The organism is Pseudomonas sp. Fl5BN2 (genome assembly GCF_009908205.1).
Lineage (GTDB): Bacteria > Pseudomonadota > Gammaproteobacteria > Pseudomonadales > Pseudomonadaceae > Aquipseudomonas.
The window spans coordinates 57672-170260 of the sequence record NZ_JAAARL010000003.1 but is presented as its reverse complement, the minus strand read 5'-3'; the positions used below and the strand labels follow the sequence as shown (position 1 = coordinate 170260).

The following is a 112589-nucleotide window of genomic DNA, read 5'->3' as shown; positions in this document are numbered from 1 at the left end:
GAACTTCAGCGAACTGCCGATATTGGCCAATTGCAACTCGCCCAGAGCCGCCCCCAGACCACTGAGCAGGTGCTCCTGCTCCGGGCTCGAATGGCGTCGGCTGGCCACCACGGTAAAGGCCTCACCAACGCCCGGCTGCTCACGCACCTGGATCGCTTGCGGCGGCTGCCCTTGATCAACGCGCCAGGCGCCCAGACCGGCGCCACCCAAGTAGCAACGACCATTGGTGGGCATCGATACCACACCGAATACCACGCGCCCCTGTTCGATCAGGGCGATGTTGACGGTGAACTCTTCACTGCCGGAAATGAACTCCTTGGTGCCATCCAACGGGTCCACCAACCACCAGCGCTGCCAGCTGGCCCGAGTGGCCTGGGGAATGTCGGCGTCCTCTTCGGACAGCACCGGAATGCTCGGATCCAAGGCCGTCAGGCCGGCCACGATCAAGTGATGGGCCGCGAGGTCAGCGGCAGTCACCGGCGACTCGTCGGCCTTATGATTGACCGCCACGTCGGCGCGCCAGAACGGCAGGATCGCTTCACCGGCACGCAACGCCAGCTCCGCCACTGGTGCCAGCAAGGGATGGGGAAAATTCATCGAGATACTGCTCATGCTGGAAAAACTCCACGCTGGCTCAACAGGTCGCGGGTCAGGTACAGCGCAGCCAGGGCCCGGCCTTCAGTAAATTGCGGATTCTGCGCCAGGCTGACCAGCTCTCGCAGGTTGATCTTGTCGACCCGCATTGGCTCGGGCTCATCGCCCTCCAGGCGCTCCTCATACAGATCGGTGGCCAACACCACCTGGATCTTCTGGCTCATATAGCCCGGGGACAGTGACAGCTCGGTCAGGTGCTCCAGTTGCCGTGCGCCAAACCCGGCCTCTTCCTTGAGTTCACGCTCGGCGGCTGCCAGCACATCTTCCCCGGGTTCGATCAGGCCCTTGGGCAGGGACAACTCGTAGGCATCGGTGCCACCGCAGTATTCTTCTACCAGCACCGCGTGCTCCGCATCGAGCATCGCCACGATCATCACCGCACCGTAACCCGCACCCTTGCCCACCAGGCGTTCATAAGTGCGCTCTACGCCATTGGAGAACCGCAACTGCACCTCTTCGACACAGAACAGACGACTGGTGGCGACGATCTCGCGGGCAAGTACGGTGGGTTTCTGGCGCATAACGGGCTCCTTGGCGATAGCGGGTTACTATACAGCCTGTTTGAAAGTGACTGGGTTGCAGATTGCAGGAGCACAGCCCCGCTCCAACACCTATTGTTTACTGCGTGTGACCGCCTTGTGCAGAGTGGCTTTCCTCTATCCTTCCAGTGACCGGTTCCCCCTGCCTCACTGACCTTGTCGACCCTGCCGGTCGGCTGTTTTCTTACCGCTGGAGAAGTGTTCAATGGCCCTGCTGCCCTGGCGCGATATCGATACCGTCCTGTTGGATATGGACGGCACCTTGCTGGACTTGCATTACGACAACCATTTCTGGATGGAGCACCTGCCCCAGCGCTACGCCGAGTTGCACGGGGTCAGCCGGGCCATGGCCGAGCTGGAACTGCAACCGCTGTTCGAGCGTAACGCCGGTCAGTTGCAATGGTATTGCCTGGATTTCTGGAGCGCCGAGCTGAAGCTGTCGCTGCGTGAGCTGAAGCTGGAGACAGCTCACCTGATCGCCCTGCGTCCGGACGCCGACACCTTTCTCGCGGCGATCAGACAGGCCGGCAAGCGGGTGATCCTGATCACCAACGCCCACCGTGATTCCTTGTCGTTGAAGCTGGAGCGGATTGAACTGGCGCCATACTTCGAGCGCCTGATCAGCTCACACGATTACGGGTTCCCCAAGGAGAACCCGCAATTCTGGGATGCGCTGCAGGCCGACATCCGATTCGACCCGGCCCGCAGCCTGTTCATCGATGACACCTTGCCGATCCTGCGCAGTGCGCGGGACTTTGGTGTGGCGCAGTTGCTGGCGGTGAGCCAGCCGGACAGCCGCAAAGGGCCGAAGGACACGGCGGAGTTCGCTGCAGTGAAAGGCTACCGGGAGTTGATCGAAGGGCTGTGACACCACTCGCGGGCAAGCCCGCTGCTACTCCCGGCAACCACTGGCCGGTTACTCGGGAATACGCAGGACCTGCCCCGGGTAGATCTTGTCCGGATGAGACAGCAGCGGCTTGTTGGCCTCGAAAATCTTGTTGTACTTGTTGGCGTCGCCGTACTGCACCTTGGCGATCGCGCTCAGGGTGTCGCCCTTCTTCACGGTAACGAACACCGCCGACACCACCACTGGACCGGTCACGCTGATCTGGTCCTCAACGGACTCGACACCGGCGATGTTGCCCAGGGCCAGGAGGATCTTTTCCTTTTCTTCCTGGGTTGCCACTTCACCGCTTACGATGACCTTGTCACCCTCCACGGTGGCATGAACATTGGGATTGCCCAGGCCGACCTTGGCGATGTGCTCCTTGAGTTGCTCACTGGCATTGGCATTACCCGGGGTTACCAGACCGATCAGTTTTTCACCGGCTTCTTTCACAAAGCTGAAAAGACTCATGTCACACACTCCTTGGTTGATAGATCCAGACGCGAAAGACTAGACCAGCATGGCCCCATGAGGTTCCCAAGCGACCAGTGACTCAAGGTCGCACAGGCGCGGTAGAATCCCGGCCTTTTGGCGTTCTGGAGCGAAGATGGACCTCAAGCAGCTGAAATTCCTCATCGCCCTCGACGAAACCCGCCACTTCGGCCAGGCCGCCGCGCTCTGCCATATCACCCAGCCGACCCTGTCCATGCGCCTGCGCAGCCTCGAGGAAGAGCTCGACCTGCAGTTGGTCAACCGTGGCCAGCGCTTCGAAGGCTTTACCGCCCCTGGCGAACGGGTCCTGGCCTGGGCCCGCACCGTCCTCAGCGCCTACGACGGGTTGCTGGCCGAAGCCGCCGCCTGCCGGGGCAACCTGGTGGGCACCCTGCGCCTGGGGGTGGTGCCGTTGTCGAGCTTCGATCCATTGCCATTGATGCAGCGCCTCCACGCCGAACACCCGAACCTGCGTTTCGAGCTGTCGTCGCTGAGTTCGGAGCAGATTCTCGAGCAACTGGCGAGCAACCGCCTGGACCTCGGGGTGTCTTACCTGGAGCGCCTGGACAGTGAGCACTTCGACTCACTGACCCTGGACCCGACCCACATGGGCCTGCTCTATGACCAGCGACACTTCAGCTTCGGCGAGCAGCCCCTGAGCTGGGAGTCGCTGATCGAGTTACCCCTGGGCCTGCTCACCAGCGGCATGCACTTTCGCCAGTCCATCGACCACAACTTCCACATACGCGGGCTTCACCCACAGCCGGTGTTGCAGACCGACGCCGTCCATCAGTTGGTGCAGATGGTCCATGGTGGCCTGTGCTGCGCAATCATGCCCCTGGACAGCGGCCTGGAGGCGCTGACCGAGCACCTGCGCCTGCAACCCATCGAAAATGCCCAGACCCTGGCCCGCCTGGGCCTGATCATGCGGCGCAGCGCGCCGCGCTCAGCCCTGGCAGAAGCCTGCTTCGCCCTGTATCAGAAATCCTTCAGCGGCTCTTGATCGACGCTATCTATCAAGGGATCAGTACTAGCAATTAGACGCGACAGATTGCCGCGCTTAGTCTTGGACCCCGATAGGCGCCGGCCCCGCAATCAATGCCAAATGCCGGGCCTGCGCGGCACCAGCCCTTGCAACGCGCACACCGGCGCTCGCCGCCAGCCAGACCCACAGCACCCCTGAGCGCTCGCAAGCGGATAGCACCCGCCTGGCCGTGCTATGGCCGCGTCATCACCGCCCCAACCTTGTCCACCTGCCGCAGAACAGTGCGCCGCGGGTCCACAGCCCCGCTATGGAGAGTCGCCCGTGAGTACACACAACCAAGCCGATCAGAAACCCGTTGCCCGCTACAAGCCCTACAAGGGTCCTGCCGGTGGCTGGGGTGCCCTGATCAGCGTGGCCCAGGCCTGGCTGACCAGCGACAACGCCCTGAAGAACCTGCGCATGATGCTCAAGACCAACCAGAATGGCGGCTTCGACTGCCCGGGTTGTGCCTGGGGCGACTCGCCGGAAAGCGGCCTGGTCAAGTTCTGCGAGAACGGCGCCAAGGCGGTGAACTGGGAAGCCACCAAGCGTCGGGTGGACGGGGCGTTCTTCGCCAAGCACAGCGTCACCTCGCTGCTGGAACAGAGCGACTACTGGCTTGAGTACCAGGGCCGGCTGACCGAGCCGATGAGCTACAACACCGCAACCGATCGCTACCAACCCATCAGTTGGGAGCAGGCTTTCAGCCTGATCGCCAAGCATCTGCACAACCTGCCAAGCCCGGGCATGGCCGAGTTCTATACCTCGGGCCGGGCCAGCAATGAAGCGGCCTATCTCTACCAGCTGTTCGTCCGCGCCTACGGCACCAACAACTTCCCCGACTGTTCGAACATGTGCCACGAGGCCAGCGGCGTGGCCCTGGCGCAAAGCGTTGGCGTCGGCAAAGGCACCGTGACCTTCGATGACTTCGAGCACGCAGACGCGATTTTCGTCTTGGGCCAGAACCCCGGCACCAACCATCCACGGATGCTCGAACCACTGCGTGAAGCAGTGAAGCGCGGCGCCCAGGTGGTGTGCATCAACCCGCTGAAAGAGCGCGGCCTGGAACGTTTCCAGCACCCGCAAAGCCCCATCGAGATGCTCACCAACGGCAATCGCCCAACCAACACCGCCTACTTGCGCCCGGCCCTGGGCGGCGACATGGCGCTGCTGCGAGGCATGGCCAAGTTCCTTCTGCAGTGGGAGCGCGACGCGCAGAAAACCGGCGCCCCAGCGGTGTTCGACCACGACTTCCTCAACGCTCACACAGCTCAGGTGCTCGACTATCTGGGCAGCATCGACGACACCCCGTGGGCGCATATCGTCGAGCAGTCCGGCCTGCCCCTGGTAGAGATTGAACAAGCGGCGCGCATGTACGCCAAAAGCAAGAACGTGATCATGTGCTGGGCCATGGGCATCACTCAGCACCGCCACTCGGTGCCGACCATCCAGGAAATCGCCAACCTGATGCTGTTGCGGGGCAACATCGGCAGACCCGGCGCCGGCCTGTGTCCGGTGCGCGGCCACAGCAACGTGCAGGGCGACCGCACCATGGGCATCAACGAACGCCCACCGCTGGCCTTCCTCGACTCCCTGGAACGACGCTTTCAGTTCAAGGTGCCCAGGGATGAAGGCCACAACGTGGTCGAGGCGATCCACGCAATGCTCGAAGGGCGCTCCAAGGTGTTCATCGGCCTGGGAGGCAACTTCGCCCAAGCCACCCCGGACAGCCCGCGGACCTTCCAGGCCCTGAGCAACTGCGACCTCACGGTGCAGATCAGCACCAAGCTCAACCGCAGCCACCTGGCCCACGGCAAGGACGCGCTGATCCTGCCGTGCCTGGGACGTACCGATATCGACCAGCAGGCCGGTGGTCCACAAGCGGTGACCGTGGAGGACTCTTTCAGCATGGTCCACGCTTCCAACGGCCAGTTGCAGCCGCTGTCGTCGCTCATGCGCTCCGAGCCGTGGATCGTCGCGGGCATTGCCGCCGCGACGCTGGGTACTCAGCCGGTGGACTGGAACTGGCTGGCAGCGGACTACGGGCGCATCCGCGACCTGATCGCCGACACCATTCCCGGCTTCAAGGACTTCAACGAACGGCTCAAGCACCCAGGTGGTTTCTACCTGGGCAATAGCGCCGGTGCCCGCCAGTGGAACACGCCGTCGGGGCGCGCCAACTTCCGCGCCAACCTGCTGCCCAAGGACCTGGTCCATGAGCGCACCCGGGCCACCGGCCAACTGCCGGACCTGATCCTGCAATCAATGCGTTCCCATGACCAGTACAACACCACCATCTACGGCCTCGATGACCGCTACCGCGGGGTCAAGGGCCAGCGCGACGTGCTGTTCGCCAACGAGGCGGACATCATCCGCCTGGGCTTCAAGCCGGGGCAGAAAGCCGACATCGTGTCCTTGTGGGATGACGGCCGCGAACGCCGGGTCAAGGGTTTCACCCTGCTGGCGTTCGATATTCCGGCGGGCCAGGCTGCAGCCTACTACCCGGAGGTGAACCCCCTGGTGCCATTGGAAAGTACCGGTGACGGCAGCCACACCCCGACGTCGAAGTTCATCGCCATCCGCCTGGAGGCGGCCAGCGACAGCGGCCTGATCATGGCTCGTTCGGCCTGATCCCTGACTTGAGGGCCTCTTCGCTGGCAAGCCAGCTCCTACGCTTGACAGGTAAGCCGGCGAACGCCTCTTCGCGGTCTTGAATCGCGGGCACAAAAAAGGCCGCTTTTAGATAAAAGCGGCCTGTCCGAAGTAGCTAAAGACCTGCAAAAACCACTTAAGTTCCGCAATCAAAACAATAGGTTACGAGATTGTGTACAACTCGTGCTATTCGTCGGATTTCGTTTGTAAGCATTGCGGTACAGCCTCAGGATCGCGCCGTCATCCCTTTGAGGCTCCCCTATGAAGTTCTCCTCGATTCTCTTGTTGTCCCTTGGCCTGATCAGCGGCGTTGCCACTGCCGGCGGCACCACTGAAGCAGGTGTGGGCGGCGCATTGGGCGGGGTTCTAGGCTCGGTGGTCGGCCAGCAAATCGGCGGCAATACCGGCTCGGCCATCGGCGCAGCCTTGGGCGGCGCGGGCGGCAGTGCGGTGGGTGCCGACAAACGCAGCCGTGGCCAGGCGGCCATTGGTGGCGCTCTGGGCGCAGCCGGCGGCAACGTCGTGGGCCGCAGCATGGGCGGCAACACCGGCAGTTTGATCGGCGCAGCGGCAGGTGGTGGCGCCGGCGGCGCGCTGGGCAACTACATGGGCAATGAAAGCGCCCGTGAAGATCGCAACTACCGAGGCCGTGATGACCGTCGCTACTACCGCGACGACCACCGTGGCCGTGGCCATGCCTATGGGCATCGCAAGCATCGTCACTATCGCGACTGATCACCGCCGTAGTCGCGACAATCCCGGGCCACGCTGCTCGAAGGGCCTTCCGAGGCCCTTGACGGTACAGCGTCTCCTACAAGCGCGGGACCGCCCCACCGATCGCACCACCCGTCTGACTCATGCCACCAGCAAGTCTTCCAGGGCCGCCCGCAATGCGGGCGGAATCGGCACCGGCTGGTTCGAGGCACGATCCACGAACACGTGGACAAAACGCCCCGCCGCGCAGGCATCCGCATCTCCCGTCTTGAACACCGCCAGTTCGTATTGCACCGAACTATTACCCAGCTTGCCGACTCGCAGGCCGACTTCGATACGCTCGGGAAAGGCGATGGAAGCGAAGTAGTCGCAGGCCGAGCTGACCACCAATCCCACCACCTCGCCATCATGGATATCCAGGCCGCCCTGCTCGATCAGGTAGGTGTTCACCGCCGTGTCGAAGAAGCTGTAGTAGGTAACGTTGTTCACATGACCGTAGAGGTCATTGTCGTGCCAACGGGTAATGATTGGCTGGAAGTGACGATAGTCACCGCGTTGCGGCATAGGCTCGGACATCAGGGCTCTCTCCCATCGATTGAAGGCGGGACGATCGGTTGATCGCCCAGCAGATACCCCTCGCACCACTCCCGCACGGCGGCGTAAGGATAATCTTCCAGCGCAGCGAAACCGGGAATGCTCCGCGCCTTGAGTTTGGTGAACAGCGGCACGCTGATGCCACAGAGGAAGCGCGTCAGCCGCTCCGCCCCAGGCACATCTCCCGTGTGCTGTTGGTGCCTGTGGATAAAGTCGCCACACAGGCCATTGAAGTTTTTATCCACAAGCGCCGGCAAAACCGGAGGCTCCGGCAAGCGCGCCACTTGGCCATGACAGACCGAGCAGTGCCCGCAGCGCCGAGGGGCCTGCTCATCGGCAAAGTACTGCGCCAGGCGAAAGCCCAGGCATTGCTCGGTGGCGAACAGGTCGAGCATGGCGTGGATCCGCGCAATCTCGCCGGCCTCATGCCGGGTGAAGTATGCGTGCAGATCCGCACTCAAGGCCGCCGCATCGAAGTCCGTGCGCAACAGGCTGTAGACCTCGGTCATCTGCTTGCTTTCCAACTCCACCCAGCCCTTTTCCTGGAAGTAATCCAGTGCCTTGACCACCCGGTTGCGCGGCGCCTGGTACTGCTCGTAGAGCGCGTCGAAATTCACCGTGGCCCAGGTCCGCGCACGGCTGGAGGTGTGGATGACGGCTTCGACAAAGTCTCGCCGCTCACCTTCGAAACGCGCCAGCAGGGCCTCCGGCTCCAGAAGGAACTTGAAGCGGTATTCGGCGAAATAGGCGTAACGCGGAGCGATCAGGCCGCGCAGCTCCAACTGCACCAGCAAGGTCTTGAGCGGCAGTTGGCGAATGTTGCTCTGGTCCGCCAGTGGGCCGAGCAGGAACTCCCACTGCCCTTCCGCCACCGATGCCTGCAGTTCATCCAGCACGCAGCGGATGCCGCTCAGCTCCGGGGTGTCGCCATAGACGAAGTTCTCCAGCACGTTGAGGCTGTCGCGGTTAGCCAGCACCAGGCAGTCCGAAGGCTGGCCGTCACGCCCGGCGCGGCCAATTTCCTGGCTGTAGTTCTCGATGGACTTGGGCAGGTCGAAGTGCACCACATTACGGATGTCGCTCTTGTCGATGCCCATGCCGAAGGCAATGGTGGCGACGATGCAATTGCTCCGGCCCTCCATGAAACGCCGCTGGATCGACTCACGCTGCTCATGGGGCAGGCCGGCGTGATACGCCTCGGCAGCGATGCCCTGCCGGCTCAGGTGCTCGGCCACCTGCTCGGCGGTCTTCTGCAGGGTCACATAGACGATGCTGGGCTGACCGGCCCGCTCGCCCATCCACTGCAGCAGGCGCCGGCGCTTGTCGGCACCGCGCACCGGCTCCACCAACAGGTTGAGGTTGGGCCGGTAGAAGCCGGTAGTCACCACATCGGTGACAGCAATGGCGAACTTGTCCTGCATGTCGGCGATCACCTTGGGGGTGGCCGTGGCCGTCAACAACAGGACCTGGGGAATGTTGAACTGGCGCTGGTAGTCCGGCAATTTCAGGTAGTCGGGCCGGAAGTTGTGACCCCACTCGGAAATGCAGTGCGCCTCATCCACCACCAGCAGGGAGATGGATACCTGCTGCAAAAAGTTGCGGAAGCGTTCGTTCTTCAAGCGCTCCACGGAGATCATCAAGATCTTCAGTTCCCCGGAACGCGCCCGGGTCATGACCTCGTTGGCGTCATCCCGGTTCTGGGCCGAATCGATGCTGGCAGCAGCGATGCCGTGACGCTGCAGGAAGGCCAATTGGTCTTGCATCAACGCCAGCAACGGCGAGACCACCAAGGTCAGGTGCGGCAACAGCACGGCCGGCAACTGATAGCACAGCGACTTGCCGGAACCGGTGGGAAAGATCGCCGCCGCCGAGCGCCCGGCCAGCACCGCGCTGACCGCCGCCTCCTGGCCCGGGCGAAACTGTGGATAACCGAAGACCTGTTCGAGGGTGCTGTGCATAAGGGTCACTCCTTTGACCGCTGACCGGTCATTCAAGACTAGCGTGACGGGTCGGCGGGTCGAGAAAAGGTCGCGGGAAAAGGGCTACTGGATGATACCGGTGAGGGTGCTCCGCCGCTTGCCGGCGAAGCACCGCAGAACCTAGCGCAGGCTTCGGCAGTCCAGCCAGTGCACGCCATTGTGCCGATTGTTCTCGACCAGCACCGGCACTGCCTGAGCCGCCTTGGCGTGGGTGTCATGGAACAGGATGATGCCGCGCCGCCAGAGCAGCATCAGCGTCTGTACCCGCTGGGTAGCGGCCCCAGCGCTGATTTTCTTGCTCCAGTCTTGGGAGTCGATGTTCCACAGCATCAGTTGTTGCCCCTGGGCCTTGAAGAACCCGGCGCTATCACTGCGACGCTGCCCATAGGGCGGACGAAACAGCGGCAAGTATTCATCCGCCAGGGTCCGGCTGGCCAGGTTCGCGCTGTGGATCACCGAATTCTGCCACTCGCTCCACGAGGAATGGGATTTGTGTTCCCAGCCATGTACGCCCACGCATTGGCCGTCGTACAGCGTCTGCATCTGCTCTGCCGAAGATTGACTCAGGCGCACCTGAAACGAGTCCCCCAGGACAAAAAACAGGCTATGCAGATCGTGGCCCCGCAGCACATTGACCAGTTCATCCGTGTGCCCGCCACGGAGGCTCGGACCGTCATCGAAGGTCAGCAGAAACTGTCGGTCCGCCAACTCATCTCCCAGTTTCTCGGCCGGGTCAAAACGTTGAATTTCACTGCTGACCGTTGGGAACAGGGCTGCCAGTCGCAGTTGCTCGTTCAGATATTGCTGATGGAACTGAGCACTGGCCTGAGCCCAGGCACCGTAGGTGGATTTGCTCTCACCGGTGAAACTGGCCACCAGTTGCCGCAGCTCCCCGAGGTTGCGCACCGGCAGGCAGAACGGTGCACCGTCGCAGTCCTGGCTGGCCAGTCGGTAGTTGCTCAGCAGCAGTTCCCAGAAGCGTTGACGTACCTGGTTGAGCGACTTGAGGTGCAGCTGCCGGACTCCAAGCCGCTGCTTCAAGGCCTTCTCGTCCAATGCCTCACTGGCCAGCAAGGCCTTGCCGAACATCAGAATCTCCCCCCGGGAGGCGGTGTCGAAATCCGCCGCGCTAGTCAGAGGGTTCGGCCAGCCACTGCGGTCGATGGTGGCGAAGACCAGCGGCCCGGCTGCCTGGGCCACGCCCGCGGACAGGCACAGCGCCAGCAGCCAGGGGAAAACACGAATTCGCATATCAACCTCCATAAATGCACAACGCGCCACTGCTGGCGCGTTGTGGAGATAACTTCTACCTGTGTGATCAGCGGGTCTGTAGCCGCTCTATCGCCTTGTCATAGACCTCATTGGCCTTTTGCTCCCTGGCCTTCTGGTAATGCTCCAGGGCCGTGGGCAACAAGCCGGCGTCTTCGTAGATACGTCCCATGTCGTAATAGGCGCTGGCGCGCACTGTGGACGCCGCCGGGCCACTGGCCAGGGCAATGGCCTGACGGTCGGCGACAATCGCCTCGTCCGGCCGGCTGTTCTTGCGCAACGCCAAGGCCAGGTTGCTGTAGGCCTGGGCGTAGTTGGGGTCCATCTCGATGGCGTACCGGTAGTAGATGGTCGAACCACCGAAGTCACCCTTGCGGTAGCGTTCCTCGCCTTGCTGGTTGAGGCTCTTGGCATCCACCGGCCCGCTGTCCTTGGCCACCACCTGGTCGATCGACTTGGCTGGATCGAGCAAGACGTCCAGATCATTCATCACCGAGCCTGGCTCCAGATTGCTTTGCAGCACCCGATCAATGTCCTGCAAGCGGCCATCGGCGGTCAGGCGAAAGACCGCCCACAGATTGCCCTGGCGATTCTGCGGCACCTGATAGCTGCGCATCAGCGTCGGGCCTCTATAGACGTCAACCCGTGCCTGACTGCGGCCCAGGCGCAGGGAGTCGGGGTTGTTGCCGTTGGTGAAGTCATGCACGGCAAAGACGTAGTTGTCACCGGGCAATGGCTCGTCGATGGTGACGGTTTCCGGGCCATGGCTGTCACTGCTTTCAACGTCCAGGCGGGTTCCCGGCCCCTTGCCGGTGGCGAAAAACAGCAGCTTGTGGGGATAGGCCAGATACGCATCGAGGTCCTCCCCCGGCGCACTCCAGCTCAGCACCACGCGCCGGCTGTCAGGGTTGGCCAACACCGGGCTCAAGGCATAGTTCAAGCCCAGGCACGGACACTTGACCCGCAGGTCGGCGTAGCCAAGCTTGCGAATCAGCAGCTCGCTGGTGGGAGCCTCGACAACGTCCGTCGCCAGGCTCAGTCGGCCCTGGGCGTCAGTCCGCCCGGAACTCTTGAGCGTGCCTTGCTGCACCAGTACTTCGGCATCGGCGAGCACGCCGCCCTTGACCACCGCGTCCAGTACTACGATCGACAACGACTGGGCCTGTGCTGCACTCGCCACCAGCCCCAGCCACAACCCCGCCACCAGGCGCAAAACTGCCATAACAAAATCCCTGTAGATGAAGATGGCCGAAGCGCTGTCCCAGCCCATCCGCCAGCGGCGAACCATACACAGTTTTGCCCGCCAATGCTCGGCCCGGGCCCGCTAAATCGCCGTACACTAAAGCCTCCACGATCAGCGAACGAACCTCGAACATGCACCTGGCCTCCGATTTTCCCGACGATGCGACCATGCGCCAACTGATGCAATTGCTGCATGAGGAAATCGGCTTGCCCGAGCGCAAGACCCTGCGCCTGAGCACCGCGATCAACCTCGACCTGGGCTGCGACGGCGCCGATGCCCGGCATTTGCTGCAGGCCCTGGAAGAGCAATTCGTGATCGACTTTGTCGACTTCGACAGCTATCGCTACTTCCAGCCCGAAGGCTACGATGTGTCCCTCAAGCGCCGCGCCAAGGGCCGGGGAGACAAGCTCCCGCTGACCATTGGCATGCTGTACCGGGCGCTCAAGGAGCAACGCTGGGACACTCAGGAGCTGGAAGGCCTCTAAGGTTCACGGCAGTACACAAGGAAATGCCGTGGACGTACTGATGGGTCTGCTCGCCGCCCTGCTCTGGGGCGTCACCGATTTTCTCGTGGGCCTCAATGTCCGCGCCGTGGGCGTGAAACGCGCGGTGTTCTTCAGCCAGGCCCTGGGCTTTACCTTGATGTGCCTGCTGCTGGCGGTCTTCCCCGCCTTCCTCCTCAAGGCCATGACCGCCCCCCTGGAGGTCTGGCTGATGGGCGTGGTTGCCGCGGCCTTTATCGTCTCTGGCGCCCTGGCCCTGGGCAAGGCTTTTGCCCTGGGCAAAGCCTCCATCGTCGCGCCATTGGTGACCTCCTACGGCGTAGTCACCACCTTGCTGTCCTGGGCCAGTGGCGAACAGATCAGCCTGATCCAGCTGCTGTGCATCCTCGTATGCGTGGTCGGCGTGATCTTCTCCGGCATCCACCCCGGGCCCAAGCTGCCCCACAGTACCGACGCCGGCCGCTCGATCTTCTACGCCCTGTTGTCGGCGACCCTGTACGGCACCAGTTTCTGGCTGCAGGGCCGCTACACCCTGCCGCAACTAGGGCCGATCGGCATGCTCTGGCTGGGGTATGCGGTGGGCAGCAGCGTGATGCTGCTGATGGTGCTGAAAATCGCGGACGGACTGAAAATTCCGCCGTTGAAAAACTGCGGCCTGCTGGCCTCCACCAGCCTGATGAACCTCGGCGCCTTCTTCGCCTTTTCCTGGGGCGCCATGAGCGGCTCGGTGTCGGTGGTGACGGTGATCAGCACCCTGTCCGGCGGCATCGCCGCGGTGCTGGGCTATGTGTTCTTCAAGGAGCGGTTGTCGCCGCTGCAGGTGACGGGAGTGGTGCTGGTGTTGGCTGGAGCGTTAGTGCTGCACCTGAAGACGTAAGCCTCCTACAGCAGCCGCTAGAAGATTTCCAGCGCACAAAAAAGCCGCCCCGAAAGGCGGCTTTTTTACTTCTGGTCGAGGCTTACAGCTTCGGACCAGCAGCCTTGATCGCGTCGCTCACGTCGAACTTCTTGAAGTTCTCGGTGAACAGGCCAGCCAAGGCCTTGGCCGCTTCGTCGTAGGCGGCTTTGTCAGCCCAGGTGTTGCGTGGGTTGAGCAGGCCAGTCTCGACGCCAGGAACGGCTTTTGGCACGTCCAGGTTGACGATGTCCAGGTGCTCGGTCTCGGCACCGATCAGCGCGCCGCTCTGGATCGCTGCGATCACGCCACGGGTGGTCGGGATGTTGAAGCGCTTGCCAACGCCGTAGCCACCGCCGGTCCAGCCGGTGTTGACCAGGTAGACCTTGGAGCCGAAGCCGCGGATGCGCTTGATCAGCAGCTCGGCGTATTCGCCAGCCGGACGCGGGAAGAACGGTGCGCCGAAGCAGGTGGAGAAGGTCGACTTGATGCCCGAGCCCGAACCCATTTCAGTCGAGCCCACCAGCGCGGTGTAGCCGGACAGGAAGTGGTAGGCGGCTTGTTCTTCGCTGAGGATCGACACCGGTGGCAGTACGCCGGTCAGGTCGCAGGTCAGGAAGATCACGGCGTTAGGCTCGCCACCGAGGTTCTTCGGTGCACGTTTTTCGATCAGCTCGCGCGGGTAGGCGGCGCGGCTGTTCTGGGTCAGGCTGTCGTCGGCGTAGTCGGCCTTTTTGTTGGCATCGAGTACGACGTTTTCCAGGACCGCGCCGTGCTGGATGGCTTTCCAGATCACCGGCTCGTTCTTCTCCGACAGGTCGATGCACTTGGCATAGCAACCGCCTTCGATGTTGAACACCACGCCAACGCCCCAGCCGTGTTCGTCGTCACCGATCAGGTAACGGCTTTCGTCGGCCGACAGGGTGGTCTTGCCAGTGCCCGACAGGCCGAAGAACAGAGTCACGTCGCCTTCTTCGCCCATGTTGGCGGCGCAGTGCATTGGCAGCACGTCCACAGCCGGCAACAGGAAGTTCTGTACGGAGAACAGGGCTTTCTTCATTTCGCCGGCGTAACGCATGCCCGCGATCAGCACTTTCTTGGCCGCGAAGTTGAGGATCACGGTGCCGTCGGAGTTGGTACCGTCACGCTCAGGTTCGCAGACGAAGTTCGGTGCGTTGAGGATCTGCCATTCACCCTTGCCACCGGCGTTGTATTGCTCGGGGTTGATGAACAGGCAACGGCCGAACAGGTTGTGCCAGGCAGTCTCGGTGGTCATTTTCACTGGCAGGTAGTGAGCCGGGTCGGAACCTACATGCACGTGGGAAACAAAACGCTCGCGCTCGCCCAGGTAGGCTTCAACGCGGTCCCACAGGGCGTCGAACTTGGCGGCCGGGAACTTGCGGTTGATTGGGCCCCAGGCGATAGCGTCCTGGGTGCTGGGCTCTTCTACGATGAAACGATCCACTGGCGAACGGCCGGTACGATGACCGGTGCGAACCACCAGAGCGCCGGTATCGGCAAGCTCGCCCTCACCGCGGTTCAGGGCTTCTTTGACCAGATCATCCACACTCAGATCGGTGTACACGGCGTTATTGGCTTGCGTCATGAGGTTCCCCGTCGGCCATTGGCCGAGTGCTCCAAACGTTTTGTAGTAGAAACTCGCGCACTACTACCGCGAAAAAAGTGCGCCGGATTATGCCAGAAAAGCCCAAAAATAGTAGGGTCCTCCCGTCAGCACGGCGTAATTCCGGCGTTTGTCAGGTGATTTACCTGCGCTGAATCGTTTTAGTGACGAGTATCTGACGGTGTGTCGACGCCCGCTCCGGCGAACAATTGAGCAATATCGGCGGCATCGAACAGGTAGCGCTCGTTGCAGAACTGGCAGTCGATCTCGATGCTGCCACCATGTTCCACCACCAGTTCCTGCGCATCCTCCAGACCCAGGCTGACCAGCGCATTGCCCGAGCGTTCCCGCGAGCAACTGCAACGGAAGCGCAGCGGTTGCACATCGAACAGGCGCACGGCCTCTTCGTGGTACAGGCGGTGGAGCACGGTTTCGTTGTCCAGGCTCAGCAGTTCATCAGCCGTCAGGGTACCGGCCAGGGCGGTAAGGTGCTGCCAGTTGTCTTCGCGATCTTGCGGATCGCGCAGGCGGTCGGCAGGCAGCTGTTGCAGGAGCAGGCCACGGGCATTGCGGCCATCGGCGTAGAGCCAGAAGCGGGTCCCGACCTGTTGCGACATGACGAAGTAGTTGGTGAAGCATTCCGAAAGCGTAGCGCCATCCAGGTCAACGATGCCTTGGTAGCGCTGGCCCTGGGCCGGGTCGACGGTCAGCGCCAGGACGCCGTCGGGCATCATGTCGGCAAGGGTCGCATCGGCGGCGATGCGGTCCGCGTCGTAGCGGGCCAGGCCACGGATCTCGCGCTCGCTGGAGCACTCGATCATCAGCAACGGCACCGGACCTTCGGAGCGGGCCTGGAGAATCAGCAAGCCATCGAACTTCAAGGTGCCGACCAGCAACGACGCCGCCGCCATCAGTTCGCCAAGCAGCTGCGCCACCGGCTCGGGATAGGGGTGTTTGGCGAGGACCTCAGCGTAACTGCGCTCCAGCGCCACTAGCTCGCCGCGGGCATCGCTCTCATCAAAGATGAAGCGTTGAGTGAAGTCGGTATCCGGCAAATCAGTCATAGGTCTGGGTATCTGAATGATGACAAAAAGGTTACAAGCACCGAAAATTACGACGCTTGCACCATTAAGGTGCAATTTTTTTGCTGCGTTTGGAGATATTTTATGAACAATCCGGGTTTGTTCCAAGCAAGGTGGAACCTCGGCAAACTGGCTCTGTGCAATTTACTCCCTTTGGCCCTGTTGGGTTTCTGGTTGTGGCCTACCGGGCAAATGCTCTGCGTGCTCTTCGACGAATGGCTGTTCCGCTTGCTCAACACTCCCCTGGCGACCAACGCCACCTGGCTGCACATCTGGGCCGTGGCCAGCCTGCGCCCCTTCGACATCGTGATCGGCCTGATCATGCTCGGCCTGCTGATTCGCGGCGACTGGGTGTTCAAGGCCGTGGACGTGCGCCGGGCATTTTTCGGCTTCCTGTCGATCCTGATTCTTATGGTGGTGATTCGCGCGCTGTTTTCCAAGCTGGTGGCCTTCATGGGCTGGCAACACAACAGTCCGTCCATGGTGCTCGAAGGCTCCGTGCACATGAGCGACTACTTCCCGGGCTGGGAAAAAACCTGGGAGCTCAAGGATCGCTCCAGCCAGAGTTTCCCTGGCGATCACGCTTCGGTCTTGCTGATCTGGGGCCTGTTCATGGGCATCTTCAGCCGTAGCATTGGCCAGTTCGTGATTATCTGGGGCCTGACCCTGCTGTTCATGATGCCGCGCCTGGTAGCCGGTGCCCATTGGGGCCAGGACGACTACATCGGCGGCGTGCTGCTGGCGGTGCTGGCCCTGGGCTGGGGCTACTACACCCCGTACGCGGCGCGGATGTCCAACGCTCTGCTGCGCCTGACTCATCCGCTGTTCAAGCTGCTAAGCCAAACGCCGGTGCTCTCACGCATGAACGTGGTCCGTTCCAGCAACCTGTTGCGCTGATCAGGCCTGTAGGAGCCGGCTTGCCGGCGAAGGCGTCCTCAAGGGCCCATTCGCCGGCAAGCCGGCTCCTACGGTTTCATTCGTGGCTGCTGCCATGGAACTTGAACAGGTCACGGCGCTGTTTCTTGCTCGGCTTGCCGTCGGTGCTGACGCCAAGGGCGCCAGCCTTGCGCTGGGCCGCGGCGGTTTCGCGCTTGGCGATGCTCGCTTCGGTTTCCGCGTACAGGGCCTGAGCCTCGGGAGCGCCACGGCGCACGATTGACAGGGCCTGGACCACCACGCTGCGCTCATCGAAACCGGTACGGACCTGATATTCGTCGCCGATGCGCGGCTCCTTGCCCGGCTTGCAGCGCTCGCCACGGTGATGCACCTTGCCACTTTCAATGGCGGCCTTGGCCAGGGCGCGAGTCTTGTAGAAGCGCGCCGCCCATAGCCATTTATCCAGACGAACCTTGTCCTCTTCTTCCTGCTTATGCGCCACTGGAATTCCTCTTGCTGAAAAATGTCGCAACTGTACAGCCTGCAAGCGAGCTCTCATAAACTCTGCCACTCACCTAAAATAACCCAGGTTGCGCCCTGATACGCGAGGAGTCCCCGTGACTGATTTCCCCACTTCCCTGACCTCGCCCAACAGCCGTTGCGAAGGTTGCCAGCAAAGCCAGCCACTGGGCTTCGATTTTTCCTTCGCCTATCAACCCATAGTCGATCTGCGCGACCGCTCGATCTTTGCCCATGAAGCGCTGGTGCGCGGGGTCAATGGCGAAGGCGCCAACACCGTGCTGGATCAGGTCGACGACCACAACCGCTACCGTTTCGACCAGAGCTGCCGCACCCAGGCCATCACCATGGCAACGCAGTTGGGGATGCAAAGCCACCTGTCGATCAACTTCATGCCCAACGCCGTATACCGGCCGGAACTGTGCATTCGCAGCACCCTGGAAGCCGCCCGCGCCCAGCACTTTCCCCTGGATCGGCTGATTTTCGAAACCCTGGAAAGCCAGCACGTAGATAACAGTCGCCATTTGACCCATATTCTGCGTGAATACCGCGAATTCGGCTTCAAGACCGCCATCGATGACTTCGGTGCGGGGTACTCGGGGCTGAACCTGCTGGCGGATTTCCAACCTGACCTGATCAAGCTCGACATGGCGCTGGTGCGCGATGTCCACCAGGATCGCGTACGCCAGGCGATCATCCGCGGGATTGTCACAATCTGTGCGGAGTTGGGCGTTACAGTCATTGCCGAAGGCATTGAAAGTGCCGGTGAACGGGACTTTCTCAGCGACTGTGGAATTTATCTGATGCAGGGTTACTGGTTCGCCAAACCTGCATTCAAAGCCCTGGCCGAGGTTCCGGCCTCGGCTTGGCAAGGCTAATTGCGGATTTCCCTTATTGAAGACTTTTGACCATTTGACCGTTGTCGGTCTACGCGAGTGGGTGGCGCTGCCTGATCTGGGAGTGGCTGGCCTGCGCGCCAAGATCGATACCGGGGCCAGTACCTCCAGCCTGCATGCCACCGAGATCGAGCCCTTCGAGCGCGACGGTGAGCAGTGGGTGCGTTTCACTGCCCACCTGGGCAGTGTGCTGCAGTTGCGTCATCGGCGTTGCGAAGCGCCGCTGGTGACGATGAAAACCATTAAAAGCTCCAACGGCCATGCCCAGGTACGCTACGTGATCAGCACTACCCTGGCCCTGGGTGACCGCGTATGGCGGGTGGAATTCACCCTCGCTTGTCGCAAGGCCATGCGCTATCGCCTGCTGCTGGGTTCCAAAGCCTTGATCGACGGCCAACTGGTGGTCAATCCGGGCATCAAATACGTACAAGACAAGCCGGTGTTCCCGGTATCCACTACCTCTGCCACAGGTGTTGCATGAAGATCGCTGTGCTGTCGCGTAACCCGCGTCTGTATTCCACTCGTCGTCTGGTCGAGGCCGGCACCGAGCGTGGCCATGAAATGGTAGTGGTCGATACCCTGCGCGCCTATATGAACATCGCCAGCCACAAGCCGCAGATCCATTACCGCGGCAAGCCACTGGAAGGCTTCGATGCAGTGATCCCGCGGATCGGTGCCTCAGTGACGTTCTATGGCTGCGCGGTGCTGCGCCAATTCGAAATGATGGGGGTGTTCCCCCTCAACGAATCCGTGGCCATTGCCCGCTCCCGGGACAAACTGCGCTCGCTGCAGTTGCTGTCACGGCGCGGCATCGGCCTGCCGGTGACCGGCTTTGCCCACTCGCCGGACGACATTCCCGACCTGATCGAAATGGTCAACGGCGCGCCCCTGGTGATCAAGGTACTGGAAGGCACCCAGGGCATCGGCGTGGTGCTGTGTGAAACAGCCACCGCCGCGGAATCGGTGATCGAGGCGTTCATGGGCCTGAAGCAGAACATCATGGTCCAGGAGTACATCAAGGAGGCCGGCGGCGCCGATATCCGCTGCTTCGTGGTGGGTGACAAAGTGATTGCGGCGATGAAACGCCAGGCCAAGCCGGGGGAATTTCGCTCCAACCTGCATCGTGGTGGCAGCGCCAGCCTGATCAAGATCACCCCGGAAGAACGCATGACTGCACTGCGCGCGGCCAAGGTCATGGGCCTGAGCGTGGCGGGGGTGGATATCCTGCGTTCCAATCACGGGCCGTTGGTGATGGAAGTCAATTCCTCTCCGGGCCTGGAAGGGATCGAGACCACCACCGGCAAGAACGTGGCGGGGATCATCATCGAGCATATCGAGAAGAACGGCGGGCCGAACATGACCCGGACCAAGGGCAAGGGCTAGGGCTAGGGATTGCGTTGCCGGCCTTTCGCTGGCAAGCCAGCTCCTACGGGCTATGTACTGCCAGTAGGAGCAAAGCCCTGATCAATCTGCATCGCGGGGCAGCAGCAGGCCCAACGGCAGGCGTACCCTTGCCTCCAGGCCGCCATCCGGACGGTTACGCAACTCGACGTTGCCGCCGTGCATGGCGGCAATCCGCTTGACGATGGCCAGGCCCAGGCCGGTGCCCTTGCCGCCCCGGGCGCGGTCGCCACGGGTGAAGGGGTTGAAGATCGCCTCCAGCTCCGAAGGATCGATCCCGGCACCACGGTCCATCACGCTCAGCACCACGTAAGGGGCATTGGTATCGCCTGATACATAAGCCGCCACTTCAACTTCCGTGCCCGCATGATTCAAGGCGTTGCCGATCAGGTTGTTCAGCAGGCGCTTCATCGACACCCGGCGCAGCGGGAATGGCTGGATCGGCTCCAGGCGCAGATGCACCCGTTCTTCATTCTGGTTGTACGGCGCCGCCACTTCCCGCACCAGGTCGCTCAGGTCCACCTCTTCCACCGACTCGTCGCGACCGTCGCGGATGAACGCCAGGAACTGATCGAGGATGGCGTCCATGTCCTCGATATCCCGCACCATGTCGTCGGTCAGGTCGGTGTGCTCGCCCATCAACTCCAATGACAGGCGCAAGCGGGTCAACGGCGTGCGCAAGTCATGGGAAACCCCCGCCAGCATCAACTCGCGCTCGCGACCCGCCTGCTCCACGTCCTCGGCCATCTGGTTGAAGGCGCGGTACACCTCGGTCATCTCGCTCGGGGTGTCGCTGATCGGCAGGCGCACGCTGCGCCCCTGGCCCAGTTGCCGGGCGGCATACACCAGGCGTTTGAGGGGCTGGTTGAGCTGACTGACGAAGATCCACGCCGAGGCAGTGGACAACAGGCCGATGGCCAGGAACCAGCCCAGCACGCTCCAGATTTTCTGCCCGCGCAATGGATGCGGGTACAGCGGCACCTTGAGCCAGCCATCGCCCAGGCTCGGCGCTCTCACCCACAACGCCGGCGGCGCATGCATGCGCAGCCGTACTTCGGTGTCGGCGCCCAGCTCGGCCTGCATCTGGCGCTGGTAGATCTCGCTGTAGGGCCAGTGCTGTTCACCGGCCGGCACACCGCTGCCCACCACCTTGATCAGGCCGGCGGCCTCGGCGATCTGGTCGCGGTTGGACTCATCGGCGGCCCAGTAGGCGCGCAGGGTCAAGGCCACGCCGTGGCTGTACTGGCGGTCCACCAACACGTCCTCGTTCATCAACAGATAAACCAGGGTCAGCGCCTTGGAAAACAGCACCACGATCAGCACCAGCCACAGGGTGCGGGAGAAGAAACTCTGGGGGAACCACAGCGGGGTTTTCATAACAGCCAATACACACTTTGCAGGAGCGAGTCGCGCTCGCAGCGTTGTGGAATGCGAACGCCCGGGTCGTTACCGGCCCGGGCGTTCGCTCCTACCAATCACTGATCACTTGGTCGCAGTGCCATCCGGCACAAAGACATAACCCACGCCCCAGACGGTCTGGATATAGCGCGGCTTGGAAGGATCGGGCTCGATCATCCGGCGCAGGCGCGAGATCTGCACGTCGATGGAGCGCTCCAGGGCGTCCCACTCGCGGCCACGGGCCAGGTTCATCAATTTGTCCCGGGTCAGCGGTTGCCGGGCATTCATCACCAGCGCCTTGAGCACCGCGAACTCACCGGTGGTGAGCATATGAATTTCATCGCCACGCTTGAGCTCACGGGTTGCCAAGGACAGCTCGTAGTCACCGAAGGTCACGCTTTCGTCTTCGCTGCCCGGCGCGCCTGGCACCGGTGCCGACTGGCGGCGCAGCACAGCCTTGACCCGGGCCATCAGCTCATCGGGGTTGAACGGCTTGGCCAGGTAATCGTCGGCACCCAGTTCCAGGCCCTTGATCCGGCTCAATTCGTCGCCCTTGGCGGTGAGCATGATGATTGGGATCTGGTTGTTGGCACTGCGCAGGCGGCGGCAGGCGGTCAAGCCGTCTTCGCCGGGCAGCATCAGGTCGAGTACCACCAGGTTGAACACTTCGCGACCCAGTAGACGGTCCATTTGCTCGGTGTTCGGGACTGCGCGGGCACGGTAGCCCTTGCTGACGAAAAAGCGCTCCAGCAGGCTGCTCAGCCCCGGATCGTCGTCAACAATAAGAATTTTTTCGCCTTCAGCAGTTTGTGCAGTGCTGCTCATTGGATGCTCCTCTAATCTCGGTGCGCATTATGGCGTAGCTGCCGTTATACGCACCGTGTGCATTGTTAGCAGATTTTTCCTCTGTCGCCAGCAAACCCGCCGTCGGCCTGAGGCCCGCGATCACCCAGAAGACAGTAACGCTGGTTATAATGCGCCGCCTTTTGTGTTGGGCAATATCTGATCAGTACGACTTCGGCCGGTTTATTTATTTGCCTCGGCCGGCAGTATTTTTTCGATTTCACGGGTCAACAGGCAGCCTATTGATCCAGGTGGCGGCGCGGGCCAGGCCGCTCAACCAGACTCGCCGGGCCTTTAATTTCGCGCCCGCGGGCCTGCTTTCACAATTTGTCAGGTGGTTTTATGGACAGCATCAACAGCCGCATTGCCGAGGAACTCGGTGTACGCCCACAACAGGTCGAAGCGGCCGTCGCTCTATTGGATGAAGGCTCCACCGTGCCCTTCATCGCCCGCTACCGGAAAGAAGTCACCGGCAGCCTCGATGACACCCAGCTGCGTCATCTGGAAGAGCGCCTGCGCTACCTGCGAGAACTCGACGAACGGCGGATCAGCATCCTCGCCAGCATCGAAGAGCAAGGCAAACTGACCCCGGAACTGGCCCGCGACATCAAGCTGGCCGACACCAAGACCCGCCTCGAAGACCTCTACCTGCCTTATAAGCAGAAGCGCCGCACCAAGGGCCAGATCGCCCTGGAAGCCGGCCTCGGCGAACTGGCGGACGGCCTGTTCAACGACCCGAACCTGGCCCCGGAAGCCGAAGCCGCACGTTTCGTCGACGCCGAAAAAGGCGTGGCCGACGTCAAGGCGGCCCTGGAAGGCGCCAAGTACATCCTCATGGAGCGCTTCGCCGAAAACGCCAGCCTCCTGGAAAAACTGCGCAGCTACCTCAAGCAGGAAGCCACCCTCAGTGCCCGCGTGATCGCTGGCAAGGAAGAGGAAGGCGCCAAGTTCCGCGACTACTTCGAACACGACGAGCCGCTGAAAAGCATGCCGTCGCACCGCGCCCTGGCGATTTTCCGTGGCCGCAACGAAGGTATTCTCAGCTCCGCGCTGAAGGTCGGTGACGAGCTGCCGGGCACCATGCACCCCTGCGAAGGCATGATCGGCCAGCAGTTCGGCATCCAGAACCAGAACCGTCCCGCCGACAAGTGGCTGGGCGAAGTAGTGCGCTGGACCTGGAAGGTCAAGCTTTACACCCACCTGGAAACCGACCTCCTGGGCGAGCTGCGCGACGGCGCGGAAACCGAGGCGATCAACGTCTTCGCCCACAACCTGCATGACCTGCTGCTGGCCGCTCCGGCCGGCCCGCGCGCCACCCTGGGCCTCGACCCAGGCCTGCGTACCGGCTGCAAGGTGGCAGTGGTGGATGCCACCGGCAAGATGCTCGATCACGCGACCGTCTACCCCCATGTACCGCACAACAAATGGGACCAGACCCTGGCCGTGCTGGCCGCCCTGTGCGCCAAGCACTCGGTGGACCTGATCGCCATCGGCAACGGCACTGCCAGCCGGGAAACCGACAAGCTGGCCGCCGAGCTGATCAAGAAATACCCAGCCATGAAAATGACCAAGGTCATGGTGTCGGAAGCCGGTGCATCGGTGTACTCGGCTTCAGAACTGGCATCCAAGGAATTCCCGGATCTGGACGTATCGATCCGTGGCGCGGTGTCCATCGCCCGGCGCCTGCAGGACCCACTGGCGGAACTGGTGAAGATCGATCCGAAATCCATCGGCGTCGGCCAGTATCAGCACGACGTCTCGCAGCTGAAACTGGCACGCGGCCTGGATGCGGTGGTGGAGGATTGCGTGAACGCCGTCGGCGTCGACGTCAACACCGCTTCCGTGGCGCTGCTGGCGCGGATCTCCGGCCTCAACGCGACCCTGGCGCAGAACATCGTCAGCCACCGTGACGAGCACGGTGCGTTCAAGACCCGCGCCGCGCTGAAAAAGGTCGCCCGCCTGGGTGAGAAAACCTTTGAACAGGCCGCCGGCTTCCTGCGCGTGATGAACGGCGACAACCCGCTGGACGCCTCGGCCGTGCACCCGGAAGCCTACCCGCTGGTGCAGCGCATTGCCGCCGATACCGACCGGGACATTCGCTCGCTGATCGGCGACAGCGGCTTCCTCAAGCGCCTGGACCCGAAGAAATTCACCGACGAAACCTTCGGCCTGCCCACCGTCACCGACATCCTCCAGGAACTGGACAAGCCCGGCCGCGACCCGCGCCCCGAGTTCAAGACCGCCGAGTTCCAGGACGGCGTCGAAGACCTCAAGGACCTGCAGTTGGGGATGATCCTCGAAGGCGTGGTGACCAACGTCACCAACTTCGGGGCCTTCGTCGACATCGGCGTGCACCAGGACGGCCTGGTGCACATCTCGGCGCTGTCGGAGAAGTTCATCAAGGACCCGCGTGAGGCGGTGAAAGCCGGCGACGTGGTCAAGGTCAAGGTCATGGAAGTCGACATCCCGCGTAAACGCGTGGGCCTGTCGATGCGCATGGGCGACACCCCGGGCGAGAAGATCGACGGTGCCCGTGGCGCCCGCCCAGGCTCGACGCCACGCGCCTCCCAAGGCAGTGCACCGCGCAAGGAAGCCGCCCCTGCGGCCCCGAGCAACAACGCCATGGCCTCGCTGTTCGCCAACGCCAAGCAATTGAAGAAGCGCTGATGGAGATCCCTGCCGGCCTGACCGAAAGCGCCTTCAGCCAACTGCTCGGCTGCCGTCTGCAACGCCTGGAAACCGGCGAAGCGGACGTCGCACTGGAACTGACCCCACAGTTGCGCAATCGCGGGCAGAAGCTTCACGGCGGGGCGATCTTCAGCCTGGTGGACATTGCCATGGGGCTGGCCTGCTCCAGCTCCCATGGCTTCGATCAGCAGAGCGCGACCATCGAGTGCAAGATCAACTACATCCGCGCCGTGGCCGAGGGTGAGGTGCTGTGCCGGGCCAGGGTGATCCATCCCGGCCGCCGCACCCTGGTGGTGGAAGCGGACGTGGTACAGGGCGACAAACTGGTCGCAAAAGCGCAAGGCACCTTCGCTGTCCTATAGCTCCCTGTCATGAATCTGGGTTAATTTCGGCGCTGCGAAAGCGGTGCCGAGGTTTCCTGCCGGCACTGAAGCCAGATTCAGGGATGGAGCATTGGCGTTTTCAAACGAGTCGACTTGACTCAAAAACAAGGCGAAAACGCCAGTTTCAACTTCACCCTTGTAGACCGTCCTGCCCACCCCCATATTGGGGCGACTGACGCGTGAAGGAATCCAACTTGAGCGAACTTCTCAACCGCCGCCTGGCTCTGCTCGGCGAGCGCGCTAACCTCTCCCTGCTCGAGCAGTGCCTGCACGGTATCGAACGTGAATGCCTGCGTGTCACCGACGAAGGCCGACTGGCACAGACCCCGCACCCGGAAGAACTGGGTTCCGCGCTGACCAACGAACAGATCACCACCGACTATTCCGAGTCGCTGCTGGAATTCATCACCCCGGCCCTCGCGGACCCGGCGGATACCCTGGCCAGCCTCGACAAGATTCATCGCTTCGCCTACAGCAAGCTCGGCAACGAGTACCTGTGGAGTCCATCGATGCCGTGCCCGTTGCCGGCCGAGGAAGATATCCCGATCGCCTATTACGGCACCTCCAATATCGGCCAGCTCAAGTACGTGTACCGCAAGGGCCTGGCCCTGCGCTACGGCAAGACCATGCAATGCATTGCCGGGATCCACTACAACTTTTCCCTGCCGGAACAGCTCTGGCCACTGCTCAAGCAAGCCGAAGGCTTCGTCGGCAGCGACCGTGACTACCAGTCCTCGGCCTACATCGCGCTGATCCGCAATTTCCGCCGCTACAGCTGGCTGCTGATGTACCTGTTCGGTGCCTCGCCGGCCCTGGATGCAGGCTTCCTGCGCGGCCGCTCGCACCAGCTGGAACAGCTGGACGCCGAGACGCTGTACCTGCCCTACGCCACCAGCCTGCGCATGAGCGACCTGGGCTACCAGAGCCAGGCCCAGGCCGGCCTGACCCCTTGCTACAACGACCTGAACAGCTACACCGACAGCCTGCGCAAGGCCGTGGCCACGCCCTACGCGCCTTACGTGGAAGTCGGTACCCACAAGGATGGCGAGTGGGTGCAGCTCAACACCAACATCCTGCAGATCGAAAACGAGTACTACTCCAACATCCGCCCGAAACGCGTGACCTATACCGGCGAGCGGCCGATCCAGGCACTGATGGCCCGGGGTATCCAGTACGTCGAAGTCCGTTGCCTGGACATCAACCCGTTCCTGCCCCTGGGCATCGATGTCCAGGAAGCCCGCTTCCTCGACGCCTTCCTACTGTATTGCGCGCTGAACGACAGCCCGCTGTTCGAGAACAACGAATGCGGCAATGCCACCTCGAACTTCCTCGCGGTGGTCAAGGAAGGTCGGCGCCCGGGCCTGCAGCTGCAACGCCGGGGCCAACCGGTGGAGATGAAGGAATGGGCGGCCGAGCTGCTGGAGCAGATCGCGCCGTTGGCCGCGCTGCTGGACCAGAGTCATGGCAGCGACGTGCACAGCAAGGCGCTGGACGCCCAGCTGGCCAAGGTCAAGGACTCGTCCCTGACCCCTTCGGCCCAGGTGCTGGCGGCCATGAGCGAGCACAAGGAAAGCTTCAGCCAGTTCTCCCTGCGCCAGAGCCAGGTCCATGCCGAGTACTTCCGCGGCCAGCCACTGTCCAAGGAAGAACAGACCGCCTTCGAAGAGGCGGCGCGCAAATCCCTGGAGCAGCAAACCGAACTGGAACAGAACGAAGTGGGTGATTTCGACGTCTTCGTCGGCGCCTACCAGGCCAGCATCCTGGCCATCAGCAACTGACGCTTCGCCGGCCAGCCGGCTCCTACACCCATCCCGTAGGAGCCGGCTTGCCGGCGAACAGCGCGCTGCATATTTCCCCTCATAAGCTAATGCAAATAAGTTATTTATTTCTGCATTCTTAGATCATTTAGTCTCCTCCGACGCCGATCACCGGCCGCCTATGAGGAGCTCCCCAATGAAACTGCACTTCCCCCTTCGCCTCCTGGCGGCCGCATCCCTGGCCGCAGCGAGTTTCTTTGCCCAGGCGGCCGACGTCACCGTCGCCTACCAGACCACCGTCGACCCGGCCAAAGTGGCCCAGGCCGACGGCAGCTACGAAAAAGCCACCCAGGCCAAGATCAACTGGCGCAAATTCGATAACGGCGCCGATGTCATCGCCGCCATCGCTTCCGGCGATGTGCAGATCGGCTACCTGGGTTCCAGCCCGCTGACCGCCGCCATCACCCGCAAGGTGCCGGTGGAAACCTTCCTCATCGCCACCCAGATCGGCGCCGCCGAAGCCCTGGTGGCTCGGGACGGTTCCGGGATCAAGAGCCCTCAGGACCTGATCGGTAAAAAAGTCGCCGTGCCGTTCGTTTCCACCGGCCACTACAGCCTGCTGGCAGCACTGAAACACTGGAACATCGACCCTTCGAAAGTGCAGATCCTCAACCTCGCGCCACCGGCGATCATTGCCGCCTGGAAACGCGGCGATATCGATGCCACCTACGTGTGGGACCCGGCCCTGGGCGTGGCCAAGGAAAACGGCAAGGTGCTGATCACCTCCGGTGAACTGGCCAAGTTCGGCGCGCCGACCTTCGATGCCTGGATCGTGCGCAAGGACTTTGCCGAGAAGCACCCGGAAGTGGTCACCGCCTTCGCCAAGGTGACCCTGGATGCCTACGCCCAGTACCGCAAGGACCCGCAAGCCTGGCTGGCCAATCAGGGCAACGTCGACAAGCTGGTGAAGCTCTCCGGGGCCAAGGCCAGCGATATCCCGCTGCTGTTGCAAGGCAACGTCTACCCGCTGGCCGCCGACCAGGTGGTCAGCCTCGGCGCGCCGACCACCAAGGCCATCACCGACACCGCGGTGTTCCTCAAGGAGCAAGGCAAGGTCGAAGCGGTACTGCCGGACTACGCCCCCTACGTCAGCGCCAAGTTCATCACTGAATAATCCGCGACAGGACAGGAGATAGCCGTCATGGCCTTGCTACAACTGGAGCGCATCAGCGCACAGTACCCCGGCGCCGCCGAGCCGGTGCTGGCGGATATTTCCCTGACCCTGGGGCCACAGCAACTGCTGGTCGCCCTGGGCCCTTCCGGCAGCGGCAAGACCTCGCTGTTGAACCTGATTGCCGGGTTCGTCGACCCCAGTGCCGGGCGCATCAGCCTCGACGGCGTGCCGGTCAAGGGTCCCAGCGCCGAGCGTGGCGTGGTGTTCCAGGACGACGCCCTGCTGCCCTGGCAGGACGTGCTGGCCAATGTTGCCTTCGGTCTGGAACTGGCCGGCGTAGCCCGGAACAAGCGTGAAGCCCGCGCTCGGGAGATGCTCGCCCTGGTGGACCTTGCCGGTTTCGAAAAGCGCCGTGTCTGGCAGCTCTCCGGCGGGCAGAAGCAGCGCGTGGGCCTGGCCCGTGCCCTGGCGGCCGAGCCGCGGGTGCTGTTGATGGATGAACCCTTCGGTGCCCTGGATGCCTTCACCCGCGAACAGATGCAGGAGCTGCTGCTGCAAGTCTGGCGGCGCACCGCCAAGCCGGTGTTCCTGATCACCCACGACATCGAGGAAGCGGTATTCCTCGCCACCGACCTGATCCTTCTGGCGCCCAACCCGGGGCAGATCGTCGAACGCCTGAACCTGGACTTCGGCCAGCGCTACGCCGCCGGCGAGTCGGCCCGTTCGATCAAGTCCGACCCGCTGTTCATCGAGACCCGTGAGCATGTGCTGTCCCGGGTGTTCTCCCAACGCAGCGCCACCCAGCAGCAGGAGCGCCCATGAGCAGCTATGAGATTCCCGCCACCGCGACCCGCGATGCCACCCCGAAAGCACCACTGCCGGTGCGCCGCAGCCTGAGCACGCGCTGGATCAGCGTGCTGACCCTGGCCACCCTGCTGGCCCTGTGGTGGGCCGTCACCGCCACCGGCCTGATCGAACCGCTGTTCCTGCCGCCCCCTTCTGCGGTGCTGCAAAAGGGTTGGTTGCTGGCCACCAGCGGCTACATGGATTCCACCCTCTGGCAGCACCTGGCGGCGAGCCTGCAACGCATCGGCCTGGCCCTGGGCTTTGCCGTGCTGACGGCGATTCCGGTGGGCATCGCCATCGGCGCCAACCGCATCGCCCGTGGCGTGCTCGACCCCTTGATCGAGTTCTACCGACCGATTCCACCCCTGGCCTATCTGCCGCTGATCGTCATCTGGTGCGGCATTGGCGAACTGTCCAAGGTGCTGCTGATCTACCTGGCGATCTTCGCCCCGATCGCCATCGCCACCGCCACCGGCGTGCGCACCGTTGACCCGGCCAAGCTGCGCGCCGCGCAGTCCCTGGGCGCGACCCGGGCGCAACTGATTCGCCACGTGATCCTGCCCAGCGCCTTGCCGGACATCCTCACCGGGGTGCGCATCGGCCTCGGGGTCGGCTGGTCGACCCTGGTGGCGGCGGAGCTGATTGCCGCCACCAGCGGCCTGGGTTTCATGGTGCAGTCCGCCGCGCAGTTCCTGGTCACCGACGTGGTGCTGCTGGGGATATTGGTGATTGCCCTGATCGCCTTCGCCATGGAGATGGGCCTGCGCGCCCTGCAACGCAAGCTGGTGCCCTGGCACGGCCAATCCCACTAACAACAGATCCCCCTCTCCTGCGTAGGAGCTGGCTTGCCAGCGAAGAAGCCCCCAGCCCAGCAAGCGCAACGCCGTCCGGCCGGCTCCTACACACAGCGACTACGAGAATGACCATGAGCCTGACCATCACCCCTTTAAGCTCCGCCCTCGGCGCCCAGATCAGTGGCGTCGACATCAGCCAGCCATTGAGCATCGAGCTACGCGACGCCATCGAGCAGGCGCTGCTCAAGCACCAGGTGCTGTTCTTCCGCGATCAGCCGATCACCCCGCAGCAGCAGGCGCGCTTCGCCGCCAACTTCGGTGACCTGCACATTCACCCGATCTACCCCAACGTGCCGGAACAGCCGGAAGTGCTGATCCTCGATACCGCCGAAACCGACGTGCGCGACAACGCCATCTGGCACACCGACGTGACCTTCCTGCCGACCCCGGCCCTGGGCGCGGTGCTCAGCGCCAAGCTGCTGCCGGAGTTTGGCGGCGACACCCTGTGGGCCAGCGGCATCGCCGCCTACGAGGCGCTGTCCGAGCCGATGAAGAACCTGCTCCAGGGCCTGACCGCGACCCATGAATTCATCAAGTCCTTCCCCCTGGAGCGCTTTGGCAATACCCCGGAAGACTTGGCACGCTGGGAGGAAACCCGACGCAACAACCCACCGCTGTCGCACCCGGTAATCCGCACCCACCCGGTGAGCGGGCGCAAGGCGCTGTTCGTCAACGACGGCTTCACCACCCGCATCAACGAACTGTCGGAGACGGAGAGCGCCGCCATCCTCAACCTGCTGTTCGCCCATGCCACCCGCCCAGAATTCACCATCCGCTGGCGCTGGCAGGAAAACGACGTGGCGTTCTGGGATAACCGCGTGACCCAGCACTACGCTGTGGACGATTACCGTCCGCAGCGCCGCGTGATGCAGCGCGCAACGATTCTGGGGGATGTGCCGTTCTTCCGCTGAGCAATATCTGCCCGCGCCGCTTGCCGTCCCTTCGACTCCTCTCGACAAACAGCAGTCTCCCGCGAATACGCGGGGGACCGTTTCAGGACGCAATCACTGACACGGCTCCATGGCCCCCATGAGGTCACAACCTTCCTGCAACAGGAGGTATGCCGCTTCAGTAACGCTGTTCAAATCCGCACTTTCGGCGGCCCTCACATCCATGTAGGAAAGACTTTTCATCAGATTCTTGACCGCTCGAAATCTTCGATCGGCACAGGCGAAAAAATCGAGGTTACTGGCTCGGGTATTGATTAGCAGAGCGCTGCTATCGGTAAGCGGGAGAGGCTGATCCATGCTCGTTACTCCTTCTCAAGGCGCTAAAAAACACTGCACTTCTGAAAGCAACGAGCTTGCACACCCGAGCACTGATTACAGCGCTAGCAAGACTATAGACAGTTGAGATCGATACTCACAATCAGGAAAAGACGGTGAAAGGCGTAAGGAAAATCTATTTTCGCAATCCGCCAGAAGACTGTACAAAAACACAGTAAAAAGGCTTGGATAACCAATGAAACTGTCCTAAAAGTCCGCCTATCAAATCGATTGCGGTGCACGGCCATGGTGACCAAAGAAGAAATCCAGAGTTTTATCAGAACGCAGATTCATCAGGATTTTTTTGATGAGCTGGAGGTTCTGCTTCCACAAACCTTTCAGAAAGCAGTGAAAGAAACCCGGGCACTATTGACTCACACCCCTGCCGAATACCTGCGAGGTCACTTGCGGCATTCGCTAATCCAGGATGCGCTGGCCAGCCTGCAACGCTGGAGCCCGGTCGTCCTGGCTACAGATCCAAGTGGGCATCACTACGTTCTGTTGAAGATTGGCTGTGTGCGAATCACGGCTGTCGTCCTCCCGTGGCAGAAGGAGGTGCGCGAGGCGAAACATCGGCGCGAGTTGAAAGCACTCAATGAGTCCCTCTCCCCCATCCAACTGGACTGGATTGACGGCGTGCAACAAACGGTGGACGAACAGCTGATTCACGCCCTTGTCATCGTCCATGCCCCCCACCCCAACGAAGCCAATCAATCAGAACCCAGGGCAGTTACCTTGGCTGTGCCCTATTTCAACGGCAGAGGGTTTCACCTTGATTGCCCGCTCGAAGAATTACTTGAAGGCTACTCTGGTGAGGATGTCACCCAACAGAAATCCATGGAGCTGGTGATATTGCGAGATAAAATGCGCCGAGCCGAAGAAGCCGAAAATCAAGCCACCGATGAGTCTATTTCCAAGAGGTAAACCATGAAAACTGGAGTCGCGGGCTTTCAGTCAGAGCGCCTCAAACAGGTGCGCCTCGCTTTTGGGATGACCCAAACAGCATTGGCCGAAAGGGTGGGGCGTGCCTCTGGAAACATCTCAAAATGGGAAAATGGATTGCAGGAGCCCGAGGCTGAAGCATTCCAGCGCTTGTGTGAGGTGTTTGGCGTGAGCGAAAACTGGCTGCTTGAAGAGCCGGTTGAAACCGCCCAGAACACGCCCTTTTTCTTTCGCTCCCAAGTCAGTACCACCAATAATGCACGAGACATTGCCGAGGTACGCCTGGAGTGGCTTCAGGACATTTCTTACAAGCTTCAGGAAAGCCTTGAGTTCGCGGCGGTCAATGTCCCGCATTTGACGGAGACTAACTGCCAGATGATTTCCGACCAGGAAATCGAGCAGATGGCCAGCGCATGCCGGCAAGCCTGGGGGTTGGGAATCGCGCCTATTCCCAATGTCGTTCAAGCACTTGAGAGCGCCGGAATCATCTGTGCCCGGACCACATTGGGCCATTTGAAAATGGACGGTGTTTCCAACTGGTATGAACTGGACCAGCGTCCCTACGTGCTACTCGTAGCCGATAAGGCAAATGGCATCAGAAACCGTTTCGACGCGGCCCATGAGCTCGGACATATCGTTCTCCATCGACATGTTTCCAAGGAGCAATACGAGGCCAACCACGCGCTGCTTGAGTCCCAGGCACACCGCTTCGCAAGCGCCTTCCTGATGCCTGCAGAAAGTTTTCTCAGGGAGATTCGCTGGCCCACTCTGGATACTTTGCTAGCGTTGAAATCACGCTGGAAAGTCTCTGTAGTGGCCATGGTGCATCGCTGTGTGGATCTGGAAATCATCAACGACACCACGACAACCCGGCTGTGGAAAGCCAGATCAGCAAGAGGCTGGGTCAAAGGTGAGCCGATGGATGGCGACTTTGATTTTGAACGACCACAGCTGATTGCACGTGGCGTGAAAATGCTGGTGGAAAACAAAGTGCTTTCCAGGTCCCAGGTCAGGCAACTGCTGGGCTTGCCTGTGTCCATTCTGGAAAGCCTGTGCAGCCTGGATGAGGGCTACTTTGACCTTCCAGACCAGTCACAGGTCATCAATATGCAACTCAGAAAGCGCTCGGCACAGGATCAGTTCTTCAGTGAAACCGCAGAAATCCTCGGCTTTCCAAATAAAAAATAATCCCTTGTAGGAGCGAGCTTGCTCGCGATGGACGTTAACGATAACGCGCTCGACGAAAGCGTGCGGCGCTCTCAAACTCATCGCGAGCAAGCTCGCTCCTACCATTTGCCAAGCATTACTTGGCAGTAGAACTCGCCACCGGTTTCTTCTTGCGATTGACGATATGGATCGCCTGGCCATTCACCGACAGTGCAGCCTCATGCAAGGCCTCGGACAGGGTCGGATGGGAGAAGACCATCATGCCCAGGTCTTCGGCGCTGGTGCCGAATTCCATGCCGATAGCTCCTTCCTGGACCAGCTCCGCCGCGCCTGGCCCGACCACATGCACGCCAAGAACCCGGTCGGTGCGGGCATCAGCTATCACCTTGACCAGCCCGGCAGTGTCGTTGGCGGCCATCGCTCGACTGCTGGCGGCGAATGGAAAGGTGCCGATGTTCAGCTCAACACCCTGGGCCTTGAGGGCCTGTTCGGTCTGGCCGACCCAGGCGATTTCCGGGTGGGTGTAGATCACTGACGGAATCAGCTCGTAATTGAGCGGATGCTGGTGACCGGCAAGACTCTCGGCCACCATCACCCCCTCTTCCGAAGCCTTGTGCGCCAACATCGGACCACGCACCACGTCACCAATCGCAAATACCCCGGGAACACTGGTACGGCACTCGCCATCGACATGGATGAAGCCCCGTTCGTCCAAGTGCACGCCACTGTCGGTGGCCAGCAGGTCGGTGGTCAAAGGCCGGCGGCCGACGGCGACAATCAGCCGATCGAAGGTTTGCTGCTTGTCCTCGCCGGCCTCACTGAGGCTGACCTTGACGCTGTCACCCTGCACTTCAGAGCCGGTGACCCGAGCCCCCAGGCGGATATCCAGGCCTTGCTTGCCGAGGATCTTCTGCGCCTCCTTGGCGATCTGCACGTCCACTGCCGGAAGAAAACTGTCGAGGGCTTCCAGAACGGTGACTTCAGCTCCCAGGCGAGCCCAGACCGAACCCAGCTCCAGGCCAATGACCCCGGCGCCAATCACCCCAAGGCGTTTTGGCACGCTGGTGAATTCCAGGGCGCCGGTGGAATCGACGATCACCTTGCCCGTCAGCGGCGCAGCGGAGATATCGATCGGTCGCGAACCGGGGGCCAGGATGATGTGCTTGGCACTGATGCGCTGCGTGCTGCCATCGGCGGCGGTGACCTCCACCTGCTTGCTGGCCAGCAACTTGCCATGACCTTCCAGCAGCGCCACGCCATTGGCCTTGAACAGCGAGGCAATGCCGCCGTTGAAGTTGCGCACCACGGTGTCCTTGCGCGCCAACATGGCCGGCACATCCATCTGCGGATTGCTGATGCCGATACCGTGCACTTCGAAACCGTTGCGCGCTTCGTAATAGTGCTGGGAGCTGTCGAGTAGCGCCTTGGACGGAATACAGCCGACGTTCAAACAGGTGCCACCCAGGGCGGTTTTGCCGTCCTTGCCCTTGTAGCGTTCGATACAGACCGTCTTCAGTCCCAGTTGCGCAGCCCGGATAGCGGCGACATAGCCACCGGGCCCCGCGCCGATAACGATCAAATCGTAACTTTCGCTCATACGTTGCCGTCCTTTGCACAGACAAAATCGACCACGGCCTCCATGGTCGCGCTGTCCTTGAGAATTTTCAGGTGGCCAAGCCCGCGAGTTTGCAGGACCTGCCGGTGGCGCAATCCTTCGGCGAAGGATTGCAGGTCATCTGCCGGGACTTCCTGGTCCTGCTGGTCATGCACCAGCAGCACCGGGATATCCACCTGGTGACCATAACGGCTGACCGCCAGGCTGGTCATGTCCTTCTGATAGCGTTGCTCAACCAGAAGTTGCATGCGTTGTCTGACGTCATCATTGATCCAGAGAAATGCCGCAAATCGCCGGACCACGTTTTCGATGTCGGCCGGCGCAGCCACCAGCACCGCTCGCTGGAAAGCCTTGCCGACCTGGGTGCTCAAGGCATAACCGGCAGCGGCCCCCCCAAGGGAGTGGCCGATCACGGTATCGAAAGGGCCCAGTTGCTTCTGCACTTGATCGAGCATGCTGACGAAGGTCGGCAGCGAGGCCTGCCGACCGCCACTGCCGCCATGCCCGATGCAATCGAAGGAAAGGACTTCGCAGCCTTCCTCCAGCAGCAGCGGAATCAGGTACTGCCACTGGGTACTGGCGCCGCTCCAGCCGTGCACCAGCACCACCCGGCGACGAACCTGTTGCGGGGTCCAGCGGAAGCAACGCAGCCGCCCTTCCTCGGTTTCCAGGTCCTGCACCGTGGCACTGGGCAGGGTCAGCGGAAAATGCTGGCGCAGCCGTTGTGGCGTGGTGAACATCTTCAACGCCCGCACCGCGGCACGCTGAGGAACAAGCCGCGACTCAATCCAGAAGCTGCAACGAAGCACTCCCAGAACCCCGTTATAAATGCCCTTGAAGAGCATTTTCCTGAAGCTGCCGCGCCGGCCCCTGGCTGGCGCCGACGGTTGCTCTTGGGTCGCCATCTTGCTTCCTCATCGACTACAGATTTCAAGCGTTGGGTTACAGCTTCACCATGTTGAAGTCCAACTTGCTCACGCCACATTCCGGACAGGTCCAGTCGTCGGCAATGTCATCCCAGGCGGTGCCCGGAGGCACCCCCGAATCGGGATCACCCAGCCGTTGGTTGTAGATCCAGCCGCAAATCAGGCACATCCACAGGCCGGACTCGGCCACAGCGCTTTCAGCATAGGTCGTCATGGGTGGGTAACCATTATCCAAAGGTTGTGCATTGTGCTCATGCGCTGACCTGAGCCGCTTCGGCCACCTTGATGTTCTCGGCGAGGAACTGCGCCACCTGCTCCACCACCGCGGCATCGGAAAGAATCCGCACATGGCCGAGACCGGACACCGGCTCCAGCTTCGCCCACGGCATCAGCGTGGTGATCTGTTGCGCTTCGCAGAACGGCACGATCGGGTCGTTGAGGTCATGCAGCACCAACATCGGCAATTGCAGGGCATTGCCCAATGCCGGGATGTCCCAGTGCTGAACCGGCACGCCGTTGCGCTTCCACAGTTCGCGGTGCATGGCCTGGACCACCTGCGGCTTGAGCTTCAGGTAACCATTGGCCCAGCGCTCGATGACCACCGGCAGGTTGGCAGGCGAACCCAGCAGGCACAGGGCCTTGATCCGATGGGTCTCGGCCAGTTCGGCCAGGGCACCGGTGGCTGCGATGCCGCCCAGCGAGTGGGCCACGATCCCGACCACATCACCCAGAGCGACAATCGCCGCTTTCACCGCGTCCTTGAACTCGGTCATGGTGCTCAGCGAGCCCGGCGAGATGCCGTGGGCCGGGGCGTCGAAGGTCGCGACCTTGAAGCCTTGGCGCTGCAGGGCGCGAGTGAAGGAATACAGGCTGCGACTGTCCGCACCCCAGCCATGCACCAGGAGAATGGTCTGGTTGCCCGTGCCCCACTGATAGCCGTGGGGAACGCCCGGAACACCCTTGATATGGAAACGCTGGGCGCCCAGTGGGCTCATTTCCTTGTCTGGCTGCTTGATGTATTCGCGGGTATAGCCGAACAGGTCCGTGGCCTTGGAGCCGGCGGTGTCCAGCGAGATCGAACCCAGTACGCCCATGTAGCTGCGCAGCAGCTGCTGCTTCATGGTCAGGGGACTGTTGGCAGCCCTGGCACCTGGCGTGCTTTGGTCGCCCGTCGCCTGGGCCGGCTGATCGAAGGACTCATAGAAGCCGTTGACCGGATCGTACAGGTGGCAATTGCGCGTCACATGCCACACGTCCTGCACGGTCAAAGGCTTCTCCCTGACCATGCCCGGGAAGGCCGTCTTCAACGCGGCCTGGGCTTCAGTCAGGTTGTAGTGCGGAATGATCGGTGCCACGTGGTGCGCGGTGTGCACGGAAATATAGTGGGTCAGAAACAGCAGCCACTTGGGGTACATGTAGTCGGTGGTCAACAGCAGCCGGCTGCTGTTGAAGCTCCAGTGCTCCTTGGTCAGGAACGGCGTCTCATCGCTGATGTGATGCATCATGGTGGTCAGGCTGAACCAGGCATGAATCGCCAGCCACGGGGCGATGAAGTAGAGGAACAGACCAGTGAAGCCGGTGAAATACACCAGGGTCGGCAGATAGATCAGCGCGGCCACGGCCATGAACAGGATCGAACGGCGCACTTCGTTGCGCGCCTCGAGCTTGTGGAACATCGACGGGCGAAAGCCCGAATGACGCTGATAGTTCACCGTGCCCAGCCAGAACAGCCAGGTGCGGGTGCTGCTGTAGACCAGCTTGTCCCACCATGGCATGGCGTCATATTGCACACGCAGCACCGGGCGCCAGTCGACGTCCATTTCCAGGTTGTTGGTGTTGGCGTGGTGCATGTTGTGCATATGACGCCAGCCGTGGAACGGGTACAGCAACGGCAGCAAGGCGATATGCCCGAGGATGTGGTTGAAAGTGCGATTGCGCGAAAACGAGTTGTGCCCGCAATCGTGAGCAACGCAGAACAGGCCCCAGCCACCCAGGCCGGCAATCAGCCACAACGGCAGGTAGAAAATCCAGTGCACATGAGCGACTGCTACCACCGCACCGATGTAGAGCATGTAGCTGACGACAAAGCTGAGCATTCCGCGCCATACCCGTGGCTGGTACAGGTGCTTGGGGATTGCGTCGGTCAGACGCAAGCCTTCGATCTCCTGTGAGCGTCGGAGCAAGTCGTTGAATTTGTCCGTTTTTTGCGTAGGCATCTGTAAGAAAGCCATGGCCAAGCTCCTGCGAAGTGAAGTCAGACTTCGGATGTGGTCAGTTCATTGGCCAAGTATTTGGACAAGTCATCGATGCTCGAGTATTCGAACAGCAGGGCCGGGGACAGGCGCTGCTCCATGAACTTTTCCAGGTCGCCCGCCACTTTCACCGCCACCAGCGAGTCGAGGCCATAGGACTCGAAGCTGCGGGCCGTATCGACCTGGGCGGGGTCGATCTTCAGCAGCGTGCCCATTTTCTGCACCAGCCACTGCTTGATGCTTTCCTCGTTGAGTTCGACCGCCGCCTGTTTTTTCTCTGAGAAGCTCAGAGTGCTGAGCAAGTTGGAAATGAAGTTGGACATGGGATCTTCCTTGATGAGTTGGGTTGATGTAGCGACCTAACGATCCAGCTGCTCAGGATGCGGCCTGACGCTTACGGACTTTGTCGATCATTGCCTGGGACGGTGAACGCAGATCTGAGACCAGTCTCAGCTTGCCCATTAACGCCAGTGTCCAGCCCGACAAGTCGGGCTCCCACCAATGCACGCCATGCCGGTACCAGGCAGGGAATGCGTGGTGATTGTTTTGCAACCCCTCGCCAAAGGTGAGGAACGCGATAAGCCAGTTGTTGGTGCTCTGGTCGTTGGTTACAAAAGGCCGGCCGCCATAGCGGTGGCAGATGGAACCCACGCACCAGGCCGCCTGGTTGGCGACGAAGATCCGCGCCAGGCCGCCGAAAATCATCCCGTTCCAGGCACCGGACCAGCTCTGGGTCACCAGGCCGCCGATCAGCCCCGGCAGGATCACGCCCAGGGCGACCCAGAGCAGGTAGGTCTGGTTGTAGAAGAACAAGCGACGGTCACGCAGGATGTCCGGCGCAAAGAAATTCCAGCTCGACATGTCTGGCGCCAGCATCCAGGGCATGTGGGCATGCCAGAGGCCCTTGGCCCGTTCCCAGCGGCTCTGGCCCATCAGATTCGGCGAATGCGGGTCGCCGTGCTGATCGCTGTAGGTATGGTGCCGACGATGGGTGGTGACCCAGAACAGAATCGGGCCCTGCGCCGCCATGGAGCCGGCGATCAACATCAGGCTGCTCATCAGTCGCGAGGTCTTGAACGCCCGGTGCGCCAGGTAACGGTGGTAGCCCATCGAAACCCCGAACATCTGGATCACGTAGAACACCCCGAAGAGGATGAAGTCCAGGGCGTGCGCCTGTCCGGTGACCCACAAGCGAATCGCCTCGATGGCACCGAACAGCGGCACCAGCATCACCGCAAGCGCAATCCGGGCCTTGGTTTTCGCCGCACTCGGACTCAGCTGAGCGATCCCGCCGATCTCTGGAGTCGCTGTGGTTGTGACTAGTTCGTCCATGAATAGCTTCCTGTGAGGTGAGTACCGGCAATCAGCTTTCTGAAGGTTCCGCAGCCGCTGGCGAACCGGGCCGCTTTACATCCCAGGCCAGGCCGCAGAGAGCGAGCAGTTCGATGAACAACCCACCCAAGTCCAGCTGCCAGGGTTTGAGCCCGGCATGAGCCAGCGCCGGGAAGGCATGGTGGTTGTTGTGCCAACCGCCGCCTACCGTTGGAATCGCCAGCCAGAACACATTGCGGCTGGTGTCCCGGGTCGGGTGATCACGGGAGCCGGTGCGGTGAGCAAAGGAATTGATGCACCACGTGGCGTGGTCCACCAGAAAGATCCGCACGAAGCCGCCCCAGAGCAGGCCGCTGAGTGCACCTTCCCAGCTGCGGGTAATCAGCCCGCACACTGCGGCCGGAATCAGCAGGCCGAGAATGATCCACAGGTAGTAGCGCTGGTTGATCTGCATGGTCAGGCGGTCACGCAGCAGGTCGGGAACGAACTGGCTCCAGTTCTGCTTGCGCAAGCTGAACAACCAGCCCAGGTGGGCGTGCCACCAGCCCTGGATGTTGGCTACAAAGCCTTCCTTCAGCGGCCTGGGAGAGTGCGGGTCGCCCTCCTTGTCGGTGAATGCGTGGTGCTGGCGATGGGTCGCCGCCCAGAACAGGATCGGCCCCTGGGCCGCCATCGAACCGGCAATGCCAAAGAACGCCGTGACCACCGGACCGGCCTTGAACGCGTGATGGGAAAAGAAGCGGTGCATCCCGACTTCCACACCCAGGGCGGTCAGCAGGTACATGCTGGCCAGCGCACCGACCTCCAGCCAGCCGATGCCCTGATGCCAGGCCAGGACCAGGGCCACCACGGTGCCCACTGCCGGAACACCGACCGTCAGCCAGGCCAGTTGACGCTCGCGCTGACCGGTACGGTCGATAGGGGGATTCATGGCCGTCATGACAGGGCATCCGTAGGAGTTTTGAGGGGTTGTGCCGAGGTGGCTGTCGCGGAGCGCCCGGCGCCATAACGCGACAAGCTGTCGTTGAGCAGCGCCTGGCGGGTGGCCTGGCGCTGGACCTTGCCGCTGGTGGTCAGCGGAATGCCGCCCATGGGCGCCAGGTGGATGCGCGCCGGGGCCACGCCAAACTGGCTGACCAGGGTGCTGGTGATCAGTTGACGCAGTTGTTCCTGCTGGGCCTCGTCAAGCTTTTCACTGCGCTTGATCTCGGCCACGATTGCCAACTGCTCCTGCTGGCCATTGTCCAGCCCAACCGCCACGCAGCCATTGCTGCGGATACGCGGGTCGGCCGTTTCGACCGCCAGTTCGAGGTCCTGGGGATAGAGGTTGCGCCCGGCAATGATGATCAGGTCCTTGAGGCGACCGGTGACGAACAGCTCCTCCCGATACAACGCCCCCAGATCGCCAGTGCGCATGAAGTGCCCGTCGACACCCGGCACAGTGGCCCGGAATACCTGCTCGCTGAGTGCCTCCTTGCCCCAGTAACCGGCACCCACGTTGTCCCCCTGGACCCAGATCTCGCCGATCTGGCCGGCGCCGACCGGCTGCAGGCTGACGGGATCGACAATCGCCAGGCGCAGGCCCGGAGCCACCCGACCGCTGCTAACCAATGGCAATGCGAACCCATCGTCGGCCTCGACGATGGCCAGGGTGCCGCGGGCGAGTTGGTCCCGATCCACCTGGGTGCTGAATGCCGCCTCATCATGGCGCTTGCCCGACACCAACACGGTCGCTTCGGCCAGCCCATAGCAGGGGCCAAGGGCCGCCGGGTTGAAACCCGCGGCGGCGAAGCGTTCGGAGAAACGCACCAGGGTGCTTTGCCGGACCGGTTCGGCCCCACAATAAATCGCCTTGAGCTTGCTCAGATCCAGAGCGGCCATTTCACTATCGGTAATGTTTTCAACACACAGATCGAAGGCGAAGTTCGGTGCGATGGTGACGTCGGCACCATACCTGGACACTGCGTCCAGCCAGCGCAAAGGGCGCTGGACAAAATGTCCGGGGCTGATGAGCACGGTAGGAAAAGCATCGTAGATCGGCTGCAATATCCCGCCCATCAGGCCCATGTCGTGATACGGCGGCAGCCAACTGCAGCCCACGCGGTCCTTGGCCTCGCCCATCCACTGGCTGGCACTGCGGCAATTACTGTAGAGGTTGGCGTGGGTCAACATCACACCCTTGGGCGCCGAGGTGGAACCCGAGGTGTATTGCAGCAGGGCCAACTGACCGGGAGCGACACCCTGGGCCTGCCAGGATGAGTCGGCGCTAGGCAGTTCTTCCGGGTCGACCCATTGCGGCTCTGGCAGGTCGCCTTGCAGCAGTGCGTTGACCCGCTCCCGACTGCGCATGAACCGCGCACTGGTGAGCACAATCTGCGGGTGAGCATCGGCACAAATCAACGCCAGGCGCTCCAGGCCCCGAGTCCCGACGGGCGGAAACGCCGGGATCGCCACCGCACCGGCCAGGAGCAGACCAAACAGCGAAACGATGTAGTCGATGCCCGTCTCGAACAGCATCAACACGCGCTTTTCCCGGGGCTCGAAGATCTGCAGCGCAGCGGCCAATTGTTGACTACGCTCCCACAGTTGGGCGTAGCTGATCGGCGCCTCATCCTGCTCGCCATCGAGCAAGTGGATGAAGGCCGTCGCATCCGGTTGGCGCCAGGCGCGATAAGCCAGCACTTCGGTAACCGAACTTAAACATTCGACACCCAGGAGTTCGGCCAATGACAGATCATCAACTGCTAGATGCGCTGAGAAGGTCTGATTGACGTCATTTAGATAATCACGAGGCACGGCGTAGTTCATTCAAAATCCTTTTTAAATGGAGAGCCATATATCGACCTAATGGTCGTTTATTATTTTCAGCACTAAGGAACCGAACAAACACCCCTAAGCAGGGGAGCTTTTACTAGGCAGTATTAAAGATGTCATTTTATTGACAGAACAGCGCATTCACTTGATGAATGCATCTTTTTTTATGTCCCACAGAGAATAACGCGGGCTGCGAAAGTGGAATCTGGATGCGTTGAGAAGTCTGCCACTAGCTTGTATATTTTGCTAATGCACAAATGGACACTTACAGGGAGAAAATGGACATGGATGTGCTCACGCTTATCGCGCTGGAAGGTGCCATGGGGTCAAGTGTCGCGATCACCCTGGACGTGCTGCGTACCGCCAACCAGATTGCCGAAGTCATGGGACGACCCACCATTACCTGGAAGATCATCGGCAGCAGTGAATCTGTACGCATGAGGAACGGCATGCGCCTGGATGCACTGCCACTGGATAAGGTCCAGGCCATTGAAGGCAGCATGCTGGTCATACCGGGGCTGGGCCTGGAGAACACCCAGGAGCTGGATTTCTTTGGCTGCCGCACGGAAAAAAGGCAACCGGGCCTGAGCTTGTCCACGGAACTGGTTACCCGGCTAGGGCACAACGACATTCGCAAACTCAGCAAACTGGTGCACGAACACCACCTGCGGGGGCAGCAGACGGCAGCCTCTTGCTCGGCGGTTTTCGTCCTGGGGGAAGCGGGGATTCTCGAAGGCCAGACCGTCACTACTCACTGGCAGTTGTATGACACCTTCAAGCAGCGTTATCCCGAGGCGATACTTGATACCAAACGCATGCTTATTCATGACGGAAATATGATTACAGCAGGCGCAGGCATGTCACAAATGGACCTGATGCTCTATATATTGCGTAATAAGATGGGCAATCAAGTTGCGGAGCTGACCATGCGCTACCTGCTGATAGATGGCCGCCCCGCACAATATCACTACATGGCCTTATCCAACTTGCAGACAGAAAATCGCGAAGTGCTTCTGCTGGAGAAGTTCATCGAAGATTGCCTGCCCAACGTTCCGGCCCTCAGCACCATTGCCGAACATTTACGGATCACCGAGAAAACTTTATCCCGAAGAATTCGCAGTGCCACGGGCAAGCCGCCCATGGCCTTCATTCAGAAAGTTCGCCTGCAACATGTTCAAAGCTTATTGGAGACCACCAATATGAGCATTGAAGAAGTTGCCTTCAAAGTGGGCTATGCAGACTCAACCGCCTTGCGCCGCTTGATGTGGAAAAGCATGGGCTGCACCCCCAGCCAACTGCGTAAGGCCAGGTCCGGTCCGCCGATCATGTAGCCCCCTGGCAACGGCAACGTCGGCGGCGAGTCACTTGTCATCCTCGGCCACACCTGGTTCGGCCGGGGGCACTTTGCACAGTGGCACCAGCAGCAGCGCCACCACGAACATCATCGCCATCAGGCGGAACACATCGCCAAATGCCAGCGTCAGGGCTTCACGTCCCACCAGCCGGCCAAGTATCCCTTGGGCCATCAGGAAGGCATGGGTGGAATCCGGAGTCTCTGCGGCAATCTTCAGGGCCAACTGCCCCATGAGTTCCTGTGCGGCCACAGCCTTGGCCCCCAGTGACTCGGACAGGCGCAGCACCTGGGTCCGGGCATCGTCCTGCAGCCAGGTATTGACCGTGGCGATACCAATGGCCCCGCCCAGGTTGCGCATCAAGTTGAACAACCCGGAAGCCTGGCGCAACTCGGCCCCCTGGAATGAACTCAAGGCCATGTTGACGCTGGGAACAATACACAGCATCAGGAACAGGCCGCGCGCAACCTGGGGAACCAGTAGTTCATCGAAACCCCAATTGGAAGTAATCCGGGAAGTCAGCCACAAGCTCAACGCCAACCCCAGGAAGCCCACCGAAATGATCAGGCGTCGATCAACTTTTTCCGAAGCCCGCGCCGCAATGATCGTACTGACCAATTGCCCGATACCCACGACAAACACCGTGGTACCGATTTCCAGGCTGTTGAAGTCGCGTACTCGCCCGAGGAATACCGGCACCAGATAAGTCGATGAGTACAGGCCGAAACCGATCACCAGGTTCAGCAGGCAGGCGATGGAAAAGGTCCGATTGCGAAACGGCACCAACGACACAATCGGATTGTTCGAATACAGCGAGCGCTCGATAAACAAACCAAAGGAGACGATGGAAACCCAGGCTGCGATGAGAATGCCGTCATCACTGAACCAGTCCTTGCGCGGTCCCTCTTCCAGCACGTATTCGAAACATCCCAGCGCCAATGCCATGGCCGCAAAGTGCAACCAGTCGATACGCCGCAGCATGGACAGGTCGGGACGATCCACATCGATCAGCAGCGCAGCGCCAATGCAGATCAGCAACCCAGGCAGCACGTTGATGAAAAAGATCCAGCGCCAGTCCAGGTAGAAGGTCACCAGGCCACCCACCGTGGGCCCCAGGGTCGGCGCCAGTACCGCCGTCATCCCGAGAATGGCCGGAACCATCGCCCGCTGCTTGCCTTCGAACAGGACGAAGCCCACGGCAAACACCGTGGGCACCATGGCTCCACCGGCAAAGCCCTGCAGCGCCCGCAGCACAATCATCGACTCAATGTTCCAGGCCATGCCGCAGCCAATACTGAACAAGGTAAAAAACGCCGCGCTGGCGGAGAACAGCCAGCGAGTGGAAATCGCCTGGGCGAGGAAGGCCGAGAAAGGAATCATGATCAGTTCGGCGATCAGATAGGCGGTCTGTACCCAACTCACTTCATCGGGACCGGCACTGAGTCCGGCCTGCACATCATTGAGCGAAGCTGCAACGATCTGGATATCGATCAAGGCCATGAACATGCCAAAAGCCATGATCGTGAAGACCAGAAATTTTCGTCGAGTGGACTGCTGAGCAGGCTGGGCGCCCACGTCAGGGAGGTCAGATGCGCTTGTCGTCACGGTAGGTACTTCCCTGTAGTATTGCGACCGACATATTAATATTATGATCGTAATTCAAAACCGCACGGAGCATCAACATGGAGCAGAGCACCCAGACTCAAAACGCCATCCTGCAAGCCGCTCAAGAGCCGGAAAAGCCGCGTAGACGCTCCAAACGCCCGCTGATCGCTGGCGCAATCGCGTTGACACTGGTGGCCGTCGGGGTGGGCTGGGTGCTGATGACGCCGTCAACCGAGGCCACGGACGATGCCTATATCGCCGCCGACGCCACTTCCGTCGCGCCACGGGTACATGGCCTGGTCACCGAGGTCCTGGTCAAGGACCACCAGACCGTCACCGCCGGGCAACCACTGGTACGCATCAACAGCGAAGAGTTCGACAGCCGAGTCGCCCTGGCCGAAGGCGATCTGGCCGACAACCAGGCCCAGGTCGCCCTGGCTGAAGCAGCCTTGACGATTCAGGATGCAGAACAGCACCTGGCCAGTGCCAGAGTGCTGGCGGCGCGCACTTCGATTCGCACCACCCAGGCGGAATCCAAGCGCGCCGGGGCCGAGCGCAATCGCTTCGATACTCTGGTCACCACCGGTGCCGTAGCGCGTAACGAGGTCGAGAAATACAGCACCCAGGCGATCTCTGCGGAACAAGGTCACGCCTATGCCCAAGCCATGTTGCAAGTCGCGGAAAACGACCAGGCCGTGACGTCTGCCCAACGCCAGCGCCTGCAGGCACAACTGCAAATAGCCAAGGCCAAGGTGGTGACCGCCAAGGCCAGGCTGGAGCTGGCTCAGCAAGACCTGCGTCACGCCACGATCTATGCGCCGATGGACGGCACCGTTGGCAATCGGCAGATTCAGGTGGGGGATTACGTGCAACCGGGCTCACGCCTGCTGACCCTGGTGCCGCTGCACGACCTGTATGTACTGGCCAACTTCAAGGAAACCCAGACCCAACACATGTACCCCGGCCAAACGACCCGGATCAAGATCGATGCGCTGCCGGGTGTCAGCATTGTCGGCACCGTGGAAAGTTTGGCGCCGGGCTCGGGCTCGACCTTTGCCCTCCTGCCCTTCGAACCGGGCACCGGCAACTTCACCAAGATCGTGCAACGGGTTCCGGTACGCATTCGCTTCGACGCCGACCAACCGGGCCTTGAACGCCTGCGGCCAGGCCTCTCGGTAACCGCGAAAGTCCACCTCGATGACTCAGAGGAGCGCACCCTTGCCAGCACCCCACGCAACCCCGCATTAAAGGTCAGCGCCAACACATCCGTCACGACGAAATAGCTGGATCAGCAACCGCTCCTTCCGCCGCTCTTGCTCCAGGCGGCCCCCCCTCCCCCTGCACCTCACTTTGCAGGGGGTTTTTTCATGGCTGAACGGCTCAACGCCCTTACTCTGCCATCGAGGGTTTTTCCCAGAGATTGATCCGCCCTTCTTTGGCGAAATGATCGATTTGCACCAGCTCTTCCACGCTGAACCTCAGGTTCTGCAACGCACCGACGTTCTCGATGATCTGCTCCGGCCGGCTCGCGCCAATCAACGCCGAGGTCACTCGCGGATCCCGCAGGGTCCAGGCCAGGGCCAACTGCGCCAGGCTCTGGCCACGATTCCTGGCGATCTCATTGAGGGCGCGCACATGGGCGATATTGGCCTCGGACAAATGCGCGGCCTGCAGCGATCCGCCACCAGGACGATTGACCCGCGCATCCTTGGGAATGCCATTGAGGTACTTATCGGTGAGCAAGCCCTGGGCCAGCGGGGTAAAGGCGATCACCCCGGCACCCAACGCCTCGGTGGTGTCCAGCAAGTCCTTCTCGATCCAGCGGTTGAGCATGTTGTAGGCCGGCTGATGAATCAGCAGCGGCACCTTCCACTCCTTGAGCAATCCGGCAATCTCCCGGGTCTTGAGCCCCGAGTAGGAAGAAATGCCGATGTACAACGCCTTGCCCTGCTGCACCGCACTGGCCAGGGCGCTAGCGGTTTCCTCCAGCGGCGTATCGGGGTCGAAACGGTGGGAATAGAAGATATCCACATAATCCAGGCCCAGGCGCTGTAGGCTCTGATCCAGGCTGGCCAGCACATACTTGCGCGAGCCCCCGCCCTGGCCATAAGGCCCGGGCCACATGTCCCAACCGGCCTTGCTGGAAATGATCAGCTCGTCGCGATACGACTTGAAGTCCTCACGCAACAGACGGCCGAAATTGATCTCAGCACTGCCATAGGGCGGGCCATAGTTATTGGCCAGGTCGAAGTGATTGATCCCCAAGTCGAAGGCCGTGCGCAGCAAAGCGCGCTGAGTATCAATCGGCGTGCTGTCGCCGAAGTTGTGCCAAAGCCCCAGGGACAATGCCGGCAGCACCAGGCCACTGCGACCGACACGACGATAGGGCATGGCGTCATAGCGATTTTCGGCAGCTATATAAGTCATCGGATCCTCTCTTGGTTAGGGTCTCTCTGAAACACACAACGTTGGCACCTGCACATGGCGCCCTGGCTCGCAGAAACATTCATGCAGAAGCCGGCTTGTCGGCGCAGAGGCCTTCGAGCCTTGCCGCACCATAGCGGGCGCCTTCACTGACAAGCCAGCACCCACACAAGCCCGCGCCCACTTCAGGTTCCACCAGCTCCTGGAAGGATTCGAATTTCTCCCGGGTCTGACTTTCGCTATTGCCGACCACTACGAACACCCCGGACATGTTTTTCAATGATTTCGTACTACATCCGTACTGCCCGAGGCGCCCTTTCAGGTCAGCATAAAAATCTTGGGCACTGGCCAGGAAAGACTGCGCGGTGAACACCACTTCAGCCATGTGCGCCGTGAGGTCGCGCCCGCTCTCCGAAGAGCCAGCCTGGACGGTCACCGGATGACCCTGAGGTGGCCGAGCAACGCTTAATGGCCCTTTGACCCGGAAGAATCACCCGGAATTCCCCAGCAAATACGGCTTCTTTTGGGTGTAGTACTCGCCACCGGCCTTGTCCCGAACAAAGGCATCGTCCTGCCAACTGTCCCAAAGCCCGGCGACCACCGGATAGAACTCCCGGGCCCGACGATAACGTTCGGCATGTACGAAATACTCGTCGCGAGCAAAATTCCGCGCCTCGGCAGCGTTGCCGGAAGTCACCAGATTCCACCCGGTTCTCCCAGCAGAAAAGGGTCAAATTACGCGATTTTACGTACCACATGGCACGGTACGTTATAGTTCGCAGTGGCAGTGGCAATAAGCCCTATCCGCTCGCTCACAGCCGCCAGTGCAGAGAGCAAAGTCATGGGTGCGAAGTAATCAGAACGGGCCATGTGGCTGGCGATGGGGCCAGTAGCGGCCGCCAGACTGTCAGCGGCAAACAGTGAGTCGCAACGAGCAGCCTCGGTGATTTGTGCCAGTTCTTTATAGACCGCAAAGTCCAGTCCTGCCTGGGCCGGTACATGCGGATGGCACTAAGCGGCAACGTGGTGATCGGTGGCCATGAGAAAGGCGCCGAGCTTGATCTGGCGAGTGGTACGAAACATGGATGACTCCTTGTTTCATGCTGCAAAAGAGACACCCGCAGGGTCACTACAGACGCGGGCCTGCCAGCGAAGGCGCTCTCAAGAATGCCCCCGGCAAGCCGGCCCCTACGGACCAGGAACGATCAGAGTTCCTTGCGCAACTGCACGCCATTTATCCTCAGTAGAAGGGCACTCACCACGATCACTCAAACGGCAAAAGTCGCCATCGTCACCGGAGCCTCCCGAGGCAGCGGCGCGGTGATTGCCCGCCAGCTGGCCCGTGACAGCCAAGCCATGGCGCCGGGACCGGTGGCCACCGAGCTGTTCCTGCAGGGCAGGAGTGAGGAGCAGATCCACAACTTTGCCAGGATGCCGCCCCCGGAACGCCTGGGACAACCAGAGGATATCGCCAGCATCATCGCCTTCCTGGCAAGCCCGGCGGCGGCCTGGGTCAACGGCCAGGTCCTGCGGGCCAATGGCGCGCTGGTTTGACGCCTATGCTCGTTACATTCGCCGACAAACCGGCTCTCGGGAAATATCCATCATGCATACCACCATCATCATCACCTTCGGCCTGATCCTGCTGGCCCTGGTGTTGTTTATCGGCGAACGCCTGGGTTTCGGACGCCAGGCCCTGAGCTACGGCTTTATCGGGCTGTGGCTGGCGCTGACGGTGATCAACGGTGCGGTGGGCATGGTCACCGCCCACCAGCCCCTGCGTGAGGAGCTGGCGGTCGGCAGCCTGGTGTTTGCCGTGCCGGTGCTGGCCCTGGTGTGCTACTTGGTGCTCACCAAGGCTTGAGCGGCTGGCTCAGCGCACCAAGTGCAGGAACTGCATATGGCGTTCGTACTGGTCGAGGATGTCGTTGATGATCTGCTCCTTGGTGTAGCCCATCAGATCGTAATCCTGACTGCCCTCAGCCAGATGCACCTCGGCTCGGTAGTAACGGCGGTTGCGCAGCTCTTTCGGGCCCATGCCGCCACGGGCGAAGGACGGGGTGAAGTAACCCCGCATCTGCACCTGATAGATGAACGGATGCTGATCGCCGTGGCCGATCTCCAGGCTGACGCTGTCGTTGACCGGGTCCGGCTGGGTCACCACGTTCAAGCCCTTCTCGACGAACACCGCCGTCACCTCTTCGATGGCCGGGCGCACCGTCTGCTCAAGGAAGCGATACACCTCGTCCCGCGAGGGGAAATGCACTGCCTGGCTCAAGCGCTGGCGCCAGCCGCCCTTGCCACGACGAGACGGCGCCACCGGTGCCAGGGAATGCAACTGGGCAATGCGTCGTTGCGATTCCAGGTAGAACGCCTTGTGCAACCCCCACATCATCAACAGCAGGATCAGCGAGAACGGCAACGAGGTCAGGACCACCGCCGACTTCAGCGAATCGATGCTGCCGGCGAACAGCAAGGCACTGGTGATCAGCGCGGTCATCGCGCCCCAGAACACCCGCAGCCATTTCGGCCCGTCCTCGTCGGCATTGCCGCCCCTGGCCGAGAGGGTCGAAAGCACCACCGTGCCGGAGTCGGCCGAGGTGACGAAGAACACGAAGCTGATGAACACCGTCACCGCGATGACGGTTTTACTCCACGGGTAGGTTTCCAGCAGCAGATAGAGGGTCATCGACGGGTTTTCGATGGCCGACATGCCCAGGGCGCTCATGCCGTGGTTGAGCACCTGGTCGATGGCGCTGTTACCGAAGATCGACATCCACGCCAGGGTGAAACCCAGCGGAATCAGGAGCACGCCGAAGACGAACTCGCGGATGGTCCGGCCACGGGAAATCCGCGCGATGAACAAGCCCACGAACGGCGACCAGGCGATCCACCAGGCCCAGTAGAACACCGTCCAGCCACCCAGCCAGTCGCTGGGTTTGTTGTAGGCGTAGACATCAAAGCTCTTGACCGGCAAGGCCCCCAGGTAATCCCCGAGGTTCTGGATCAAGGTATTGAGCAGGTGCTGGGTGGGGCCGGCGAACAGCACGAACAGCAGCAGCGCCACTGCCAGCAACATGTTGATGTCGGACATCACCCGCACGCCCTTGTCGACTCCGGCGATTGCGACCAGGATCGCCGCGCCCATCATCAGGGTGATCAACCCGACCTGGATCCACTGCGTGTGGGCAATGCCGAACAGGTAGTCGAGGCCGGAGTTGAGGTGCAGCACGCCAAAACCCATGTCGGCACCGAGACCGAACACCGTAGCGATGATGCCGAAGCCATCCACCGCGTAGCCGATGGGGCCATTGATGCGCTTGCCGATCAGTGGATACAACGCCGAGCGCAGGGCCAGCGGCAGGTTATGCCGGTAGGCGAAGTACGCTAGGGCCATGCCGACGAAAGCGAAAACACCCCAGCCGTGCAGGCCCCAGTGCAGGAACAGCAACTGCATGCCCTGGCGCGCCGCCTCGGCGGTACCGGCCTCGCCCTGGGGCGGTTGCAGCATGTGGGTCAAAGGTTCGGAAACACAGAAGAAGAACAGCGTGATGCTGATCCCGGCAGCAAACAGCATGCCGGCCCAGGACAGGTAACTGAACTCGGGTTCGTCGTGGTCGGCACCGAGCTTGATCTTGCCGTAGCCGGACAAGGCGGTGACCACCACGAAGACCAGGTACAGGGTCATCGCCAGCATGTAGTACCAGCCGACCGTGTTGGCCGCCCAGTTTTGCGCCGCCAGGAGCCAGGCGCCGGCCTGTTCCGGCATGGAAATCACCGCCAGGCCGAAGATCAGGATAAAGCTCGCGGCGAAGTAGAACACCGGAGGGTTCATGCGAATAAGGCTATTCGCGGAGCTGGATGGCGCACTCATGCAGGGTGCACCTCGAAGGGATGAAACATGGCTGAAATGTACGGACTCAGCAAAGGCAAGCCTCCTGTTGTGAGCGGGCAGCGAACCACCGGTTTAACTTGAACGAGCGTTCAAGTTAAACATGGATAGGGGCTCAGGACTAATTGCAAGGCTCAGCGGTACCTCTCGTACGCTAGCTCAAGGAAGGGTATGACGGATGTCGGACGGAATCGTTCAGCCCGAAAAAAAACCTGCTCGGAACCGGCCTCTCGCCCGTAGGAGCCGGCTTGCCGGCGAAGAGGCCCGCGGGTCCTGTATCGCTCTCGGGGACGCCTTCGCTGGCAAGCCAGCTCCTACAACAGGCCGCCGTGCACCTTCCTCCGTAGGAGCCGGCTTGCCGGCGAAGAGGCCCGCAAGTCCTGCATCGCTCTCGGGGGCGCCTTCGCTGGCAAGCCAGCTCCTACAACAGGCCACCGTACACCTTCTTCCGTAGGAGCTGGCTTGCCGGCGAAGAGGCCCGCGGGTCCTGTATCGCTCTCGGGGGCGCCTTCGCTGGCAAGCCAGCTCCTACAGCAGGCCGCCGTACACCTTCTTCCGTGGGAGCCGGCTTGCCGGCGAAGAGGCCCGCGGGTCCTGTATCGCTCTCGGGGGCGCCTTCGCTGGCAAGCCAGCTCCTACAGCAGGCCGCCGTGCACCTTCTTCCGTAGGAGCCGGCTTGCCGGCGAAGAGGCCCGCAAGTCCTGCATCGCCCTCTACAGCAGGCCGCCGTACACCTTCTTCCGTAGGAGCCGGCTTGCCAGCGAAGAGGCCCGCAAGTCCTGCATCGCTCTCGGGGACGCCTTCGCTGGCAAGCCAGCTCCTACACAAGCCAGTGCCTACTTTTGCGAGCCGTCGTCGTGCTGCAGGTTGGCCTGGGTCAGGTTGCAGCCGGCCGGCACGCTGCGGGTCAGCCAGACGTTGCCGCCGATCGTCGAGCCCTGGCCGATGGTGATGCGCCCCAGAATGGTCGCGCCGGCATAGATCACTACGTCGTCCTCGACGATCGGGTGACGTGGGTGGCCCTTCTGCAACTGACCATCTTCGTCCGCCGGGAAGCGCTTGGCCCCCAGGGTCACCGCCTGGTAGATCCGTACCCGCTCGCCAATGATCGCGGTCTCGCCGATCACCACGCCGGTCCCGTGGTCGATAAAGAAGCTGCGGCCAATCTGCGCCCCGGGGTGAATGTCGATGCCGGTGGCCGAGTGAGCGATTTCCGAACTGATCCGTGCCAGCAACGGCAGGCCGGCGCGATACAAATGGTGCGCCAAGCGGTGATGAATCACCGCCAGGATGCCCGGGTAGCACAGCAGCACCTCATCGACGCTGCGCGCCGCCGGGTCACCGTGATAGGCGGCCAGCACGTCAGTGTCCAGCAGCACCCGCAGGCCCGGCAGGGCCAAGGCGAAGTCCTGGATCAGGCGGATCGCCCGGGCGTTCACCTCGGCATCCGCCTCGCCGTTTTGCCGGGCCACGTAACGCAGCTCCAGGCGCGCCTGGGCCAGCAAGGCATTGAGCGCCGCATCCAGAGTGTGGCCAACGTAGAAGTCCTCGCTTTCCTCGCGCAGGTCCACCGGCCCCAGGCGCATGGGAAACAGGGCGCCGCACAGGGCTTCAAGTATCTCCGCCATGGCCGCCCGCGACGGCAGTTCACGGCCGCCCTGCTCGCCGCTGACCCGACCGTTGCGGGTACGCCACTGGTCACGGGCATCGCGCAGTTGGCCGACGATGGTCTGCAATTGCCAATGGCTGGAACGCTCGCTCACGATAAGACTCCTTACTCGGGCGGCCGGACAATCGGGCCGCACAAACGGCGATCACTTTACGCCCCGCCAGGGCCAGCTTTAAGAACTAATTGTTCAGCGCCAAGCACTTTTTCGCATAAGCGATTGGCGGTTGCCCGGGCAAATATCGCTGCCTATAGTCCTTGCACCTTCCCTGTTCCGTGCGAACTCATGATCAAACAACAGCTTGCCCGCTTTGACCGCCTCGACCTGCTCGGTCACGCCACTGCCCTGGAAAAACTCGAACGCCTGTCGGCCTGGATCGGCCGTGATGTCTACGTCAAGCGCGATGACACCACGCCCCTGGCCATGGGCGGCAACAAGCTGCGCAAGCTCGAATACCTGGCCGCCGACGCCCTGGCCCAGGGTGCCGATACCCTGATCACCGCCGGTGCCATCCAGTCCAACCACGTGCGCCAGACTGCGGCCCTGGCCGCCCGGCTGGGATTGGGTTGCGTGGCCCTGCTGGAAAACCCCATCGGCACCGAAGACCCCAACTACCTGAACAACGGCAACCGCCTGCTGCTGGATCTGTTCGATGCCAAGGTCGAACTGGTGGAAAACCTGGATCAAGCCGACGAGCAATTGCAGGCCCTGGCCGCGCGCCTGCGCAACAACGGCAAGAGACCCTATCTGGTGCCCATCGGCGGCTCCAATGCACTGGGCGCCCTGGGTTATGTCCGCGCCGGCCTGGAACTGGCGCAGCAGATCGAAGACAGCGGCCTGCATTTTTCCGCGGTGCTGCTGGCCTCCGGCAGCGCCGGCACCCACAGCGGCCTGGCCCTGGCGTTGAGCGAAGTGCTGCCGCAACTGCCGGTGATCGGCGTCACGGTATCGCGCAGCGAAGAAGACCAGCGGCCCAAGGTCCAGGGCCTGGCCGAACGCACCGCCGAACTGCTGGGGGTGAATCTGCCGGCGGCGTTCAACGTGCAACTGTGGGACGAATACTTCGCCCCCCGTTACGGCGAACCCAATGCCGGCACCCTGGCCGCAGTCAAATTGCTGGCCAGCCAGGAAGGCCTGCTGCTGGACCCGGTGTACACCGGCAAGGCCATGGCCGGCCTGCTGGACGGCGTCGGGCGCCAGCGTTTCGACGATGGCCCGATCATCTTCCTGCACACCGGCGGCGCCCCGGCGCTGTTCGCCTATGCCGGGGCCTTCTCGTAGAAGGTGAATGCCGTGAAGTTTTGTGTAGGAGCCGGCTTGCCGGCGAAGAGGCCCGCGAGCCTTGCGCCGACCTCGACGGCGCCTTCGCTGGCAAGCCAGCTCCTACGGGGTGAGTGCCGTGGCGTTTTTTGTAGGAGGTAGTGGCGCAGCGACAACCAAACCAAATGGAATAACAACGTTAATTTATATTATTTTTAAACCTATAAACATCACTTTATAGTCGTGCCGCAGGCTCATTTGCCATGAGGCGCATAAGCTGCATTTAAGGCAGGATAAAGCGTTACTTTCGGCTCACCGATTGGCCTGCATCTCCCACCCGCATCGTGCATAAGAAATCACAGGGGCTTGTCATGAATTTTTCCGTACTGCGTCGAAATCTGCTGATCGGCACACTGGGCCTGGCCCTCGGTGCCGGATTGATGGGACAAGCGGTTGCCGGCGAGCAACTGCAGAAAATCAAGGATGCGGGAGTGATCAACGTTGGCCTGGAAGGCACCTATCCACCGTTCAGCTTCGTCGATGAAAACGGCAAGCTGGCCGGCTTCGAAGTGGAGTTCTCAGAAGCCCTGGCGAACAAGCTCGGGGTCAAGGTCAAGCTGCAACCGACCAAGTGGGACGGCATTCTCGCAGCCCTGGAGTCCAAGCGCCTGGACGCGGTCGTCAACCAGGTGACCATCTCCGAGGAGCGCAAGAAAAAGTACGACTTCTCCATCCCCTACACCGTCTCCGGGATCCAGGCCCTGACCCAGAAGAAGGATGACGGCAAGTTCAAGACTGCCGCAGACCTGGGTGGCCACAAGGTCGGTGTCGGCCTGGGCACCAACTATGAGCAATGGCTCAAGGACAACGTGCCCAGCGCCATCATCAAGACCTACGACGATGATCCGACCAAGTACCAGGACCTGCGCGTAGGCCGTATCGACGCGATCCTGGTGGACCGCCTGGCAGCCTTCGAGCTGATCAAGAAGACCAAGGACACCCTGGTGGTATCCGGCGAACCCTTCTCCCGCCAGGAAGCCGGTGTGGCCCTGCGCAAGGGCGAACCTGAACTGCTGGCCGCGGTGAACAAAGCGATCGAGGAACTGCGGACCGACGGCACGCTGAAAAAGCTCTCGGAGAAATACTTCAACGCTGACGTCACCCAGTAATGGAAGCAGGCCTGCAACTGGCGCTGGATTCAGCGCCATTTCTCCTCAAGGGCGCGTATTACACGGTCATCCTCAGCCTCGGCGGCATGTTCTTCGGACTGCTGCTGGGCTTCGGCCTGGCCTTGATGCGCCTGTCGCACCTGACGCTGGTGAGCTGGATTGCCCGGGTCTACGTGTCGTTCTTTCGCGGCACGCCGCTGCTGGTGCAACTCTTCGTGATCTACTACGGCCTGCCGCAACTGGGGCTGGAACTGGACCCGTTGCCCGCAGCGCTGATCGGCTTTTCCCTGAACATGGCGGCCTACGCCTGTGAAATCCTCAGGGCCGCCATCGGTTCCATCGAGCGCGGCCAATGGGAAGCCGCCGCCAGCATCGGCATGACCCGAGCCCAGACCCTGCGCCGGGCGATCCTGCCACAAGCCATGCGCACCGCTCTGCCGCCGCTGGGCAACAGCTTCATTTCACTGGTCAAGGACACGGCCCTGGCCGCCACGATCCAGGTACCGGAACTGTTCCGCCAAGCGCAGCTGATCACCGCGCGCACCTTCGAAATCTTCACCATGTATCTTGCCGCCGCGCTGATCTACTGGATTCTCGCCAGCGTGCTCGCGCACCTGCAGAACCGTCTGGAAGAGCGGGTCAATCGGCATGACCAGGAGTCTTGAAGCCATGATCGTGGTGGAAAAACTGACCAAGCAGTTCAAGGGCCAGACCGTACTCAACGGCATCGACCTGGAGGTCAAGGAAGGCGAAGTGGTTGCCATCATCGGCCCCAGCGGCTCGGGCAAGACCACCTTCCTGCGTTGCCTCAACTTTCTGGAAGAACCTACCAGCGGGCGGATCAGGATCGGCGACATTGCCATCGACAGCAGCATCCCCCTCAACCAGCAACAAAGCCGGATACGCCAGTTGCGCCAGCAAGTGGGTTTCGTGTTCCAGAACTTCAACCTGTTCCCCCACCGCACCGCCCTGGAGAACGTCATCGAAGGCCCGCTGGTGGTGAAGAAAACCCCACGCGAACAAGCCATCGCCCTGGGTCGCGCGCTGCTGGCCAAGGTCGGCCTGGCGGGCAAGGAAGACGCCTACCCAAGGCGCCTGTCCGGTGGCCAGCAACAGCGGGTGGCGATTGCCCGGGCCCTGGCCATGGAGCCTGGGGTGATCCTGTTCGACGAACCCACCTCGGCCCTCGACCCCGAGCTAGTGGGTGAAGTGCTGGCCACCATCCGCAGCCTGGCCGAAGAGAAACGCACCATGGTCATCGTCACCCACGAGATGAGCTTCGCCCGGGACGTGGCCAACCGAGTGATCTTCTTCGACAAGGGGGTGATCGTCGAACAGGGCGAAGCCAAGGCGCTGTTCGCCAACCCTCAGCAAGAGCGCACGCGACAGTTCCTGAGCAAGTTTCTCCACCCCGGCCACGCCTTGTAGGAGCCGGCTGGCCGGCGAAGAGGCCTGCAAGCCTTGCATCGCCCTCACGGCCGTCTTCGCTGGCAAGCCAGCTCCTACAACATCTGATATTCCTCCCTTCGCCACACCACACCCCCGTAGGAGCCGGCTTGCCGGCGAAGAGGCCTGCAAGCCTTGCATCGCCCTCACGGACGCCTTCGCTGGCAAGCCAGCTCCTACAACAGCTGATGTTCCTCCCTTCGCCACACCACACCCCCGTAGGAGCCGGCTTGCCGGCGAAGAGGCCTGCAAGCCTTGCATCGCCCTCACGGACGCCTTCGCTGGCAAGCCAGCTCCTACAACATCTGATATTCCTCCCTTCGCCACACCACACCCCCGTAGGAGCCGGCTTGCCGGCGAAGAGGCCGCAAGCCTTGCATCGCCCTCACGGACGTCTTCGCTGGCAAGCCAGCTCCTACCCGACCAACGAAATGCCAGGGGCGTTCGTCACTCAATCAGTGCCCGCTCAAGCCACCTAAGGCCTTGATCCATAACGCCTGCGGGCTCCAATTCAACCCTTCTATTGATATTCCTAAAAGTTAGTTTATTTAATTTTTATACGCGCATAGGGTATATGCACCGGACCACCGGACATTCTTGATTCTGATTTCGCCGCACGAACGCGGCATATCCATGAGATGTGAGGTAGGTATGGTCCGGAACACAATCACCCCAGTGCAGATCGCCAGGGCATTGCGTGCAGCCAAGGAGTGGCGCTGATGTCCAGTCTGGTCGAAGCTCAGGTCCAGAGTGACCTGGATATTGCTCCCCTTTTGTTGCCCGCACGGGTTCTGCGCAACGACGCCGAAGCCCTTCAGGCCGCCCATGAACTGGCGGACGTTGCTCGCCAGCAAGCCGCCCAACGTGACCGTCAGCGCAAGCTGCCGTGGGCGCAGATCGAACAGTTCACCCGTAGCGGCCTGGGCAGTATTTCCATTCCCCGGGCCTACGGCGGGCCACAGGTTTCCTTCGTCACCCTGGCCGAAGTCTTCGCGATCATTTCCGCGGCGGACCCAGCCCTGGGCCAGATCCCGCAGAACCAGTTCGGTATCCTCGGCCTGATTCTCGGCTGCGGCACCGAGCGGCAGAAAAAACAACTGTTGCAGAGCGTGCTGGAAGGCTGGCGCATCGGCAATGCCGGCCCGGAACGCGGCACCAAGAACACCCTGGAGCTCAAGGCACGGATCACCGCCGACGCCGACGGCCATGTGCTCAACGGCCAGAAGTTCTACTCCACCGGCGCGCTGTTCGCCCACTGGGTGGCGGTCAAGGCGCTCAACGATGACGGCCGCCAGGTGCTGGCCTTCGTCCGCCGCGGCACCCAGGGTTTACGCATCGTCGATGACTGGTCGGGCTTCGGCCAGCGCACCACCGCCAGCGGCACCATCCTGCTGAACAACGTGCGGGTCGAGGCCGAGCTGGTGCTGGACAACTGGCGGATCAACGACACGCCGAATATCCAGGGCGCGGTCTCGCAACTGATCCAGGCCGCCATCGACGCCGGCATCGCCCGCGAGGCCGTCGCCGATGCCATTGCCTTTGTCCGTGAGCGAGCCCGGCCGTGGATCGATGCCAACGTCGAGCGAGCCAGCGACGACCTCTACGTCATCGCCGAGATCGGCAAGCTGCAGATCGAACTGCACGCCGCCGAGGCCCTGCTGCGCAAGGCCGGCCAAGTACTCGACCAGGTCAGCTCAGCGCCGATCACCGCCGAGTCCGCGGCCCGCGCTTCGATTGCCGTGGCCGAAGCCAAGGTGCTGACCACCGAGATCTCGCTGCTGGCCAGCGAAAAACTCTTCGAGCTGGCCGGCAGCCGCGCCACCCTCGCCGAATTCAACCTCGACCGACACTGGCGCAACGCCCGGGTGCATACGCTGCACGATCCGGTGCGCTGGAAGTACCACGCCGTCGGCGCCTATCACCTGAACGGCACTTTGCCTGCTCGTCATTCCTGGATTTAACCGACCAGACCTCTGGAGAAACACATGAGCCTTTCTCAACACGTCGCGGTCATCACCAGCGATGAACAAGCCCTGATTGTCGCCAGCGACCTGGCGGAAGATTTCCAACGCGACAGTGCCCTGCGCGACCGCGAGCGGCGCCTGCCACACCCGGAACTGGAAGCCTTCTCGCGCTCCGGCCTGTGGGGCATCAGCGTGCCCAGGGAATACGGCGGCGCCGGTGTCTCCAATGTCACCCTGGCCAAGGTCATCGCCCTGATCGCCGAGGCCGACGCCTCCCTGGGGCAGATCCCGCAGAACCATTTCTATGCCCTCGAAGTACTGCGGGTGAATGGCAGCCCACAGCAGAAACAACGCCTGTACGCCGAAGTCCTCGCCGGCCGGCGCTTCGGCAACGCCCTGGCCGAGCTGGGCACCAAGACCGCCCACGACCGCACCACCCGCCTGAGCCGTGACGGCGATGGCTACCGCATCGACGGGCGCAAGTTCTACGCCACCGGAGCGATCTACGCCCAACGCATCCCGACATCGGTGGTGGATGAATACGGCGTGCTGCAACTGGCCTTCGTCCCCGCGGACAGCCAGGGCCTGAGCGTGATCGACGACTGGAGCGGCTTCGGCCAGCGCACCACCGGCAGCGGCTCGGTGCTGTTCGAAAATGTGTGGGTGGACGCCGACGACGTGGTGCCGTTCCAGAGCGCCTTCGAGCGCCCGACCACGGTTGGCCCCCTGGCGCAGATCCTTCACGCGGCCATCGACACCGGCATTGCCCGCGCCGCCTACGAGGACGCCCTGCACTTTGTGCGCACCAAGACCCGGCCCTGGATCGACTCCGGCCTGGAGCAGGCCACCGCCGACCCGCTGACGATCAAGAGCTTCGGCCACCTGAGCATCCGCCTGCACGCCACCGAAGCGCTGCTGGAACGCGCCGGGGAATTCCTCGACGCAGCCCAAGCCGACAGCAACGCCGACACCGTGGCCGCCGCCTCCATCGCCGTGGCCGAGGTCCGCGCCCTGAGCACGGAAATTTCCCTGGCCGCCGGCAGCACCCTGTTCGAACTGGCCGGCAGCCAGGCGACCCTGGCCGAGCACGGCCTGGACCGCCACTGGCGCAACGCCCGGGTGCACACCCTGCACGACCCGGTGCGCTGGAAGTACCACGCGGTGGGCAACTACTACCTGAACCAGACCAACCCGCCGTTGCGGGGGACCATTTGATGGCCGCGAAAAAGAAGATCCTGCTCAACGCCTTCAACATGAACTGCGTCGGTCATATCAACCACGGCCTGTGGACTCACCCACGGGACACCTCGACCCAGTACCAGACCCTCGAATACTGGACCGAGCTGGCCCAGTTGCTGGAGCGCGGGCTGTTCGACGGGCTGTTCATCGCCGACATCGTCGGGGTCTACGACGTCTACCAGAACTCCCTGGACGTGACGCTCAAGGAGTCGATCCAACTACCGGTCAACGACCCGCTGCTGCTGGTCTCGGCCATGGCCGCGGTGACCAGGAACCTCGGCTTCGGCCTGACCGCCAACCTCACTTACGAGGCGCCGTACCTGTTCGCCCGACGCCTCTCCACCCTCGATCACCTGAGCCGTGGCCGGGTCGGCTGGAACATCGTCACCGGCTACCTGGACAGCGCCGCCCAGGCCATGGGCCTCAAGCAGCAGATCGAACACGACCGCCGCTACGACCAGGCCGACGAGTACCTGGAGGTGCTGTACAAACTCTGGGAAGGCAGCTGGGAAGACGACGCGGTGATCAACGACCGCGAGCAGCGCATCTACGCCCAACCGGACAAGGTGCACAAGGTCGAGCACCAGGGCGAGTTCTACCAGGTCAGCGGTTATCACCTGTGCGAGCCTTCGCCGCAACGCACCCCGGTGCTGTTCCAGGCCGGCAGCTCGGACCGCGGCCTGGTGTTCGCCGGGCGCCACGCCGAGTGCGTGTTCATCAGCGGGCAGAACAAGGCCGCGACCAAGGCCCAGGTGGACAAGGTCCGCGCCAGCGCCGTGGCCGCCGGGCGCAACCCTGAGGACATCAAGGTGTTCATGGGGCTCAACGTGATCGTCGCCGCGACCGAAGAGCTGGCCTGGAAGAAACACGCCGAGTATCGCAGTCATGCCAGCGCCGAAGCCGGTGTGGCGCATTTCTCCGCCTCCACCGGGATCGATTTCGCCCAGTACGAGATCGACGAGCCGATCCAGTACGTGAAGAGCAACGCGATCCAATCGGCCACCAAGAACCTGCAGAACAACGATTGGACCCGGCGCAAGCTGCTGGACCAGCACGCCCTGGGCGGCCGCTACTTCACCGTGGTCGGATCACCGCAACAGGTGGCCGATGAGCTGGAATCCTGGATTGCCGAAACCGGCCTGGACGGCTTCAACCTGACCCGCATCGTCACCCCGGAAAGCTATGTCGACTTCATCGACCTGGTGATCCCGGAGCTGCAACGCCGGGGCTCGTACAAGACCGCCTACGACCAGGGCACCCTGCGCGAAAAGCTCTTCCGCCAGGACCGCAAGCTGCCCGAACAACACACCGGAGCGGCTTACCGCCGCTAACAGCTTCGCCGGCAAGCCGGCTCCTACACACCTCACTGTAGGAGCTGGCTTGCCAGCGAAGAGGCCCGCAACCACACCCCATTCCCTGGCCCCGACCTGGACCCTGACCCACATGAAAACCACACGCTTGCGCCACCCGGTCAAAGCCCTGGCCCTCGCCCTCGGCCTGTTCAGCAGCGCCGTTTTCGCCGCCGATGCGCCGCTCAAGGTCGGCACCACCGCGGCCTTCGCCATTCCCCTGGAGGCCGCCGTCGTCGAAGCCGGTAAACAGGGCCTGAAGGTCGAGCTGGTGGAGTTCACCGACTGGATCGCGCCCAACGTCAGCCTGGCTGCCGGCGATATCGACGTGAACTACTTCCAGCACATCCCGTTCCTGGAAAACGCCAAGGCCGCCGCCGGTTTCGACCTGGTGCCCTTCGCCCCGGGCATCATCAACAACGTCGGCCTGTACTCGAAGAAATACAAAAGCTTCGACGAGCTGCCAGTCGGCGCCAGCGTGGCCATCGCCAACGACCCGATCAACAGCGGGCGCGGCCTGCAACTGCTGGCCAAGGCCGGGCTGATCACCCTCAAGCCCGGGGTCGGCTACAAGGCCACCGAAGAAGACATCGTCGCCAACCCGAAGAAGATCAAGATCCTCCAGGTGGAAGCCGTGCAACTGGTACGCGCCTATGACGACGCCGACCTGGTCCAGGGCTACCCGGCCTATATCCGCCTGGCCAAGACCTTCGATGCCGGTTCAGTCTTGCTGTTCGACGGCCTGGACCACAAGGAATACGTGATCCAGTTCGTGATCCAGCCCAAGAGCAAGAACGACCCGCGGCTGATCAAGTTCGTCGATATCTACCAGCATTCGCCGGCCGTGCGCGCCGCCCTGGACCAGGCTCACGGCAAGCTCTACCAAGCCGGCTGGGAAGGTTGAAATGAGTGCCTCGACGCTCCAGCGCACACGGCCCGAGCCGGCGCCCCACAGCGCCGAACAGACCCAACTGCACCCGGACCTGAACCGCGCCCAGGTGCGCTTTATCGGCCTGGGCAAGACCTACCAGGGTCGGCAGGGCCCGGTACAGGCGCTGCACGGCATCGACCTGGCGATCCAGCGCGGTGAAGTGTTCGGCATCATCGGCCGCAGCGGCGCCGGCAAGTCGTCGCTGATCCGCACCATCAATCGCCTGGAACAACCCAGCAGCGGCCGAGTGCTGATCGACCAGGTGGACATCGGCGACTTCGACGAGGACCGCCTGGTGGCCCTGCGCCGACGCATCGGCATGATCTTCCAGCACTTCAACCTGATGTCGGCCAAGACCGTGTGGCACAACGTCGAACTGCCACTGAAGGTGGCCGGGGTGCCCAAGGCCGAGCGCCAGCGCAAGGTCGGCGAACTGCTGGAACTGGTGGGCCTCAAGGACAAGCACCAGGCCTACCCGGCGCAGCTGTCCGGCGGCCAGAAGCAACGGGTGGGGATCGCCCGGGCGCTGGTCCACGACCCCGAGATCCTGCTGTGCGACGAAGCCACCTCGGCCCTCGACCCGGAAACCACCCAATCGATCCTTGGCCTGCTGAAAGAGATCAACCAGCGCCTGGGCCTGACCATCATTCTGATCACCCATGAAATGGCGGTGATCCGCGATATCTGCGACCGGGTGGTGGTGCTGGAACACGGCCGCATTGTCGAGCAGGGACCGGTTTGGGAGGTCTTCGGCAACCCGCAGCATGAGGTCAGCAAGACTCTACTGGCGCCGTTGCAGCACGGCTTGCCCGAAGAACTGCAAAACCGTTTGCGCGATCATCCCCAGTCGTCCGATGCCGCGGTGGTGCTGAGCCTGCGTTTCACTGGCAACAGCCGCGACGAACCAGACCTGGCGGCATTGTTCAGTGCCCTCGGCGGGCGCGTGCGGTTGCTCCAGGGCGGCGTCGAACGCATCCAGGGGCACGCCCTGGGACAATTGCTCCTGGCTGTCCAGGGCTCGTCCCTGGGCACGGCGGAACTGCGCCATCGGGCCGAGCACTGGGCACAACAGGTGGAGGTACTGGGCTATGTGGTTTGAGCGTTTGTTGCAGGGCATTCTCGACACCCTGCTGATGGTCGGCGTGTCTTCGCTGATCGCCCTGCTGGCGGGGATTCCCCTGGCAGTGATCCTGGTCACCAGCGGCAAGGGCGGGATCTATGAAGCGCCGCACCTGAACCGCGCCCTCGGGGCATTCGTCAACCTGTTCCGCTCGATCCCGTTCCTGATCCTGATGGTGGCGCTGATCCCCTTTACCCGACTGATCGTCGGCACCACCTACGGCGTCTGGGCGGCGGTGGTGCCGCTGACCATCGCCGCCACGCCGTTCTTTGCACGGATCGCCGAGGTGAGCCTGCGGGAAGTCGATCACGGCCTGATCGAAGCGGCCCAGGCCATGGGCTGCCGGCGCTGGCACATCGTCTGGCACGTGCTGCTGCCGGAGGCGTTGCCGGGGATCGTCGGTGGTTTCACTATCACCCTGGTGACCATGATCAACTCCTCGGCCATGGCCGGAGCGATTGGCGCGGGTGGGCTGGGGGACATTGCCTACCGCTACGGTTACCAGCGTTTCGACAGCCAGATCATGCTCACGGTGATCGTGTTGCTGGTGATTCTGGTGGCGGCGATCCAGCTGGGTGGCGACCGTCTGGCGCGGGTGCTGAACAAGCGTTGAGGGCTGTGGTGGCGGTTCGGGCGCCTTCGCGAGCAAGCTCGCTCCTACGGGTCGATCACCGCCCGCCGTAGGAGCGAGCTTGCTCGCGACAGGGCCCTCAAGACCATCATTGGCGTTATATTGGCCACCCCGCCCTCAACGCCCATAGCCCGCCATGAAACTCGCCCCCGACGATCTCGAAACCATCACCGCAACCACCCTCGGCCACTACAACCAGGTGGCCGAAGGCTTTCGCGAGGGCACTCGCGACCACGATGTGAGCCAGAACATCGAGGCGCTGCTGCGGCATATCCAGGGCCCGGCGCCATTCACCGTGCTGGATTTCGGCTGCGGCCCCGGCCGCGACCTGCAAGCCTTCACCCGCCTGGGCCATGTCGCCGTCGGCCTCGACGGTTCCGAACGCTTCGCGCAGATGGCCCGGGAAGACAGCGGGTGCGAAGTCTGGCAGCAGGACTTCCTCAAGCTCGAACTGCCCGCTGGACGTTTTGATGGGATCTTCGCCAACGCGGTGCTGTTCCACATTCCCCGCCAGGAGCTGCCGCGAGTGCTCAAGCAACTGCATGCCAGCCTCAAGGAAGGCGGCGTGCTGTTCAGCTCCAACCCCCGGGGCGACAACCAGGAAGGCTGGAACGGCCCGCGCTACGGTTCCTACCACGACCTGGCGGCGTGGCAAGCGCTATTGACTGACGCCGGGTTTGTCGAGCTGGAGCACTATTACCGCCCCGCTGGCCTGCCACGGGAACAACAACCGTGGCTGGCCAGCGTCTGGCGCAAGGCCTGATCCCGCCCCCCGTAGGCACTGCACAGATCCTCCGTAGGAGCCGGCTTGCCGGCGAAGGCGATTGCGGATCAAGCGCCTGCCTTACGGGCCTCTTCGCTGGCAAGCCAGCTCCTACGAGGCGGGGGGATCGGTGTCGTTGCTCGGCTCCTTGATCTTGTACCAGGCCACGTACAGCGCCGGCAGGAACAGCAGGGTCAGCAAGGTGGCGACGATGATGCCGCCGATCATCGCGTAGGCCATCGGGCCCCAGAACACCTCCCGGGCAATCGGGATCATCCCCAGACTGGCCGCCGCGGCGGTCAACAGGATCGGCCGGCGACGGTGGTGAGTGGCTTCCAGTACCGCGTCCCAGGGGTGATAACCCTCCTTCTCGTGTGAATCGATCTGGGTCACCAGGATCACCGAGTTGCGGATGATGATGCCGATCAACGCGAGAATCCCGAGGATCGCCACAAACCCCATGGGCGTGCCCGTGGGCACCAGGGCCAGGACCACACCGATCAGCCCCAACGGCGCCACACTGACCACCAGGAACAGCTTCTGCACGCTGTGCAGCTGGATCATCAGGAAGGTTGCCATCAGGAACAGCATCAGCGGCACTACCTTGGCAATCGGCCCCTGGGCCTTGCCGCTCTCCTCCACGGTCCCGCCGGTGGCCACCGAGTAACCGGCCGGCAAGCTGGCAGCGAAGCGCTCGATGACCGGCTTGAGGTCCTCGACCAGGTCCGTGGGCTGGATTTCATCACGCACCGCGGCCTTGATGGTGATGGTCGGCTTGCGGTCACGCCGCCAAACCAGTGGCTGCTCCAGTTCGTAGCGGATCGTGGCGAAGGCCAGGAGCGGGATCGAAATGCCGTTGGGCGAGAGTATCTGCAGGTTCTGCAGGGTTTCCGGCGTGCCGCGCTCACTGTCGACGGCGCGGCTGACCACATTGATCAGGTAGATATCGTCATCCACCTGGGTCACGGTCGCACCGCTGACAATGCTGTTCATCAGCCGCGCCACGTCTTCGGAGGACAGGCCCAATTGCCGGGCCTTGTCCTGGGCGATGTCGATACGCAGGACCTTGCCCGGCTCGTTCCAGTCGTAAATGATCTCGCCGATGTGCGAGTTCTTGTCGAGTTCGCTGGCCAGTTCAATGGCGTGCTTGCGCACCAGATCGATGTCCTTGCCGCTGACTCGGTACTGGATCGGACGCCCTACCGGCGGGCCCATTTCCAGAGCCTGCACATAACCGCCAATTCCGACGAAGTCTTCTCGCAGGCGTTTCTGCAAGGTCTTGATCAACGCCGAGCGCTCCTTCAGGCCCTTGCTGACAATCACCAGCTGGGCGTAGTAGGGGTTCTGCAGTTGCTGGTCCAGGGGCAGGTAGAAGCGAATCGCGCCCTCGCCGATGTAGGTGCTCCAACGCTCGATGGACGGATCGTCCTTGAGCGTGGCTTCCAGACGGTCCACCGCCAGCCGTGTCTCGCTGATCGAGGCGTTCTGCGGCAGGTTGAGGTCAACGAGGATCTCCGGGCGGTCCGAGGACGGGAAGAACTGGTTCTGCACAAACCGCATGCCAAACACCGAGAGCACGAACAGCAACACCGTGATGCCGATCGCCCACCAGCGGTAGCGCATGCACCACAGCAGGCCAGCGTTGAAAGCACGGCCAATGCGCCCGGGTTCTTCGGAATGGGGTTTCACCTTGGCACTGAGAATGTGCAGGCCGATCACCGGCGCAAACACCACCGCCACCAGCCAGGACACCAGCATCGCCACCGCGATCACCGCAAACAGGGTGAAGGTGTATTCGCCGGCAGAACTGGCGTTGAGGCCAATGGGCACGAAACCGGCGACCGTCACCAGGGTCCCGGTGAGCATCGGGAAAGCCGTCGAGGTGTAGGCAAAGGTCGCCGCCTGCTCCTTGCTCTCTCCCAGCTCCAGGCGCGTGACCATCATCTCCACGGTGATCATGGCATCGTCCACCATCAACCCCAGAGAAATGATCAATGCGCCAAGGGAGATCCGCTGCATGGTAATGCCGCTGTATTCCATGAACACGAAGACCAGCGCCAGCACCAGCGGGATGGTCAAGGCCACCACCAACCCGGGACGCACCCCGAGGCTGACGAAGCTCACCAGCAACACAATCACCACCGCCTCGAACAAGGCACTGGTGAACCCGCCGACCGCCTCCGCCACCACTTCGGCCTGGTCCGAGACATTGTGCACACCGACCCCCACTGGCAGGTCGGCGGTCAACTCGGTCATCCGCGCATGCAACGCCTTGCCGAACGCCTGGATATTGCCGCCGGCCTTCATGGCAATCGCCAGGCCGATGGCGGGCTGGCCATTGAAACGGAACTGGGTGCTCGGTGGGTCGACATAACCGCGGCTGATCTCGGCGATATCCGCCAGCCGATAGAAGCGGTCATTGAGTCGCAGGTTGACGTTCGCCAGGTCCTTCTCCGACGCGAACTGCCCCGAGGTGCGCACGGAAATCCGTTCCGGCCCGGCCTCGATCACCCCGGCCGGGATCACCGCATTCTGCGACTGCAGGCTTTGCAGGACGTCGCGCTGGTCAATGCCCAGGGCCGCCAGCTTGCGCGTGGAGACGTTCAGGTAGATGACCTCATCCTGTGCGCCGATCATCTCCACCTTGCCCAGGTTCGGCACCTCGCGGATCTCGGCGCGCACCTGCTCCACGTAGTCGCGCAGTTGGCGCATGGTCAGGCCGTCGGCGGTAAAGGCGTAGATGGAACCGTACACATCGCCGAACTCATCGTTGAAGCCCGGCCCCTGCAAACCCTGGGGGAAGTCGCCACGGATGTCATCGATCTTCTTGCGCACCTGGTACCAGATCTGCGGGATGTCCTTGGCACTGGTGGTATCACGCAGGTTGACGAACACCGTCGACTCGCCGGGGCGCGTATAGCTCTTCACGTAATCGAGGGAATCCAGCTCTTCGAGCTTTTTCTCGATGCGGTCAGTGACCTGCTTGAGGGTTTCCTCCTGGGTCGCACCCGGCCAACGGGTCTGGATGACCATGGTCTTGATGGTGAACGAAGGGTCTTCCTCACGTCCCAGGTTCAGATAGGAGAACACGCCCATCAGCAGCGCGATGAACATCAGGTACCAGACGAACGACTGATGCTTGATCGCCCACTCGGATAAATTGAAGCTCCCTTTCGTGGCAGGCGTCATGGTACGCGGTCCTCGTCGATTTTGACTTTTTGCCCCGGTTTGAGGCTGTTCACTCCGGCGCTGACGATCCGCTCACCGGGCTTGATACCCTGGCCGATCAGCGCCGAATCGCTGTCGCGGCTAAGCACCGTGACCTCACGCGGAGCGACTGTCTGGCTCTGTCTGTCGATGACCCAGACCCGGGTCTTGCCATCCACTTCCTGCAAGGCACTCAGCGGCAGCTCGGTGCGTGGCTCGATGGCCGAGCTCAGGGTCACGCTGATGGCGGTGCCCAGGCGAAAGGCCTGCGGGGTGTCCTTGAGGGTCAGGCGCGCGCGCCGGGTGCGGGTGGCACTCTGGGCCTGGGGTTCGATCTCGCGCACGGTGGCAGTGGTGCTGATGCTCGGGTCCAGTTGCGCCGCAACCTTGAACACCACATCCGCCGGCAACTGGTCCACCAGGTTCGCCGGCAGATCGATCACCGCTTCCTTGATTTCCGGCCGGGCCAGGGTCACGACCTGCTGGCCGGCGGTCACCACTTGCCCGGCCTCGGCATTCCAGGCAGTGATCACCCCACCATGATCACTGCGCAGCTCGCTGTAGGTCAGCTGGTCCTGGGCCTGGCGCACCGCCGCCTTGGCCTGCGCCAGGGACGCTCCGGTGGTTTTCAGGTCGGTCTGGGCGATGTCCAGTTGCGCCTGGGCGCCCACTCCACGGTCGAACAGTTCCTGCTGGCGTCGGGCATTGGCCTGGGCATTGATCCACTGCGCCTCGACCTTGGCCAGATCACCCTGGGCGGCGCGCAACTGGTTCTGCTGGTCGGTGGGATCGAGGGTCGCAAGCAACGCGCCCGGCCCCACTTCAGCCCCTACATCGACACTGCGATTGGCAATCCGCCCCGGCACCCGGAACCCCAGGTTGGTTTCATAGCGGGCCTGGATGTTGCCGGCAAAACGTCCCAGGCTCTCCTGGGATTGCGGGCTGGCCTCGATCGACAGCACTGGACGCACCGGCGCAGGCGCCGGCGCCTCCTTGGAGCAGCCCAGCAGCAAGGCACTGGCACACAGCAGCAGCGGCAGGCGCTTCATGGCTTGGCTCCAGGGTTCTTGGTCGGTTCGACGATCTCGACGAGCATCCCCGGGTGCAACAGCTGCCCGCCGGCCACCACGACTTTCTCGCCGCCCTTGAGGCCATCACTGATGAGCACCTTGCCGGTCAGGTAGCGCCCGACCTTGACCGTGTGCAGCGCGGTCTTGCCGTCCTCGCCCACCAGCCACACCGCCGGCTCGCTGAGGTCCTTGGTCAGCGCCGACCAGGGCAGCATCACGCTGGCCTTGCCATTGGCCCGGGCCGTGGCGCTGACCACTGACCCCAGGTCCATGCCGGCAGGCAGTGAGTCAAGCATCACCTTGACCTGCACCGTGCCGCTCTGGGCCGAGACCACCGGGGTGATTTCGCGGACCTTGCCGGTGGTCCTCACCTGGGGATTGTCCAGCAGGCTGATGTGGATGGTTTCCTGGCCCGGGGGCTCCATCAGCAGTGACTCGTAGACGTTGAATACCGCATCGCGCTCACCGTCCCTGGCCAGGCTGAAGATCGGCATCGTCGCTTGCACCACCTGGCCCACTTCGGCCTGGCGCGCGGTGATCACCCCCGGCGCCTCGGCCATCAGCTCGGTGTAGCTCAATTGCTCCCGGGCATTGGCCAACTGCGCCTGGGCCGCGCTCAGGGCGCTCTGGCTGCTGCGCAAGGCGGCCTGGGCCGAATCGTATTCGCTCTGGCTGGTATAGCCCTTGGGCAACAGTTTCTGCTGGCGGACGAAGGCGGCGCTGGTCTGCTTGACCCGGGCCTGCTCGGCGAACACCGAGGCGGCAGCGGTATCGACATTGGTCTGCAGGTCCTTGGGATCGAGCTTGGCCAGCACTTGCTGGGCCGAGACCCGGTCGCCGATGTCCACCATGCGCTGGATGATCTTGCCGCCGACGCGGAACGACAACTCGGTCTGCACCCGTGCCTGCACATCACCGGTGAGGGTTACCGAAGGCGCAAAATCGCTGCTTTGCACTTCCTGGACGCGCACCCGCGGGCGCTCCTTTTCCGTGGGCTTTTCCGCCCCGCAGCCGCAGAGCAGAGCCAGCAGGCTCAGCCCCACTATCCATTTCGAATTGAGACCAGCCATGCAGGCTCCTTGTGCTTGATCGTCGCGCCAGTGACGTTACGACTGTGAGCTTAGAACAGGGTTCACGCGTTGCACTGTCGTCGCTGTCGATGGCTGTGAGCGCCTGGATTCGAGCCGCTGCAACGCCTCCATGCAGCCGTCTGCAAGGCTGCCGAGGGTGGCGCTGGAGACACCGTTCTTGAGCCTCCGCGAAGGTCCATCGGGGTATATTGCAGCCTGCGGCAGGGCCGACACCCAGCGACAAAGACACCGCGAATTCGGCACACTGCCCAGCACGCAACAGGAGACCCGGCATGCTCAAGACCCTGGCGGTGGCCAATTACCGCTCCATCAACTCCCTGCTGATTCCCCTTGGCCGGCTGAACCTGATCACCGGGCCCAACGGCAGCGGCAAGTCCAACCTGTACCGGGCCCTGCGCCTGCTGGCGGAAACCGCCCAGGGCGGCGTGGTCAATGCCCTGGCCCGGGAAGGCGGGCTGGATTCGACCTTCTGGGCCGGGCCAGAGAAAATCAGCCGGCGCATGCGCAACGGCGAAGTGCCCGTCCAGGCCAGCGTGCGCTCGTCGAGCAAGCGCCTGCGCCTGGGGTTTGCCGGCGAGGACTTCAGCTACGCGATTGCCCTGGGCCTGCCGGAACCCAGCACGTCGGAATTCTCCCTGGACCCGGAAATCAAGAAGGAATGCATCTGGTCCGGACCTTTCTACCGTCCGGCCAGCCTGCTGGTGGATCGCCACGGCCCGCTGATTCGCGCCCGCCAGGGTCGCAGCTGGGAGGTGCTGGCCCAGCACACGCCGAACTTCGACAGCCTGTTCGATCAGGTCGGCAGCCTGCGCAGCTCGCCGGAAGTGCTGCAAATGCGCGAGTTCATCCGCCGCTGGCGCTTCTACGATCACTTTCGCAGCGACAGTGAAGCCCCGGTACGCCAGCCGCAACTGGGCACCCGGACGCCGGTGCTGCACCACGACGGCCGCGACCTGGCTGCGGCGTTGCAGACCATCCGCGAGATCGGCGACCCCGAGGCCTTGCAGGCGGCCATCAGCGACGCCTTTCCTGGCGCACGACTGAATATCGCTCCGCTACCGGGTGGACGTTTCGCCATCGAGTTCTATCAGGAAGGATTGCTGCGGCCGTTGTCGGCAGCGGAGTTATCGGACGGCACCTTGCGCTACCTGTTGCTGGTGGCGGCGTTGCTGACCCCACGCCCGCCGAGCCTGATGGTGCTCAACGAACCGGAAACCAGCCTGCACCCGGACCTGTTGCCGGCCCTGGCACGCTTGATCATCGGGGCCTCAATGCAGTGCCAGGTGTGGGTGGTGTCCCACGCCCGGCGCCTGATCGCAGCCTTGCAGGAAGACCCCGAATGCAACTGTATCGTGCTGGAGAAAGAGCTGGGCCAGACCGGCATCGTCGGTCAGCGCATGCTCGACGAACCGGCGTGGTACTGGCCGGATTAACCATCCCCGCCAGCCCCGATTGCCATGCCTCCACCGTAGGAGCCAGCTTGCTGGCGAAGAGGCCCTAAAGCCCTGCATCGCCCTCACGGACGTCTTCGCTGGCAAGCCAGCTCCTACACGGCTCAACCGCAATACGCCCACCGTAGGAGCCAGCTTGCTGGCGAAGAGGCCCTCAAGCCCTGCATCGCCCTCGCGGACGCCTTCGCTGGCAAGCCAGCTCCTACACGGCTCAAACGCAATACGCCCACCGTAGGAGCCAGCTTGCTGGCGAAGAGGCCCTCAAGCCCTGCATCGCCCTCACGGACGCCTTCGCTGGCAAGCCAGCTCCTACACGGCTCAAACGCAATACGCCCACCGTAGGAGCCAGCTTGCTGGCGAAGAGGCCCTCAGGCCCTGCATCGCCCTCGCGGACGCCTTCGCTGGCAAGCCAGCTCCTACAGGTCGCGAAGGGTCAGCCCTGCCACTTGCCGCCTTCGACAATCACGCTGTCGGGCGCGGTGTCATCGCTCAGCTCTTTACGCACGTACTGGTCATACAGCTTGAGCAGGTATTTCTCTTCGCCCAGCTTGGCCAGTTCGGCATTCACCCAGTCACGCAGTTCGATGTTGCCTTTCTTCACCGCCGGGGCAATCGGCGCCTGCTCGCCCAACGTCTGCGGCAGCACACGGTAGCCTGGGTTCTGCTTGGACCAGCTGAACAGGATCAGGTTGTCCTGGGCGTACGCATCGCCACGGCCATTGGCCAGGGCTTGCAGGGACTCGGTGTTCTTTTCGAACTTCAGCAGTTTCCAGTCCGGATGGTTCTGGGTCAGCCAGATATCCGCAGTGGTGCCGGTGGTGACAATGGTGGTGCGGCTCGCCAGGTCATCCAGGCTCTTCACTTCGCTGCCTTCGGGCACCAGGGCCTGGACCGCCACCTTGAGGTTGGGATTGGTGAATTCCACCGCTTCCTTGCGCTCCGGGGTCACGGTCATGTTGGCCAGGATCAGGTCGACCTTATCGCTCTGCAGGAAGGGAATGCGGCTGGCCGGTTCCACCGCGACGAACTCCACCTTGTTCTCGTCGCCCAGCAGGTCCTTGGCGAATTGGCGGCCGATGTCAGTATCGAAACCCACGTAGCGCCCAGCCTCATCGACAAAACCAAACGGCGGCTTGTCGGTGAACACGCCGACGATCAGCTTGTCACGGGCCTTGATCTTGTCCAGGTAGCCGGCCGCCGGCGCGGCGCTGGCAGTGCTGGCCGCCGGCTTGGGCGGATCATTGGCTTTATCGCAGCCGGCCAGCAGGGCCAGACCGAACAGTGGCAGTAAAAACAGCGAAGACTTGGCAGTTTTCATAAGAGCTCCAGTTCCTTTTTAGGGGCTTTCTTGGGCAGTGCTTCAACAAACGAGAACTTCTCCAGGAACTGCTGCGCGCGTGCGCTCTGCGGGTTCGTGAAGAATGCCTCGGGGGTGTTCTGTTCCACGATGCGGCCGCCGTCCATGAACACCACGCGGTCAGCCACGGCCCGGGCAAAGGCCATCTCATGGGTAACGATCAACAGGGTCATGCCGTCCCGGGCCAGGCCCTGGATCACTTGCAGCACCTCCTTGACCATCTCCGGATCAAGGGCCGCAGTGACCTCGTCGAACAGCATCACCTGGGGGTTCATGCACAGTGAACGGACAATGGCGATGCGTTGCTGCTGACCACCTGACAGCTGTCGGGGAAACGCCTCGCGCTTGTCCAACAGGCCGACCCGTTCCAACAGCGCTTCGGCCTGGGCCTGGGCTTCACGGCGCTGGCGCTTCTGCACCTTCAGCGGGCCAAGCAGGATGTTGTCCAGCACCTTCATGTGCGGGAACAGGTGATAACTCTGGAACACCATGCCGATCTGCTGGCGTACCTGACGCCAGTCGGTGGCCGGGTCCAGCAATTCGCGCCCGGCGAAGCGCAGATGTCCGCTATGGGCACTTTCCAGGCCATTGAGGCAGCGCAGCAAAGTGCTCTTGCCGCAACCGCTGGGGCCGAGGATGACGATCACCTCTCCGGCCGCAACGCTGAGGTCGACCTCCTTGAGCACCTGCTGCGGGCCGAAGAACTTGTTGAAACCCTTGAACTCGATCAATGCGCTCATGCTTGCGTCCAGCGCCGCTCCAGCACGCGGGAGGCGGCCGACAGCGGGTAGCAGATGAAAAAGAAAAACAGGAACAAAACGCCGTAGATCAGCACCGATTCGTAGGTACGCTCGATGATCTGCTGGCCGACCTTGATCACGTCCACCACGCCGATCAGCACCGCCAGGGAACTGGTCTTGATGATCCGCGTGTAGACATTGATGGTCGGTGGCGTCATGCGTTTCAGCGCCTGGGGCAACAGCACGTAGCCGTACAGCTGGGCACTCGACAGGCCAATCGACAAGCCCGCTTCGCGCTGGCCCCGGGGCAGCGATTGCAGGGCCCCGCGCACCACCTCGCCGACCTCGCTGGCGCCCCACAGCGACAGCACCAGCACCGCGCAGGTGAAGCTGGGAATGCTGATGCCGAAAAAGATCGGGAAGCCGAAAAACAGCAGGTACAGCCAGACCAGCACCGGGATCGCCCGGAACAGTTCCAGGTAGATCCTCAGCGGTACCTCCAGGACCTTGCGCTGCAGGCTGCGCAGCACGCCGTAGAGCGCGCCGCCCAAGGTGCTGAAGACAATGCTCAGCAAAGAAATCGACAAGGTTTGCGCAGCACCCCGGGCCAATTGCGGCAGGGACACCAGCAACAACTCAAGACCCGAACTGGCCATGCTGAAGCCTCCTTTCCAGACGGCTGAGCAACAGCGACAGTGGCAGGAACAGCAAGACGCAGATCAGCGTCAGCACCGCCAGCATCTCGTAGGTCTTGTAGTACAGGGCGATGTAGCTCTTGGTGGTGTAGAGGATTTCCGGCACCGCCACCGCCGAGACCACGGTGGTTTCCTTGAGCAGGAAAATGAAGTTGGCGAACAACGACGGCAGGCTGAGGATTCCGGCCTGGGGCAGGATCACGTAGCGCAGCAACTGCCATTGGGACAAGCCGATGGAACGTCCCGACTCCAGCTGCGCCTGGGGCACCGCCTCGACGCCGGCACGCAGCACTTCCGTGAGATAGGCACCGCCAAGAAAGGTCATGGTGATGATCGCTGCGGTAAACCCCGAAACCTTGATGCCCAGGGCCGGCAAGGCGAAGTAGACGAAAAACAGCTGGATCAACAGTGGGGTATTGCGCGCCAGTTCCACGTACAGGCCGATCAGCCGGTGCAGGTAGGGGGTGCGAAACACCAGGAGCGTGGCGTTGATCAAGGCCACCAGCAAGGAAGTGCCGATGGCAATCAGGCCGACCTGCAGGGTTACCCCCACGGCTTTGAGAAACGCCGGCAGGGTGCTGAGGATAAAAGCGTAATCGAGGGTCATTGAGAGTCCTGGACGCCGCTGGGGTACAGCGGCGGTGGTGCAGTCCATGGGGCGATGGGTAATCGCCCGGCTGTTACGACTTTATAGCTATAAAAAGCAGAATTTAAATACCGTTAAAGCATATTGATATCACCCAAAAACCTAACCCGCGGATTTGCCGGGCTGGCGCCCAGCTACTACCTTTTCCGTCGGGCCTGCCGGGTTCTTTCGCGCTCGTACAGACCTACCGGACGCTGCACCTCTCAAGGACGACTGCCATGGCTGATGCAAAGACCCCGCAACCGCTGGACCCCCACGAACTGATGAAGTGGCTGACGGCGTTGCGCCGGGCCACCCAACCCACGGCCAAGAGCGCTCCGCTGTAGCAGTTGGCTTGTGTAGGAGCTGGCTTGCCAGCGAAGGCGCCCGTAAGAGCGATACAAATCTCGAAGGCCTCTTCGCCAGCAAGCCGGCTCCTACCGTGACTGAGCGATGGCGTCCAAAAAGCGATGCATCCCCCAAGCTCGCCTCGCCGGGCTCCTGCGGCTTTCGCGGGCGCAATAAAAAACGCCGACGCTGTCATAGCCGTCGGCGTTCAAACCTTGAAGGGGTTTAGTGCGTCAGTAGCCTAGTTCATCAAAACGCTGGCAGTACCGCACCGCTGTACTTTTTCTCGATGAAGGCTTTCACCTCAGGGCTGGTCAAGGCCTTGGCCAGCTTCTGGATCGCCGGGCTGTCCTTGTTGTCCGGACGGGCCACCAGGTAGTTCACGTAAGGCGAATCGGAACCTTCGATGATCAGTGCATCCTTCGCCGGGTTCAGGCCAGCTTCCAGGGCGTAGTTGGTGTTGATCATGTCCAGGTCAACCTGGTCCAGGACCCGTGGCAGCATGGCCGACTCAAGTTCCTTGAACTTGAAGTTATGCGGGTTCTTGGCGATGTCCTTGGGCGTGGCGACGGCGTTCTTCGGGTCCTTGAGCTCGATCAGGCCAGCCTTCTGCAACAGGATCAGGGCACGGCCGCTGTTGCTGCCTTCGTTGGGAATGGCAATGGTCGCGCCGTCTTTCAGCTCGGCCAGGGTTTTGACTTTCTTCGAGTAGCCGCCGAAGGGTTCGACGTGCACACCGATCACGGTTTCCAGGTGAGTGCCTTTGCCTTCGTTGAAGCTCTTGAGGTACGGCAGGGTCTGGAAGTAGTTGGCATCCAGACGCTTCTGGTCGACCTGTACGTTGGGTTGCACGTAGTCGGTGAAGACCTTGATTTCCAGGTCCACGCCTTCCTTGGCCAGGGTTGGCTTGATCAGCTCAAGGATCTCGGCGTGGGGCACCGGGGTCGCGGCGACCACCAGCTTCTCGCCGGCCTGGGCGATGCCGGCGCTCAGAGCTGCCGCCAGTGCGGTGAACAACAGAACTTTTTTCATGCAAGGTCCTTAAGTGTCGGAATCGACGACGGCTTCAAATGAGGTGCTTATCAGGGTGCCAGTGAAGTGCCACTGCTGGCGTGAAGCGGACAATACCGAGATTTTTTATTCCCGAACAATATCTTTTATTCACTTTCATATTCCATTTTGTTCATACAGCATCCCAACGCTCTAACCCGCGCCCGCCAGCTTTTTTCCAGGAGCCGGCTTGCCGGCGAAGAGGCCCTCAGGCCCTGCATCGCCCTCACGAACGCCTTCGCTGGCAAGCCAGCTCCTACGGGCCGGAGCTGAAATGGGCATGTGTAGGAGCCGGCTTGCCGGCGAAGAGGCCCTCAAGCCTTGCATCGCCCTCACGAATGCCTTCGCTGGCAAGCCAGCTCCTACGGGCCGGATCTGAAATGGTCGTGTGTAGGAGCCGGCTTGCCGGCGAAGAGGCCCTCAAGCCTTGCATCGCCCTCACGAACGCCTTCGCTGGCAAGCCAGCTCCTACGGGCCGGATCTGAAATGGGCATGTGTAGGAGCCGGCTTGCCGGCGAAGAGGCCCTCAGGCCCTGCATCGCCCTCACGAACGCCTTCGCTGGCAAGCCAGCTCCTACGGGCCGGAGCTGAAATGGGCATGTGTAGGAGCCGGCTTGCCGGCGAAGAGGCCCTCAGGCCCTGCATCGCCCTCACGAATGCCTTCGCTGGCAAGCCAGCTCCTACGGGCCGGAGCTGAAATGGTCATGTGTAGGAGCCGGCTTGCCGGCGAAGAGGCCCTCAGGCCTTGCATCGCCCCCACGAACGCCTTCGCTGGCAAGCCAGCTCCTACGGGCCGGATCTGAAATGGTCGTGTGTAGGAGCCGGCTTGCCGGCGAAGAGGCCCTCAAGCCCTGCATCGCCCCTCACGAATGCCTTCGCTGGCAAGCCAGCTCCTACGGGCCGGATCTGAAATGGTCGTGTGTAGGAGCCGGCTTGCCGGCGAAGAGGCCCTCAAGCCCTGCATCGCCCTCACGAATGCCTTCGCTGGCAAGCCAGCTCCTACGGGCCGGATCTGAAATGGTCGTGTGTAGGAGGAGGTGGGGTCAGGACAAGCCGGTGCGCTGCAGCAGTTGTTGCAGGGCATGGCGCTCCCCCGCCGAACCACTCTGGACAATCTGCTCCAGCAATTGCTGAATCTGCTCCAGCGGCGAAGGGGTCGGCGGCAGGTTGAGGTGCTCCGGCAGGATCTCCTCGCCACTACTGACCAGCAGGGCAAAGTGAATGACGTTCTCCAGCTCCCGGGTGTTGCCCGGCCAGCTGTGGCGATCCAGGGCCTGCTGCGCAGCTTCGCTGATCAGCGGCACCGGCAGTTCCAGGCGCTGGCTGTAGATGCCCAGGAAGTACTCGGCCAACGACTCGATGTCGCCCACCCGCTCACGCAGCGCCGGCAACTCCAGCTGGCCTTCGCTGAGATAGCGGTACAGGCGCTGATGAAACTTGCCCGCCGCCACCGCCTGGGCCAGGTCGATGCTGGTGGCTGCCACCAGGCGCACGTCCACCGGGCTCGGTTGCTGGGCACCAACCCGGGTCACTTCATGGTTCTCCAGGGCCGCCAGCAACTTGGTCTGGATCGGCAGCGGCAGGTCGCCGATTTCGTCCAGGTACAGGGTCCCGCCATTGGCCGAACCGAACCAGCCGGCGCGGCTGCTGGCGGAGCCGCTGAAACTGCCGGCGGCATAACCGAACAGCTCGGCGTCGGCGTAGGTCGGGCTGATGGCGCCGCAGTTGACCGAGACAAATAACCCGCCGCGGTCGCTGGCACGGTGGATATGCCGGGCCAGCAGTTCCTTGCCGGTGCCGGTTTCGCCGCGGATCAGCACCGAGATCGAGCGCGGCGCCAGTTGCTCCAGCTCTTCACGCAGTTGCCGTGAACGCGGGTCGACGAACACCAGCGCCTTGGCACGGATGCTCAGGGGGCTTTTCTCGGCATCGGGAAAGGTCAGCAACGGCTGACCGAAAGGGGTATGAGGGCTCATGGCAGACTCCCGCCCCAGCCCGCCTGGGGGCGGGGCGTTTAAACAGAAAAAAGGTCATCAGGCACGGCGCAGGGCGTGTTGTTCCATGCGGTTCTGCAGACGATAGAGATAGGCGAAACCCTGTTCCCAGCGATGGTGGCCAGACTTGACGTTGATGTGCCCGGCGCCCGCCAGAATCCCCGCTTCAGCGCCCCAATCACGGGCCAGCTCCATGGCCCGTGGCGCGCTCACGGCGCTGTCGTTATCGGAGCTGACCACCTGGCTGGGAAAGGGCAGCAAGTCCCGGGGGATCGGTGCGAAGTTGCGCAGCGCTGGCGCACAGGCCGCACGCTCGACATCCGCCGGCGCCACCAGCAAGGCACCGCGCACCTGGCGCAACGCTGCCACGGGCGCGCGAGCCGCCCAATGGGCCACGGTGACGCAGCCCAGGCTGTGGGCAATCAGGATCACCGGCGTGTCATCGGCGGCGATGGCTTCGGCCAGGGCCGCCACCCAGTCTTCACGGCGCGGCGTCAGCCAGTCGGCCTGCTCCACCCGCGCACTGTTGGGCAGGCTGTTCTGCCAGTGGGTTTGCCAATGATCTTCTGGCGATCCTTGCCAGCCCGGCACAATCAAGTAGCGAATGGATGCGTTGCGCATGGGGAACCCTCCTGCTGCGTGTCTGTTCCCGAACGAGTATAGGGAGGGGAGTTATATTCGTTAAGGAATAAGAAGCTATTTGTTAATTCCTTAAATGAATATAAAACATCCCCTCTTCGTAGGAGCCGGCTTGCCGGCGAAAGGGCCATCAGCTCTTGTGCAACCTTGAGGACGCCTTCGCTGGCAAGCCAGCTCCTACGAGGTGAGTGCAGTGGAGTTTTTTGCATGAGCTGGCGCAATTTCGCTGGGGCTTTGCAGGTGGGTTTTCGTCAGGCAAAAAAAAGGCCGCACCCTGCCAAGGAGACGGCCTGAAAAGTCGTGGCTTTGTTGCTCGTTGTCAGCGGGCGGTGATCACCGACAGTTTGGTGATGCCCGCACGCTCGATGGACGCCATGGCCCGGGCCACTTCCCCGTAGTTGACGCCATCATCGGCCTGCAGCTGGACCCGCACTTCGGGGTCCTTGGCCTTGGCCGCTTGCAAGTTGGTTTCCAGCAGATCCGGCTGGATCTCGTCCTTGTTGATAAACAGTTTGCCGGCACCGTCGATGCTCACCACCAGCGGGTCCTTCTGCTCCACCGGGGCCACGGCCTCGGTCTTGGGCAGGTTGATCGGAATCGCGTTGGTCAGCAGCGGCGCGGTTACGATAAACACCACCAGCAGCACCAGCATCACGTCCACCAGCGGCGTGACGTTGATCTCGCTCAGCACCTCATCGCTGTCCTGGGTTGAAAAGGCCATATCAGGACGCCTCCTTGACTTTCTGCACGCTGCCCTGGGCCGCAACCTTGTGCGCGCTCGGGTGGATCAGCACGCGGAACGAGCTCTTCTGCGCCAGGCTGTAGAAGTCATGGGCAAAGTCATCGAGGTCGGCAACGGTGAGTTTCAGGCGGCGTAAAAAGTAGTTGTAAACCAGCACCGCAGGCACCGCGACGGCGATCCCCACACCGGTAGCCACCAGGGCTGCGCCAATCGGGCCGGCCACGGTTTCCAGGCTCGCCGAACCTGCGGCGCTGATGCCTTTCAAGGCTTCCATGATCCCCCACACGGTGCCGAACAGGCCGATGAAGGGCGAGGTGCTGCCAATACTGGCGACCACCGCCAAGCCGGTTTCCAGGGAGCGACGCTCACGCACGATCTGTTGGCGCAGGGCACGTTCAAGACGGTCCTGGTGGTTGATCGCCTGACTCAGGTCCGCCGCCTGGGGCGCTTCACCCACCTGGATCGCCGCGTAGCCGGCCTGGGCCACCCGCGCCGCTGCGCCAGGCTGGGTTTCACTCAAGGCGGCCGCAGAGTCGAGACTCGAGGCCGCCCAGAACTGATTGTGGAACTTGCGATCCTGGACCTTGAGGCGAGCGAACTGCACGCCCTTGACCAGGGCCAGGCCCCAGGTGGCGACGGAGAAGACCACTAACAGCCAGATCACCGCGCTTTCGATGGATTCCAGTGGAGATGCCAGTAACGTCATGATGTGTTCCCTCTGTGTAAGCGTTTAGCGCGCGTTATTTGATCGGCCTTGCGGCTCAATGAATCTTGAAATCGATGGGTACGCTGACCCAACCGTCCTGGGCCACGTCGCCCTGCTTGGCGGGGACAAAACTCCAGCGCTTGACGGCGGCCAGGGCCGCATCATCAAGCTGCTGGCGACCACTGCTTTTCTGAATCTGGATCTCGCCCGGCTTGCCGCTGGCCAACACATGCACCCGCAACAGCACCGTGCCCTCCCAACCTCGGCGCTGGGCCAGGGACGGGTATTCCGGCGCCGGGTTCTTCAGGTACGCCGCGCTGGCGGACGCCGGGGTCACCGGAGCCGGGGCCGGTGGCGCAGGCGCTGTTGGAGCGGCTACCGGAGCGGCGGGTACTGACGGTGCGGGCGTTTGCTGAACCGGCTTGGGCGCCGGTTTCGGCTCAGGCTTGGGTACCGGCTTGGGCTTGGGTTTAGGCACCGGTTTGGGCGGTGGCGGCTTCACCGCCAACTCGTCCTCCACTGGAGGCGGCGGCTCCACCACCGGCTGGACCGGCTGCGGTGGAGGCGGCTCGACCACGGGTGGCGCCGGACGCGAGAATTCGATGGTCATGGGCGGGATTTCCGGCGGCACGATCGGCAGCACCGGGGTCGGCTTCTGGCTCAGCCAGTAGAGCACCGCACCGTGCAGTACCAGGGCAACAACCCCCAGGAGGATCGCCTCACGACGGCGCAATATGCCCTTGGGCGTGCGTTGCAGACGTGATTGGCCCAACGGCAAGCGGTGAGGCCGGCCGAGGTCGACCAACTCGCCGCTCGGTGCCTGGCGCCACAGCACCTCGTGTGCACCGGCGGCGGTCTGGACATTGCCCATGGATTCACTCCCTACGATCTTTTGAATAACCCGGCACCGGCGTATCAACTGCCCCCACACATCGGTGCCGCGGGGCCAATGATCAGCGCGCCGTGCTTATCTCTGAAAGTAATCTTTCAAGTTATACATAGATCAAAATGGAATACTTGATCCGCAAGAATCGTCCCAGCCCCCGTGAATCAAGGGCTGCAACCAAGAGCGGAAAAAACCATGCTTTACAGGCATTGAAAATATTCCCTTAAAGCATGGAAACAAGGCTGTCAGATGGAGAAAACAACATATCTCCAATTACAACCAGACAAAAAATCACAACTAATCATCAACACTTAACATTCAACAGTGATTTACTGACGAGCACGACAAAGCCGCTGAAATACCGCACTGCCTTTAAATAAAACAGCGAGTATTCAGCGGCTGGTATTTATCGAACTTGTTACTGCTTGACGAACTCACCACTCAGGCCGACCACATCGCCGCTGAAGTTGCTGCGTGCACCGGAGGCACGCAGTCGGGAGTAGTTGTGGTCGGGAGAGAACAGCGCCCAGGCCTGATAGCCATAGCCGTCGTTGTAGCCCGAGACATTGATGATGGTCGGCTGGCCGGTGCTGTTCTGGAAGTGGTAATGGCCGGTAACGCCGTACTTGACCCCGGCCTGGGTCAACTCACCGCTGAACGAACCGTTGGAGTCGTTGCCGTCGGTCACGACCAGACGGGCGTCAGCGTTGGAGTTTACATAGGTTCCATTGATGCTCGACATGATGCGGGTTTCCTTATGCGGTTGAATGTTTCGTCCAATGAAGCAAGTTCCTCCTGGAACTCACAAACCCAGCATGGTTGGCATTTACAACCCTGTCCAAAATAAACCTGCAGAACAACTAACTAAATAGCTATAGCTGGCAATCCAGCCTCTATAACTTATGTCCAAAGTAAAAGAACTTATAACTACCCAAACGTTCAAACCTGCAGTTTTCCGCTTGCCACTGTTCTTAACTGCTCTTGCAATTCCTTGCCGGCCCGGCTCAAGCCACTGCCGGCGTACAGCGCCAGGCGCACGCCCTGGATATCCGGCAAGCCGCTGTGCCCATCGAGAATCCGGTGCCCCTTGCCCAGCACCCGCACCGGCAACAGGCTGATGCCCAATCCCGCCGCCACCGCCGAACAGACACTGGCCAGGCTGGCGCTGGAATAGGCGATGCGCCAAGGCCAGCCACCAACTTCCAAGTGATGGAGCATTTCCTGGCGGTACAGACCACCGACCGGAAACGCCACCAGGGGCAACGGATCTCGACCAAAGGCCGGCTGCCGATGGCTGTCGACCCAGCACAAGGGTTCGGACCAGGAGTCCAGACAGTCATCGCTATGCCCCATCTGCTTGACCAGCAGCAGGTCGAACTCGCCACGTCGATACTGGCGCAGCAACTCCGGCCCCAGGCCGCTGGCGACCTCCAGGCGCACCGTTGGGTAATCGCGGCCAAAACGCGAGAGCAGCGGCATCAGGCGCTCGGCGGCAAAGTCTTCCGGCACCCCGAGACGCAGCACCTCTTCGCTGCGCTGGTTGATCAGCACATCGCTGGCCTCTTCATGCAGGGCCAGGATGCGCCGGGCATAAGCCAGCAGGCGCTCGCCCTCCACCGTGGCCACTACCTGGCGCTGATCGCGGTCCAGCAACTGGCAGCCCAGGCTTTCCTCCAGGCGCCGCACTTGCTGGCTCACGGTGGACTGAGTCAGGTGCAGCCGCTCAGCGGCACGGGTGAAATTCTGGCAGTCGGCAACCGCGACAAAACTGCGCAACAACACGGGATCGAGCATCCGGCCTAACCATCCTTATAGCCACTGATTGGCATGATTATATTTAATTTCAGAATACACAGGCACCTCACCATACTCCCCTTTCATCAATCGGAACGGGAGGTTTCCATGACGCCCAAGTTGTCCTTCAAGCGCGGCCTGATCGCCCTCGGACTGCTCACCGCGGGAGTCGTGATGGCCAGCGACAACTCACTGCTGGACGCGGTGCGCAAAGGGCAGTTGCAGCAGGTGGAGCAACTGATCCAGCAAGGTGCGGCCATCGACGATCGCGGCCTGGATGGCAGCAGTGCGCTGCTCCTGGCCACCCGGGACAACCGGATCGAGATCGCCCGGGCGCTGATCGAAGCCGGAGCCAATGTGAACCAGAAGAACCTGATCCAGGACAGCCCCTACCTGCTGGCCGGTGCCAGCGGCCACAACGAAATCCTCAAGCTGACCCTGGCCCACGGCGCCGACCTCAAGAGCACCAACCGCTACGGCGGCACCGCCTTGATCCCCGCCTGCGAGCGCGGCCACGTAGAAACCGTGGACCTGTTGATCAAGGCCGGGGTCGAGTTGAATCACGTCAACCGCCTGGGCTGGACCTGCCTGATGGAAGCCATTGTGCTGTCCGACGGCGGCCCTGCGCACCAGCAGATCGTCAGCCGGCTGATCACCGCCGGGGCCGACCTCAACCTGCCGGACCGTGCCGGAATCAGCCCGCTGCAGCAAGCTCGCCAACGAGGCCAAGAGGCCATCGCCAAACTGCTGCGGGACGCCGGAGCCTCCTGATATCCCCAGCCCCTAACGGAGTCCTTCATGAACGACGACCAACACTTCCTGCAACAGGCCGTGGCCCTGGCCCGGCGCAATGTCGAACAGGGCGGTCGCCCGTTCGGCGCGCTGCTGGTGCGCAACGGTCAAGTGCTGGCCGAGGCGGTGAATGAAATCCACCTCAGCCAGGACCCCACCGCCCACGCCGAGATGCTCGCCATCCGCAGCGCCAGCCAGCACCTGGGGCCACGCCTGGACGACTGCGTGATCTACGCCAGCGGCCAGCCCTGCCCCATGTGCCTGGCCGCCATGTACCTGTGCGGCGTATCCCGCGCAGTGTTCGCCGCCAGCAATCAACAGGCGCAGCCTTTCGGCCTGTCCACCGCAGCCATCTACCAGCAACTGAGCAAACCTCTGGAAGCCCAGCGCCTACCGCTGCTGCACCTGCCCCAGGCAGCGATGACCGCCCTCTATCAGGATTGGCAGGAGCGCCATGCAGCGAACTGAATCTCCGTTCCAGCGCTGGGCCGGCTGGGCCTTGCTGGTGTGCCTGGGCCTCAACCTGCGACCGATCCTCAGCTCGGTCAGCCCGCTGCTCAACGAGATCCGTGGCGCCACCGGCTTGAGCTTCCAGAGCAGCGCCTGGCTCACCAGCCTGCCGGTGATCTGCATGGGCCTGGTGGCGTTGCTGGGCGTACGGATCGAAGCGCGACTGGGTGAACGACGCGGCGTCTCCCTGGGACTGTTGCTGGTACTGCTGGCCTGCCTGATGCGGCTGTTCTTCGGCCAAGCGGCAGCATTATTGGCCACGGCTTTATTGGGTGGTGCCGGCGTGGCGCTGATCCAAGCCTTGCTACCGGCGTTGATCAAACGCCAATTCCAGCAGCGGGTGGCCCTGGCCATGGGTGTCTACTCGGCTGCGCTGATGGGCGGTGGTGGCATTGCCGCCCTGCTCAGCCCGCAAGTGGCCAACCACTTCGCCAACTGGCAAGTGGGGCTGGGTATCTGGCTGCTGCCGGCCATGGCCGCGCTGCTGCTCTGGGTATGCCTGCCCCTGGGTGCCGGGCGTCGCAATGGCAAGCTGACCTCCACGACCGGGCTCTGGAGCAACCGTCGCGCCTGGCTGCTGGCGTTGTATTTCGGCCTGGTGAACTGCGGCTACATGAGCATGGTGGCCTGGCTGCCGGCCTACTACCTGCAGATGGGCTGGAGCACCACCCAAAGCGGCTCGCTGCTGGCCTTCATGACCCTTTTCCAAGTGACCGCCGCCCTGCTGATGCCGGCCCTGGCCCAGCGCAGCAGCGACCGCCGACCGCTGCTGGGCATCAGCCTCACGGCCCAGGCCGTGGGCTTTCTCGGGCTGGTGCTGTGGCCCTTGCAGAGCCCGCACCTATGGGTGGCGCTGATCGGCTTCGGCCTGGGGGCGTGTTTTGCCCTGAGCCTGATCCTGACCCTGGATCACCGCCGCGACCCTCGGGAAGCCGGGCAACTGGCGGCCTTTGTCCAGGGCGTGGGCTTTCTGATCAACGCCGTCTCGCCGTGGCTGAGCGGCTGGCTGCGGCAAGTCACCGGCAGCTTTGTCAGCGCCTGGTGGGTGCTGATCGTCGGCGTCCTGGCGATGCTGCTGTTGACCCGAATCTTCAGCCCCGCCAGCTATCAGACCGGGCTGAGACCCGGACCGGTCGCCGACTCATCACCGACAGCTCCTGGAGAGTTTCGCCCCGGCGCCACGTAGAATCCCCTCGCGACAAACAGCGCACACTCAATCAAGGACACGCAGCACCAATGGACGCCGCAACCATCAGCCGCCTGGTACAGGGCATGGGCCTCACCTACGAACAACTGCTCGCCCAAGGCGCCAGCATCGAGCGCCCGACGGACAAGATCTACGACGAATTCGAATGGCTCACCGTGTTCGTCGAGCCCGGCCTGGTACTGGACTTCTGGGAAGACAACCTGGTGCTGGAGAAGGTGATTATCGATGTGCTGCCACTTGAAGAGGGACGCAGGTTCTATACCGGTGAATTGCCGGCGCCCTTCTCACGCACCATGAGCCGCGCAGACATTCGTGCCCTGCTGGGCACGCCCCTGCAATCGGAGGAGCGCAGGCCATCAGCGGATGGGCAACGCATGCTCAACGCCTGGGAGAGCTATCGCTTGCCCGCCAATCTGCATCCCAAGGCCCGGGTCGGTTTCAGCTACAGCACCGACATGCGGATTAAAAACCTGTCATTCACCTTGCTCGAACCGCAACGCGACTGACCGGCTCTGGCTTTTCGTAGGAGCTGCCGCAGGCTGCGAACGGCTGCGAAGCAGCCGCAAAACCTGCGCCCATGTTTGGCCTGCTACACCGCGGCTTCTGGCCGTGAGCCCTGTCGGAGTGCCGCCCACCCCGTTCGCAGCCTTCGGCAGCTCCTACAGGGAGTACGCCGCCCCCATCCTCAGGCCGGCCGCAAGGCCGCCGTCAGATTTTGCTCTTGATCTGCCTGCCCCCTTAACCACGATGGCCGAGCCTAGGCGAGGCACCGAGTGGAGGGGCAAGAGCCTTTGGTTACTTTGGGCTCTTTCCAAAGTGACTCGCCGTAAGGGCGAAACCGCCCGCCGCCGTAACCGCAGCAACGGATATGCCCCCCTACAGATGATTCAGGATCGCTACGCGCCCCAGCGAGGCAAGTTCCCTCGTCACCGTCAAAGGATCAGAAAAATCGTGGCTTGAGCTCTTTACAGGAGTTGCCGAAAGCCCAGAACAAGTTGGGCGGCACTCCGACGCAGCGTACAGGCGGGTACTAGCCAAAGGTTTTCATAAAGGGCTCGGCACATTGCCGGATCGCCGCGACGACATGCGGTGCCCGTTCGCCCCATTCAGCCGATCGGCTCAACACCCTTTCCAGTGCTTGCAACTGCCCACGAATAACCTCCTGCGGACGAGCCACATCACAAACCTTGGCAAACTCCAGCAACCCCTGCCGCGAAGCAAACAGAGACTTGTTGCCCAGCAGATCCAGGGCCAGCACGTCCTGCGGGATGTACGCCGTGGTGTTGACGATGTCGTAGGCCGGCGCCAGCCGCGCATCGCGCTGGCCAGGGTCGGAATACAACAGCCCGAAGTTCTTCAGGTGGGCATCGCCATTACCCACGATGCAGCTCAAGCTCACCATGGCAAACAACTGCGCCAGTGAACCCGGCACCTGCTCAGGCGGACAGAACAGCCGGACGGCCTTGGCAATGGCCGAATAGCTCTTGCTGTATTTCTGCTCCGCACCCAGCCCCATCAACGCCGCCATGTCTTCAAACCCCAGGCAATCGAGCTGCTCGTCCCGGTCGAAGCGGCGCATGACGAACAGCTTGGCGTTATCGGACAGGTAGAACTCGGGCACCGCAATCCCCGACTCCCTGGCCACCGACATGCATAGAAACTCGTTGATCGCCAACCCCGGAAACTCGTCCCGGCCGCTCTTGATGATCAACTCCGAGGTGTTCGAGGTAAAACGCTGCAACGCGGCGTCATGCCGCTCCGGCACCATCACCTTGGGCTGCACGCCGGATATCCCCGCACGCAGGATGTAGCGGTCCACCAGGTCGGCAAAGATGTCCTCGGTGCCATCCCACGCAAGGATTTCTTGCAGTTTTTCCCCGGGGAACCGCTGTCGTTGCAACAGCCCATCGACTTGCGGCGAACTCACCGCGACCCGCCCGATAGGCGCGCTGCTGCCGGACAGCGCCAGCAGCAACATCGGGTCGACCTTCACCACCTTGGCCAGGCGGTTGCGCAGTTGCTCCAGGACATAGCCTTCGGGCAGGTTCATCTGGAAGATCGGGTGCAACTCCCGATAACGGTATTCATCCAGACGCACGGGCATCAGCAAACTGATCGCTGCCTGTGCCCGGGCGTCATCGTGGTAGCGAAACAGATAATCGCCAGCGCCACGGTGGATTCTCCCACTCTCACCGGCAGGGGTTGCGACCTGCAGTACCGCGGTCATCAGTCGAATACTCCCTGGATCTCGTCCAATGTAGGCATGGCAGCAGGCACCAGGGTGAATTCACAGTCCAGGGCGCCCAGCACTCGCGCATAGGCCGCCATGCCCACCGACAAGTCGCCCCGCTCGATGGCGATGACCTTCTGCCGGGTCACGCCGGCCAAGGCGGCCAGGCTGGCCTGGGTCTGGCCACGATGCAGACGACGCTGGCGAACCTGCTCGCCAAGGCGCACGGTGATCAGAAAGTAGTCCATGTTCTGTATACGCAACAAAATTGATTGAATGTAACGTATAGCAGACATTGCAGAAAATCAAAGAGACGCTGCTCCCAGGGTTGACCGGGAGGGCAAAAACCAAAGCCGCCCGAGCGGGAGCAAGCTCCCTCGCCACAACATCATTCCGGGCTATTAGCCGAACACAATCCCAGAGAAATAAATTATTGTAATTCGATAATTACTTATCAATAATTCGCCACCCCCCAAGTTTTGCAAGGAATGACGCATGAACCTCCAAATAAATGGCTCAGCCCAATACCGCTTACGACGGGTCGGCCTGCTGGCCGCGATCCTGGCCTGGGTCATGGGCGTGGTGGAGTTGGGCGGCAACGCCGGCCTCTGGATCTACAGCAAGGACCAGGTCCTGGGTGCCCTGCTCAGCGTATTCGCCGAACACTCGCCGCGCCTGATGGAAGCCGACTTCAAACTCTCCTCCCTGAGCTTCACCCTATTGGTGATCCTCGACTTCCTGCCGCTGCTGGTATCGAGCTTCGCCCTCTGGCTGACCGGCGTATTCTTCCTGCGCCTGTCCCGAGGTGAAACCTGGAGCGATCGCAACATCAGCATCCTCTGGCGCGTCGGCATGCTGTGGATCATCGCACCCGCGACGTTCCCCATGGTGGAGACCCTGCAAGGCCTGGCACTGTCCTTCGACCTGCCCCCGGGCCAACGCATCCTGCAGATTTCCGCCGGTTTCTCGTCCTACGCCGCCTATGAGGTGGTCAAAGGAATCTTGCTCTGCTCATTTTCCATTATCATGCGCGACGCCAAAGTCCTCAGTGATGAGCACAGTCACTACATATAGAACAATGAGATGACCATTATCGTTCGGCTTGACGTTGTCATGGCTAAAAACAAGATTCGCTCGAAAGAGCTCGCCGCCATCCTGGGCATTACCGAGGCGAATCTGTCGTTGCTGAAAAATGGCAAGGTCAAGGGGATGAAAATCGAGACCCTGGACAAACTCTGCGCCGCACTCGACTGCCAACCCGGCGACCTCCTGGAATACCAGGCGAGCGAGCCCGCGTAACGCCCCCGCGTTTGTTTGATCCGAGTCCCGTTCGTTAAAGCCTTATCCATTCATCACGTTGCACGTTGGCTTATTCATGACTCGCTACCTGCTCTGCCCGCTGCTTTTGCTTGCCTGTTTTTTGACCGGCTGCGCCAATAAACTCGAAGTGGCGATCGCCGCCACTCCCGCCCCCGACTACTACTTCGACCCAAAGGCTCCCGTGCTGGTGACCGTCAACGGCGCCAACGATGCCCACGGCCTCAACGCCACCTACTACCTGCGCGACATGGTCGCCGCCCTCCACGGCATGGGTTTCAAGCAGGTCTACACGGAAACGTCGCTGCCAAAGAACCACCCGCCGTTGCGCATGAACTTCACCCTCGACGTGGGCAGTGAAAAGACCAGCTACCGCTACACCGCCACCGACTACGGCCAAGTGCCCAGCAGCACCAAAACCACGTGCATACCCGGCAAGAAGCAGCAGACCGTGTGCACCAGCACCCCAACGATGTCCTACGGCGCAATCGGCAGCTCGGAGCGCACCGGCTATACCACCCTCTCGACCTTCAATATCAAGGCCAAGGATGAGCTGAGTCGGCGCACGGTGTTCCTGCTGCGGGCCTCGTCCTACAACGAAGACTGCCAGGACGCCAAGGTCGAGGATTTCCTGGTGCAGGAAAGCCTGGACAATCTGGATTTTCGCAACCGGGTGCAACGCAAATACACCGTCACCCTGCCCGAAGGCCACAGCTGTAAATAGCCCGCTACCACCGGCTTTGCACAGCCCTTGGCGGCACGCCTACAATCGGCCCCCGGCGCCTGTTCGATCACCCACCGAGCAGGCGCAACCTACCAACGGGAACAAGAGTGCCGACCATGACCATGGACTGGAGTGCCTGGGAAATAGAGCCCGGATCAGAGGTCGATGAGCAGATCATCAGCCAGGTGCAGCAACGCATCGGGGTCGAGTTTCCAGCGCTGTATCTGGATCTGGTCAGGTACGCCGAAGCCGCCACACCGGGGGTCGGCACCTTCCCCCATGGCAGCGGCTACGCCTGCATCAGTGAGTTCTTCGACTTCTCCCTGGGCAACGAACCCTGGACCCTGCTCTGGTACGCCAGCGCCGGCCGCGTGCCAGGGTTGGCCAAAGGTTGCCTGCCGATTGCCCGGGATGCCGGTGGCCTGCTGATCTGCCTGGACTTCAACAGCCCGAACGTGGCGGTGGAAGTCTTCGATCCCGACAGCGCCAGCCGCTACCCGGTCGCTCCCGACTTCAAGGCCTTCGTCGAGTTGTGGCAGCCATGAACGCGCCGCTGAAATGGATAGTCGTGCCCACCAGCAAAGCCGCCATGCAGCGCCTGGATCTGGACCAATGCCTGCCGGGCGACCTGGAGGAATTGGCCCTGTGCGCAGAGCAATGGTCCGCCCTGTGCCGCAGCAACCTCGTGCCACGCTTGAACCACGCCCTGGGAACCCTGATCGACGACTACGAGGACGCCTCCATCCAGGGCCGGGAAGCCCTGGCCATGACCCTTTCGATCCTGACGGAGGCCGCGATGCCCGGGGATGGAGTTATCCACAGGCTGATCGCGCTCAATCAACTGGCTCTGGCACAGGACACCGGGCTGTTCTTCTACTTCTGAGCGCCGTGTCCACGCCCTCAGGCACAGCCCTCAGATTCCGGGCGTTGCGCTGGCCTGTTTCAACCCCGACTCCGGCACGCTCACGGCGGTTTCCGAGCGTGGCGTGTCCTTGGGCACCCAGTCGTAGCTCACCGGCAACGCGCGATACACCCAGTTGCTGATGGCCTCGCTGCCCGGGGCCTTGCCCAGGTAAGGGCTGACGTATTCCCAAACGATCTCGCCAGCCGCGGTGACCTGGAAGAAACGCCCGTTCATGCCCTCGTCGATCAGGGTGTTGCCATTGGGCAAGCGCCGCGCGCTGCTGATGAACGAGCTGTAGAAGGCCCAGCCCGGTTGTTTGGAACTGGCGGCGCTGTACTGCCAGACGATTTCATTCTTGATCGGGTCGATCTCCAGCACCCGCGAGCCGGCGATCAGCCCCAGAGGCACCGAGGGGTAACCCGCCGTGCCCTGGTTGTCGAACACCAGTAAATGCCCGGCCCCCGGCAAGCCGGCGGGAATGATGTGGGCGTCGTGCTGGCCGACGAACTGATCCACCGGACGCGGCACCTTGTTCGCGGTCTTGGGGTTGCTCGGCGCCAGGTTCGGCCCCAGGCGCCAGACCACCTTGCCACTGTGTTTGTCGAGGATGGCGATGAAGTTGGCGTTGCGTGAATCGATCAGCAGGTTGTCCGGGGCGAAGCGTTTATCACCGGCATCGAACCAACGGTTCGGCCCCACCACACTGAGGTTGTTGATGTGCAGGTAGTCCGGGTTGTCGGTGCCATACACCAGCTTCAACTGTGCCGGGGTAAAGCCGAATTCCTTGAGATGTGCCGACGCCAGCCACTGCCATTGCACCTGGCCTTGGGGGCTGACTTCATAGATCGCGTCGTCGATCACCTGGGGCACTTTGAACCCCGCCACCTTGTGCACCTTGTTGGCCAGCACCAGGGTGTTGCCGTTGCTCAGGCGGCGCTGGTCATGATGCTGCTGGGCCGCACCGCCTGGCGCCTGGTCGCCCCATTGCCAGAGCACCTTGCCGTTCCAGTCGAGCTCGCCGACGCTCTGGTTGCCCAGGCCATTGCCCGCCGAGCCGAGCGGGCCCGGCTCCTTGTCCTTGAGCTGCAACAGCACCCGACCACGCTCGCCGCCCACCAGTTGCGGGTCGATGATCGCCGAGGGAAAACCTGCTTGCGGCCAGTTCTTCACCTCGTTGCCGTTCATGTCGATCAGGTGGGTCTGTTTATCGGCACCACTGAAAATCACGTACTGGTTATAGGCCTTGTCCGGGTCGTAGCGGGTCACCCCCGTGGGATAGACGCTGGGGGCGGCCTGCACCGCCGAGGCCAGCAAGGTGGCGGACAGCAGCAGGGGCAAAGCGGTGTTGACGCGCAGCATGACAAGTACTCCTGTTCAGGTCGAAGCGCGCCGGCAGACCCGGCGCGAGGTGCGTAAAGCCAGGTGTCAGAAATCGTAGCGGCCAGTCACGCCCAAGGTTCGCGGTGTACCCAACAGCCCCTCGTAGCCGCCGTTGCCGCCGGTCCAGAGGGTGGTGTAGTAGGTCTTGTCGAAGGCGTTCTTCAGCCACAGCGAAACGTCCCACTGACCTTGTTCGTAGTTGCCGCGCAGGCCGGTGGAAAGGTTGACCACGGCGTAGCTGGGGATCTGCCCGTATGAGGAATCTTCCACGGTGCCCACCGCCTTGGAACGGAACGCGTAACTGGCGGTGACGTACTCTTCCAGGCCGTTGTCGAGGTTCCACTTGTACTCGCCGTTGGCGTTGCCGATCCATTTCGAGGCGCCCACCACCTGGTGGCCGCTGAGGTCGCAGGAGGCCGGGGCGCCAGGACGCAGGCTGACTTCCGGCGGGCACGGCGCATCCTTGTAAGACAGGTAGCGCACGTCGTTATAGGAGCCGTTGAGGTTCAGGGTCAGGCCGCGAATCGGCACCAGGGTGCTTTCCACTTCCACCCCGCGCGAGCGCACCGAACCGGCGTTGGTCAGGTACTGCACGCGGTTGCCATAGTCGTAGGCGTTGGTCTGGTAGCCGTTGACCTGGGTCCAGAACAGGTTGGCGTTGAGTTGCAGGCGCTTGTCCCACAGGGTGCTCTTGAAACCCAGTTCGGCGTTGTTGGCGCGTTCGGTGCCGATCAGCAGCGAGTCGGCTCCGGCGGTGGGTGCCGAGCCCACGGCCAGGTTGACCCCGCCAGACTTCTCACCGTGGGACAAGGTGGCGTAGCCCAGCAAATCATCGGTGAAGCGGTAGCTGAGGTTGAGCAGGCCCGAGGGGCTGGTGCTGTACTGGTTCAAATCGCCGGAATCATAGGCGCCGCTGCGCCCACGCCGCGCGTTGGCGGCGGCGCCGCTGACCGTCGCTCCGCCAAGCGGCGCATTGCGGGTGACCCAGGCGCTTTTCTCTTCATAGGTGCCACGCAGTCCGGCGGTGAAATCCAAGCGGTCGGTGAGGTGCCAGGTGCCTTGGGCGAACAGCGCAAAACTGTTGGTCTGGATGTGCCCGTTGCCGATGCTGGTGACATTGCTCAAGGCGCCATTGGGCGTGCCGTTCCAGATGTCCGCCTTGGGCCCGTAATAGGCGAAGGACTTGTTGTCCAGGTCGGAGCCGAAGTAATAGGCCCCCAGCACGTAGTCGAAGAAGCCGCCGGTGGGCGAGGCCAGGCGGAATTCCTGGGACCACTGTTTGTCTTCCACCGAGACCCCGGCGTTGTAGCTGGCCGGGACGTTGAGGCCATCGTCGTTGCGCGGGGTGAAATTCCACCAGCGATAGGCGCTGACCGAGGTCAGGGTGAAGTCGCTGGGCAGGGTCCAATTGGCCTCCAGCGAAGTGCCGCCCTGGAACACCGTGACGTGCTGGTCGCTGTCGAGGTTGACCTTGCGGTGCGAACCGTTGACCAGGGTCGCCCCGGCGGCCGCGGCCCGCGACTCATAGATGTTGGTGCCGTTGATGGTCGGCCCGGTGCTGTACAGCACCCGGGTGCCAGCGCTGGAATCCTCTTCGTTGTAGTCGCCGATCCAGCGCAGGTTGAAGCTGTCGTTGGGCTTGTACAGCAGTTGCCCGCGAAAGCCCTGGCGCGATCCGCCATTGAGGTCGTGGCCGTCGTATTCGTTCTTGATGTCGCCGTCGCTGCGGGTCCGGTAGGCCGAGAAGCGCCCGGCCAGCTCATCGCTCAACGGCCCGGAAATGGTGCCCTTGGTCTGGAAATAACCATCCTCGCCCAGGGAAGTCTCAATGCTGCGCTCCGGGGTGAAACTCGGCGCCCGGGTGCTGATGTTGATCACCCCGGCGGTGGTGTTCTTGCCGAACAGGGTGCCCTGGGGACCACGCAGCACTTCCAGTTGCTCGATGTCCATCAGGTCGAACACCGCCATCCCCGGCCGCCCCAGGTAGACGTTGTCGATGTACAACCCGACGCTGCCTTCCAGGCCATCGCTGGCCGGGTTGTTGCCCAGGCCACGGATCGACACGCTGGACTGGCGCGCATGCATATAGGCGACGTTGACGCTGGGCACCAGCTGCTGCAGGTCCTGGATACGATAGACCCGCTGGCTTTCCAGAGCCTGGCCACCGATCACACTCATCGGTGTGGGCACGTTCTGCGAACTTTCTTCGCGCCGGCGCGCGGTGACGGTCACCGTCTGCAACTGGCCGTCGTCGGCCTTGGTTTTGTTCGCGCTGCTCTTGGCCGGCGGTGCTGGAGCCGCCGGGGCGTCCTCGGCCCAGCTCGGCGTCCAACTGGCACTGCCGGCCAGCAACAGTGCCAGCGGCAAGCGCTGGAGCCGCCGGGGGGAGAGGGGTGACGCAGTGGAAAACGGACTCATGGGCGGCTCCTGGTCAGAAAATATACAGCCTCGTATATTCCTTAAAGTTATTTATTTATGTTTTTACAAAGATTTACTGCATAAGAGATTGCCTTTATAAGGAGTCGACCTAATGCATAGCCAATGCATTTCCCCGATATTTTTTATGTGAAAAATGCATATCGACCTGCGCCAGCTCCGTCACTTCATCGCCCTCGCCGAACAGCGCAGCTTTGTCGCGGCCGCGACGGCGGTGAACCTCTCGCAATCGGCCTTCAGCCGCAGCATCCAGGCCCTGGAACACAGCGTCGGCTGCCAGTTGGTGGATCGCGGGCGCAAGGACCTGGCGCCGACCAAACAGGGCCAGCTGTTGCTGGAGCACGCGCGCCGGCTGGTCAGCGGCGCCCAGCAGATGGCCAACGAGATCAGCCAGTTCAATGGCCTGGAGGCGGGGGAGTTGCGTTTCGGCTGCGGCCCGGCGCCGGCCGCGGGGCTGATCCCCCGGGCCATCGGCAGTTTTATCGGGCGCTACCCCAAGGCCCGGGTGCAGTTCCAGGTGGATGACTGGCAAAGCCTGAGCAAACGCCTGCTGAGCGAAGAGTTCGAATTTTTCGTCGCCGACACCCGCCACTTCGAAGCCGACCCGGACTACCTGACCCAGCGCCTGCGCCCGCGCAAATGGCATTTCTGCTGCCGCGCCGGGCACCCCCTGGCCCAGCGCGAAAGCGTCAGCGCCAGCGAGTTGATGAGTTATCCACTGGCGGTAACCATTCGCCCGCCGAACCTGCGCAAGGTGATTGTCGACCTGAGCGGCAAGGCGGACTTCACCCCCAACGTGGAATGCGAAAACAGCTACAGCCTGCTGGGGGTGGTGCTGCGCTCGGACGCCATCGGCATCGTCGGCTCCTACAGCGATGCCCTGCACAATGCCAAGGGCGAGCTGGTGTGCCTGAGGATCGACGGCCTGGCTGACGACCTGGAAGAGCTCTATACCCGCTACGGCATCGTCAGCCGCGCGGGTTATCGCCTGTCGCCCCTGGCCGCGGCGATGATCGACGAGATCAAGCGCATCGACGAACAGGACGAAGAGGTATGCAACCTGGACAACCTCGCCGTGTGAACTGCCCGCCCGCCGGCTTGCCGGCGAACAGGCCCCCAAGCCCTGCACCGCCCGCGTGGCCGCCTCCCACCGTAGGAGCCGGCTTGCCGGCGAAGCGGCCCTCAAGCTCTGCACCGCCCGCGTGGCCGCCTTCGCTGGCAAGCCAGCTCCTACAGGCACCACAGGACCGCGGGGGCCCCCGCATTGCATGAAACGCATCGAAACTATTCGGCAAATGCGCTTGCCGGAAGCCCCCGCCGAAGGCGAAAAACCTCGCCTGTCCTGTCTTCGGTGAGCCCCATGTCCAATACCCCCAAACCCGTGCGCAACGTGCTCTACATCATGTGCGACCAACTGCGCCGGGATTACCTGTCGTGCTACGGCCACCCACACCTGCACACCCCCAACATCGACCGCCTGGCCGCCGCCGGGGTGCGCTTCAGCCGCGCCTATACCCAGGGCACCATCTGCGGCCCGTCGCGGATGTCGGCCTACACCGGACGCTACGTCAGCAGCCACCAGGTGGCCTGGAACGCCGTGCCCCTGCCCCTGGAAGAACTGACCCTGGGGGATTACCTACGACCCCACAGCATCCGCACCGCGCTGGTAGGCAAGACCCACGCCACGCCCAACCTCGACGCCCTGCAGCGCCTGGCCATCGACCCCGAAAGCGCCCAAGCCGAGGCGCTCAACGAGGTCGGCTTCGAGCCCTATTTCCGCCACGACGGCATCTACCCCGACGACCCGGTTTTCGACGACAAACGCGAGTCGGCGCCCTACACCCACTACCTGCGCGACCTCGGCTACGACGGGCGCAACCCCTGGCACGACTGGGCCAACGCCGGGGCCGGCGAGCAGGGGGAAATCCTCAGCGGCTGGAAAATGCGCAACGCCCACCTGCCGGCCCGGGTCGCCGAGCAGCACTCGGAAACCGTCTACACCACCGACCGCGCCATCGACTTCATCCAGGAGCAGGGCCAGCAGCCCTGGTGCCTGCACCTGTCCTACATCAAGCCGCACTGGCCCTATATCGCCCCGGCGCCCTACCACGCCCTGTACGGTGCAGAACAGGTACTGGCGCCGGTACGCGCCGCGCCCGGCCAGCTCAGCGATCATCCGGTCTATCACGCCTTTCGCCAGCATGAAGAGAGCCTGAATTTCTCCCGGGATGAAGTCCGCCTGAACGTGGTGCCCACCTACATGGGCCTGATCAAGCAAGTGGACGACCAGCTTGGCCGGCTGTTTGATTTCCTGCAGAGCAACGGCCGCTGGGACGACACCCTGATCGTCTTCACCAGCGACCACGGCGACTTTCTCGGCGATCACTACCTGGGGGAAAAGGAGTTCCTGCTGGAACCGGCGGTGGGCGTTCCGCTGATTGTCCGCGACCCGCGCGCGGCGGCGGATATCAGCCGTGGCAGCGTGGATGAACGCCTGGTGGAAACCATCGACGCCCTGCCGACCTTTCTCGATGCCCTGGGCCTGCCAGGGGCCGAACATCGCTTGGAAGGACGCTCATTGATTGCATTGCTGCACGGCGCGGCACCCGACTGGCGCCGCTACGCCATCAGCGAATACGACTACGCCTTCCAGGCCCCGGCGCGGGAACGCCTGGGCCAGCCCATCGACCGCTGCCGCATGACCATGGTGCGCAGCGAACGCTGGAAATACCTGGCTTATGACGGCTTCCGCCCGCAGCTGTTTGACCTGCACAACGACCCCCAGGAGTTGAATGACCTGGGGGCCGACCCGGCCTATGCCGCGGTGCGCGAAGAACACCTGGGGTATTTGCTGCAATGGCTGCGGGGCCTGAAACGCCGCACCACCATCAGCCATGAAGAGATCGACCTGCGCGGCCAGCGTTTTCGCTACGGCGAACCGCACAGCGAAAAGCTGGTGCAGATCGGCGTGTGGTAACCCCGGCCACCTTCCATCCTGTAGGAGCCGGCTTGCCGGCGAAGAGGCCCTTGAGCTTTGCATCGCTCTCGGGGGCGCCTTCGCTGGCAAGCCAGCTCCTACGGCGGGCAGGTTCATCCCATGAATTCTCGTAGGAGCCGGCTTGCCGGCGAAGAGGCCCTTGAATCTTGCATCGCTCTCGGGGGCGCCTTCGCTGGCAAGCCAGCTCCTACGGCGGGCAGGTTCATCGCATGAGTTCTCGTAGGAGCCGGCTTGCCGGCGAAGAGGCCCTTGAATCTTGCATCGCTCTCAGGGGCGCTTTCGCTGGCAAGCCAGCTCCTACAGCGGGCAGGTTCATCCCATGAATTATCGTAGGAGCCGGCTTGCCGGCGAAGAGGCCCTTGAATCTTGCATCGCTCTCGGGGGCGCTTTCGCTGGCAAGCCAGCTCCTACGGCGGGCAGGTTCATCGTATGAATTATCGTAGGAGCCGGCTTGCCGGCGAAGAGGCCCTTGAACCTTGCATCGCTCTCGGGGGCGCTTTCGCTGGCAAGCCAGCTCCTACGGTAGGCCCGATGTGCACCTTTCATGCGGTAGGGGGTTGGGGCGCTCAGAGGCCCTTGGTGGTCTGGCTGCGCTGGCCATGCACGCCCACCGGCACATCGCCCTTGAGGGTCACGCGGCGCACGATGCGGTCCTGGGTGCCGTAGTCATCGACCGCGTAATGCTGGGTCGAGCGGTTGTCCCAGATCGCCACGTCACCGGCGGTCCAGCGCCAGCGCACGGTGTTTTCCAGGCGCGTGACATGGCTTTGCAACAGGTTGAACAGGTGCGCCGAATCGGCCTGGGAATAACCCTTGATGCGCTTCACGAAATGCCCCAGCACCAGGCTCTTCTCCCCACTCTCCGGGTGCACGCGAACGATCGGGTGCTCGGTCTCGAAGACCGTGGAGGTGAAGATCTTGCGGTAACGCTCAAGCTTTTCCGCCGAGACATCCGGCTTGGCCCCGGCATAGTCGTATTCGTTGCTGTGCACCGCCCAGAGCTTGTCCGCCAGTTCCCGCAGTTCCACCGACAGTTCGTTATAGGCCGTGGCGGTGTTGGCCCAGACCGTGTCACCACCGAAGGTCGGGGCTACCACTGAACGCAGGATCGAAGCTTTCGGGTAGGCGTCGACGAAGGTCACGTCGGTGTGCCAGGAGTTGGCCCGCTGGCCTTGGGCGCCGTCCAGTTCCAGCAGGTAGCGGGTGCCATCGCGCACCGGTACGGTGGGGTGGGCTATCGGCTCGCCCAGCAGGTGGGAGAAGGCTTCCTGGCTCTGGTCATCGAGGTGGGCCTGGCCACGGAAGAAGATCACCTTGTACTGCACCAGCGCTTGCTGGATGGCTTCCACGGTGGCGGCGTCGAGTTCGCCAGAGAGTTGCACGCCACGGATCTCGGCGCCGATACGACCGGCCACCGGGTGGATCTCAAGGGCATGGACAGCGGGTTTAACGGCTAATGCGGCATTGCTCATCGGGGACACCCTCATCTGACTGCTTGCGGTTGGAGCCGCAGCGAAACAACGCTCTATCTATATTCTATTTAGGTCTAATAGATAATCACATGCTTCGTTGACGGAATAAGAGCTTGCATTTAAAACCTCATTCCTTACTCGTCGCAAATGCCTTCGAGCTATTTTTCGGATGCCGGGAAAGCATATGGATCTTCGCCAATTGCGTTACTTCATCGCCCTCAACGAGCACCGCAGTTTTGTCCGCGCCGCCGACGCCATGGGCATCACCCAGCCGGCCTTCAGCCGCAGTATCCAGGGCCTGGAACAGGAGTTCGGTTGCGTGCTGGTGGACCGTGCGCACAAGGATCTGCGCCCCACGCCGGAAGGCCAGGTGGTGCTGCAGCACGCCTTGAGCCTGGTCCAGGGCGCAGCGTTGCTGAGCAGTGAAGTGACACGGATGACCAAGCTCGACGCCGGCGAATTACGCTTCGGTTGCGGCCCGGCGCCGGCGGTGAAACTGGTGCCCGACGCCGTGGCGCAATTCACCAGTGCACACCCGAAAGTGCGCACCTGTTTTGCCGTGGATAACTGGGAAAAACTCAGCCGCAGCCTGAACCGCGAGGAGATCGAATTCTTTATCGCCGACATCCGTCATTTCGAGGCCGACCCGAACTACCAGACCCAGGCCCTGACGCCCAAGCGCGGGGTGTTCTTCTGCCGCCCGGGGCACCCGTTGCTGGCCAAGGAAAGCCTGTCCACCAACGACATGTTCGACTACCCCCTGGCCACCACCCTGATCCCCCCGGGCATCCGCAAGCTGCTGGCCAACCTGAGTGGGCGCATCGATTTTTCGCCGAGCATCGAGACCGAGCATTTTCCGGCCCTGGTGAAGATTGTCCGCCAGTCCAACGCGATTGGCGTGGGCACCGCCGAAGCCTTTGCCGAAGACATCGAGCAGGGTTCGCTGGTGCTGCTGCACTGGCGCAACCTGCCGCAGAATATCGACAGCCTGAACGCCCGCTGCGGCATCGTCAGCCGCAGCGGATTCCGCCTGTCACCGGCGGCGCGCAAGATGATCGAGGTGCTGGTGGCGGTGGATCAGCAGAACCACGCCATCGCCGTCTAGCACAGCTTCGCCGGCAAGCCGGCTCCTACAAGATCCCGCACGATATCCCCACCGACCGTAGGAGCTGGCTTGCCAGCGAAGAGGCCCTCAAGACCGCCCTCGCCGACAAGCCGGCTCCAGGGTTACGTAGGAGCCGGCTTGCCGGCGAATGGCGTCGACCTCAAAGACCGGCAGCCGCCAATTGCGGCGCAACCCAGGCGTCCACCTTGAACGGCTTGCGGATCAACCGTTCCTTGGCCGCCAGGTCTACCGAGTCCTGCAGTTTGCCGAGAAATACCGGGTCCAGGGTCGAGGGGAAGATCTCGCTCAGGCGCTGGTCCTTGAGGTCATCCTGCAAGATCACCGGCGGGTAGCTGGCCAAGCCGGACACCAGCTGGATGTAGGCGTCCTTGTTGCTGTCCTGGGTCAGCCATTGCACGGCCTGCTGTTGAGCCTTGAGCAACTTCTCCACCGCCTCTGGATGCTCGTCGACAAACTTGCCCGCGCCCACCAGCACGCTCTGCACGCTGCCGGCGCCGCCCAGATCCTTGGTGCTCAACGGCAGCTCGGCCAGCCCTTTGCTACGCAGAGCCGAAAGCCCGGTGCTGCCCCATGAGGCGTCGATCTGCTTGGCCGCCAAGGCTGCCACCGCCGCGTTGAAATCGAGATTGACCACCTTCAGGTCCTTCTCGCTCAGGCCTCGGCTGGCCAGGGCCGCATCAAAGGACAGCTGGGTGGCGGTGCCACGGAACACCGCCACACGCTTGCCCTTGAGGTCTTCCAGGGTCTTGATCCCGGAACCCGGAACCACTCCCAAGTAGTGTTTGACCCCACGCGCCGAGGCACTGAGCAGGCGCGTGTCCAGGCCGTTGGACTTGCCGATGATGGCCGCCAAGTCCCCCAGGTAGGCCAGGTCCACCTGGCCGTTGGCAAAGGCCTCGTTGATCACCGGCCCCGCACCCTTGAAGAAATTCCACTGGATCTTGATGCCCTGGTCAGCGAAGGCCTTTTCGAAGATCTGTTGCTGGCGCAGCACATCCACCACCCCGCCGCCGCTGTGCTGGGTGCCGGCACTGAGGTCGGGCACGGCAATCCGGATTTCCTTGAGCTCGCCAGCCTGGGCCAGCAGCGGCAGGTAGCCCAGCAGTCCCGCCAGGGCCGGTGCGGCGAACAGGCTGATCACGCGTTTGAAGGGAAGGTTCATGGGTGCGGCTCCTGGTGGCAAAGGCTGTGAGGAGCAGAAGGTAGGCACGGAATTGATCAACATTTAAATACTATAAATTCACATTTTAATAACCATATTGAATAAACCAGCTGCCACGGGCGTCCCCGGGGACATGCATGAAATGCATGAAAAATATTCTTCAAATGCATTGGATGCCGGTTGGCGAGAAGCCTTAAATGGCTGCTCTTATCCCTAAAAAGAATCGATAAGAATTTTAATAGACCATAAACGAATATAAAGCAGGGCCGACTTGCCGGCTAAGAGGCCCACAGACCCTGCAGCGCTCTCAAGGGCTGTTTCGCTGGCATGCCAGCTCCTACGGCATCGACCAACGCCATGCAGTACCCGACAACGGAGGTCATCCATGGCCCGTGTTTCCCTGCTCAGCCTGCCCCTGGCGGCGCCGTCCAACGGACGCCCGGGCTGGCCCCTGGTCAGTCAGCGCCTGCTGCCCTGGCTGCTGCCCCTGGGACTGTTCAGCCTGTGGTGGCTGGCCAGTCGTAATCAATGGATGAGCGAGCAGATCCTGCCGTCCCCGGCGCTGGTCTGGAGCAGCGCCCTGGAACTGGCTCACGGCGAACTGTGGAGCCACCTGGCGATCAGCCTGCAACGGCTGTTCTGGGGCTTGCTGGCGGGTATCACCGCCGGTGCCCTGCTGGGCGGCGCCCTGGGTTTCAGCCAACGCCTGGAGCGCTTGGTCTTTCCGACCTTCGGCGCCCTGGCGCAGATTCCGACCCTGGCCTGGATTCCACTGTTCATGGTGTTTTTCGGCATCGGTGAAGTGCTCAAGCTGGTGGTGCTGATCAAGGCCATCGTGGTGCCCGTGACCCTGCACACCCTGGTGGGCGTGCGGGATGCACAACCCAAGTTGCGCGAAGCCGCCGCCGTGCTGCGCCTGCCGCCGCGGCTACTGATTCGCCGCCTGGTGCTGCCCGCCGCGCTGCCGGCGTTCATGGCCGGGGTGCGCCTGGCCCTGGCCACCGGCTGGACCTCGTTGCTGGCAGTGGAACTGCTGGCCTCCAGCGAAGGCATCGGCTACCTGATGGTCTGGGCGCGCCAGCTGTTCATGCTGGACATCGTATTTGTCTGCATCCTGGTGATCGGCCTGCTGGGAGTGTTCATGGACCGTGGTATCGGCTGGCTGGACCGCCGGCTGGTGCACTGGCCACACCCGGCCACTGCCGAATTCCGCCGTGGTCCACGCTATGAGGGCTGGCAACGCCTGCAACCCTGGCTGCTGCCCCTGGCCTTGCTGGCCCTGTGGCAACTGGCAAGCGATCAGCAGTGGGTCGACGCGAACATCCTGGCAAGCCCGCTGCAGGTGCTCGCCACTACCTTCGACGGCCTGCTGGACGGCAGCCTGCTGGGGGGCATGGGCCTGAGCCTGGGCCGCACCCTCGGTGGGCTGCTCCTGGGTGGCGGCCTGGGCTTTGCCTTTGGCCTGCTGCTGGGCCTGTCGCGGTTCAGTGAACGTCTGCTGGGGCCGACCCTGGCCGCTATCCGCCAGATCGCCATCTTCGCCTGGGTGCCGCTGCTCACCGCCTGGTTCGGCCTTGGCGAATTGGCCAAGTGGGTGTTCGTCGCCCTGGCAGCCTTCTTCCCACTGTTCATCGCCACCCAGCGCAGCGTCGCGCAACTGTCACCACAACTGGCGGAAGCCGCCCAGGTACTGCGCCTCAACCTCTGGCAGCGGCTGCGACGGCTGGTGCTGCCCGGCGCCGCTGCGGGGATTTTCGCCGGCCTGCGCATCAGCCTGATCTACGCCTGGCTGGGCACCATCGGCGCCGAATATTTCATGCCGTCCAACGGCGGTATCGGTAGCCAAATGATCAGCGCCCAACAGCTGCTGCGCATGGACCTGATCATGGCCGGCATGCTCTTGGTGGGCCTCACTGGCGCCCTGCTGAACCTGATTGGCCAACGCCTGGAAATTCGCGCCACTCGCTGGAGACACGCATGAACGCACCCCTGGTCAGTTTTAATCACGTGGGCAAGACCTTCGCTGTCGCCGGTGGCGAGCTGGAGGCGATCCGTGAGTTCAACCTGGACATTGCCGAGGGCGAATTCGTCGCCATCGTCGGCTCCAGCGGCTGTGGCAAGTCCACTCTGCTGCGCCTGCTGATCGGCCTGGACACCGACTTTCGCGGCGAGATCCGCATCGACGGCAAGCCCGTCACCGGCATCGGCAGTGAACGCGGCATCGTGTTCCAGGAGCACCGGCTGTTCCCCTGGCTGACGGTGGCCGAGAACATCGGCCTGGGCCTGGTCAACGAGGCCCTGAGCACCGCCGAGCGGCAACGGCGGATCGACGACTTCATCGACCTGGTGGGCCTGGGGGATTTTTCCCGGGCCTATCCGCACCAGCTGTCCGGCGGCATGGCGCAACGAGTGGCCATCGCCCGCGGCCTGGTGGCCAGCCCACGGATCCTGCTGCTGGACGAACCCTTCGGCGCCCTCGACGCCCTGACCCGCCAGCAGATGCAGGACGAGCTGCTGGCGATCCGCGAGCGGGCAAAAATCACCACGGTGCTGGTGACCCACGATGTCGAGGAAGCGATTTTCCTCGCCGACCGGGTGGTGGTGATGGAGCCGCGCCCGGGACGGATCAAGCGCGTGGTCCAGGTGGGCTTGCCCCACCCGCGCCTACGCAGCAGTTTCGATTTCCATCAGTTGCGTGAAGAACTGCTCCACGAACTGACCAGCGACGATCACTACCAGGCCCCGCCGCCGGTGCAGATCCGCAACCTGCCACTGACCTTCATTGCTTGCTGAACAGGAGTGACCCGATGCCGCAACGTCCCAACTTCCTGGTGATCCTGGCCGACGACCTGGGCTTTTCCGATCTCGGTGCCTTTGGCGGCGAGATCGCCACGCCGAACCTCGATGCCTTGGCCTTCAACGGCCTGCGCTTGACCGACTTCCACACGGCCCCGACCTGCTCGCCAACCCGTTCGATGCTGCTCACCGGCACCGACCACCACATCGCCGGGATCGGCACCATGGCCGAGGCCCTGACCCCGGAACTGATCGGCAAACCCGGCTACGAGGGTTACCTCAACGACCGCGTGGTGGCCCTGCCGGAGTTGCTGCGCGAAGCCGGCTACCAGACCCTGATGAGCGGCAAGTGGCACCTGGGGCTGACCACCGAGCGTGCGCCCCATGCCCGTGGGTTCGAGCGTTCGTTCTCACTGCTGCCGGGAGCGGCCAACCATTACGCCTTCGAACCGACTTATGACGAACGCACCCCCGGGCTGCTGAAATCCACTCCGGCGCTGTACATCGAGGACGACCGTTTCATCGATGAGCTACCGGCGGATTTCTATTCCTCCGACGCCTTCGGCGACAAACTTTTGCAGTACCTCAAGGAGCGCGACCAGACTCGGCCATTCTTCGCCTACCTGCCGTTTTCGGCGCCGCACTGGCCACTGCAGGCACCCGAGGAAATCGTTGCCAGATACCGCGGTCGCTATGATGCCGGCCCCGAGGTACTGCGCCTGGAGCGCCTGGAAAAACTCAAGGCCCTGGGACTGGTGGATACAGCCGTCGAGCCCCATCCGCTGATCAATCTGAACGCCGAGTGGGATGCCCTCAGCGAGGAACAACGGCAGGTTTCGGCGCGGGCCATGGAGGTGTATGCGGCGATGGTCGAGCGCATGGACTGGAACATCGGCCGGGTGGTGGATTACCTGCGCCAGCAGGGCCAGCTGGATAACACCCTGATCCTGTTCATGTCCGACAACGGCGCCGAGGGCGCCTTGCTCGAAGCCTTTCCCAAGTTCGGCCCGGAGCTTTTGACCTACCTCAACCAGCATTACGACAACCGCCTGGAGAACATCGGCCGAGCCAACTCCTACGTCTGGTACGGACCGGCCTGGGCCCAAGCGGCCACCGCACCGTCGCGGCTATTCAAGGCGTTCACCACCCAGGGCGGGATTCGTGTACCGGCCCTGCTGCACTACCCGCAGCTGTCGCTCAAGGGCCAGATCAGCCATGGCTTCGGCACCGTGATGGACATTACCCCGACCCTGCTCGACCTGGCCGGCGTGCGCCACCCGGGCAAGCGCTGGCACGGCCGTGAGGTGGCGCCGCTGCGGGGCAAGTCGTGGCTGGGCTTTCTCTCCGGGGAAACCGCCCAGGTGCATGACGAACACACGGTGACTGGCTGGGAGCTGTTCGGCCGCCGGGCGATTCGACAGGGGCAGTGGAAAGCGGTGTATATCCCGGGCCCGGTGGGGCCGGCGACCTGGCAGCTGTACGACCTCGGCCAGGACCCGGGAGAGATTCATGACCTGGCCCAGAGCCAGCCGGAGAAACTGCGCACGTTGCTGGAAGAGTGGCAGCGTTATGTGGATGAAACCGGGGTGATCCTCAGCGAATCGCCGTTCCAGCCCGACTGACAGCACAAACGCTGGCCCGCTCATGAACCGGCCGCTGCACGTGTAGGAGCTGGCTTGCCAGCGAAGGCGTCCTCCGGGGCGATGCAAGACGCCAGGGCCCTTTCGCCGGCAAGCCGGCTCCTACAGGCTTAGGCCCGCACACCAGCGCCTGCATCCTCCTGCGCCTGCTCCACGGGATGAAACCGATTGGCCCGGGCAAAGGTGCCGAAGTCGTTGAAACGCACCCCCATCTCAGCCATCACCCTGTGCGCCACCGGCGCCGTCATCTGGCGAATGTAGAAGGGCTCCTTGACCACGAAATGGTGGATGCCGTGGGTGCTGCCGAAATTGCAGCAGAAGGCCTGCAACGGCCACAGCCACCAGGGGTTGAGCACCTGGGTCTGCTGGACCACGTTGCCCGGCTCGATATCGCCGTAGTAGTGCATGTTGGAACTGACAAAGTGCAGGCAGAAGGTGCGCAGCACGTTGGGGCCGATGATCACCACCACCGCGATGTCGATCAGGTGCATCAGCCACAGGGTGTCCTGGGACCACGGGATCGGACTCCCCAGCAGGGCGGCAACGCCGTTGGCCCCGTGAAAGCCCAGGAATACATACCAGGCGCCCCAGTGCAGCAGGGCCAGCGGCGCGTACACGGCCAGGGTGCGCACGAGGATGCCCAGCTTGCGCCTGGCGCCTGGCGCGCGCAGCAGGCGGATCAAGGCCGCCATCATGTTGTCGCCCACCATCAGCAGCCGGGTGAAGCCCCAGGGTTCGCCATTGGTGATGGCCCGCTCTTCGATATCGGCCTCACTGCCCGAGACTTTGTGGTGATTGAGGTGAAGATGGCGCCGTATCCAGGGGTTGATGGTGCTCGGCCGCGCCAGCCAGACCAATGCCAGCATCAGATTGTGGGGCAACCGCCGCTTGCGAAAATACTGGCTGTGGATCAGGTCGTGCTCCAGCTCGTGGGTCAGCGAGGCGAAGAACGCATTGAGCAGCAGACACCCCCACCAGGCCAGGTAACCCTCGATGTAGAGCACTGCCGATCCGACCATCGCGGCCAGGGCGAAGGCCAGAATTCCTGCGCCCAGGGCATCCTGGTGCTTTAGTAACGGGTAGCGTCTGCGCAATTCATCGCCCCGGGCCAGCACCACTTGGCGAACATGCGCGGCGCGTTGCTGTGTATTCATCTCCTCGGGGCTTGCGCAAGTACCTTGCATGATTCCATCCTCTGTTCAGTGATCTGTGCATCCTGCCCCGAGCCCTGGCTCCGGGCGCTAGCCGTAAACGCCAACCTGTTGACCGGACGCGCCAAATCGCATGACTGAAGCCACTTCCCTCGCCAGTTGGACCCGCGCCTTGCGCAAACAACTGGATGCCCTCGACCTCGACAGCGGCGCGCTGTGCCGTGAAGCCGGGCTCGACCCGCAATTGATGGACGACCCCAACGCCCGCTATCCGCTGTCGGCCACTACCCGCCTGTGGCACCTGGCGGTACAGGCGAGCGGCGATCCGGCCATTGGCTTGCGGGTGTCGCGCTTTGTCAGCCCCACCACCTTCCATGCCCTGGGCTACGCCCTGGTGGCCAGCGGCAGCCTGCGGGAAGTGTTCGAGCGCATCGTGCGCTATCACCAAGTGGTCAGCGACGCCCTGGAACTGGCCCTGACTCGAGAGACGGATCGCTATCGGTTCTTCCTCAAGGTGCCGCCAGGTTCGCCACAGCCGGCGTTCGAGGCCATCGACGCGTTTGCCGCGATCTATGTGCGCACCTGCCGCAATCGCCTGGGCCGCGACTATGCGCCACTGGCGGTGCAACTGCGGCGCCCGGCACCACAAGACCCGAGCCAGTGGCACAAGGTGTTTCGCTGCCCGGTGCAATTCGACGCCGCCGACGACTGCCTGGAGTTCGGCCTGCACGATTTCGACAGCCACCTGGACGACGCCAACCCGGAGCTGGCGGAACACAACGAAGCGGTGCTCAAGCGTACCCTGGCGCAACTGCGGCCCCTGACCTGGGAGCGCAAGGTGCGCGGGGTGATTGAAGCCCAACTGCCGGAGGGCGAGCCCTCTGCCGAACGGGTTGCCCAGAGCCTGAACCTGAGTTTGCGCAGCCTGCAGCGGCACTTGGCGGATGAAGGCACGCGCTTCGACACCCTGCTCAACGAATGCCGGGAGAACCTCGCCCTGCTGCACCTGCAAGATCTGGAATGTTCCCTGAGCGAAATCAGCTACCTGCTCGGCTTTGCCGACGCCAGCAGCTTCAGCCGAGCGTTCAAACGCTGGACCGGGCTGACCCCGGGGCAGTTCAGGGACGGGATGCGTTGACGGTTGGCGCCTTGCCCACATAGCGCTCGATCACCGCCTCGCAGACCCGGCAGCGGCTAGGCCAATGGAAAACCCAGTTCGAATAGCGTCGCCTGTTGATCGCTGGTAACCCGGACCTGGCCACCATGCAGCAGCATGATCGAGCGAACGATGGCCAGGCCCAGGCCCCCGGAGTCTCCCGGTTCGGCCCGGGACGGATCGACCCGATAAAAACGGTCGAACAGCCGGGACACATGCTCGGGGGCAATCGCCGGCCCCTGGTTGTGCACCTGCAGCCAGCACCAGCCCGCTTCGACGCGGCGGCGCAAGCTGATCACCGAGCCCTGGTCGGCATGCCGCACGGCGTTGGCCAACAGGTTGCCCAGGGCCCGCTGCAACAATTGCTGGTCAGCCTGCAGTTCGCCGGAAAAACCATTCTCCAGGCGGATATTCCGGTCATCGGCCAGGGCTTCGAAGTAGTCGCAGAGCTCCGCGCCGACCCCCGCCAATGTCAGCGGACGCAGGTCCAGGGCCTGTTCAGCCTGTTCGGTGCGCGCCAGGAACAACAGGTTCTGGGCCATCCGCGTGAGCCGCTCGAACTCCTCCATATTCGACGCCAGCACCTCTTGGTATTCGGCGGCGCTGCGCGGCTGGTTCAACGCCAGGCCGTTGCTGCCCAGGAGGTTGTGCAACGGCGTGCGGATCTCGTGGGCCAGGTCGGCGGAGAACTGCGACAGGCGCTGGAAGCTCTCGTCCAGCCGCGCCAGCATGGCGTTCAAGGCCTGTACCGGCTCGTGGAATTCCGCTGGGATGCCGGTGGTCTGCAGGCGCTGGTCGAGGCTGCGCAAATCAATCTGGCGGACCGACTCGCTGAGCTGGCGCAAGGGGCGCAAGCCTCGGCGCAACAGCAGCAGCCCCAGGGCAAACGCCAATAGAGCCCCCACTCCCACCGCCAGGTACAAGCGCAGGCGATAGCTGGCAAGCATCTGCTCACGTTCGCTGAGGACCTTGCCGGCGACCACGGTCAAGGCTTCGCCCTGGGGTCCGCGGGCCTGTCCCGCCAGCAAGGCGACCGGAACATCGCCGGCGCCGGGCCATACGCTGATATCGCGACGTTGTGGCGGTTGCGCCAGGAGGATCGGCACCAGTGCCGGCAGGCTTTGTTGTCGCGGGTTGATATCGATCACCGTGGAACCGTCGGCCCGTTGCACCAGCAACAGGCTGTCCTGGTTGCCCAGCATGTTCTGGTACAGGCGCGGCCGGGCTTGCAGGGCATCAAGGCTGTCGCTGTCCTGCAACAGGGCCCGTACCTGCTCCAGGCGTCCCAGCAGGGCGAGGTCGTCGCGGTAGGCAATCTCTGCGGCCAGGGAGCGGTAGAGAAATACCCCGATCACACTCAACACCAGAGCACAGACCGCGGCAAACGCCAGTGCCAGGCGCCAGGCAATGGAACTAGAGCGCTTCATCCGGGGCTTCCAACTGGTAACCGACGCCACGCACGGTGTGGATCAGTTTCGGCATGTAGGGATCATCGACCTTGGCCCGCAACCGACGCACTGCCACCTCCACCATGTTGGTGTCGCTGTCGAAATTCAGGTTCCACACCTGGGATGCGATCAGGGTCCGCGACAGCACTTCGCCCTGGCGGCTGGCCAGCAAGTGCAGCAGGGCGAACTCCTTGTTGGTCAGGGCAATACGCTGGCCACCACGACTGACCCGGCGACGCAGTACATCGATTTCCAGGTCGGCGATGCTGTAGGACTCAGCCTCGCGCATAGGCCCCCGACGCAGCAGGGTGCGAACCCGGGCCAGCAATTCGGCGAAGGCGAAGGGTTTGAGCAGATAGTCGTCGGCCCCCAATTCAAGGCCGCGGACCCGGTCTTCGATGGCGTCACGGGCGGTGAGGAACAATACCGGGGTGGCACCACGCTGGCGGACCAGCTGCAGCAGTTGCCAGCCGTTGAGCCCGGGAAGCATCACGTCGAGGATGATCAGGTCGTAGGCCTGCTGCTCGATAAAGTAACGCCCGTCCAGGCCGTTCAAGGCCACGTCGACGGCAAAACCGGACTCGCCCAGGCCCTTGGCGAGGAAATTCGCGGTCTTGGCTTCGTCTTCAACTACCAGCAAACGCATGGCGCACCTCAAGAATGATCGGCACAGGCTAGGCGCCTGGCAGGCGCTTGCCCATTACAAACTTGTAATCCAACTGACGAGGTTCTGACGAGGACGGCTGGCTAAGGTGGCGACCTGTCTTTGCGGAGCCTTCCCATGATTTGCAAAACCCTTGTTCTGAGCCTTGGCCTGAGCCTTGCCGGCAGCGCCCTGGCGGAGCTGGAACTGCCCCGTCACGCCGAGTTGGACCTGGCCACCGCCCGTCAGTTGGCGGACGCCAGCCTGGCCCAGTGTACGGCCGTGGTTTCGGTGCTGGACCGTGGCGGCAACCTGCTGGTGACTTTGCGCAGTGATGGCGTGGGCCCGCACAACACCCTCGCCAGCCAGCGCAAGGCCTATACCGCGCTGTCCAGCAAGACCCCGAGCCGGCTGTTCGCCGAGCGGGCACGGAGCAACCCCGAGGCGGCCAATCTCAATACCTTGCCGGAGCTGTTGCTGCTCGGTGGCGGCATTCCGTTGTTCGCCGGCCATGAACTGGTCGGCGCAATGGGCATTGCCGGTGCCGGTGGTGCCGCGCAAGACGAGGAATGTGCGCTCAAGGCGGCGCAAAAGGTCGGTTTGCGGGCCGCGCTGTGACGTCTATCGGCTGGTTTTTTTTGATCAATGCAATGAGGAGTCGTTCATGATTTTTTTGCGTAATGCTCTGGCCGCTGTCGGCCTCTGCGGTCTGTCGAGCCTGGCCTTGGCGGCCGGCAACCCCTTGAGCGTGCATGTGCTGAACCTGGAGAACGGTTTGCCCTCGCCGGGGGTCAAGGTGACCCTCGAGCAGCATGTGGGCCAGGACTGGAAAGCGTTGTCCACTGGCGTGACCAACGAACAAGGGCGGATCAGCGAGCTGTTTCCCGCCGGCCAGGCCCTGACTGCTGGCGAATATCGAGTGGTGTTCAAGACGGGCGAATACTTCAGGCAGGCCAAGCGCGAGACCTTCTTCCCGGAGATTCCGGTGATCTTCGAGGTCAAGCAGACCGAGCAGCATTACCACATTCCGTTGTTGCTCAGCCCTTATGGGTTCTCGACCTATCGTGGCTCGTAGGCGCTGACTGCTGGCGAGGGCGGTCTTGAGGGCCTCTTCGCTGGCAAGCCAGCTCCTACGGCTGGCGGAACATCGCGGGGGCTGTAGGAGCCGGCTTGCCGGCGAGGGCGCGCAGGCGCTCGGTGTCGAGGATTTCGATCTCGCCGTAGCTCAGGCGCAGAATGCCCTGGTTCTGCAGATCCTTGAGGATCTGGTTGGTGGTCTGGCGCGACAGCGAGAGCATCAGCGCCAGTTGCTCCTGGGGCAGTTGCAGCACACGGCGGGCCTGGGCCACTTCACCGTAGCCGGCAGCCATCGCCAGCAGGCGGCTGGCCACCCGAGCCGGAGCTGGCATCAGGCTCAGTTGCTCCAGGTTGATAAAGGCCAGGCGCAGTTTGTGGCTCATCAACAGGGCGAACTGGCGCCAGTACTGCGGCTGTTGCTCCAGAAGCTGCAACAGTGCTGCCTGCGGCACCTGAAGCAGGGTGCAGGCGCCCTCGGCGTAAGCATCGTGGGTGCGCGGCTGGCCATCGAACAGGCAGATTTCGCCGAACCAGTGGGGCGCTTCCATCAGGCTCAGCAGGGCCTCCTTGCCCTGTTCGCTGACCGCGCCGACCCGCACCGTGCCCTCCAGCACCGCGTACAGGCCGCAGGGCGGATCACCACGCAGGAACAGGCACTGCCCTGGCACCAGCCGGCGCAGGCGGGCACCGCTGAGCAAACTATTCTGTAATGAAGCCGGCAGATGGCTGAACCACTGGCCGGTCATCAGGCACTCACGCCACTGCTGCATATCCATGGACAAGGGGGTTCCTGAGGGCATCGGGATAATTGTCGCCTAGCTGACAGAGCCGTGAGCGGGCACCGGGCATGATCCAGCCACCCTAACGGAGGAACAACAATGAAAAGCCTCGTTGATCATCTCAGTCAATACGCCGCCTACCACCGCGACCCGCGCAATATCGCCAGCCACTTTATCGGCATTCCGATGATCGTGGTGGCGGTGGCGGTGCTGTTGTCGCGTCCCGCCTGGAGCATGGCGGGCATTGCATGGTCGCCGGCGGTGCTGCTGGCCCTTGCCGCGTCGGTGTTCTACCTGCGCCTGGAGTTGCGCCTGGGACTGCTGATGAGTGTGCTG

General features: G+C 62.5%; 104 protein-coding genes and 2 pseudogenes (2 of these 106 cut by a window edge). 55 read left to right on the top strand and 51 right to left on the bottom strand.

The annotated features are described in order from the left end of the window. Nucleotides 1–597, bottom strand: the 5' portion of a protein-coding gene (cysQ, locus tag GV819_RS05280; RefSeq protein WP_161754633.1) for a 3'(2'),5'-bisphosphate nucleotidase CysQ. The gene continues 231 nt to the left of window position 1, outside the view; 597 of the gene's 828 nt are visible here — the first part of the coding sequence; its start codon is at nucleotides 595–597; its stop codon lies beyond the left edge, outside the window. An 11-nt stretch (nucleotides 598–608) separates the two neighbouring features. Continuing rightward, on the bottom strand, nucleotides 609–1175 hold the full coding sequence (gene nudE / locus GV819_RS05275) for an ADP compounds hydrolase NudE (RefSeq protein WP_161754179.1): 567 nt from the start codon (nucleotides 1173–1175) through the stop codon (nucleotides 609–611). A gap of 223 nt (nucleotides 1176–1398) precedes the next feature. Between nudE and yrfG the strand changes: the two genes are divergently transcribed. After that, nucleotides 1399–2061 carry a GMP/IMP nucleotidase gene (gene yrfG, locus GV819_RS05270; protein ID WP_161754177.1) on the top strand — a complete coding sequence of 221 codons (663 nt, stop codon included), beginning with the start codon at nucleotides 1399–1401 and terminating at the stop codon, nucleotides 2059–2061. A gap of 48 nt (nucleotides 2062–2109) precedes the next feature. On the opposite strand, the gene lysM is transcribed toward yrfG, so the two are convergent. Continuing rightward, a complete protein-coding gene (gene lysM, locus GV819_RS05265; RefSeq protein ID WP_161754175.1) occupies nucleotides 2110–2550 on the bottom strand; it encodes a peptidoglycan-binding protein LysM in 441 nt (146 codons plus the stop codon). Nucleotides 2551–2686: 136 nt separating this feature from the next. Between lysM and GV819_RS05260 the strand changes: the two genes are divergently transcribed. From GV819_RS05260 to GV819_RS05250, 4 genes and pseudogenes are all read left to right on the top strand, one after another. Then, nucleotides 2687–3574 (top strand): LysR family transcriptional regulator, encoded by an 888-nt coding sequence (locus GV819_RS05260; RefSeq protein WP_161754172.1) that lies wholly within the window; start codon nucleotides 2687–2689, stop codon nucleotides 3572–3574. 199 nt (nucleotides 3575–3773) lie between these two features. Beyond that, nucleotides 3774–3881 (top strand): annotated as a pseudogene (locus tag GV819_RS33120) (formate dehydrogenase accessory sulfurtransferase FdhD); the annotation flags it as partial. Next, complete coding sequence (locus GV819_RS05255; protein ID WP_161754171.1) at nucleotides 3878–6226, top strand: FdhF/YdeP family oxidoreductase; 2349 nt, start codon at nucleotides 3878–3880, stop codon at nucleotides 6224–6226. The pseudogene GV819_RS33120 and the gene GV819_RS05255, both read left to right, overlap by 4 nt. A gap of 282 nt (nucleotides 6227–6508) precedes the next feature. Then, nucleotides 6509–6982 (top strand): YMGG-like glycine zipper-containing protein, encoded by a 474-nt coding sequence (locus GV819_RS05250; protein ID WP_161754169.1) that lies wholly within the window; start codon nucleotides 6509–6511, stop codon nucleotides 6980–6982. Between the two features lie 120 nt (nucleotides 6983–7102). Here the strand turns inward: GV819_RS05250 and GV819_RS05245 are convergent, their stop codons facing one another. The 4 genes from GV819_RS05245 to GV819_RS05230 form a co-directional block, all read right to left on the bottom strand. Continuing rightward, nucleotides 7103–7537: an acyl-CoA thioesterase gene (locus GV819_RS05245; protein WP_161754166.1), complete on the bottom strand. Its 435-nt coding sequence runs from the start codon at nucleotides 7535–7537 to the stop codon at nucleotides 7103–7105. After that, nucleotides 7537–9513: a RecQ family ATP-dependent DNA helicase gene (locus tag GV819_RS05240; protein WP_161754164.1), complete on the bottom strand. Its 1977-nt coding sequence runs from the start codon at nucleotides 9511–9513 to the stop codon at nucleotides 7537–7539. Before GV819_RS05240 ends, GV819_RS05245 begins: the two co-directional genes overlap by 1 nt. A 141-nt stretch (nucleotides 9514–9654) precedes the next feature. Continuing rightward, entirely contained in the window at nucleotides 9655–10785 is a 1131-nt protein-coding gene (locus GV819_RS05235; protein WP_161754162.1) for a polysaccharide deacetylase family protein, read from the bottom strand. Between the two features lie 67 nt (nucleotides 10786–10852). Next, nucleotides 10853–12025, bottom strand: a complete 1173-nt coding sequence (locus GV819_RS05230) for a tetratricopeptide repeat protein (RefSeq protein WP_161754160.1) — start codon at nucleotides 12023–12025, stop codon at nucleotides 10853–10855. A 152-nt stretch (nucleotides 12026–12177) separates the two neighbouring features. Between GV819_RS05230 and GV819_RS05225 the strand changes: the two genes are divergently transcribed. Both GV819_RS05225 and GV819_RS05220 read left to right on the top strand, forming a co-directional pair. Further along, a complete protein-coding gene (locus tag GV819_RS05225; RefSeq protein WP_161754158.1) occupies nucleotides 12178–12531 on the top strand; it encodes a DUF1493 family protein in 354 nt (117 codons plus the stop codon). Between the two features lie 40 nt (nucleotides 12532–12571). Beyond that, nucleotides 12572–13426 (top strand): DMT family transporter, encoded by an 855-nt coding sequence (locus GV819_RS05220; protein WP_178125947.1) that lies wholly within the window; start codon nucleotides 12572–12574, stop codon nucleotides 13424–13426. Nucleotides 13427–13508: 82 nt separating this feature from the next. Here the strand turns inward: GV819_RS05220 and GV819_RS05215 are convergent, their stop codons facing one another. Next, nucleotides 13509–15050 (bottom strand): phosphoenolpyruvate carboxykinase, encoded by a 1542-nt coding sequence (locus tag GV819_RS05215; RefSeq protein WP_161754155.1) that lies wholly within the window; start codon nucleotides 15048–15050, stop codon nucleotides 13509–13511. A 179-nt stretch (nucleotides 15051–15229) separates the two neighbouring features. Next, on the bottom strand, nucleotides 15230–16132 hold the full coding sequence (gene hslO / locus GV819_RS05210) for an Hsp33 family molecular chaperone HslO (protein WP_161754153.1): 903 nt from the start codon (nucleotides 16130–16132) through the stop codon (nucleotides 15230–15232). A 102-nt stretch (nucleotides 16133–16234) separates the two neighbouring features. Between hslO and GV819_RS05205 the strand changes: the two genes are divergently transcribed. Continuing rightward, a complete protein-coding gene (locus tag GV819_RS05205; RefSeq protein ID WP_161754151.1) occupies nucleotides 16235–17047 on the top strand; it encodes a phosphatase PAP2 family protein in 813 nt (270 codons plus the stop codon). 76 nt (nucleotides 17048–17123) lie between these two features. On the opposite strand, the gene GV819_RS05200 is transcribed toward GV819_RS05205, so the two are convergent. Then, nucleotides 17124–17528, bottom strand: a complete 405-nt coding sequence (locus GV819_RS05200) for an RNA-binding S4 domain-containing protein (RefSeq protein WP_161754149.1) — start codon at nucleotides 17526–17528, stop codon at nucleotides 17124–17126. A 115-nt stretch (nucleotides 17529–17643) separates the two neighbouring features. Between GV819_RS05200 and GV819_RS05195 the strand changes: the two genes are divergently transcribed. Genes GV819_RS05195 through rimK form a run of 3 tightly spaced genes read left to right on the top strand, consistent with a single transcriptional unit; the run spans nucleotide 17644 to nucleotide 19824 of the window. Further along, nucleotides 17644–18423, top strand: a complete 780-nt coding sequence (locus tag GV819_RS05195; RefSeq protein ID WP_161754147.1) for an EAL domain-containing protein — start codon at nucleotides 17644–17646, stop codon at nucleotides 18421–18423. A gap of 16 nt (nucleotides 18424–18439) precedes the next feature. After that, nucleotides 18440–18922 carry an ATP-dependent zinc protease family protein gene (locus GV819_RS05190; protein ID WP_161754145.1) on the top strand — a complete coding sequence of 161 codons (483 nt, stop codon included), beginning with the start codon at nucleotides 18440–18442 and terminating at the stop codon, nucleotides 18920–18922. Continuing rightward, nucleotides 18919–19824, top strand: coding sequence for a 30S ribosomal protein S6--L-glutamate ligase (rimK, locus tag GV819_RS05185; protein WP_007931744.1), 906 nt, complete (start codon nucleotides 18919–18921; stop codon nucleotides 19822–19824). Before GV819_RS05190 ends, rimK begins: the two co-directional genes overlap by 4 nt. An 81-nt stretch (nucleotides 19825–19905) precedes the next feature. Here rimK and GV819_RS05180 read toward each other — a convergent pair whose 3' ends face one another. After that, nucleotides 19906–21219: an ATP-binding protein gene (locus GV819_RS05180; protein ID WP_161754143.1), complete on the bottom strand. Its 1314-nt coding sequence runs from the start codon at nucleotides 21217–21219 to the stop codon at nucleotides 19906–19908. Nucleotides 21220–21324: 105 nt separating this feature from the next. Continuing rightward, a complete protein-coding gene (gene ompR, locus GV819_RS05175; protein WP_161754141.1) occupies nucleotides 21325–22065 on the bottom strand; it encodes an osmolarity response regulator transcription factor OmpR in 741 nt (246 codons plus the stop codon). Between the two features lie 360 nt (nucleotides 22066–22425). On the opposite strand from ompR, the gene GV819_RS05170 reads away from it, so the two are divergent. The 7 genes from GV819_RS05170 to tauD all read left to right on the top strand — a co-directional run bounded on the left by GV819_RS05170 (nucleotide 22426) and on the right by tauD (nucleotide 30696). Continuing rightward, complete coding sequence (locus GV819_RS05170; RefSeq protein ID WP_161754139.1) at nucleotides 22426–24750, top strand: Tex family protein; 2325 nt, start codon at nucleotides 22426–22428, stop codon at nucleotides 24748–24750. After that, on the top strand, nucleotides 24750–25133 hold the full coding sequence (locus GV819_RS05165) for a PaaI family thioesterase (protein WP_161754137.1): 384 nt from the start codon (nucleotides 24750–24752) through the stop codon (nucleotides 25131–25133). Before GV819_RS05170 ends, GV819_RS05165 begins: the two co-directional genes overlap by 1 nt. A 215-nt stretch (nucleotides 25134–25348) precedes the next feature. Next, nucleotides 25349–26932 carry a glutamate--cysteine ligase gene (gene gshA, locus GV819_RS05160; protein WP_161754135.1) on the top strand — a complete coding sequence of 528 codons (1584 nt, stop codon included), beginning with the start codon at nucleotides 25349–25351 and terminating at the stop codon, nucleotides 26930–26932. Nucleotides 26933–27107: 175 nt separating this feature from the next. Further along, on the top strand, nucleotides 27108–28085 hold the full coding sequence (gene tauA, locus GV819_RS05155; RefSeq protein ID WP_161754133.1) for a taurine ABC transporter substrate-binding protein: 978 nt from the start codon (nucleotides 27108–27110) through the stop codon (nucleotides 28083–28085). A gap of 27 nt (nucleotides 28086–28112) precedes the next feature. Beyond that, a complete protein-coding gene (tauB, locus tag GV819_RS05150; RefSeq protein ID WP_161754131.1) occupies nucleotides 28113–28907 on the top strand; it encodes a taurine ABC transporter ATP-binding subunit in 795 nt (264 codons plus the stop codon). Further along, a complete protein-coding gene (tauC, locus tag GV819_RS05145; RefSeq protein ID WP_161754129.1) occupies nucleotides 28904–29743 on the top strand; it encodes a taurine ABC transporter permease TauC in 840 nt (279 codons plus the stop codon). Before tauB ends, tauC begins: the two co-directional genes overlap by 4 nt. A 113-nt stretch (nucleotides 29744–29856) precedes the next feature. Further along, on the top strand, nucleotides 29857–30696 hold the full coding sequence (gene tauD, locus GV819_RS05140; protein ID WP_161754127.1) for a taurine dioxygenase: 840 nt from the start codon (nucleotides 29857–29859) through the stop codon (nucleotides 30694–30696). Nucleotides 30697–30789: 93 nt separating this feature from the next. Here tauD and GV819_RS05135 read toward each other — a convergent pair whose 3' ends face one another. Beyond that, the gene (locus GV819_RS05135) at nucleotides 30790–31032 is read right to left on the bottom strand and encodes a hypothetical protein (protein WP_161754125.1); all 243 of its coding nucleotides are present in this window, start codon (nucleotides 31030–31032) and stop codon (nucleotides 30790–30792) included. A gap of 264 nt (nucleotides 31033–31296) precedes the next feature. Between GV819_RS05135 and GV819_RS05130 the strand changes: the two genes are divergently transcribed. Together GV819_RS05130 and GV819_RS05125 are read left to right on the top strand one after the other, a co-directional pair. Then, a complete protein-coding gene (locus GV819_RS05130; protein ID WP_161754123.1) occupies nucleotides 31297–31974 on the top strand; it encodes a hypothetical protein in 678 nt (225 codons plus the stop codon). Nucleotides 31975–31977: 3 nt separating this feature from the next. Next, complete coding sequence (locus tag GV819_RS05125) at nucleotides 31978–33180, top strand: helix-turn-helix domain-containing protein (protein ID WP_161754121.1); 1203 nt, start codon at nucleotides 31978–31980, stop codon at nucleotides 33178–33180. Nucleotides 33181–33295: 115 nt separating this feature from the next. Here GV819_RS05125 and lpdA read toward each other — a convergent pair whose 3' ends face one another. From lpdA to GV819_RS05085, 8 genes are read right to left on the bottom strand one after another with little or no spacing between them, the layout of a single operon-like run. Continuing rightward, nucleotides 33296–34756, bottom strand: coding sequence for a dihydrolipoyl dehydrogenase (gene lpdA / locus GV819_RS05120; protein ID WP_161754119.1), 1461 nt, complete (start codon nucleotides 34754–34756; stop codon nucleotides 33296–33298). Beyond that, complete coding sequence (locus GV819_RS05115) at nucleotides 34753–35679, bottom strand: alpha/beta hydrolase (protein WP_178124658.1); 927 nt, start codon at nucleotides 35677–35679, stop codon at nucleotides 34753–34755. Before GV819_RS05115 ends, lpdA begins: the two co-directional genes overlap by 4 nt. A 37-nt stretch (nucleotides 35680–35716) precedes the next feature. Beyond that, nucleotides 35717–35914 carry a rubredoxin gene (locus tag GV819_RS05110; RefSeq protein WP_161754117.1) on the bottom strand — a complete coding sequence of 66 codons (198 nt, stop codon included), beginning with the start codon at nucleotides 35912–35914 and terminating at the stop codon, nucleotides 35717–35719. 37 nt (nucleotides 35915–35951) lie between these two features. Continuing rightward, nucleotides 35952–37931, bottom strand: coding sequence for an alpha/beta fold hydrolase (locus tag GV819_RS05105; RefSeq protein WP_161754115.1), 1980 nt, complete (start codon nucleotides 37929–37931; stop codon nucleotides 35952–35954). A 23-nt stretch (nucleotides 37932–37954) separates the two neighbouring features. Next, nucleotides 37955–38275 carry an acyl carrier protein gene (locus tag GV819_RS05100; protein ID WP_161754113.1) on the bottom strand — a complete coding sequence of 107 codons (321 nt, stop codon included), beginning with the start codon at nucleotides 38273–38275 and terminating at the stop codon, nucleotides 37955–37957. 52 nt (nucleotides 38276–38327) lie between these two features. Next, nucleotides 38328–39284, bottom strand: coding sequence for an acyl-CoA desaturase (locus tag GV819_RS05095; RefSeq protein WP_161754111.1), 957 nt, complete (start codon nucleotides 39282–39284; stop codon nucleotides 38328–38330). A 31-nt stretch (nucleotides 39285–39315) separates the two neighbouring features. Continuing rightward, on the bottom strand, nucleotides 39316–40224 hold the full coding sequence (locus tag GV819_RS05090) for an acyl-CoA desaturase (RefSeq protein WP_161754097.1): 909 nt from the start codon (nucleotides 40222–40224) through the stop codon (nucleotides 39316–39318). Continuing rightward, the gene (locus tag GV819_RS05085) at nucleotides 40221–42092 is read right to left on the bottom strand and encodes a fatty acyl-AMP ligase (RefSeq protein WP_161754095.1); all 1872 of its coding nucleotides are present in this window, start codon (nucleotides 42090–42092) and stop codon (nucleotides 40221–40223) included. The genes GV819_RS05090 and GV819_RS05085 overlap by 4 nt, the downstream gene beginning before the upstream one ends. Before the next feature lie 290 nt (nucleotides 42093–42382). On the opposite strand from GV819_RS05085, the gene GV819_RS05080 reads away from it, so the two are divergent. After that, nucleotides 42383–43429, top strand: a complete 1047-nt coding sequence (locus GV819_RS05080) for a GlxA family transcriptional regulator (protein ID WP_256667359.1) — start codon at nucleotides 42383–42385, stop codon at nucleotides 43427–43429. 30 nt (nucleotides 43430–43459) lie between these two features. Here GV819_RS05080 and GV819_RS05075 read toward each other — a convergent pair whose 3' ends face one another. Continuing rightward, the gene (locus GV819_RS05075) at nucleotides 43460–44968 is read right to left on the bottom strand and encodes a DHA2 family efflux MFS transporter permease subunit (RefSeq protein ID WP_178124657.1); all 1509 of its coding nucleotides are present in this window, start codon (nucleotides 44966–44968) and stop codon (nucleotides 43460–43462) included. Between the two features lie 164 nt (nucleotides 44969–45132). Here GV819_RS05075 and GV819_RS05070 point away from each other — a divergent pair, with 164 nt between their 5' ends. After that, a complete protein-coding gene (locus tag GV819_RS05070; protein WP_161754089.1) occupies nucleotides 45133–46338 on the top strand; it encodes an HlyD family secretion protein in 1206 nt (401 codons plus the stop codon). A gap of 106 nt (nucleotides 46339–46444) precedes the next feature. On the opposite strand, the gene mgrA is transcribed toward GV819_RS05070, so the two are convergent. Both mgrA and GV819_RS05060 read right to left on the bottom strand, forming a co-directional pair. Beyond that, a complete protein-coding gene (mgrA, locus tag GV819_RS05065; protein WP_161754087.1) occupies nucleotides 46445–47482 on the bottom strand; it encodes an L-glyceraldehyde 3-phosphate reductase in 1038 nt (345 codons plus the stop codon). A 160-nt stretch (nucleotides 47483–47642) separates the two neighbouring features. Beyond that, nucleotides 47643–48562: pseudogene (locus tag GV819_RS05060) on the bottom strand (NtaA/DmoA family FMN-dependent monooxygenase); the annotation flags it as partial. A gap of 84 nt (nucleotides 48563–48646) precedes the next feature. Here GV819_RS05060 and GV819_RS33115 point away from each other — a divergent pair. Together GV819_RS33115 and GV819_RS05050 are read left to right on the top strand one after the other, a co-directional pair. Beyond that, on the top strand, nucleotides 48647–49033 hold the full coding sequence (locus GV819_RS33115) for an SDR family oxidoreductase (RefSeq protein WP_434738420.1): 387 nt from the start codon (nucleotides 48647–48649) through the stop codon (nucleotides 49031–49033). 52 nt (nucleotides 49034–49085) lie between these two features. Continuing rightward, on the top strand, nucleotides 49086–49343 hold the full coding sequence (locus GV819_RS05050) for a hypothetical protein (RefSeq protein ID WP_161754085.1): 258 nt from the start codon (nucleotides 49086–49088) through the stop codon (nucleotides 49341–49343). A gap of 9 nt (nucleotides 49344–49352) precedes the next feature. On the opposite strand, the gene betT is transcribed toward GV819_RS05050, so the two are convergent. Both betT and epsC read right to left on the bottom strand, forming a co-directional pair. After that, a complete protein-coding gene (gene betT, locus GV819_RS05045) occupies nucleotides 49353–51314 on the bottom strand; it encodes a choline transporter BetT (RefSeq protein ID WP_178125946.1) in 1962 nt (653 codons plus the stop codon). 893 nt (nucleotides 51315–52207) lie between these two features. Beyond that, nucleotides 52208–53134: a serine O-acetyltransferase EpsC gene (gene epsC, locus GV819_RS05040; RefSeq protein ID WP_161754081.1), complete on the bottom strand. Its 927-nt coding sequence runs from the start codon at nucleotides 53132–53134 to the stop codon at nucleotides 52208–52210. Nucleotides 53135–53323: 189 nt separating this feature from the next. Between epsC and GV819_RS05035 the strand changes: the two genes are divergently transcribed. The 11 genes from GV819_RS05035 (at nucleotide 53324) to GV819_RS04985 (ending at nucleotide 64910) form a co-directional block, all read left to right on the top strand. Beyond that, nucleotides 53324–54319: a D-cysteine desulfhydrase gene (locus GV819_RS05035; RefSeq protein WP_161754079.1), complete on the top strand. Its 996-nt coding sequence runs from the start codon at nucleotides 53324–53326 to the stop codon at nucleotides 54317–54319. A gap of 350 nt (nucleotides 54320–54669) precedes the next feature. Continuing rightward, nucleotides 54670–55467, top strand: a complete 798-nt coding sequence (tcyJ, locus tag GV819_RS05030; protein ID WP_161754077.1) for a cystine ABC transporter substrate-binding protein — start codon at nucleotides 54670–54672, stop codon at nucleotides 55465–55467. Continuing rightward, complete coding sequence (gene tcyL, locus GV819_RS05025; RefSeq protein ID WP_161754075.1) at nucleotides 55467–56132, top strand: cystine ABC transporter permease; 666 nt, start codon at nucleotides 55467–55469, stop codon at nucleotides 56130–56132. Before tcyJ ends, tcyL begins: the two co-directional genes overlap by 1 nt. A gap of 4 nt (nucleotides 56133–56136) precedes the next feature. Next, nucleotides 56137–56895 carry an L-cystine ABC transporter ATP-binding protein TcyN gene (gene tcyN, locus GV819_RS05020; protein WP_161754627.1) on the top strand — a complete coding sequence of 253 codons (759 nt, stop codon included), beginning with the start codon at nucleotides 56137–56139 and terminating at the stop codon, nucleotides 56893–56895. Nucleotides 56896–57632: 737 nt separating this feature from the next. Further along, nucleotides 57633–58874, top strand: coding sequence for an SfnB family sulfur acquisition oxidoreductase (locus tag GV819_RS05015; protein WP_161754073.1), 1242 nt, complete (start codon nucleotides 57633–57635; stop codon nucleotides 58872–58874). A gap of 24 nt (nucleotides 58875–58898) precedes the next feature. After that, nucleotides 58899–60092: an SfnB family sulfur acquisition oxidoreductase gene (locus tag GV819_RS05010; protein ID WP_161754071.1), complete on the top strand. Its 1194-nt coding sequence runs from the start codon at nucleotides 58899–58901 to the stop codon at nucleotides 60090–60092. Further along, a complete protein-coding gene (locus GV819_RS05005) occupies nucleotides 60092–61447 on the top strand; it encodes an LLM class flavin-dependent oxidoreductase (protein WP_161754069.1) in 1356 nt (451 codons plus the stop codon). The genes GV819_RS05010 and GV819_RS05005 overlap by 1 nt, the downstream gene beginning before the upstream one ends. Nucleotides 61448–61559: 112 nt before the next feature. Beyond that, the gene (locus GV819_RS05000; protein WP_161754067.1) at nucleotides 61560–62369 is read left to right on the top strand and encodes a MetQ/NlpA family ABC transporter substrate-binding protein; all 810 of its coding nucleotides are present in this window, start codon (nucleotides 61560–61562) and stop codon (nucleotides 62367–62369) included. Nucleotide 62370: 1 nt separating this feature from the next. After that, a complete protein-coding gene (locus tag GV819_RS04995) occupies nucleotides 62371–63495 on the top strand; it encodes a methionine ABC transporter ATP-binding protein (RefSeq protein ID WP_161754065.1) in 1125 nt (374 codons plus the stop codon). Then, nucleotides 63485–64129, top strand: coding sequence for a methionine ABC transporter permease (locus GV819_RS04990; protein WP_161754063.1), 645 nt, complete (start codon nucleotides 63485–63487; stop codon nucleotides 64127–64129). The genes GV819_RS04995 and GV819_RS04990 overlap by 11 nt, the downstream gene beginning before the upstream one ends. Nucleotides 64130–64283: 154 nt before the next feature. After that, the gene (locus GV819_RS04985; protein WP_161754061.1) at nucleotides 64284–64910 is read left to right on the top strand and encodes a class I SAM-dependent methyltransferase; all 627 of its coding nucleotides are present in this window, start codon (nucleotides 64284–64286) and stop codon (nucleotides 64908–64910) included. A gap of 111 nt (nucleotides 64911–65021) precedes the next feature. Here GV819_RS04985 and GV819_RS04980 read toward each other — a convergent pair whose 3' ends face one another. The 3 genes from GV819_RS04980 to GV819_RS04970 are packed head-to-tail and all read right to left on the bottom strand — an operon-like array spanning nucleotide 65022 to nucleotide 70257. After that, complete coding sequence (locus GV819_RS04980) at nucleotides 65022–68099, bottom strand: efflux RND transporter permease subunit (protein WP_161754059.1); 3078 nt, start codon at nucleotides 68097–68099, stop codon at nucleotides 65022–65024. Beyond that, a complete protein-coding gene (locus tag GV819_RS04975; RefSeq protein WP_161754057.1) occupies nucleotides 68096–69166 on the bottom strand; it encodes an efflux RND transporter periplasmic adaptor subunit in 1071 nt (356 codons plus the stop codon). Before GV819_RS04975 ends, GV819_RS04980 begins: the two co-directional genes overlap by 4 nt. After that, on the bottom strand, nucleotides 69163–70257 hold the full coding sequence (locus GV819_RS04970; RefSeq protein ID WP_161754055.1) for an efflux RND transporter periplasmic adaptor subunit: 1095 nt from the start codon (nucleotides 70255–70257) through the stop codon (nucleotides 69163–69165). The genes GV819_RS04975 and GV819_RS04970 overlap by 4 nt, the downstream gene beginning before the upstream one ends. Before the next feature lie 293 nt (nucleotides 70258–70550). Here GV819_RS04970 and GV819_RS04965 point away from each other — a divergent pair, with 293 nt between their 5' ends. Further along, nucleotides 70551–71711, top strand: coding sequence for an AAA family ATPase (locus tag GV819_RS04965; protein ID WP_161754053.1), 1161 nt, complete (start codon nucleotides 70551–70553; stop codon nucleotides 71709–71711). Between the two features lie 451 nt (nucleotides 71712–72162). On the opposite strand, the gene GV819_RS04960 is transcribed toward GV819_RS04965, so the two are convergent. From GV819_RS04960 to GV819_RS04905, 12 genes are all read right to left on the bottom strand, one after another. Next, a complete protein-coding gene (locus GV819_RS04960; RefSeq protein WP_161754051.1) occupies nucleotides 72163–73047 on the bottom strand; it encodes a transporter substrate-binding domain-containing protein in 885 nt (294 codons plus the stop codon). Beyond that, on the bottom strand, nucleotides 73044–73826 hold the full coding sequence (locus tag GV819_RS04955; RefSeq protein ID WP_161754049.1) for an amino acid ABC transporter ATP-binding protein: 783 nt from the start codon (nucleotides 73824–73826) through the stop codon (nucleotides 73044–73046). The genes GV819_RS04960 and GV819_RS04955 overlap by 4 nt, the downstream gene beginning before the upstream one ends. Then, on the bottom strand, nucleotides 73823–74482 hold the full coding sequence (locus GV819_RS04950; RefSeq protein WP_161754047.1) for an amino acid ABC transporter permease: 660 nt from the start codon (nucleotides 74480–74482) through the stop codon (nucleotides 73823–73825). The genes GV819_RS04955 and GV819_RS04950 overlap by 4 nt, the downstream gene beginning before the upstream one ends. After that, a complete protein-coding gene (locus tag GV819_RS04945) occupies nucleotides 74463–75128 on the bottom strand; it encodes an amino acid ABC transporter permease (protein ID WP_011058611.1) in 666 nt (221 codons plus the stop codon). The genes GV819_RS04950 and GV819_RS04945 overlap by 20 nt, the downstream gene beginning before the upstream one ends. 615 nt (nucleotides 75129–75743) lie before the next feature. Beyond that, nucleotides 75744–76526 (bottom strand): MetQ/NlpA family ABC transporter substrate-binding protein, encoded by a 783-nt coding sequence (locus GV819_RS04940; RefSeq protein WP_011058610.1) that lies wholly within the window; start codon nucleotides 76524–76526, stop codon nucleotides 75744–75746. Nucleotides 76527–77587: 1061 nt separating this feature from the next. Further along, entirely contained in the window at nucleotides 77588–78520 is a 933-nt protein-coding gene (locus tag GV819_RS04935; protein WP_161754045.1) for a sigma 54-interacting transcriptional regulator, read from the bottom strand. A 57-nt stretch (nucleotides 78521–78577) separates the two neighbouring features. Further along, nucleotides 78578–79159 carry an alpha/beta hydrolase gene (locus GV819_RS04930; RefSeq protein ID WP_161754043.1) on the bottom strand — a complete coding sequence of 194 codons (582 nt, stop codon included), beginning with the start codon at nucleotides 79157–79159 and terminating at the stop codon, nucleotides 78578–78580. A gap of 337 nt (nucleotides 79160–79496) precedes the next feature. After that, entirely contained in the window at nucleotides 79497–79898 is a 402-nt protein-coding gene (locus GV819_RS04925; RefSeq protein WP_009041659.1) for an ExbD/TolR family protein, read from the bottom strand. Nucleotide 79899: 1 nt separating this feature from the next. Further along, a complete protein-coding gene (locus tag GV819_RS04920; RefSeq protein WP_161754041.1) occupies nucleotides 79900–80625 on the bottom strand; it encodes a MotA/TolQ/ExbB proton channel family protein in 726 nt (241 codons plus the stop codon). A gap of 55 nt (nucleotides 80626–80680) precedes the next feature. Beyond that, nucleotides 80681–81496, bottom strand: a complete 816-nt coding sequence (locus GV819_RS04915) for an energy transducer TonB (RefSeq protein WP_161754039.1) — start codon at nucleotides 81494–81496, stop codon at nucleotides 80681–80683. Nucleotides 81497–81929: 433 nt separating this feature from the next. Further along, on the bottom strand, nucleotides 81930–82253 hold the full coding sequence (locus tag GV819_RS04910; protein ID WP_161754037.1) for a hypothetical protein: 324 nt from the start codon (nucleotides 82251–82253) through the stop codon (nucleotides 81930–81932). A gap of 197 nt (nucleotides 82254–82450) precedes the next feature. Beyond that, nucleotides 82451–83305: a LysR substrate-binding domain-containing protein gene (locus tag GV819_RS04905; protein ID WP_161754035.1), complete on the bottom strand. Its 855-nt coding sequence runs from the start codon at nucleotides 83303–83305 to the stop codon at nucleotides 82451–82453. A 108-nt stretch (nucleotides 83306–83413) separates the two neighbouring features. Here GV819_RS04905 and GV819_RS04900 point away from each other — a divergent pair, with 108 nt between their 5' ends. From GV819_RS04900 to GV819_RS04885, 4 genes are read left to right on the top strand one after another with little or no spacing between them, the layout of a single operon-like run. Further along, nucleotides 83414–84076, top strand: coding sequence for an ankyrin repeat domain-containing protein (locus GV819_RS04900; RefSeq protein ID WP_161754033.1), 663 nt, complete (start codon nucleotides 83414–83416; stop codon nucleotides 84074–84076). A gap of 27 nt (nucleotides 84077–84103) precedes the next feature. Further along, entirely contained in the window at nucleotides 84104–84565 is a 462-nt protein-coding gene (locus tag GV819_RS04895; RefSeq protein ID WP_161754031.1) for a nucleoside deaminase, read from the top strand. Next, nucleotides 84552–85793 carry a CynX/NimT family MFS transporter gene (locus GV819_RS04890; protein ID WP_256667358.1) on the top strand — a complete coding sequence of 414 codons (1242 nt, stop codon included), beginning with the start codon at nucleotides 84552–84554 and terminating at the stop codon, nucleotides 85791–85793. Before GV819_RS04895 ends, GV819_RS04890 begins: the two co-directional genes overlap by 14 nt. Before the next feature lie 50 nt (nucleotides 85794–85843). Next, a complete protein-coding gene (locus GV819_RS04885) occupies nucleotides 85844–86320 on the top strand; it encodes a DUF6392 family protein (protein ID WP_161754029.1) in 477 nt (158 codons plus the stop codon). Between the two features lie 524 nt (nucleotides 86321–86844). On the opposite strand, the gene GV819_RS04880 is transcribed toward GV819_RS04885, so the two are convergent. Continuing rightward, the gene (locus GV819_RS04880) at nucleotides 86845–88041 is read right to left on the bottom strand and encodes a type II toxin-antitoxin system HipA family toxin (RefSeq protein WP_161754027.1); all 1197 of its coding nucleotides are present in this window, start codon (nucleotides 88039–88041) and stop codon (nucleotides 86845–86847) included. Then, nucleotides 88041–88292 (bottom strand): helix-turn-helix transcriptional regulator, encoded by a 252-nt coding sequence (locus tag GV819_RS04875; protein ID WP_178124656.1) that lies wholly within the window; start codon nucleotides 88290–88292, stop codon nucleotides 88041–88043. Before GV819_RS04875 ends, GV819_RS04880 begins: the two co-directional genes overlap by 1 nt. Nucleotides 88293–88539: 247 nt before the next feature. Between GV819_RS04875 and GV819_RS04870 the strand changes: the two genes are divergently transcribed. The 5 genes from GV819_RS04870 (at nucleotide 88540) to GV819_RS04850 (ending at nucleotide 90968) form a co-directional block, all read left to right on the top strand. Beyond that, on the top strand, nucleotides 88540–89118 hold the full coding sequence (locus tag GV819_RS04870) for a hypothetical protein (RefSeq protein WP_161754025.1): 579 nt from the start codon (nucleotides 88540–88542) through the stop codon (nucleotides 89116–89118). Between the two features lie 9 nt (nucleotides 89119–89127). Next, nucleotides 89128–89343, top strand: a complete 216-nt coding sequence (locus GV819_RS04865) for a helix-turn-helix domain-containing protein (RefSeq protein ID WP_016963103.1) — start codon at nucleotides 89128–89130, stop codon at nucleotides 89341–89343. Nucleotides 89344–89419: 76 nt separating this feature from the next. Next, nucleotides 89420–90085 (top strand): hypothetical protein, encoded by a 666-nt coding sequence (locus GV819_RS04860; RefSeq protein WP_161754023.1) that lies wholly within the window; start codon nucleotides 89420–89422, stop codon nucleotides 90083–90085. A gap of 116 nt (nucleotides 90086–90201) precedes the next feature. Continuing rightward, on the top strand, nucleotides 90202–90630 hold the full coding sequence (locus GV819_RS04855; protein WP_178125939.1) for an SMI1/KNR4 family protein: 429 nt from the start codon (nucleotides 90202–90204) through the stop codon (nucleotides 90628–90630). Next, nucleotides 90627–90968, top strand: a complete 342-nt coding sequence (locus GV819_RS04850) for a hypothetical protein (RefSeq protein WP_178125938.1) — start codon at nucleotides 90627–90629, stop codon at nucleotides 90966–90968. The genes GV819_RS04855 and GV819_RS04850 overlap by 4 nt, the downstream gene beginning before the upstream one ends. A 30-nt stretch (nucleotides 90969–90998) precedes the next feature. Here the strand turns inward: GV819_RS04850 and GV819_RS04845 are convergent, their stop codons facing one another. Further along, nucleotides 90999–92348 carry an aryl-sulfate sulfotransferase gene (locus GV819_RS04845; RefSeq protein ID WP_161754021.1) on the bottom strand — a complete coding sequence of 450 codons (1350 nt, stop codon included), beginning with the start codon at nucleotides 92346–92348 and terminating at the stop codon, nucleotides 90999–91001. A gap of 66 nt (nucleotides 92349–92414) precedes the next feature. Then, nucleotides 92415–94787, bottom strand: a complete 2373-nt coding sequence (locus GV819_RS04840; protein WP_161754020.1) for a TonB-dependent receptor — start codon at nucleotides 94785–94787, stop codon at nucleotides 92415–92417. A gap of 154 nt (nucleotides 94788–94941) precedes the next feature. On the opposite strand from GV819_RS04840, the gene GV819_RS04830 reads away from it, so the two are divergent. Continuing rightward, nucleotides 94942–95886, top strand: a complete 945-nt coding sequence (locus GV819_RS04830; protein ID WP_161754018.1) for a LysR family transcriptional regulator — start codon at nucleotides 94942–94944, stop codon at nucleotides 95884–95886. A gap of 279 nt (nucleotides 95887–96165) precedes the next feature. Next, entirely contained in the window at nucleotides 96166–97782 is a 1617-nt protein-coding gene (locus tag GV819_RS04825) for an alkaline phosphatase family protein (RefSeq protein ID WP_161754016.1), read from the top strand. A gap of 587 nt (nucleotides 97783–98369) precedes the next feature. Here GV819_RS04825 and GV819_RS04820 read toward each other — a convergent pair. Then, nucleotides 98370–99275: a TauD/TfdA dioxygenase family protein gene (locus tag GV819_RS04820; protein ID WP_161754014.1), complete on the bottom strand. Its 906-nt coding sequence runs from the start codon at nucleotides 99273–99275 to the stop codon at nucleotides 98370–98372. A 184-nt stretch (nucleotides 99276–99459) separates the two neighbouring features. Here GV819_RS04820 and GV819_RS04815 point away from each other — a divergent pair, with 184 nt between their 5' ends. Beyond that, nucleotides 99460–100380: a LysR family transcriptional regulator gene (locus GV819_RS04815; protein WP_161754012.1), complete on the top strand. Its 921-nt coding sequence runs from the start codon at nucleotides 99460–99462 to the stop codon at nucleotides 100378–100380. 160 nt (nucleotides 100381–100540) lie between these two features. Here GV819_RS04815 and GV819_RS04810 read toward each other — a convergent pair whose 3' ends face one another. After that, nucleotides 100541–101563: an ABC transporter substrate-binding protein gene (locus GV819_RS04810; RefSeq protein ID WP_161754010.1), complete on the bottom strand. Its 1023-nt coding sequence runs from the start codon at nucleotides 101561–101563 to the stop codon at nucleotides 100541–100543. A 385-nt stretch (nucleotides 101564–101948) separates the two neighbouring features. On the opposite strand from GV819_RS04810, the gene GV819_RS04805 reads away from it, so the two are divergent. From GV819_RS04805 to GV819_RS04795, 3 genes are read left to right on the top strand one after another with little or no spacing between them, the layout of a single operon-like run. Next, nucleotides 101949–103544, top strand: a complete 1596-nt coding sequence (locus tag GV819_RS04805) for an ABC transporter permease (RefSeq protein ID WP_161754008.1) — start codon at nucleotides 101949–101951, stop codon at nucleotides 103542–103544. Beyond that, on the top strand, nucleotides 103541–104356 hold the full coding sequence (locus GV819_RS04800; protein ID WP_161754006.1) for an ABC transporter ATP-binding protein: 816 nt from the start codon (nucleotides 103541–103543) through the stop codon (nucleotides 104354–104356). Before GV819_RS04805 ends, GV819_RS04800 begins: the two co-directional genes overlap by 4 nt. 14 nt (nucleotides 104357–104370) lie before the next feature. Next, nucleotides 104371–105981: an arylsulfatase gene (locus tag GV819_RS04795; RefSeq protein WP_161754004.1), complete on the top strand. Its 1611-nt coding sequence runs from the start codon at nucleotides 104371–104373 to the stop codon at nucleotides 105979–105981. Nucleotides 105982–106109: 128 nt separating this feature from the next. Here the strand turns inward: GV819_RS04795 and GV819_RS04790 are convergent, their stop codons facing one another. Next, nucleotides 106110–107183, bottom strand: coding sequence for a fatty acid desaturase (locus GV819_RS04790; RefSeq protein WP_161754002.1), 1074 nt, complete (start codon nucleotides 107181–107183; stop codon nucleotides 106110–106112). A gap of 100 nt (nucleotides 107184–107283) precedes the next feature. Between GV819_RS04790 and GV819_RS04785 the strand changes: the two genes are divergently transcribed. Further along, a complete protein-coding gene (locus tag GV819_RS04785; RefSeq protein ID WP_161754000.1) occupies nucleotides 107284–108288 on the top strand; it encodes an AraC family transcriptional regulator in 1005 nt (334 codons plus the stop codon). A gap of 56 nt (nucleotides 108289–108344) precedes the next feature. Here the strand turns inward: GV819_RS04785 and GV819_RS04780 are convergent, their stop codons facing one another. Both GV819_RS04780 and GV819_RS04775 read right to left on the bottom strand, forming a co-directional pair. Beyond that, entirely contained in the window at nucleotides 108345–109733 is a 1389-nt protein-coding gene (locus GV819_RS04780; protein WP_161753998.1) for a heavy metal sensor histidine kinase, read from the bottom strand. Beyond that, entirely contained in the window at nucleotides 109720–110400 is a 681-nt protein-coding gene (locus GV819_RS04775) for a heavy metal response regulator transcription factor (protein ID WP_161753996.1), read from the bottom strand. The genes GV819_RS04780 and GV819_RS04775 overlap by 14 nt, the downstream gene beginning before the upstream one ends. 135 nt (nucleotides 110401–110535) lie before the next feature. Between GV819_RS04775 and GV819_RS04770 the strand changes: the two genes are divergently transcribed. Next, nucleotides 110536–111015 carry a GlcG/HbpS family heme-binding protein gene (locus tag GV819_RS04770; RefSeq protein ID WP_161753994.1) on the top strand — a complete coding sequence of 160 codons (480 nt, stop codon included), beginning with the start codon at nucleotides 110536–110538 and terminating at the stop codon, nucleotides 111013–111015. 46 nt (nucleotides 111016–111061) lie between these two features. Then, nucleotides 111062–111472 (top strand): hydroxyisourate hydrolase, encoded by a 411-nt coding sequence (gene uraH / locus GV819_RS04765; protein ID WP_161753992.1) that lies wholly within the window; start codon nucleotides 111062–111064, stop codon nucleotides 111470–111472. A gap of 55 nt (nucleotides 111473–111527) precedes the next feature. Here uraH and GV819_RS04760 read toward each other — a convergent pair whose 3' ends face one another. Then, on the bottom strand, nucleotides 111528–112250 hold the full coding sequence (locus GV819_RS04760; RefSeq protein WP_161753990.1) for a Crp/Fnr family transcriptional regulator: 723 nt from the start codon (nucleotides 112248–112250) through the stop codon (nucleotides 111528–111530). 102 nt (nucleotides 112251–112352) lie between these two features. On the opposite strand from GV819_RS04760, the gene GV819_RS04755 reads away from it, so the two are divergent. Next, nucleotides 112353–112589, top strand: partial view of a DUF962 domain-containing protein gene (locus GV819_RS04755; RefSeq protein WP_161753987.1) — the start only. Its footprint extends 288 nt past the window's final position; the window shows 237 of its 525 coding nt (coding positions 1–237); it begins with the start codon at nucleotides 112353–112355; the stop codon falls past the right edge of the window.

Excerpts from the sequence above, each read along its gene's own strand:
- GV819_RS05085 (WP_161754095.1), bottom strand. The coding sequence starts at position 42,092 with ATGAACTACGCCGTGCCTCGTGATTATCTAAATGACGTCAATCAGACC.
- GV819_RS05005 (WP_161754069.1), top strand. The coding sequence starts at position 60,092 with ATGGCCGCGAAAAAGAAGATCCTGCTCAACGCCTTCAACATGAACTGC.
- GV819_RS05250 (WP_161754169.1), top strand. The coding sequence starts at position 6,509 with ATGAAGTTCTCCTCGATTCTCTTGTTGTCCCTTGGCCTGATCAGCGGC.
- GV819_RS04805 (WP_161754008.1), top strand. The coding sequence starts at position 101,949 with ATGGCCCGTGTTTCCCTGCTCAGCCTGCCCCTGGCGGCGCCGTCCAAC.
- GV819_RS05115 (WP_178124658.1), bottom strand. The coding sequence starts at position 35,679 with ATGGCGACCCAAGAGCAACCGTCGGCGCCAGCCAGGGGCCGGCGCGGC.
- GV819_RS04965 (WP_161754053.1), top strand. The coding sequence starts at position 70,551 with ATGCTCAAGACCCTGGCGGTGGCCAATTACCGCTCCATCAACTCCCTG.
- nudE (WP_161754179.1), bottom strand. The coding sequence starts at position 1,175 with ATGCGCCAGAAACCCACCGTACTTGCCCGCGAGATCGTCGCCACCAGT.
- GV819_RS04995 (WP_161754065.1), top strand. The coding sequence starts at position 62,371 with ATGAGTGCCTCGACGCTCCAGCGCACACGGCCCGAGCCGGCGCCCCAC.
- GV819_RS04860 (WP_161754023.1), top strand. The coding sequence starts at position 89,420 with ATGACTCGCTACCTGCTCTGCCCGCTGCTTTTGCTTGCCTGTTTTTTG.
- rimK (WP_007931744.1), top strand. The coding sequence starts at position 18,919 with ATGAAGATCGCTGTGCTGTCGCGTAACCCGCGTCTGTATTCCACTCGT.
- GV819_RS04780 (WP_161753998.1), bottom strand. The coding sequence starts at position 109,733 with ATGAAGCGCTCTAGTTCCATTGCCTGGCGCCTGGCACTGGCGTTTGCC.
- tauB (WP_161754131.1), top strand. The coding sequence starts at position 28,113 with ATGGCCTTGCTACAACTGGAGCGCATCAGCGCACAGTACCCCGGCGCC.
- betT (WP_178125946.1), bottom strand. The coding sequence starts at position 51,314 with ATGAACCCTCCGGTGTTCTACTTCGCCGCGAGCTTTATCCTGATCTTC.
- GV819_RS05135 (WP_161754125.1), bottom strand. The coding sequence starts at position 31,032 with ATGGATCAGCCTCTCCCGCTTACCGATAGCAGCGCTCTGCTAATCAAT.
- GV819_RS04760 (WP_161753990.1), bottom strand. The coding sequence starts at position 112,250 with ATGGATATGCAGCAGTGGCGTGAGTGCCTGATGACCGGCCAGTGGTTC.
- GV819_RS05245 (WP_161754166.1), bottom strand. The coding sequence starts at position 7,537 with ATGTCCGAGCCTATGCCGCAACGCGGTGACTATCGTCACTTCCAGCCA.
- GV819_RS04815 (WP_161754012.1), top strand. The coding sequence starts at position 99,460 with ATGGATCTTCGCCAATTGCGTTACTTCATCGCCCTCAACGAGCACCGC.
- ompR (WP_161754141.1), bottom strand. The coding sequence starts at position 22,065 with ATGAGCAGCACTGCACAAACTGCTGAAGGCGAAAAAATTCTTATTGTT.
- GV819_RS04775 (WP_161753996.1), bottom strand. The coding sequence starts at position 110,400 with ATGCGTTTGCTGGTAGTTGAAGACGAAGCCAAGACCGCGAATTTCCTC.
- GV819_RS04865 (WP_016963103.1), top strand. The coding sequence starts at position 89,128 with ATGACCATTATCGTTCGGCTTGACGTTGTCATGGCTAAAAACAAGATT.
- GV819_RS05035 (WP_161754079.1), top strand. The coding sequence starts at position 53,324 with ATGATCAAACAACAGCTTGCCCGCTTTGACCGCCTCGACCTGCTCGGT.
- GV819_RS05080 (WP_256667359.1), top strand. The coding sequence starts at position 42,383 with ATGGATGTGCTCACGCTTATCGCGCTGGAAGGTGCCATGGGGTCAAGT.
- GV819_RS04925 (WP_009041659.1), bottom strand. The coding sequence starts at position 79,898 with ATGGCCTTTTCAACCCAGGACAGCGATGAGGTGCTGAGCGAGATCAAC.
- GV819_RS05180 (WP_161754143.1), bottom strand. The coding sequence starts at position 21,219 with ATGAAAACCCCGCTGTGGTTCCCCCAGAGTTTCTTCTCCCGCACCCTG.
- GV819_RS04790 (WP_161754002.1), bottom strand. The coding sequence starts at position 107,183 with ATGCAAGGTACTTGCGCAAGCCCCGAGGAGATGAATACACAGCAACGC.
- GV819_RS05235 (WP_161754162.1), bottom strand. The coding sequence starts at position 10,785 with ATGCGAATTCGTGTTTTCCCCTGGCTGCTGGCGCTGTGCCTGTCCGCG.
- GV819_RS05165 (WP_161754137.1), top strand. The coding sequence starts at position 24,750 with ATGGAGATCCCTGCCGGCCTGACCGAAAGCGCCTTCAGCCAACTGCTC.
- GV819_RS05110 (WP_161754117.1), bottom strand. The coding sequence starts at position 35,914 with ATGACGACCTATGCTGAAAGCGCTGTGGCCGAGTCCGGCCTGTGGATG.
- GV819_RS04955 (WP_161754049.1), bottom strand. The coding sequence starts at position 73,826 with ATGAGCGCATTGATCGAGTTCAAGGGTTTCAACAAGTTCTTCGGCCCG.
- GV819_RS04800 (WP_161754006.1), top strand. The coding sequence starts at position 103,541 with ATGAACGCACCCCTGGTCAGTTTTAATCACGTGGGCAAGACCTTCGCT.
- GV819_RS05100 (WP_161754113.1), bottom strand. The coding sequence starts at position 38,275 with ATGTCCAACTTCATTTCCAACTTGCTCAGCACTCTGAGCTTCTCAGAG.
- GV819_RS05090 (WP_161754097.1), bottom strand. The coding sequence starts at position 40,224 with ATGACGGCCATGAATCCCCCTATCGACCGTACCGGTCAGCGCGAGCGT.
- GV819_RS05240 (WP_161754164.1), bottom strand. The coding sequence starts at position 9,513 with ATGCACAGCACCCTCGAACAGGTCTTCGGTTATCCACAGTTTCGCCCG.
- GV819_RS05130 (WP_161754123.1), top strand. The coding sequence starts at position 31,297 with ATGGTGACCAAAGAAGAAATCCAGAGTTTTATCAGAACGCAGATTCAT.
- GV819_RS05050 (WP_161754085.1), top strand. The coding sequence starts at position 49,086 with ATGCATACCACCATCATCATCACCTTCGGCCTGATCCTGCTGGCCCTG.
- GV819_RS05105 (WP_161754115.1), bottom strand. The coding sequence starts at position 37,931 with ATGGCTTTCTTACAGATGCCTACGCAAAAAACGGACAAATTCAACGAC.
- GV819_RS04980 (WP_161754059.1), bottom strand. The coding sequence starts at position 68,099 with ATGACGCCTGCCACGAAAGGGAGCTTCAATTTATCCGAGTGGGCGATC.
- GV819_RS04930 (WP_161754043.1), bottom strand. The coding sequence starts at position 79,159 with ATGCGCAACGCATCCATTCGCTACTTGATTGTGCCGGGCTGGCAAGGA.
- uraH (WP_161753992.1), top strand. The coding sequence starts at position 111,062 with ATGATTTTTTTGCGTAATGCTCTGGCCGCTGTCGGCCTCTGCGGTCTG.
- GV819_RS04850 (WP_178125938.1), top strand. The coding sequence starts at position 90,627 with ATGAACGCGCCGCTGAAATGGATAGTCGTGCCCACCAGCAAAGCCGCC.
- GV819_RS04945 (WP_011058611.1), bottom strand. The coding sequence starts at position 75,128 with ATGACCCTCGATTACGCTTTTATCCTCAGCACCCTGCCGGCGTTTCTC.
- GV819_RS04845 (WP_161754021.1), bottom strand. The coding sequence starts at position 92,348 with ATGCTGCGCGTCAACACCGCTTTGCCCCTGCTGCTGTCCGCCACCTTG.
- GV819_RS05000 (WP_161754067.1), top strand. The coding sequence starts at position 61,560 with ATGAAAACCACACGCTTGCGCCACCCGGTCAAAGCCCTGGCCCTCGCC.
- tcyJ (WP_161754077.1), top strand. The coding sequence starts at position 54,670 with ATGAATTTTTCCGTACTGCGTCGAAATCTGCTGATCGGCACACTGGGC.
- GV819_RS04770 (WP_161753994.1), top strand. The coding sequence starts at position 110,536 with ATGATTTGCAAAACCCTTGTTCTGAGCCTTGGCCTGAGCCTTGCCGGC.
- GV819_RS04935 (WP_161754045.1), bottom strand. The coding sequence starts at position 78,520 with ATGAGCCCTCATACCCCTTTCGGTCAGCCGTTGCTGACCTTTCCCGAT.
- GV819_RS04960 (WP_161754051.1), bottom strand. The coding sequence starts at position 73,047 with ATGAAAACTGCCAAGTCTTCGCTGTTTTTACTGCCACTGTTCGGTCTG.
- GV819_RS05010 (WP_161754071.1), top strand. The coding sequence starts at position 58,899 with ATGAGCCTTTCTCAACACGTCGCGGTCATCACCAGCGATGAACAAGCC.
- mgrA (WP_161754087.1), bottom strand. The coding sequence starts at position 47,482 with ATGACTTATATAGCTGCCGAAAATCGCTATGACGCCATGCCCTATCGT.
- GV819_RS05220 (WP_178125947.1), top strand. The coding sequence starts at position 12,572 with ATGGGTCTGCTCGCCGCCCTGCTCTGGGGCGTCACCGATTTTCTCGTG.
- GV819_RS04915 (WP_161754039.1), bottom strand. The coding sequence starts at position 81,496 with ATGGGCAATGTCCAGACCGCCGCCGGTGCACACGAGGTGCTGTGGCGC.
- tcyN (WP_161754627.1), top strand. The coding sequence starts at position 56,137 with ATGATCGTGGTGGAAAAACTGACCAAGCAGTTCAAGGGCCAGACCGTA.
- yrfG (WP_161754177.1), top strand. The coding sequence starts at position 1,399 with ATGGCCCTGCTGCCCTGGCGCGATATCGATACCGTCCTGTTGGATATG.
- GV819_RS05230 (WP_161754160.1), bottom strand. The coding sequence starts at position 12,025 with ATGGCAGTTTTGCGCCTGGTGGCGGGGTTGTGGCTGGGGCTGGTGGCG.
- GV819_RS05075 (WP_178124657.1), bottom strand. The coding sequence starts at position 44,968 with ATGGCTTTTGGCATGTTCATGGCCTTGATCGATATCCAGATCGTTGCA.
- lysM (WP_161754175.1), bottom strand. The coding sequence starts at position 2,550 with ATGAGTCTTTTCAGCTTTGTGAAAGAAGCCGGTGAAAAACTGATCGGT.
- tauC (WP_161754129.1), top strand. The coding sequence starts at position 28,904 with ATGAGCAGCTATGAGATTCCCGCCACCGCGACCCGCGATGCCACCCCG.
- GV819_RS04920 (WP_161754041.1), bottom strand. The coding sequence starts at position 80,625 with ATGACGTTACTGGCATCTCCACTGGAATCCATCGAAAGCGCGGTGATC.
- GV819_RS04785 (WP_161754000.1), top strand. The coding sequence starts at position 107,284 with ATGACTGAAGCCACTTCCCTCGCCAGTTGGACCCGCGCCTTGCGCAAA.
- GV819_RS05205 (WP_161754151.1), top strand. The coding sequence starts at position 16,235 with ATGAACAATCCGGGTTTGTTCCAAGCAAGGTGGAACCTCGGCAAACTG.
- GV819_RS04875 (WP_178124656.1), bottom strand. The coding sequence starts at position 88,292 with ATGGACTACTTTCTGATCACCGTGCGCCTTGGCGAGCAGGTTCGCCAG.
- GV819_RS04840 (WP_161754020.1), bottom strand. The coding sequence starts at position 94,787 with ATGAGTCCGTTTTCCACTGCGTCACCCCTCTCCCCCCGGCGGCTCCAG.
- tcyL (WP_161754075.1), top strand. The coding sequence starts at position 55,467 with ATGGAAGCAGGCCTGCAACTGGCGCTGGATTCAGCGCCATTTCTCCTC.
- GV819_RS04975 (WP_161754057.1), bottom strand. The coding sequence starts at position 69,166 with ATGAAGCGCCTGCCGCTGCTGCTGTGTGCCAGTGCCTTGCTGCTGGGC.
- GV819_RS33115 (WP_434738420.1), top strand. The coding sequence starts at position 48,647 with ATGCCCCCGGCAAGCCGGCCCCTACGGACCAGGAACGATCAGAGTTCC.
- GV819_RS04870 (WP_161754025.1), top strand. The coding sequence starts at position 88,540 with ATGAACCTCCAAATAAATGGCTCAGCCCAATACCGCTTACGACGGGTC.
- GV819_RS04825 (WP_161754016.1), top strand. The coding sequence starts at position 96,166 with ATGTCCAATACCCCCAAACCCGTGCGCAACGTGCTCTACATCATGTGC.
- GV819_RS04940 (WP_011058610.1), bottom strand. The coding sequence starts at position 76,526 with ATGAAAAAAGTTCTGTTGTTCACCGCACTGGCGGCAGCTCTGAGCGCC.
- GV819_RS04900 (WP_161754033.1), top strand. The coding sequence starts at position 83,414 with ATGACGCCCAAGTTGTCCTTCAAGCGCGGCCTGATCGCCCTCGGACTG.
- GV819_RS04855 (WP_178125939.1), top strand. The coding sequence starts at position 90,202 with ATGACCATGGACTGGAGTGCCTGGGAAATAGAGCCCGGATCAGAGGTC.
- GV819_RS04895 (WP_161754031.1), top strand. The coding sequence starts at position 84,104 with ATGAACGACGACCAACACTTCCTGCAACAGGCCGTGGCCCTGGCCCGG.
- GV819_RS04905 (WP_161754035.1), bottom strand. The coding sequence starts at position 83,305 with ATGCTCGATCCCGTGTTGTTGCGCAGTTTTGTCGCGGTTGCCGACTGC.
- GV819_RS05125 (WP_161754121.1), top strand. The coding sequence starts at position 31,978 with ATGAAAACTGGAGTCGCGGGCTTTCAGTCAGAGCGCCTCAAACAGGTG.
- GV819_RS04970 (WP_161754055.1), bottom strand. The coding sequence starts at position 70,257 with ATGGCTGGTCTCAATTCGAAATGGATAGTGGGGCTGAGCCTGCTGGCT.
- GV819_RS04820 (WP_161754014.1), bottom strand. The coding sequence starts at position 99,275 with ATGAGCAATGCCGCATTAGCCGTTAAACCCGCTGTCCATGCCCTTGAG.
- GV819_RS04830 (WP_161754018.1), top strand. The coding sequence starts at position 94,942 with ATGCATATCGACCTGCGCCAGCTCCGTCACTTCATCGCCCTCGCCGAA.
- GV819_RS04890 (WP_256667358.1), top strand. The coding sequence starts at position 84,552 with ATGCAGCGAACTGAATCTCCGTTCCAGCGCTGGGCCGGCTGGGCCTTG.
- GV819_RS05170 (WP_161754139.1), top strand. The coding sequence starts at position 22,426 with ATGGACAGCATCAACAGCCGCATTGCCGAGGAACTCGGTGTACGCCCA.
- lpdA (WP_161754119.1), bottom strand. The coding sequence starts at position 34,756 with ATGAGCGAAAGTTACGATTTGATCGTTATCGGCGCGGGGCCCGGTGGC.
- GV819_RS04885 (WP_161754029.1), top strand. The coding sequence starts at position 85,844 with ATGGACGCCGCAACCATCAGCCGCCTGGTACAGGGCATGGGCCTCACC.
- GV819_RS04810 (WP_161754010.1), bottom strand. The coding sequence starts at position 101,563 with ATGAACCTTCCCTTCAAACGCGTGATCAGCCTGTTCGCCGCACCGGCC.
- GV819_RS04795 (WP_161754004.1), top strand. The coding sequence starts at position 104,371 with ATGCCGCAACGTCCCAACTTCCTGGTGATCCTGGCCGACGACCTGGGC.
- GV819_RS04950 (WP_161754047.1), bottom strand. The coding sequence starts at position 74,482 with ATGGCCAGTTCGGGTCTTGAGTTGTTGCTGGTGTCCCTGCCGCAATTG.
- tauD (WP_161754127.1), top strand. The coding sequence starts at position 29,857 with ATGAGCCTGACCATCACCCCTTTAAGCTCCGCCCTCGGCGCCCAGATC.
- tauA (WP_161754133.1), top strand. The coding sequence starts at position 27,108 with ATGAAACTGCACTTCCCCCTTCGCCTCCTGGCGGCCGCATCCCTGGCC.
- GV819_RS05215 (WP_161754155.1), bottom strand. The coding sequence starts at position 15,050 with ATGACGCAAGCCAATAACGCCGTGTACACCGATCTGAGTGTGGATGAT.
- hslO (WP_161754153.1), bottom strand. The coding sequence starts at position 16,132 with ATGACTGATTTGCCGGATACCGACTTCACTCAACGCTTCATCTTTGAT.
- GV819_RS05095 (WP_161754111.1), bottom strand. The coding sequence starts at position 39,284 with ATGGACGAACTAGTCACAACCACAGCGACTCCAGAGATCGGCGGGATC.
- GV819_RS05225 (WP_161754158.1), top strand. The coding sequence starts at position 12,178 with ATGCACCTGGCCTCCGATTTTCCCGACGATGCGACCATGCGCCAACTG.
- GV819_RS04985 (WP_161754061.1), top strand. The coding sequence starts at position 64,284 with ATGAAACTCGCCCCCGACGATCTCGAAACCATCACCGCAACCACCCTC.
- GV819_RS04910 (WP_161754037.1), bottom strand. The coding sequence starts at position 82,253 with ATGTCGAGCATCAATGGAACCTATGTAAACTCCAACGCTGACGCCCGT.
- GV819_RS05260 (WP_161754172.1), top strand. The coding sequence starts at position 2,687 with ATGGACCTCAAGCAGCTGAAATTCCTCATCGCCCTCGACGAAACCCGC.
- GV819_RS04880 (WP_161754027.1), bottom strand. The coding sequence starts at position 88,041 with ATGACCGCGGTACTGCAGGTCGCAACCCCTGCCGGTGAGAGTGGGAGA.
- GV819_RS04990 (WP_161754063.1), top strand. The coding sequence starts at position 63,485 with ATGTGGTTTGAGCGTTTGTTGCAGGGCATTCTCGACACCCTGCTGATG.
- GV819_RS05070 (WP_161754089.1), top strand. The coding sequence starts at position 45,133 with ATGGAGCAGAGCACCCAGACTCAAAACGCCATCCTGCAAGCCGCTCAA.
- GV819_RS05015 (WP_161754073.1), top strand. The coding sequence starts at position 57,633 with ATGTCCAGTCTGGTCGAAGCTCAGGTCCAGAGTGACCTGGATATTGCT.